Raw genomic sequence first — 113,755 nt, 5'->3', positions numbered from 1 at the left:
GGTGCTGGCGCTGCGGATCCCCGAGTCGCCGCGGTTCCTGGTGGCGCAGGGCCGCACGCCCGAGGCGGTCGAGGTGCTCACGCGGGTGCTGGGCACGCAGCAGGAGGCGCAGGGCCGGGTCACCGAGATCGAGCGGACGATCGCGAGGGACGCCGCGGTGGTGGATCGGGCCTCGTTGCGGGGTCCGCGGTTCGGGCTGCTGCCGATCGTGTGGGTGGGCATCCTGCTGTCGGTGTTCCAGCAGTTCGTGGGGATCAACGTGATCTTCTACTACTCCACGACGCTGTGGCAGGCGGTGGGCTTCGACGAGAGCCAGTCGTTCCTGGTCTCGACGATCACCTCGGTGACGAACGTGCTGGTGACCCTGGTGGCGATCGCCCTGGTGGACCGGGTGGGTCGCCGGCCGATCCTGCTGGTGGGGTCTGCGGGGATGACGCTCTCGCTGGGGCTGATGGCGTTGGCGTTCACGCAGGCGACGACCGTGGGCGAGGACATCTCGCTGCCGGCCGGCTGGGGCACCACGGCGCTGATCGCCGCGAACGCGTTCGTGGTGTTCTTCGGGGCGTCCTGGGGGCCGCTGGTGTGGGTGCTGCTCGGGGAGATGTTCCCGAACCGGATCCGGGCGGCGGCGCTGGGGGTGGCCGCCGCGGCGCAGTGGGTCGCCAACTTCCTCATCACGGTGTCGTTCCCGCCGTTGCTGGACGCGTTCGGGGCGACCGTCCCCTACCTGATGTACGCGGTGTTCGCGGCGCTGTCGTTCGTGTTCGTGCTGGCGCGGGTGCCGGAGACCAAGGGCATGCAGCTGGAGGACATGCAGGGCGCGACGTACACCCGCTGAGCCGCTGGCGGCACGCGGGACGGCCGGGGCGTCGCGGGCGGTGCTGTCATGGACGTCACAGGCACCGACCCACCAGAACCGTTGCCGTGGGCAACTACCCGACCTATGGTTGCCCGAGGCAACGACATCGGACGGGAACGCCCGTCACCTCCGCACGACGAGAGCCGAGCATGGCCATCCCCACGGACAACCCCACAGACACCCCCACCACGCCGGCCGCCGCGACGACCCCCACCATGACCCACCGCGAGGTGCTCGAAGCACTCTCCGGGATCCTCCTGGGCATGTTCGTCTCGATCCTGGCCACGAGCCTCGTCTCGTCCTCGCTCCCCCGGATCATCACCGACCTCGGCGGCTCCCAGTCGGCCTTCACCTGGGTCGTCACCGCCACGCTGCTGACCACCACCGTCACCACGCCCATCTGGGGCAAGCTCGCCGACCTGTTCGACCGCAAGATGCTCATCCAGGTCGCGCTCGTTCTGTCGGTCGTCTCGTCCGCGCTCGCCGGTCTGTCGCAGACCACCGGGCAGCTCATCGCCGCCCGCGCGTTCCAGGGCATCGGCGCCGGCGGCCTCACCGCCCTGGCGACCGTGCTCATCGCCGACATCATCAGCCCGCGCGAGCGCGGCCGGTACATGGGCTACACCGGCGCGATCATGGCGCTCGGCATGATCGGCGGACCGCTCATCGGCGGCGTCGTCACCGACGGACCCGGGTGGCGCTGGAACTTCTTCTTCGGGCTGCCGTTCGCCGTCGCCGCGATCGTCGTGCTGCAGCGCACGCTGCACCTGGCCCCGCGGCCGCGCCGCGTCGTGCACATCGACTACGCCGGCGCCGGCCTGCTGTCCGCCGGCATCGCGACGCTGCTGCTGTGGATCACGTTCGTCGGCGACAACTTCGCGTGGGGCTCCTGGCAGACCGCCGCCATGGTCGGCGGCGCGCTGGCACTGCTGACCCTGGCCGTGCTCGTCGAGTCACGGGCCGCCGAGCCGATCATCCCGCTGCGCCTGTTCCGCAACCGCACCCTCGTGCTGGCGGTCGTCGCCTCGATCTCCGTCGGCATCGCCCTGTTCGGCACATCGGTGTTCCTCAGCCAGTACATGCAGCTCGCACGCGGCAAGACACCCACCCAGTCCGGTCTGATGACCATTCCCATGGTCGCCGGCATGGTCCTGGCCTCCACCCTGTCCGGCCGCTCCATCTCCCGCTCGGGCCACTACAAGCGCTTCATGGTCGCCGGCGCGATCACGCTCACCGCCGGCCTGGCCCTCATGGGCACCATCCACTACGACACCGAGTTCACGCTCGTCGCGGTGTACATGGCCATGCTGGGCGCCGGCGTCGGCATGCTGATGCAGAACCTCGTGCTCGCCGTGCAGAACACCCTCGACGTGCAGGACATCGGTGCAGGCACCGCCACCGTCGCGTTCTTCCGCTCCCTGGGCGGCACCATCGGCGTCTCGGTGCTGGGCGCCGTGCTCGGCTCACGTGTCGGCGACCTGATCGCCGAGGGGCTCGTGCGCCTGGGCGTCGACCCGTCCGCCCTGGGCGGCGGCTCCGGCGCGCTGCCGGACCTGGCCACGCTGCCCGACCCCGTGCGGGTGGTCGTCGAGTCCGCGTTCGGCGACGGGATCGCCGAGCTGTTCCTGCTGGCCGTCCCCGTCGCACTCGTCTCGCTCGTCGCCGTGTGCTTCCTGCGGGAGGTGCCGTTGGGCACCCGCTCCGGCGCCGAGCTGCGGGCGCAGGCCGAGGCGTCGCAGGCCCCGGCCGAGAGCACGCCGACCAGCGCACCCGCGGTCACCGCGGCGACGCTCGGCTGACCCGGTGATCTGCGCGGTCCCGTCCGGCGTCCCCGTCCGGGAGGATGGGGGTGTGGAGGCCGAGGAACCGATCCGCCAGGTGGAACGCGAGCTGGGCATGCTGCTGCGTCGCGCGCACGCCGCCTCGGCGACCATCGCCCGCAAGGTGCACCCCGACCTGGAGCCCGGCGTGTACGCCACGCTCGCCTACATCGCCCGGCGCCCCGGCGTGCGCGCCAGCGTCGTCGCCGACGACTTCGGGATCGGCCGCGCGACGATCTCACGCCAGCTGGCGCGGCTCACCGAGCTCGGCCTCGTCGAGCGCCGACCCGATCCCGACGACCAGCGCGGGCAGCTGCTGCAGCTGACCGTCGAGGGCACCGCACGACTCGAGGGGGCACGCGGGGCGCGAGGCGGGTTCCTGCGCGAGGCGCTGGCTCCGTGGGAGGAGGACGAGCTGCGGCGCCTGGCGGAGCAGCTCGCGCGGCTCAACGCCGCCGTCGCCGCCTCCGTGCGCCGCTGACCCTCAGGGGCAGGCAGAACTCGCCACGCCCTCGGCAGACGGTCAGCAGGTGGTCAGCGCAGCCAGGTGGTGCGCTGCCGGGCGATCGCCGTGATCGCGGCCACCCGGTCCGGGTCCAAGCGGGTCGGCATCTGCCGGAACACCGCAGGCACGTCCTGCCGGGACACCGCCACCGCGTCCTGCGTCCGCGGCTCCTGCGACAGCTCGAGCTCGCCCTGCAGCACGACCATGCCGCGCACCGTCACGGCAGCGACCCCGCTCGCGTGCAGCAGACCCTGGACCCGCGCGGCCTCCAGCCGGGCGTCCCGCAGGTACGGCACCGGGCGCCCGTCGACCTCGATGCGGCGACCCTCGACGCAGACCCGCTGACCGGGATGGCGGCGCTCGCAGATGGTGAAGATGCCACCAGGACCCACCAGCAGGTGCTCGACGACCGTGCCCTGACGGCCGAGCGGCACGTCGTGCAGCGCCTGCCAGCCCTCCTCCGCCAACCGGTCCAGCCGCACACCCACCGGGTTGCCCCGCTCCATGCGCTCGCGCCGGTCCGCGTCCAGCTCGGGAGCACCGTCCGGACCCAACCAGGCCCGCATCGCAGCCTCGTCCAGCGCGTCCAGCGCGTCGCGCGGGCCCGGCAGCGGCAGCACCAGCTCGGTGACGTCCGACCGCAGGTACGCCTGCACGGCGCGACGCAGCATCGACTCCAGGTGCGGCTCGTCCACGACGACCTCACCGGACTGCAGGTCCACGGACCCCGCGCGGGCCCCCGTCGACTCGGTGACGAACAGACGGTCGGCGCCGTAGCGCCTCCACCGTCGCACCGTCAGCACTGTGTCCACGACACCATTATCGGCACCTCGACGCCCCTTCTTCAGGTCGTCTCGGCAGCGAGCCGGAACAGGTGGGCGTGTCGTCCGAGCCGCGTGGGCGTGTCGTCCGGATCAGCCCTCCTGCGCCCGGAACGTCAGGCTCACGGAGTTCATGCAGTACCGGTCGCCGGTCGGGGTCTGCGGTGCGTCGTCGAACACGTGGCCCAGGTGCGAACCGCAGCGCGCGCACCGCACCTCCGTGCGGACCATGCCCAGCGTGCGGTCCTCGACCAGCTCCACCCGGTCGGCGGCCAACGGAGAGAAGAAGCTCGGCCACCCGCAGTGCGCGTCGAACTTCGTCTCCGAGCGGAACAGCTCCTGCCCGCACGCCCGACAGCCGTACACCCCGACCCGCGCCTCGCCGAGCAGCGCTCCCGTCCCCGGCCGTTCGGTGGCCGCCTGGCGCAGCACCGCGAACTCCTGCGGCTCCAGCAGCAGCCGCCACTCCTCGTCGGACCTCGTCACCTGGTATCCCATGCCTGCTGCAACACCACGGTCCGCCCGGACGTTCCGTGGCCTCGCGGTGGTGGCGCACCACCGCGTTGAGGTCCATCAGGGCCGACGAGAGCCCACGGTTGCTCCGTCCGGGGGACAAGAGTCGGACACCTGACCAGCAACGCCTCAGGACACTCAACAGGACAGGTGCGACGTCGATGGGCACTCTCGACACGTGCGACGCGGCCGACGGTCGTCGCACAGGCGGGCGCGCGCCCCGCGAGTCCCCGGGGAGGAGTGCGATGGAGCGGACGGATACCGTCCTGGTGCTGGTCTCCTTCACCGGTGGCTTCTACTTCGGCGAGACGCTCGCCGGGATCCAGCGGGAGGTCGCCCGCGCCGGAGGACGCGTGGTGGTGCACCAGACCGCGGCGCAGACGCTCCCCTACGTGGAGGCCGACTCCGTCCAGCCGACCATGCCCGTGGCGTGGGACCACGCCGTCGGCGCGGTGTCCGTGGCCGGCGCGGTCGGCCGGACCTCGCTGGAACGCCTGGGTGAGTCCGGCGTCCCGGTCGTCCTCGTCTCGCACCACATCCCCGGGTTCGTCGCACCCGTCGCCATGCCCGACAACCTGGGCGGCACGGCCGCCGCCGTCGCCCACCTGCTCCAGCACGGGCACACGCGCATCGGGTTCGTCGGCAACCTGGCCGGCACCGACATGCGCGAGCGGTACGCCGCCTACCACCAGACGCTCCTCGAGCACGGGATCGAACCGGAACCGACGCACTTCCTGCCCTGCGCGGAGAACGGCGAGCTCGGCGGCATGCTCGCCGCCGAGCGGTTCCTCGCCCTCAGCGAGCGACCCACCGCCGTCATGTGCGCCACGGACCGCAACGCGGTGGGCTTCATGGCACGCGTGCGACGCGAAGGGCTGTCGATCCCGCAGGACGTCGCCGTGATCGGGTTCGACAACATCGAGGCCGGTGCGTACACCGCGCCCGCCCTGGCCACGGTCGACCAGAAGTTCCACACCGTCGGCTCCCTCGCCGGACTGCTCCTGGTGCGCCTGGTCGAGGACGGCCCCGACGCGCTGCAGGGCCGCACCGTCGAGTACGCACCGAGCGCGCACGTCGTCCCCCGCACGTCGTGCGGCTGCGTGGGCGAAGGCGACGGCGCCGACCCGGGGCCGATGCGACCCGCCGGCGCGGCACGGCCCCCGGTGCCGACCGTCGAGCAGCCGCCCACACCGGCGAAGCAGCTGCTGGCCGACCTGACCACCGTGACGGAGACCGACCAGGGTGCCGACGCCAGCACGCACCTCGCGGCGACCGCCGCAGCCGTCGAGGAGCTGGTGGAGAACGCCCTGCGCACCGGGGTGGTCCCCTCGTCCGACCGGGTCGCGGCAGCCCTCGAGCACCTCAGCCAGGCGTTGCTGCGCGCCGAGGGCCTCGACGCGCTCGTCACCGCCGTCGACACCTACCTGCAGCGCACCGCACGCGAAGCACACCCCGCGCCCCTCGCGGCGACCGTGGCCACGCTGCGGGCCCGGCTGTCCGCCACCCGCTCGCACCTGCACGCGGCGCGCTACCTGCAGCGCTCGCTCAGCGCCGAGGAGTCGCTGTTCGAGGGGTACCTGGTGGGTCGCGCCCTGCTCGGCACCGACACGGCGCCACCCGAACGCCTCGGCTGGCTGGCCGGCACCCACGTGCGCGTCGGCGCGCTGGCCCTGTGGCGCGGCGACGAGCTGGAGATCACCGGCACGCACGACCCGCAACGGGCCCTGCACGGACTGGTCGGGCGCCGGTCCACCGCCGCGCAGTTCCCCCCCACCGAGCTGCTCGACCAGGTGCGTTCCCACGCCGGCGAGGTCGCCTACGTGGTGCCCGTGGGATCCCCCGGGCGCGAGTGGGGGCTGCTGGCGCTCGTCGGCGGGATCGACGTCGACTCCAACCGCGAGACGTACGCGCACTGGGCTGCGCTGCTCGCCTCGGCGTTCGACCAGCACGACCTGGTCCGCGCCGTCCGCCACTCCGAGGAACGGCACAGCCTGCTGGCGTCCGCCGTCAACGAAGGCCTGTGGGAGATGGACACGGCCACCGACGACGTCACGGCCTCCGAACGAGCGCTCGCCCTGCTCGGGCTGGAGCACACCCCCGTCGCCACCCGGACGGACACCTGGCGTCGGGGCATCCCCCCCGAGGACCTCGAGCGGCTGCAGGAGACGCTGCGGCGGATCGCCCGCGGCGAGCTGCCGTTGGCCGAGGTGGAGTACCGCTACCGCGGACCGCTCGACGCCGACCAGCGGTGGATGCTCGCGCGCGCCATGCCCGCCAGCATCGGGGCCGACGGCCGCGCGGCCCACATCTTCGGTTCCATGTCGGACATCACCCGGCGCAAGCAGCTCGAGGAGGAGCTGCGCCGCCACGCGATGTACGACACGGCGACCGGACTGCCGAACCGGCGCACGTTCCTCGAGCGCCTGCGGCGCTCCGTCGCCCGTGCGCGGGTCGAGGGCGTCCCCTACGCCGTGGTGTTCCTGGACCTGGACCGGTTCAAGGTCGTCAACGACTCCCTCGGCCACCAGACCGGCGACCGGCTGCTGCGGGCGGTCAGCGAACGACTGGCGACCGCGCTGCGACCCTCCGACCTGGCGGCCCGGTTCGGTGGCGACGAGTTCGCGGTGCTGCTCGACGGCATCGGGTCCGACGACGTCCCGATGGTCGCGCGTCGCCTGATCGATGCGCTGTCGCGTCCGTTCGAGGTCGACGGCCACGCCCTGTGGGTCACCGCGAGCCTGGGCGTCGCCTCGAGCAGCGTGGGCTACACCGACGCCGAGGACGTGCTGCGCGACGCCGACACGGCGATGTACCACGCCAAGACGCACGAGCCCGGTTCGGCGGCGTTCTTCGACGCCGAGATGCACCAGGACGCCGTGCAGCACCTGCGCCTGCAGGCCGAGGTGCAGCTCGCGCTCGACCGCGACGAGTTCGAGGTGTACTACCAGCCGATCATCGAGCTCGACGACTCCCCGGTCGCGCGGTTCGAGGCGCTCGTGCGCTGGAACCACCCCACGCGCGGCCTGGTGCTGCCCGGCACGTTCCTGCCGCTCATGGAGGAGACGGGGCTCGTGGTCCGCCTCGGCCAGATGGTCGTCGACCACACGTGCCGCGACCTGGCGCAGTGGCGGGCGACGTACGACGGCCCGGTCACCGTGAGCGTGAACCTCTCCGACCGCGAGTTCTGGCACACCGGGCTGGCGCAGCACGTGCACGACTGCCTCGCACGCCACGGCGTGCCGGCCGAGTGCCTCACGCTGGAGATCACCGAAGGGGTCATCGCCCGCCGCCCCGGGCTGGCCGACCAGCTGCTGCGCAAGTTCCACGACGCCGGGCTGCAGCTGCACATCGACGACTTCGGCACGGGCCACTCCTCGCTGCAGACGCTGCACCGGTACCCGGTCGACGCCCTCAAGATCGACAGGTCGTTCGTGCAAGGGCTCGCCGAGGAGCAGCAGTCCCGCGAGCTGGTCCGCGCGATCGTCGCGATGGGGCGGGCGCTCGGGCTGACGGTCATCGCCGAAGGCGTCGAGACGCACGCCCAGCTGGAGATCCTGCGGGACATCGGGTGCGAGAGCGCGCAGGGGTTCCTCTTCGACCGTGCCGTGCCCGCCGATCGGGCCGCCGCGCTGCTGGGCTCGATGCCCCTGGCACCGACCACCTGACCGGCCGACCGGGGCCTGCCGCCGCGGTCAGGTGTGCTGGGCGGTCACGTGCTCCGGGCGGTCAGGTGCTCTCGGCGCGCACGCGTCGCTGCTCGCGCTGCGTCCTGGCCACGTAGGCGTACAGGTGGTCCGACGAGCGCTCGTCGAGGCCCACGAACCGGCAGCCGTAGTGCACGACCCCCGCCAGGGACTGCGTGCGCACCACGAGGGCCTGCACGTGCAGCGGCAGCGCGCCACCTCGTCCGACCACGACCGCGGGCAGGTCGAACGTGAGGATGTCGCCCACGTCCAGCCTGGCCGTGCAGGTCAGTCGCGTGCCGTTGGCGGACAGGTCCAGCACGGTGACGCCGACGCTGCGACCCGGCGCCTCGTCGGCCGGGTCCTCGTCGTCAGCGGTGTGCTCGTCCGCGGGTTCACCGGTGTCGGCCGCATCGCCCGGCAGGTGCGTGTCCGCACGCTCCAGCGCGGCGATGCACAGCAGGCGCACACCGACCCGCACCCCGTCGCGCTTCTGCACCACGGACTCCAGCTCGATGCTGCCGATCTCGACGATGGCCCCCACGCGCACCACGTACCCGCCGTAGTGGCACTCGCCCCGCACGTCGTCCATGACCCGCAGTCGCACAGGCATGCCCGGCGTCAGCCCGCGGGGCAACGCCTCGGGTACCACCACGGCGTCGCGCCCGTCGAACGAGCGGATGTGACCCGTGACGCCGGCCTCTGCGCCCGCCACGGTGCACGGGCGCATCTCGTGCAAGCTGGACCTCCTGAGCCCCTGTGGCCGTCCGTGGCCGGGTCGTCATCGGAGGTTACCGTGCCCGTCGCCGGGACAGGTAGGCGCACGCGCCCGGCGCGTCCGCGCGACTCGCCGAGCGAGGGCGGGACGCGTGGAATGTCGCAAACCAGGGGCCCACCGCCTACCCTTCGACTGTCCGTGCCCCTCGTCGGCACCCTTCGATCACTCCACCCCGACCGCCAGCCCGTCCAGCAGCACGTGAGGTCCAGGTGACGTCTGCCGTCCGTCGGCGTTGGTCGCTCCCGCGGTACTTCGCGGTCGTGAGCGTCCTGGCGATGGCAGCCCTCGGGGTGGCACTGGTGTGGGTGACCTCGTCGGTGATGACCACGCAGGCGTTGCGCGACGGCACCACGATGGCCACCGCGGTCAGCTCGTACGCCACGGCCACGGTGCCCGCCGACGCGTTCGCGGTCACCGGCGCACTGACCGGTGAGCAGGCCGACGCCGTCGAGCGGTCGATCGCCGGGTTCGGGGACAGGCTGGTCGAGGTCCGGCTGTGGAGTGCCGACGGCGTGCTGCTGTTCAGCTCGGTCGAGCGGGGATCCACCGGGTTCCCCGACGGTGAACGGCTGGACCGGGTGATGGCCTCGGGCAACCCGGACGCACGCGTGCAGGTGGACGTCAGCGGCGAGCGGACCACCGCCGGGGCCACCGAGCGTGACGTGCTCGACGTCTACACGCCCGTGCAGGTCGCCGACACCGCCGGGCTGCTGGACGCCGGCTCGACGCTCGCCCCGGACGACGTGGTGGGCGCGGCGGAGATCCTGCTCGACCACACCGCGTCGTCGGCCGCCCTGGCCGAGGCGGTGCGCACCGTGACCCTGGTGACCGCCGGCGGGCTGGTCGCCCTGTTCCTGCTGCTCTTCCGCACCGTGATGACCACGTCGCGGCGCCTGCAGTCGACCGCGCTGGAGAACGCCCGGCTCGCCCTGCTGGACTCGTTGACCGGGTTGCCGAACCGCCGGCTGCTGGCCGACCGGATGCGCCGCGCGATCCTCGACGCGGGGCGCGACGAGACCCGCGTGGGCCTGATGCTGCTGGACATCGACCGGTTCAAGGACATCAACGACTCCCTCGGTCACGACCGCGGCGACGAGCTGCTCGAGCAGGTCGCGGCCCGGCTGCGCAACGCGCTGCGGCACGAGGACGTCGTGGCCCGGCTGGGCGGGGACGAGTTCGCGATCCTGCTGCCCGACGTGCGCTCGGTGGCGAACGCCGAACGTCTCGCGCACCGGGTCCGGCACCTGTTCGTGCCTCCGTTCACGCTCGGGGAGATCCCGTTGCACGTGGACACCTCGGTGGGCGTCGCGTGCCTGCCGGACCACGCCGACGACGCGTCCTCGCTGATGCGCACCGCCGACATCGCCATGTACGCGGCGAAGAACCACCGCAAGGGCGTGGCCGTGTACTCCCCGGACGAGGACGACTCCTCCCCCGCCCGCCTGGTGCTGCTCGGCGACCTGCACCGGGCGCTCGCACCGGAGCCGGGGGCCGCACCCGAGCTGGTCATGCACTACCAGCCGAAGGTCGCCCTCTCCACGGGCCGCACGGTCGGCTTCGAGGCGCTCATGCGCTGGCGCCACCCCACGCGTGGGCTGATCGCCCCGACGGTGTTCGTGCCGCTGGCCGAGCAGTCGGGGCTCATCCACGACATCACCCGGTTCGCCCTGACGGAGTGCGTCACCCAGCTGGCCCGGTGGCGGGCCGAGGGGCACGACGTGCCGGTGGCCGTGAACCTGTCCGCGCACGACGTCACCACGTCGCAGGTCGTCGAGCTCATCGAGTCGCTGCTGGCCGACCACGCGGTGCCCGCCGCGCTGCTGGACGTGGAGATCACCGAGACGGCCCTGGTCGCCGACCGGTCCCGTGTGGTGCCCGTGCTCGAGCGGCTCGGCGAGCTCGGCGTGCGGGTGGCGATCGACGACTTCGGCATCGGCAACACCTCGATCTCCCAGCTGCGGGACCTGCCCGTCGACGAGCTGAAGATCGACCGGCTGTTCGTGTCGGACCTGCGCGAGGGCGGGCGGGACGGTGCGGAGGTCGTCGTGCAGGCCATGGTCGACCTGGCCCACTCGTTCGGCCTGCGCGTCGTCGCGGAGGGCGTCGAGGACGAGTACATCGCCGGGATCCTGCGGGGTCTGGGTGTCGACCACGCGCAGGGGTTCCTGTACTCCGAGGCGGTGCCCGCCAGGCAGGTGCCGCAGCTGCGTGCTTCGCTGGGAGAACGCCACCCGCGTCACACCGGGTCCAGCCGGGCGTCGGCGACCGCTGGGGCGGTGCCCACCCGCGGCGTCGAGGCCGCCACCGGGACGGACCGCCCGAGCGGACCCTGATCGCCCGACTCGACACGGAACGCTCAAGTCCGACGAGTCACCTGCCGATACCTGTACTTTCGGCACGGTTCCCGCACCACGCCGAGCTCGACAGCCCGAGGAGGGCACCCGCTGTGATCGACGACCTGCTCCAGGAGATGATCGACCCCGCCCCGGCGCCCCGTGACAAGCCGCGGCGCCGTCGGCTGTGGGCGACCGTCGCGATCGTGGGCCTGTCGGTGGTGGGCGCGACCTCGCTGACGACCTCGGCGCTGTTCACCGACAACGACACCGTCAACGCGGCGATCACCTCCGGCACCGTCGACATCGCCGGTGGCGACCTCACGTTCACCATGCCGTCCGGCGGCCTGGCCCCCGGGGACGCCGTCGTCGCGCCGGTGACGGTGGACAACGACGGGTCGCTCGAGCTGCGCTACGCGGTGCGCTACTCGGCCGCGGCGGGCACGCCCGGAACCCCACCGGACCTCGAGACCCCTGTGGTGACCGGCGCCCTGCAGGATGCGCTCTCGCTCAGCCTGTTCGACCTGGACGGTGCGGCGTGCACGGCTGACGCCACCGCGGCCGCCGTCGGGACGGCCGCCCAGCTGACGACCACCGGGTTCGGGCTGGCAGGTACCGACACGGCCCTGCTGGGTTCGTCGGCGCCCGGCGCGCAGGACGGGGATCGTGTCCTGGCTGCCCTGAGCGCCGAGGAGCTGTGCGTGCGCGTGGACTTCGACGCCGCGGCCGGCAACGAGTTCCAGAGCCTGACCACCGACATCACGCTCCGGTTCGTGGCCGAGCAGACGGTCAACAACTGAGCCGATGACCCGGGCCCGTCGGCAGACGCCGACCGTCGAGCGCCGGCAGGTGGACGGCCACCGCCGGTCCCGACGACCCCGGACGGTCGGGCGGCCGTGGTGGCTGCGGGCGGTGACGGCGACCCTGTGGGCGGTGGTCGTCGTGGGTGGCACGGCCTACGCCGCGTCGTTGGCCGTGCCGCTGTGGTTCCAGGCGCACGAGCAGCGGCTGCTGATCGTGACCTCGGGTTCGATGGCCCCGATGTTCGAGGCGGGCGACGCCGTGGTGCTGCGGCGCATCACGGACCCCTCGCAGCTCAAGGTCGGGCAGGTCGTCTCGTTCTGGCCGGTGGGTTCTCAGTCGCTGGTCACGCACCGGGTGGTCGAGCTGCACATGCTGCCCCAGCTGGAGGCGGACCCGACCGACCCGACGCGTTCGGTCCCGCTGCTCGACGACGCGGGTGACGTGGTGGAGAACCCGTACATCGTGACCAAGGGCGACGCGAATCCGTTGCGCGACCCGAACGCGACGCCGCTGACCCGCGTGCGCGGTGTGGTCCTGGCCGTGCACGAGGGCTGGGGCTGGGTGCTGCAGTGGGCCGGTTCGGCCCGGGGGCGGGCCACGATGCTCGTCCCCCCGTTGCTGGCCCTGGCCGCACTGGAGATCATGGCGGTGGTCGGCGCACGGCAGCGCCGCCGTGCCGCGCCGGCGCGTCCCGCGGACGAGGGGAGCCGGTTCGATGACCTCCTCCTCGACTGACGTCCCGCGATGGTGGCAGGCCGAGGGCGGCTCGTGGCTGCGGCTGGCGGCGGCGCTGCTGGTGGGGCTGCTGGCGCTGCTCGCGCCTGCCGTCGGGACGACGGGCGCGGTGTTCGTCGACGAGGCGCCGGTGACCACGGGGGTCACGACGGCGCCGACGTTCACCCCCGCGCCGGGCCCGTGACCGCCGGGAGCACGATCGTGCAGGTGGTGCCCTCGTCGACACGGCTGGTGATCTCGAGCCGGCCGCCGTGCGCGGTGACGATCGCCTGAGCGATGGCCAGACCCAGGCCGAAGCCGGGGACGGCCCCGCGGGTCGCCGTGGTCGCCCGGTAGAAGTCCTCGGTGAGGTGGGCGACCTCGTCCGGCGGGATGCCGATGCCGGTGTCGGTCACGGTGATCTCGGCCTGACTCTGACCGATCGGACCGCGGGTGCGACGCACCGCGACGGCGACCCGACCGCCCTGCGGCGTGAACTTCACGGCGTTGGACAGCAGGTTGTCGACGGCCTGGGCGAGCCGGTCCGCGTCGCCGTCGACCGTGACCACCTCCCCCGTGCTCGCCTCGAGCTCGACACCCGCGGCTTGCGCGGCGGGGACGGCGGTCTCCACGCTGGCCCGCACCACGTCGGCCAGGTCGATCCGGGCCCGTTGCACCGTGAACCGCCCGGCGCGCACCTGCGCGGTGAGCAGCAGGTCGGCGACGAGCCGCAGCTGGGTGCGGGCGTTGCGCTCGATGACCTCCAGGTGCGCGGACTGCTCGGCGGTCAGCGGATCGGGGCCGTCGCGCAGCAGCTCGGCGTAGCCGAGGACCGAGCTGATGGGTGTGCGCAGCTCGTGGCTGACGAGCGAGACGAACCGTTCCTTGAGCCGGGCGGCCTCGCGTTCGGCGGTGACGTCGGTGGCCACGACGACGTACCCGGCGGAACGGGGGTCGGGGTCGGCCCGTCGGGTCACGGCCAGGCGGACGGTGATGGTCGAGCCGTCACGGCGCCGGTACGTCCAGTCGCGCACGTCCGGTCGACCCGCGAGCGCGGGGGCGACGAGCGCATCGAGCAGGAATCGCGGGTTGTCGACCTCGTCGTCGTCGTGGAAGAGCTCGGCGCGGCGGGCGTCGAGCTCGGCGCGCAGGTGGAAGTCGGTCAGTCGCATGCGGCCGACGACGTCCGCGCGCGCGTACCCGAGGAGTCGTTCGGCGCCGGGGTTGAACACGTCGACGAGTCCTTCGTCGTCGGCGGCGATGATCGCCTGCTCGGTGACGGCGTCGAACACGGACAGGAGGGTGTCGCGGGCGGCGCGGCGGTCGGCGGCGACACGGGCCAGCTCGACGGCGTCGGCGCGCATGCGTTCGAGCAGGGCGTCCTGCATGCGACGCAGGGTGGCCAGCGTCTCGGTGCGGGCACGCAGGCGTTCGGTGAGCCCGTTGACGGTGTAGGCCACGACGAGGACGACGAGGGGCACGAAGAACGCCCGGACGAGCAGGGTCGCGGTGATCGCCCCGACGTCGGAGAGCAGCGGGACGGCGATGATGCCGGCGGCACCGACGGCTGCGACGTACACGCCGCGCCGCCCGCGCCGGGCCGCCAGGTCCACGACGGGGAGCACCATGATCAGCGCGAACGGGGACGACGGGCCGCCCGTGCCCACCCGCAGGAGCCCGACCGCGAGCATCTGCACGAGCGGGGGTCCGTAGAGGGTCCAGTCGGGCCAGCGACGCCACGGCAGCGTGAACGCCGCCAGGGTCTCGAGCCCGACGAGCAGCGCGCCGACGGCCACCTTGCGGGGGTCTGCGGCCCCGAACGCGGGCAGCAGCAGGGTGAGCAGAGCCAGCGCGTACAGGCCGGTGAACGGCACCTGCCGTTCGACGATGGAGGCCTCTTCGGCCCACCACCGGCCGAGCCGGGCGAGCGGGCCTGTGGGCGCGGGTCCGTGGCGTTGCCACTCGTCGGCCACCTGGGCTCGGCTCACGCATCACCTCCGCACGGCAGGGCCGTCCGGCCGTCGTGCCGGGTCTGCGTCCCGCACGGTCGTCCGGTCCTGCCGTCACGGTAACGGGACGTCCCTGCCTGCGCGCGGTCGGGCGGCACGGTGCGGGGCGTGTCGCCGGACGGGTCGGGGAATAGGTGACGAAGGTCCCGGGTTGAGGCGCGAGTACATGCAAACGCATAGACCTGTGAGGCGCGAGATGCAGTTCGGGATCTTCACCGTCAGTGACATCACCACCGACCCCACCACCGGCCGAACCCCGGACGACACCGAGCGCGTGCGGAACATCCTCACCATCGCCCGGCACGCCGACGAGGCCGGGTTGGACGTGTTCGCCACCGGGGAGCACCACAACCCGCCGTTCGTCGCCTCGTCCCCCACCACCATGCTCGGGTACCTCGCCGGCGTGACGAAGCAGATCACGCTGTCGACCGCCACGACGCTCATCACCACCAACGACCCGGTCCGCATCGCCGAGGAGTACGCGATGCTCCAGGTGATCGCCGACGGACGCATGGACCTCATGCTCGGCCGCGGCAACACCGGCCCCGTGTACCCGTGGTTCGGTCAGGACATCCGCCAGGGCCTGCCGCTGGCCGTCGAGAACTACGCCCTGGTCCGCCGCCTCTGGGAGGAGGAGGTCGTCGACTGGTCCGGGAAGTTCCGCACCCCGCTGCAGGGCTTCACCTCGACCCCCCGCCCGCTCGACGGCGTCCCGCCGTTCGTCTGGCACGGCTCGATCCGCACCCCCGAGATCGCCGAGCAGGCCGCGTTCTACGGCGACGGGTTCCTGCACAACGCGATCTTCTGGCCCATGAGCCACACCCAGCAGATGGTCCGCTACTACCGCCAGCGGTACGAGCACCACGGCCACGGCCGCGCCGACCAGGCCATCGTCGGGCTCGGCGGGCAGGTGTTCATGCGCAAGGACTCGCAGAAGGCGTGGGACGAGTTCCGCCCCTACTTCGACAACGCACCCGTCTACGGGCACGGCCCCTCGATGGAGGACTTCACACGCGAGACACCCCTGACCGTCGGTTCCCCGCAGCAGGTCATCGACCGCTACGGCGCGTTCCGCGAGAAGGTCGGCCACTACCAGCGCCAGCTGTTCCTCATCGACCACGCCGGGCTGCCGCTCAAGACCGTCCTCGAGCAGATCGACCTGCTGGCCGAGGAGGTCGTTCCCGTGCTGCGCCGCGAGGCCGAGTCCGCCCGCCCCGCGCACGTGCCCGCGAACCCGCCCACGCACGCCGAGCGCGTGGCTGCCGCCCGCGCCGCCGGGCAGGTGCACACCCAGACCGTCGCCGCCGGCGACCACTGGACCGGCAAGACCGCCGAGGACGACATCGACGCCGCCGATGCCGCCACCCCGGCCGCCGCCGCCCGCCCGGGTGCCGCGTTCGGTCTCTGACCGCCCCGCCCCACCACGCACCGCACGACCCACCACGCACCTGAGAGAAGGACCCCGATGAGCGACCGCCGCCTCGTCGTCATCTCCGCCGGGCTGTCCCAGCCCAGCTCCACCCGCCTGCTCGCGGACCGCCTCACCGAGGCCACCGTCACCGAGCTGGCCGCCCGCGGGCACACCGCCCAGGTCGAGGTCGTCGAGCTGCGCGACCTCGCGCACGCCGTCGTCGACGCGACCCTCACCGGGTTCCCCACCGGTGCGCTGGCCGACGCGATCACCTCGATCACCGCGGCCGACGGCCTCATCGCCGTCACCCCGATCTACACGGCGTCCTACTCCGGCCTGTTCAAGTCGTTCGTCGACATCCTCGACAAGGACGCCCTGGCCGGCGTGCCCGTGCTGCTCGGCGCCACCGGCGGCACGCCGCGGCACTCCCTCGCGATCGACTTCGCCCTGCGGCCCCTGTTCGGCTACCTGCACGCCGACGTCACCGGCACCTCGGTGTTCGCCGCCACCGACGACTGGGCAGGTGCGGGTGGCGACCAGACCAACCCGCTGCCCGAGCGGATCCGCCGCGCCGGGCGCGAGCTCGCCGAGACCGTCGCCGACCGGGAGCCGGCCGCACCGGTCGGCCTGTACGACGCGGTGCCCTCGTTCGAGGAGCTGCTCGGGGGGTCGCGGACCGCCGGGCACTGAACCGGTACGACCGGACGGGTGAGGGTCATGTCCGATTCGTCCTGATATCAGTAGGCTCCCGGCATGGTGACCCTGTCCCCCGCCGCCCTCGCCCATGATGCGCTGACCTGGTGGGAGCAGTGGGGGCCGAGTGTCGCCCCCCTGCTCGGCGCGCTGCTCGTCGCGCTCGTCGTGTCCCGGGCGATCCGGCGCAGCGCCGACCAGTCCGACGAGACCGTCGAGCACGCCGAGGACGTCTGGCGCGACATCACGTTGCGGCACGCCGCGCACGTCGCCGAACGGGCCGAACGGTCCGCCGCCCTCAAGGGGCTCGTGCAGGCCACGAGCGAGCTGCTGCGCGCCACCGACAACGTGCTGTGGGCCACCACGCAGACCGTCAGCGCGGGCCGGCCCCTGCGGGTCGGCGACCACGAGCAGTCGCTGCGCGTGCAGGACGAGGTGCACCTGGTGTTCCGGATGGCCCGCAGCACCGCCGGCATCTACACCGGCACCGCCGTGGTCGACGCCGCCAACCGGGCCGAGCAGTGGTGCTCCGACGTGCTCGACCGGGTGGGCAGCGACCCGATGAACCTCGAGCTGATCGAGATGCAGCGCACGTTCCTGGAGACCGAGGGCGACCGGGAGCTCGGCCGGCTCGTCGACCTGGTGCGCCGCGAGCTGGACATCGTCGGGGCGCCCGCCCAGGGCCGGCTGGTACCGCTCGCCGGGCGGTGAGCCCGGGCGACCCCGGCCCGGCGGTCAGCTCGCGGCGTCCGGCTCGCAGACCACGACGGGGATGACCCGCTGGGTGCGGTCGCTGTACCGCTCGTACCCGGGGTTGTTCGCCACGACACGCACCCACAGCCGGGCCCGCTCCTCGCCCTGCGCGACACGGGCGACCATCGGGTGGACCTCACGACCGCGCTGCACCTGCACACGCGGGTCGGCCACCAGGTTGCCGAACCAGGCAGGATCCCGTGCGGCGCCACCGTTGGAGGCGACCAGCACCAGCGCCGACCCGTCGACCGTCGCGGCGAGCGGCACCGTGCGCGGCTGCCCGGACCGGCGTCCGGTGGTGGTCAGCAGCACCTGCTCGAGGCCCGCGACGCGCCCGCCCAGACGTCCGCCCGTGGCGCGGAACAGCGCGACGTGCGCCCGGACGAACAGCTTCTGACCGGCCCCGACACCTGTGGCTCCCATGACGGCCAGCGTAGGCGGCACGATCGGCGGGAGCGGCGAGAACCGCACACCGGGGCGGGCGCGGCTACGGTGACCTGGACGCCCGTCCGCGACGACGCGAGAGGCCACCGGTGCCCAGGAACACGCCCCCGCACGCACCCCGCACACCCGACCCCCGCCCGGGCGCCGAACGGGAGATCACGTCCCCGGTGACCCTGTGCCGACCCGACGGACGCCTCGACCACGACGCCGTCGGGTGGACACGCACGCCCCTGCACGACACCAGCGGGATCGCGCAGGCCAGGCGTGGTCGGGGCCGGCGCGGCTGGGGGCGGAACAAGCGCTGGGAGTACTGGGCCGTGATGACCCCCACCCACGTGGTCGCCCTGACACTCTCCGACATCGACTACGCCGGCGTCCACGACCTCTGGGTGCTCGAGCGCGCCACGGGTCGCGAGATCAGCACGCCCGTCGTCGTACCGTTCGCCCGAGGGGTCCGCCTGCCCGCGAGGATCGGCGCCGGACCCGCCCGGGCCCACGCGCACGGGCTCGACCTGGCGATCGACGAGGTCGACGGCGGCACCCGCCTGCGTGGCCGCACGGCCCGGGTCGAGCTGGACGTGCACGCCGCCCGGCCCGCCGGGCACGAGTGCCTCGGCGTGGTCGTGCCCTGGTCCGACCGGCTGTTCCAGTACACGGTCAAGGACGTGGCCCGCCCCGCCACAGGCCGGCTCACCGTCGACGGGGTGCCGCACCAGCTGCCCGCCGGGTCGTCGTGGGCGGTCCTGGACCACGGCCGCGGGCGCTGGCCGTACCGCATGCGCTGGCACTGGGGCGCCGGCTCGGGCGTCCACGACGGGCACGTCATCGGTGTGCAGCTCGGTGGTCGCTGGACCGACGGCACCGGGTCGACCGAGAACGCGCTCCTGGTCGACGGCCGGTTGCACAAGAACAGCGACGAGCTGGTCTGGGAGCACCACCCGACCGACCTGCTCGCACCGTGGCGCGTGCACGGACCGCACGCCGAGCTGCGGTTCGTGCCGTTCCACGACCGCGTCTCGCACACCGACCTGCTGGTCGTCGCCCAGGACACCCACCAGTGCTTCGGCGCGTGGGAGGGCTGGATGACGGACAGCACCGGCCGGCGTGTCACGTTCACGGGGATCGAAGGCTGGGCGGAGGACGTGCGCAACCGCTGGTGAGCCGGCCCCGGGGCGTCACACCTCGGGGACGCACCCCCCCGCACCCAGGAGTGCCAGCCCCGTCAGGTCGCCCGCACCCAGGTCGGAGCGGGCGGCATACGGGTACATCAGCTGCTCGGGGTCGTCCACGTGCCCGAGCCCCACGACGTGCCCGAGCTCGTGCAGCACCACGGCCCGCGCCACCGGACCGCCGCCGGGGTGGGACATCGCCTCGGTGAAGGCAGGCCCGTCGAGCAGCACCTGGCCGGTGACGTAGACCGCGGTGCCATTCAGGTACGACACGGGCACGCTGCCACCCAGGCCGGCGACGTCGCCGCCCAGGTCCGTGGTCTCACCCTGATCGGACCAGGAGATCAGGACGGGCGCCCAGCGGTCGCCGTAGAGATCGGGCTGGTAAGGGTCACGATCGGCCGAGGGCGACTCGTCCGTCTCGCCGTCGTCGACGAACTGCAGCCCGGTGGCCTGCGACAGCCGCAGGAACGCCTCGGTGATCATCTGGCGACCACCGGCCGGCTCGCCCTCCGGGCGCACGACGTAGTGCACCGGCCGGCACGGGTCGTAGGCGACGGGCGTCACGCCGTCGTCCTGCAGCGCCATGAACGAGTACGCAGGGCTGGGCGCGCTCACCACCGGTGGCACACCGAGCGGCTGGGCGGCCGACTCACGCCCCGGCGTCGGCCAGTCGTCACCACCGACCAGCCCCAGGGCCCACGTACCCAACCCGGCCAGCCCGAGCCCGAGCGCGACGGAGGTGACGACGATGGCCGCCGTGCTGGCCCGCCGCCGGCGTGGACCCGCACCACCCGCACCGGGATACCCGGGGTACCCCGGCGGGTAGGCCTGCTGCGGATAGGCCTGCTGCGGGTACGGCTGGAAAGGCTGCTGGGGGTACGGCTGCTGCCCAGGTGGTGGCGCGGCGCCGCCACGCGTGGGTCCGGCACCCCACACGAACCGGGGGTCGCCCCCGCCGAACCCGCCGTCGGACATGTCCGCCCCCTGTCGCGCAGAAGGCCCACGAAGCCCCCGTCCGCCCTGGTATCGGCACGCGAGCCCCCCGGCTGGAGCCCGCGGCGGGCACTCGCGATCAGCCGACCAGCACCTCGGGGCTCCCCGCGGCGGCCACCTGGTCCAGGATCTTGTCGAGCACCACGGCACGGTCGAACTGCTCGGCGTGCGTGCGCGCCCGCCGCTCCCACTCCGCACGCTCGTCCTGCGGCAGGGCCAGCGCCCGGTCGAGGGCCGCGGCGATCGCGTCCGGGTCCTCGACGGGCACGATCAGCGCGCAGTCGCCGACGGCCTCGCCGATGCCCCCGGTGTCGGTGGTGATGACCGGCCCGCCACCGGACAGCATCTTCTCCACCAGGGCGATGCCGAACGTCTCCACGAACTCCGGGCGCGGCTTGCTGGGCAGCGCGAACGCCACGCACCCGGCCATCAGGTGGGCCTTCTCGGCGTCGTCGACGTCGTCGAGGAACCGGATGCGGTCGGCCAGCGGCGACTGCGCGGCACGCGCGTGCAACGCCTCGGCCGCCGGTCCGGTGCCCGCGATGACCAGGTCGACGTCGGCCGCGGCGGCGCTGCGCTCGTACCCGGCGATCAGGTCGTCCACGCCCTTGGCCGCCGCCAGGCGCGACAGGTAGAGCACGTAGCCGCCGCGGCGCAGCCCCCGGGCGGCCAGCAGCCGGTCGGTCTCGTCCTCCTCGCGCGCCAGGTACGCCGCGACGTCCACCGCCGGGTAGGAGACCTGCACCCGCTCCTCGAGCTGCGCGGCGAACCGTGTGCCGTGCCGGGCGTCGATGGCCGCGGCCTCCGTGATGATCAGCTCCCGCGTGTACGCCGACACGGCCAGGCACACGTCGTGCTCCAGGTACGCCGACAGCACGTGCGCGGCGGCCCCGAACCGGTCCTGCTCGACGCAGGCGCGCACCACGTTGGTCACGTCCGACCCGACGGCCTCGGCGACGGTCACGACGTCGACGGGCAAGCCGGTGCGGCGGGCCACCTGCACCGCGTCGGCGACCGCGGTGGCGTGCGGCGACAGGTACAGCGAGAGGGCCACGGTCGGGACGCCGTCGGTGAACAGCTCGACGAGCCGTCCGGTGAGCCCCGCGAGCCAGCGGCCGTCGGGCACCTTGTAGTCGCCGACCGGTCCGGGCCGCTCCACGATCACGCCGTCGCGGTACGGCAGCACCCGGTCGAGAGGCTTGAGCGGCAGACCAGCGGCCTGCAGGCGGTCGATCGGCCAGGTGACGATGCGGACCTCGTCGAAGCCGCGGTCGAGGGCCGCCTCGGCCAGGTTGCGGGCCTCGCCGGAGTGGCCGCAGATCACCGGGTCGGCGCGGACGACCACCACGAGGCGTCGGCGCGGGGTCGTCGGTGGACGAAGGGTCAGGTCATCGAGGTGGTTCACGGCGTGCCTCCTGCGCTCGTGCCGGGCAAGTGGGGGTCGTTCACGTCGTACGGTCGGTCAGGTTGCGCGGATCAGCGGCGGACCTCGACGGCCGGCGCCACGGCGGACGGCGGCCGGTGCGCGGTGCCCCACGTCCCGGGGTCGGGGCCCAGCTCGACGAGCAGCAGCCCGCCCTCGTGCAGCTCGGACCCGGTGAGCCAGGGCCGCTCCAGCGGCACGCCGTCACGGTGCACGGCCTGCACGTACTGGGCGGGGCCGCCCGGGACGGGTTCGACGAACCCGGTGGTCTCGACGGTCAGGGTGCGACCGTTGCCCAGCCGGATGGTCGAGCGCCGCCACGCGGGCGCGTTGAGCAGGAACACGCTCTGCCCGGCCACCGGGAACAGACCCAGCGACGCCCACACGAACCACGACGACAGCCCGCCCGAGTCGTCGTTGCCGGGCAACCCGCCGCGACCCGTGCCGAACTGCTGCTGGACGATGTCGTGCACCACCTGCGCGGTGCGGTCGGGCCGTCCGGCGTACATGTACGCCCAGGGGGCCTCCATGTCGGGCTCGTTGTTGAGCCCCTCGAACCGGTCCAGCGCGTAGCCGAGGGCCATCTCCTCCGCCGACGGCGCGACCCCCGGCTGGGTGACCGCGGGGGCACCGAACCCGAAGAACCGGTCGAGCATCGCCACGAACGCCTCGTCGCCGCCCGCGAGCGCGATGCGCCCTGCCATGTCGTGCTGCAGCCGGAACGAGTAGTTCCACTTGCCGCCCTCGTAGAACTCGGAGTCGCGCAGCAGCCCGGTACCGGCCGAGTAGGCGTTGACCCACCGGGCGGCCAGCGGCGCGAACTGGTCGACGAGGGCCTTGTCACCGACGCGGGCGGCGACCACCGACGTGCACCAGTACCCGAACGCGAGGTCGAGCGTGTGGCTGATGGGGTGCGCGTGCCCGCGCAGCAGGAAGTCCTCGCCGTAGGTGCGCCGCAGGTCGTTGTGCAGGTGCACCAGCGCCCAGTCCCAGTCGACACCCTCCAGGTCGAGCCGGCACAGGTCCGCGAAGAACGTGTGCGCGAGGGCGGACCCCTGCCGGGAGAACCGGTCGGCACCGCGGGCCATCCGGTACCCGATGGGCAGGTTCCCCTCCTCCTCGCCGATGTGCAGCAGCGCGTTGGCCAGCTCGACGGCCTTGTCGGGCACGAGCGCGGTGAGCAGGGGCAGCTGGGTGCGGTAGATGTCCCACATGGTCGCGATGTCGTACGCGAACGGGCCGTCGGTGGGCCAGAACGGCGACTCGTCGGGCGCCAGGCACGGCTTGACCAGCGAGTGGTAGAGCGCGGTGGCGAACACGGTGCGGCGGTCCTCGTCGGGGGTGTCGACCTCGATCGCCCCGATGTGCCGGTCCCACACGGCGGCCGTCTCGGCGCGGCGCAGGTCGAAGCTCGTGGGACCGGGGCCGCACTCGCGTTCGAGGTTCTCCTTGGCCTGTGCTGGGCCCCGCAACGAGAAGCCGAACCGCAGCTCGACGACCTCTCCCGGTTCGGTGGGCCCGGCCCACATGAGCCCGAACGGTCGCAGGGTCGTGGGGCGGATGCGGTCGAAGTCCAGCCGGGTGCCGCCCGGCATGAGCCGCCGGTCGTACCAGAGCAGCTGCCGCCACCGTGTGTCGGAGCACTCCACGTGCACGGCCAGCGGCGCGCCCTCGACGACGATCTCGCCCTGCGCCTGCCCGGGACCGACGCTCTGCAGGTGCGCGCGCAACGGCACGGTGCGCCCGAACGGGATGGCCAGCCCGCCGAGGGAGAAGTCGATGACGAGCCGCGCGTCACGGTGCGAGGGGAACGTGTACCGGTGCACCGCGCTCTTGGGGCCCACGGTGATCTCGGCGTGGATGCCGTTCTCGAGGGTCGCGGCGTAGTACCCGGGGGCGGCCTGCTCGTCGACGACGTCCCACAGCTCACCCAGGTCGTCGAGCGGCTGCAGCATCGGGGTGACGCGGAAGTAGTTGTAGTACTTGCGGATCGCGCCCGTGCCGGACTGCTGGAAGTGCGTGAACCCGGACGCGACCGTGCGGTCGTGGATCTGCTCGGGCACGCCCTCGGTGGACAGCCCGTACCGGCCGTACCCGGTGGGATAGGCACCGGAGTACGCGCACGCGCTGACCATGCCCAACGGGTACGTGGCACCCGGGTGGGTGTTGCCGACCTGCGGCTTGGGCCACCACCAGGTGGCTGCCAGGCCCTGCTGCGGCGGCAGCGCGGTGGCCTCGGTGCCGATGAACGGGTCGACGGGGCTGGTCATCGCGTCACTCCTCCCCTGGGGTGCGCCCAGGGTGGCGTGCCGGGGACGGCGGTGTCGAGAGCCAGCATCTGCCGGACGCTAGGCCAGACAGGTGACGAGCAGGTTGCCGGACGGTGTCCGGACCGGGTGTCGGCACGCGGGGGCGGGTGCTCACGACGGCAGTCCACGGGCCGTAGCCCACGCCTCGACGACCTGGCCCACGAGCGACTCCCCCTGCGGGATGCCCGGGTCGGCGTCGATCATGACGACGACCGCCTCACCACGCCCGGGGTACGCGCGCAGCAGGCACTGGAAGCCGACACCCCACCCGTGCGACTGCACGCAGACCGTGCCGTCGAGCGAGGGGAGAAACACTCCTCGGCCGACGGTCGCCTCCGACCCCGTGACCAGGAGCTCCTGGGCGGACCGGACGGTCAGCAGGGTCCCGTCCGCCTGGCCGGCCCACGCCGGCATCAGGTCGGCCAGCAGCACGGCGAGGTCCCGCGGGGTGCTCCACAGCCCGGCGGCCGCCGACCCCGGGTAGTGCACGCGCGTGCCCGGCACCGTGACCCCCGACGCGTCGTGCCCCGCTGACGGCTCGCCGTCGCCCGGGGTCGGCGACCCCGGCGCACCGTCCCAGAAGGAGCTGCCGGTCAGACCGAGGGGATCGAGCACGAGCTCACGCACCGCGTCGGCGAACGGTCTGCCGGTGACGTCGGCGACCACACGCTCCACGATGCAGTACCCGGCGTCCGCGTACTCGAACCCGGTTCCGGGTCGGCGGCTCGCGACCACCGCGCCCTGCTGCCCGACGACACTCCCCCGCAGCACCTCGACCGTCGACGGCGCAGGCCCGGCGGTCGGTGCGAAGCTCCCGTCCGGATCGACGACGCCGGACTCGTGCGCGAGCAGGTGGGCGAGCGTGACCCGTTGTCCGGCGGCCTCGCCCACGCGTGGCAGCGACCAGCCGCGCAGGGACGCGTCGACGTCCTCGGACAGGTCCGGGATGCCCTGCTGCACGAGGCGCATCACGGCGACCGCCGTCACGGCCTTCGACATCGAGCACGCGTGGAAGGCGGTGCCGTCCCCGACCGGCCGACCGGTGCGCGCGTCGGCGACGCCCGCAGCGAGCACGTGCACCCCGTCGGGCGCGACCGTCGCGACACCGAGACCCGGCACGCGGGCGGTGGCACGGAGCGACTCCAGGTGCTCGTGCAGGTCATCGGCATGACGCGCGGCGCTCATGGAGGGGGACGGTAGCGGCCGACGCCGACATCCCGACGCCGTGAGCAGCCACGACTCCCGTTGCCGGGTCCGCGGGGTGGCCGCACACTCTGAGCGTCCGTCCTCCCCACCGAGAGGGAACCGTCGTGTCGTTCCAGGCCTACCTCGACACCATCGAGGACCGCACCGGGCTGACGCCCCGCCAGCTCCTCGCGATCGCCCACGACAAGGGCCTCGACGCCCCGACCGCCAAGGCCGGCGACGTCGTGGCCTGGCTCAAGGACGACTACGACCTCGGTCGCGGGCACGCGATGGCGATGTGGCACGTGATCAAGAACGGGCCGACCATCGACACCAAGCACGTGGGCACGGGCGGGACGCACCGCGACGAGTCCGACACCTTGTGGCTCGACGGCAAGGCGTCCAAGCCCACGTAGGGCACGGCACGCGTCACCCTGGCGGGCGTGAGGCAACCTTCCGGGCACGGTGCGCGTGTACAGCGCATGACCGTCCCCGTGACCTCCGACGCCGTCGGCGCCGCAGATGCCACCGACCTGCTGCGGGACACCTCCGTCCGGGTGCTCGTGCGCGGCGCCGACCGCGAGTCCGAGTTCGCCGCGTTCATGGCGTCGTCCTCCCCTGCGCTGGCGCGCACGGCGTGGCTGCTGTGCGGTGACACGCACCAGGCCGAGGAGCTCGTGCAGCAGGCGTTGATGCGCACCTACCTGGCCTGGGGCAGCGCACGCGAGGGCGACCCGCTCGCCTACGCCCGTCGGACGTTGGCGAACCTGCGCATCGACACGTGGCGCCGACGGCGGCGTGAGGTGCTGATGGACCCCGCCGACGTTCCCGAGCGTGCCTCGGCGTCGGATGCCGACCGGCTCGCCGAGCGTGACCGCCTGGTCCGCGCACTGGCGACCCTGAGCCCGCGGCAGCGCCGCGTGGTCGTGCTGCGCCATTTCGAGGGGCGTTCCGAGCGAGAGGTCGCCGAGGACCTCGGGGTGTCGGTCGGCACGGTGAAGTCGACAGCGTCGCGCAGCCTGTCCCGCCTGCGCGAGCTGCTCGCCGAACCGCCGGGTTCGGCCCCACCGGGGGATTCGGGCGTGGGCACCCACGGCACGGCAGCGACCATGACGAGCAAGGGGGACGACTGATGGACCACGACGAGGACTTCGCACGACTGCTGCGCGACCGCCTGGACGACATCGCACCGCGGATCGACGTGGACACCACACGCGTGGTGCCGCGGGCCCGCCGGCACCGCACGCGGGTGCGCAGCGTGGGCGCCGTCGCGGTGGTCGCTGCGCTGGCCGGTGGGGGCTGGCTGGTGGACTCGGCACCGTGGGGCGGCGCAGCGCTGGCACCGGCGAGCTCGACGACCGCGACCCCGACCGGCGACCCGTCGCCCCTGTCGACGCCGACGGACGAGCAGACGGACGCGGTGACAGCCCAGAGGACGGCGGCGGAAGCGGCGGCAGATGCCGCAGCCGCGGCTGATGCCGGCTGGTGGTACGTCCGCGCGCAGTACCTCCAGTCCGGGCAGGTGGGCACCCTCGAGACGTGGAGCAGCCGCACGCTGCCTGGCCTGATCGTCGACGACGGCGACCTGACGACCGCGAGCGGGAAGGGACCGTCCACCGTGATCGGCCGGTTCCGGATCGACGGCGTCTGGGTCGATCAGCTGCGTGACGTGAACCGCCTGCCGACCGACACCACCGCGCTGGAGGCCGTGCTGCGCGCGAGCGTCGAGCCGGACCGCCGCAGCGGCTCCGACGACGACAAGGTCTTCGGCATGGCGCGGGACCTGCTGCTCGAGGCCGGTCTGCAGCCCGTGGCGCTGCGGCATGCCGCCTGGGGCGTGCTGTCGGGCGTTCCGGGCGCCACCGCGTCTCTCGGCACGGACTCGCTCGACCGACCCGGCGAGGTCGTGGAGTACACGACTGCGGCGGGCGAGGCGCAGCGCCTGGTCCGTGACCCGGCGACGGGCCTGCTCCTCGAGGAGTCGACCGGTGCCGGCTGGTCGCAGGTCTACCTGGCACAACGGACCGTCACGAGCCTGCCCGTCGAGCCCACGCTGGAGAACTCGGGCTGCACCGCCTGGGCCACCTGCTGAGCCGACGTCCGCCCCGCCCGCAGGGGGGACGGGGCGGACGTGCCCGACTGTCTACTGCCCGTACGGGCCGGGCGCCTGACCGAAGCCGGGGTGCCGGGGCTGCTCGCCCAGGCCAGGCTGACCGGGGTACCCGGTCTGCGTGCCGTAGGACGTCGTCTCGCCGTACCCCGGTGAGCCGCCGTATGCGGGCGCCTCGTACGCGGGCGGGGCACCGAAGCGGGACGGCGCGCCATACCCGGGCTGCCCCGCGGCCAGCGCACGCCCCTGCGCCGCCCATACCTGGGTCCGCAGCTCCTCGACCTCGCGTTCGATCGGCCACTTGGAGAACACGAACATCACGAGGACGACGAAGTTCACCAGGGGGATGAAGTAGAGCAGCCCGTACCAGGGCGAGTACCCGGCCTTCTTGGCCACCCGGAGCACCATGTAGACCGCGAAGCCGATGATGGCGAGGTAGAACAGCACCATCACGACGACGACGGCTGCGCCGATGCCGTCGCCGGTCGAGGTGTTCGGATCCATCGATGTCCCCTTGGTTCGCGCGGGTGGTCCCCGTGAACCTAGTGGAGTCGCCCCGCGGAAGCGGGTGAGGCCGGTGCGACGTACCGCCCGTTCGCCCGTTCGGCGGCGCGGGCGGACGGTTCAGCCAGCCGCCCGCAGCCAGGCGTCCAGCTCGGCGGCGTCGGGCGGGTTGGCCCCGGAGCGCGTCACGGTGATGGCCGCCGCGGCGGCACACCGCCGGACCAGTGCCGTGAGCTCGGCCTCGTCGAACCCGGCGACCACGTCGCGGCCGCCCGGGCCGACCACGCCGCGGGCGACGAGCCCGTCGATGAGCGCACCCATGAACGTGTCGCCCGCCCCGACGGTGTCGGCCACCGTGACCCGCGGCGCCTCGACCCGCACGCGATGCGCGGCGCTCAGCGCAAGGGCGCCCTCGCCACCGGCGGTCACCACGACGAGCACCGGCCCGCGCGTCAGCCACGCCGCGGCGGCGTCGGCCGGCTCGACCCCGGGGTACAGCCAGGTGAGGTCCTCGTCGCTGACCTTCACGACGTCCGCGAGCGCGACGAGACCCTCGATCCGCGCGAGCGCGTCGGCGTGGTCGGTCATCAGGGAGGGCCGCACGTTCGGGTCGTAGGTGACGGTGGCGTCGGCCTTGGCCTGCTGCAGCCAGGTGGCGACCTGCTCGGCACCGGGTCGCAGCACGGCGGCGATCGACCCGGTGTGCACGAGCCCGGCCGGGGGTAGTGCGGTGGTGTCGACGTGCCAGTCGATGTCGAACACGTAGCTGGCGGCGCCGGTCGCGTCGAGCGTGGCCGTGGCGCTGGAGGTGCGGGTGCCCGGCTCGAGCCCGCCGACCACCTCGACGTGCGAGGCCCCGAGCCAGTCGCGGACCCGACGGCCGGGCTCGTCGTCACCGAGGCAGGTCAGCAGGTGCACGGGCCGGCCGAGCCGCCCGAGGGTGACGGCGACGTTGGCGGGGCTGCCGCCGGGGTGCTCCTCGACGGTGCCGTCGAGTCGACGCACGACGTCGACGAGCGCCTCGCCGACCACCAGAACGCCGGTGGGCGCGGGGTGGTTCGCAGGGTGGGGTGCGGTCATCGCAGGGCTCCTTCGGCGATCGGCACGGCCAGGCCGGGGCGCACGGGCAGGCGCGGGATCAGCGTGGCCTGCACCGCGTGGTACAGGTCGGGCTTGCCGGGCCAGACGGTGCCGGCGGGTCGGTTGTCCGTGTCGAGCTCGTGGAACCACGAGCCGTGCTCGGCGTCGATGAGGTGGTCGTGCGCGTAGTCCCACCACAGGGCGTACAGGTCGGCGTACTCCCCCTCACCCGTGCGGGCCCACAGCACGGATGCGGCGGAGATCGCCTCGGCGACGACCCAGTGCATGCGGTCTCGCACCACGGGTGTTCCCGACCAGTCGGTGGTGTAGACGAACCCGGGTGCGCCGTCGACGGACCACCCGTCGGTGACGGCGCGGTCGAACAGGTGGCGGGCGGCGGACAGCAGCGCTCCGGCGTCGTCGAGCTGCTCGGGTTCGGGGTCGGCCTCGGTCTGCACCGACTCGACCTGCAGCAGCAGGCGGGCCCATTCGAGGCCGTGGCCGATGGTGGCGCCGTAGGGCTTGAACTGGTCGGCGGGGCGGTCGGCGTTGAGCTCGGGCTGCGGCACCCACTGCGCGTCGTAGTGCTCGGGGATGCGCCAGTCGTGCGCACCGGCGGTCTCGACGACGAAGGATGCGATGCGGGCCGCTCGGTCGTACCAGGCGGTGTCACCGGTGGCCTCGCCGACGGCGAGCATGGCCTCGACGGAGTGCATGTTGGCGTTGATGCCGCGGTACGTGTCGAGGGTCGAGAACGTGCGGTCCCACGTGTCGACGCAGCGACCGGTCGCCTCGTCCCAGAACCGGTCGAGGAACACCTGCTGGGCGTCGGCGAGCAGCTCACCCGCGCCGGGGATGCCGGCCACCCACGCGGACGACGCGGCCAGGAGCACGAACGCATGGTCGTAGCAGGCCTTGGCGCCGTCGGCCCCGGGCCGGCCGGTGGCGGGGTCGACGGAGGGGAACCAGCCGCCGTGCTCGTCGTCGCGCAGCAGCCCCTGCAGGCCGGTCAGGCACGCGGCGGCCCGGGGTCGGGAGCCGGGGACGCCGAGCAGAGCGCCGAGGGAGTGCACGTGCACCATGCGGGCGGTGATCCAGGTGTGCACGGGCTGGTCCGGGTCGGGCTGCCCGTGGTCGTCGAGGTAGGCGGCACCTCCGGCGGGGTGCGCGGCGTCGCGGCCGAACCGCAGCAGGTCGCGGCAGTGCGCGGACAGCCACATGCGGTGCGAGGCGAGCGTGGGCCAGGCGGCGGGTTCGACGGCGGGTGACCGGTGGTGGTCTGCGAGCGGGGGCATCGATGGTCCTCTCGTCGTCCCGGTACCGCTGCTCGTCCTGGCACCACTGTGTGCCGCACCGCGGGGTACCGACAGGTCGTGCGGGGGCGTGCCCGTGCGCAGCCTCCGGTGCGACATTCTTAGCACTCCGAACTAAGTTTGTCCTGGGCCGCTCGAGCACCACCCACCCCGAGTCTGGCCACTTCCCACCCGGACGGCAGCACGGAAGGCGGGCACGATGACCACCCCGACCGGTTCCGGTCCGGCGCACGCCAGCAGCCGCGCCGCGATCCTCGACGTGATCCGCGCCGCAGGCACCATCAGCCGCGTCCACCTGGCCCGCACCGCCGGCCTGTCCGCACCGACCGTGTCGACCGTCGTCCGCCGGCTCATCGACGACGGGCTCGTCGTCGAGGTCGGCCACGGACGGTCCACGGGCGGCAAACCTCCGACCCTGCTGCAGCTCGACCCCCGCGCCCGCTACGCCGTGGGCGTGCACCTGGACCACGCGGGGCTGTCGTGCGTGATCAGCGACCTCGGCGGCACGATCGTCGACCGCTGGCAGCAGCCCGGCGCCGGGTCGGACGACCCGCAGGACGTGGTGCACCGGATCGCCGGCGACGTCGCCACCCACCTGACGGCCGCCGCCCTGGGGACCGACCGGGTCCTGGGGATCGGTGTGGCCTCCCCCGGACCGCTCGCCCGCCCCACCGGGATGACCCTCACCCCGCCCGCCATGCACCGCTGGACCGAGTTCCCGCTCGCGACACGCCTCGCGGAGGCCTCGGGCATGCCCGTCGTGCTGGACAACGACGCGACCGCGGCAGCCGTCGGCGAGTACTGGTGCGGCGGCATCGACACCAGCACCGCGTTCGCCGCCCTGTACATGGGCACCGGCATCGGTGCGGGCATCGTGCTCGACGGGGCCGTGCTGCGCGGCGCGTCGTCGAACGCCGGCGAGGTCGGTCACATCTGCGTCGACGTCGACGGGCCACCGTGCTGGTGCGGCGGCCGCGGCTGCGTCGAGGCGCTCGCCGGACCGGCCGCGGTGGTCGCCGCCGCGCACCGCGCCGGCCTGGACCTGCCCGGACGCAGCGTCGCCGAGGACTTCGCGACGGTCGCCCGCGCCGCCACGGCGCAGGACCCGGTGGCCGTCGGGCTGCTGCGCGACTCCGCCCGGTACGTCGCCGTGGCCGCGCAGACCCTCGCCAACGTGCTGGACCTCGAGGCCGTCGTGCTCACCGGCCCGTCGTTCGCGCTGGCCGGCGCGCACTACCTGCCCGTCGTCGAGGAGCTGCTCGCGCGGACGTTCTTCGCGCGCGAGACGCACCCCACCCGGGTGGCCGTCTCGGCGAACGCCCCCGACGCGGCAGCCATCGGCGCGGCCGCACTGGTGCTGCAGTCCGAGCTGTCGCCGCGACGCCCCGGGCTGCGGATGGCCCTCGACGACCACGCGGTCGACGCGCCCGCGCCCTGATCGGCGCCTACGGCACCGCCGAGCAGTCCTGCACGTAGCCCTCGGCCTGGTACGGGTACACCTCCGCCAGGTACCGGCTCGCGGACCCCTGCGCCTGGGCCTGGGCCGCGCCGAACGCCTCGGCCACCCGCACGTCCCACCGCAGCGCCAGGCACTCGGCGACACCCTCGTCGAACTCGCCCGCCACGTGCTGCGCCTCGTGCGACACGACGTGCAGCGCGACGACCTCCTGCAGACTCGGCTCGTACGCCGACCCGTGCAGGTAGTCGCCCCACAGGAACGAACCCAGCGCCGAGCAGGTCGACGTCCGCAGGCGCGACGTGCGCTGGTCGTCGTAGCGGACGAACCCGAGGGTGCCCGACAGGTCCATCCAGTCCGAGCCGGCCCGCGCGCACACCACCCGCGCCTGCGGGTCACCGGAGGCCATGCGCGTCGCCTGCGTCGCCACGGCCTGCACGTGGTGGTGCCGCAGCTCGACCACCCCGGCCGTGACCAGCAGCACCGACCACAAGGCCAGCGCCGCCACGGCAACCCCCTGGAACGTGGCCGAGCGTCGCACCAGCCGCACCACGGCCCGCACGGTCAGCACTGCGAGCAGCAGCACGACGACCGTCAGCACACCGACGTCCACGCCCGCTCCTCGCTCGACCCGCCACGCCTCTCGCCGGCGCCGCCCACCCGTGGTTGTCGGCACGGGAGCCGCCCACCTGAACCGCTCCGCGGCACCCGAGGATGCACCGACGACGAACCACCCGATCGGCGGCGTGACGGGTCAAAACCCCGCAGGTAGGGTGAATCGGACGTCGTCGAGCGGCCGGAGGTCACCGTGCTCTACACCTTGTCCTCCCCGTCGGTGCTCGCCGCCGACGCCGCCTGCCACCCGCAGTCCCGCGCGCTGCTGGCCTGCCTGACGCGGGCGTTCAGCCTGACCGGCGACGCGTGGGCCCCCGAGACGCGCGATCCCGAGGCCACGGCCATCGCCTGGGGCATGGTCGAGTTCGTCGACATGACCTCGCCGTCGATGGCCCACGCGCTGACGACCGTGGCCCGCGGCCGGCACCTGCCCGACGCCCCGACTCTGGCGCGCACCCGCATGGGCGGCGCACGCGACGTGGCCCGGCTGGTGCTGGTCGAGTCCGGGCCGTGGCCCGACGCGCCCCAGGTGGCCGTCCCCGGCCTGGGCCTTCACCCCGCGCCGGCCGCGGCGGCGGCTGCTGCGGCCGCCGCGTGGTGGTCGCGACCCGAGCTGCCCATCGAGCACTTCCGGTGCCTGACGGACCCGTGGCGAGCCATGATCACGCTCGACGAGGCCGAGCCCGGCACGACGGCCGACGTGTACGGCGACCGCGCGGACGCCGTCGCCGAGGCGCTGGACGCGCTGACCTGCCCGAGCACCGACCTGGCGTCGCTGGCGGCCGTGCGGTGGCCGTTCGGTGCGTGGCAGAACGCCATGCACGCCGCCGCCTGGGCCGCGTTCCACCACGACCGTCTGCGCGCGCAGATGGTGGCCGTGCTGGCGGCCACCTCGCACCTGGCGACCGCCCACCCGGGCGCCGACCCCGTCGAGCTGCGCACCGCGCTGCACGCCGCGCACGCGCTCGTCGTCGGCGCGCTGCTGCGCGACGTGCTCGACGCCGAGACCGTCCAGGCGCTGCGGATGGCCGAGGCGGGGCTGTAGCCGACCCGGACCAACGTCCTCCCCGGCGACCCGCCGGGACCCGGATGCGGCGTACATCACCCGCGCCTGCCGATGAGAACGCTCACACGGTGCACGGCGTCGCCGATCGGCAGCCCCGGGCAGCAGTCCCGCGCACATCCTCGCGCGGACCTCTGCAGCCCCGACGACCGCACGGCAGGACGCCCGCGGCACGCGCGACCCAGGAGCTGGACATGAGCACGCATCAGGGATCGATCACCCGGGGCACGGACGCCCCCCGCAGCCGCCGGGTGGGTGACTGGTCGATCCGGACCAAGATCCTGTCGGTGGTGGTCCTGCTCGGGCTGGTGGCCGTGGGCACGGGGGTGCTGGCGATCAGCTCGTTGCGTTCGCTCGCGGCGACGACCGCCGAGCTCTCCGCGATCCAGAGCGGCCCGGTGTACCTGCGCAGCCAGATCCACATCAAGCAGCAGAACGCGCGCATGATCCTGGGGAACCTCGCCGCGGTGCACACCGAGGAGGGCAAGGCCGACTGGCTGCAGCGCCAGGTGGACAACGACGCCGGCATCCAGGAGAAGATCGACGGGTTCGCCGCCACGCACTGGGCCGAGCTGGACAGCTGGCAGTCGTTCCTCGGGCACTGGAACGAGTGGTTGGACGCGCGGGACGCGCAGCTGACCCCGGCAGCCCTGGCCAACCAGGAGACCGGCGAGTACGAGGCACTGCTGATGGACGTGAGCGTGCCGCTGACGACGCTGTTCGCGGGTGACCTCGACACCCTGGACCAGGACCTGATCGCCGCGTCGGCCGACCTGGACGCGCAGGCACAGGCGCAGGCCACCCGTTCGACGGTGCTGCTGTCGGTGTCGCTGGCGATCGCCCTGGTGGTGGTCCTCACGCTGGCGTTCGTCATGGCCGGGGCGATGCGTCGCAGCGTCGAGAGCGTGCGCCGCTCGATCTCCGCGATGGCGCGCGGCGACCTGACGGTGGAGCCGCACGTGCGCGGTCTGGACGAGATCGGGCTGATGGCGCACGACCTCGCGCAGGCGCAGGCGTCGCTGCGCTCCACGATGGCGAACGTGGTCGGCACGGCGCACACGCTGGCGACGGCGGCCGAGGAGATGACCGCGGCGAACGTGCAGGTGTCGGCGGGCGCGCAGGAGACCTCGGCGCAGGCGGGTGTCGTGGCGGCGGCCGCGGAGCAGGTGTCCCGCAACGTGCAGGCGGTCGCGGCTGGTGCCGAGGAGATGGGTGCCAGCATCCGGGAGATCGCGCAGAACGCGACGGAGGCGGCGAAGGTCGCCGGTGCCGCGACCGGGGTGGCGCAGGCCACCAACGAGCAGGTGGCCCGCCTGGGTGCCTCGTCGCAGGAGATCGGCAACGTGGTCAAGGTGATCACGTCCATCGCGGAGCAGACGAACCTGCTCGCACTGAACGCCACGATCGAGGCGGCCCGGGCCGGGGAGGCCGGCAAGGGCTTCGCGGTCGTGGCCGGGGAGGTCAAGGAACTGGCGCAGGAGACGGCCAAGGCCACCGAGGACATCGCCCGCCGCGTCGAGGCCATCCAGGCCGACACCACCGGCGCCGTGGAGGCCATCGGGGAGATCGGCGCCATCATCGCCTCGATCAACGACTACCAGCTGACCATCGCCTCCGCGGTCGAGGAGCAGACCGCCACGACCAACGAGATGTCCCGCGGGGTCGCCGAGGCCGCCACCGGCTCCGGCGAGATCGCCGTCAACATCACCGGCGTGGCGAGCTCGGCCGACGACTCCACCCAGGTCCTGCTGCAGATGAGCACCGCCGTGCACGAGCTGGCGCAGCTGTCGGCGGACCTGCGCACCCAGGTGTCGGTCTTCACCTACTGATCGACGGCACGCTCACCGCGCTGCTCGTCGGGGACGTCCCCCTCGAGCAGCGCGGTGAGCTCCTCGGCCGGGCAGGGCCGGCCCAGGTGGAACCCCTGCCCGACCGTGCAGCCCAGCCGCAGCAGGTGCGCCACCTGCTCCGGCGACTCGACTCCCTCGGCCACCACCTGCAACCCCAGCGTGGAGCCGAGCGCAGCCACCGCGGCGACGATCGCGTCGTCGCGCGCGTTCACCCCCAGACCGGCCACGAACGAGCGGTCGATCTTCACGGTGGCCACCGGGAAGCGCTGCAGGTACGCCAGCGAGGAGTACCCGGTGCCGAAGTCGTCGATGGCCAGGTGCACGCCGGCCGCGGTCAGCCGCTCCAGGTCGGCCACCACACCGTCGCCCGCGTCCAGCAGCGTGCGTTCGGTGACCTCCAGCGACAACGTCCCCTCGGCCACCCCCGCCTCGGCCACCGCACGCAGCACCGATCCCGAGGCGGCCGCCTTCGCCGCCTGGCGCCCCGTCACGTTGACGGCCATCGTCAGCAGAGGGCCTCGCCGCGGCATCCGCTGCCACGCGGCGAGCTGCCGGCACGCCTCACCCATCAACCAGTCGCCGATGGGGTGGATCAGCGCCGACTCCTCGGCCACGTCGATGAACTCCCCGGGCAGCACCAGGTCCCCGAGCGGGTCGCGCATGCGCAGCAGGGCCTCGACCCCGTGCACCCGGCCCGAGACGAGGTCCACGATCGGCTGGTAATGCAGCACCCACCGGCCCTCGTCGAGCGCCACGCGCAGGTCGTGCTCGATGCGCGCCCGCCGGTCGGCCGCGTGACCCAGCTGCTCCTGGTAGACGTGGAACTGACCGCGACCGAGCCTCTTCGCCTCGTACATGGCGGTGTCGGCCTCGTAGAGCATCCGGTCGGGCGGCGTGTGGGCGTCCGAGGTCACCGACACCCCGATGGACGCCCCCACCCGCAGCTCGGCGTGCCCCGAGCCGATGCGCACCACGACGGGCTCGTCGAGCGCCGCCAGCAGCCGTTCCACCATCTGGCGCACGTCGTCGTCCGACCCGGCGTCGCGGCACACCACGAGGAACTCGTCGCCGCCGAGCCGACCGGGCGTGTCCTCCGAGCGCACCGTCGCCCGCAGCCGCGCAGCCACCTCGACGAGCACACGGTCGCCGATCTCGTGCCCGTAGGTGTCGTTGATGGCCTTGAACCGGTCCAGGTCGCCGAACAGCACCGCGACGCGACCGGGGTGCCGTCGCAGGCCCTGCAGCGCGCGCCGCAGGTGGTCCAGCGAGAGGTTGCGGTTGGGCAGACCGGTCAGGCTGTCGTACAGGGCGCGCCGGGCCAGCTCCTCCTGGGTGGCGCGGTGCTCGGTGACGTCCTCGACGTGCCCGACGATCTGCGCCGGTCCGTCCGGCCCACCGGCGGCCTTGGCGTACACCCGCACCCAGCGCAGGGTGCCGTCGGGCCGGCGGACGCGGTGCTCGACCGTGAACCCGTTGCGCACCCCGCCGGCCACCAGGCCGACCAGACGGCGCACCTCGTCGGCGTCGAGCGGGTGCACGAGCTCCTCGATGGCCCGGCCGACCACCTCGGACGCGGGGCGTCCGACGATCGTGGTGTAGGCCTCGTTGACCCGGGTCACCACACCGGGGTGCCCTGGTTCCGCCGACGTCAGCACCATGCCGACCGGCGCGGCGTCGAACGCCGAGCGGAACCGCGCCTCGCTGCGGGCCAGCTCCTCCGCGGCCTCGGCTGCCCGGCGTCGGGACAGGGCCGTCTCGAGCTGCAACGACGCCAGTGCGGCCACGTCCGTCAGGAATCCCCGTTCGCCCTCGTCGGTGCTCGGGTCCTGCAACGTGCCGTCCATCAGGGTCACCAGGATCAGGCCCAGCACCTGCCCCTCGGCCCGCATGACCCACGACATGACGGCGCGCGCGCCGCGGTCCTCGAGCGGTTGGCGTGCCTCGACGGGCAGCCACAAGGTGCGGGCCCACTCGTCCCAGTCGACCGTCACCGGGCCGAGCGCCTCGCTGAGCTGCACGCTCATCCGCGCGAGCGGCACCGAGCCCGCGGTGTTCACCGCCAGCGCCAGGTCGCGTTCCGCCGCGGGGTCCGGGTGGGCGATCGCCCGTCCTTCCAGCTGTGCGTCCCGGACGGTTCGCACCACCACACCCGCGCCGGTGTGCTCGGCGACGGCGCGCGCGATGCGCTGCAGGACGGCGACCGGGTCGTCGAGGTCGTCACCGTGCACCGGCGCGATCCGGCTGAGGGTGACCGCGCGTCGGGCCGACCGGCGCGCGTCGGTGACGTCCTGCCCGAAGATCACCGCGCCGACCACCGCGGCGGACGAGCCGGCCTCCAGGGGTTGGACGACGACGTCGAGCACCTTGCTGCCGAACGGCAGGTCGAGCCGCCGGACCTGGCCGTCGGCGACCGCCTCGGCGACCGCACGCTCCAGCAAGGGCAGGGGGAACCGCCCGGTTCCGAGCGGGTGGCCGATCGTGGCGAGGTCCGCCATCTCGGCGTACCGGCCGGCCGCCGCCTGGACCTGCAGGTCGGCGTCGACGGTGAGCACCAGCACGCGGGCGTGCTGCTCGAGCGCGTCCAGCGGGTTGCTGAGCACCCTGTCGACGTCGGCGGGGGCGACCTGCAACGGGGCGAACGCCGGGGAGGCGAGCGGCAGCGAGCGCCCGTTCGCGTGCTCGTTCCGCCCGGTGATCACCCGGCTCCCCCAGTCTGCCGATCCCGGTCACACCCTCACACGACACGGGTCGTGGGGCAGCCCGTGCGGGGCCTGGTGGACGGTTCTCACCCGATCCTGGGGCAAGGACCGCCCGTTCGCCGTACACGGCCCAGGCGCCGCCCGCTCACCGACGGGCATCGGGCCCGCCCGTTCAGCCCTGCGTGTGCCGCGCGACCCACCAGGTGCGTGCAGCCCGCCAGGCACCGGTCGACCACAGCGCCCACAGCACCAGCAGCGGCTGGAAGAACAGCCGGACGACCCGCGCGGTGTCGGTGTCGAGCCCGAACGCGTCGGTGCCGGTGACCAGCTGGGAGATGTTCCCGGGGAAGATCGCGACGAAGAACAGCGCCACGACGCCTCCGACCACCGCTCGCCACGGGTGGCGCCAGGCGAGGACCAGGGCGAGCCCGAGGGCCAGCTCGACGAACCCCGAGGCGACCACGACGAGGTCGGGGTCGAGCGGCACCCAGGTCGGCACCTGCGCGCGGAACTCCTGCCGGGCGGTGGTCAGGTGCGACGTGCCGGCGAGCAGCAGCGCGAGCCCGAGGAGCACCTGGGCGGTGGCTCGCAGCGGTCGGTGCGGCAGGGGCTCGGTCATCGTGGGCCTCTCGATCGCGACTCTCGGGCGCTCGGTGCGCGCAAGACGTACTAGTTAGTCTAGTTGAACTATGGCAGCGGGCACGACCGCGGCCTCGCCGCGAGCACCGCCTACGGCCACGCCTGGAGCAGGTCGCCCGCCGTCCAGACCTGTGTGAGCCGATGGTCCGCGACGGCACCACCCGGGCACACCGCGACCAGAGGGGTCGCGGCACCGACCCCCGGGACGTGCGCGGCCTCCTGCGCGAGCGCACCGATCTCGGCCGCGGTGACCGGCTTGGTGGCGCGCCACTTGATGGTGCCGACGAAGGCGATCGACTCGGCGGGGCGGGCGTCCGCGGCCACCAGGTCGATCTCCGGCCGGTTGGTGCGCGGCCACCAGCCACCGATCTGCCTCGCGTGCGGCCACCGCTCGTCGGGCAGCAGGCGGGCGAGCGCCTGGCGGACGACGGGCTCGACGGCACGGCCGCGCCAGGCGGCGTAGCCCGCCTCGAACCGCGCGGACGCGAGGTCGGGTCTGCCCCGGTCGATGTCGGGCAGCGCGGGTTCGACGACCGCGAGCCAGAACCGCAGCGCAGGGTCCGCCACGCGCCAGCGTCGGTCCTTCGTCGCACGTCTCGTCGACAGGGGCTCGTCGGCCTCGACGACGCGCTTCTCGACGAGCAGGGCCAGCGACCGGTCCAGCGTGGTGGCCGAGATCGCACCGGTGAGCCGCTGGAGGATGCCGGTGTACGTGCGCTCACCCTTGCCGCCGATGGCCGCCAGCACGGCGCGCGCGTGGCTCGACTCCGGCAGCTCACCGTCCAGGACCCGGGTGCCGGAGACCACGAGCGCGCTGGTCGACCGCTCGAAGGAGCGGCGGATGAATGCGGTCGGGGTCTGCCCGTGGGTCCACTCCTGGGCGACGAGCGGCTGGCCACCTGTGACGAGGTGGGCGTCGAAGGCTGCCATCCCGCTCAGGCCGGTCATCCGGGCGACGTCCTGCGGCGACAGCGCGTGCAGCACCATCTCGGTGGCCCGGCCGTGGAACGGCTGGTCGGGACGGTTCAGGGACTCCATCATCCCGAGGTCGCTGCCGAGCAGGAGCAGAAGCACGGGCCGCTGGGACAACTCGCGGTCCCACACCCGTTGGAGCTCGCCCGCCCCGCCTTCGAACCCCTCGAGGAGCCAGGGCAGCTCGTCGATGACCACGATCGCCGGGCCGTCGGTCGGCAGCGCCGCGGCCAGCAGGCGCAGGGCAGCCGTGAGCGACGCCGGCGTGTTGCCGTCGGCGACGGCGGCGCCCGACAGGGTGGACGTGGCGATCGCGTCGGCGAGCAGCGCCAGCTCGTCGGCCACCGGCGCTCGCCGAGCGGCCTGGAAGTAGACGCTGGGCAGCTGGGCGCGACGGATCAGCTCCGTGACGAGCCGGGACTTCCCCACGCGCCGTCTGCCGCGGAGGAGCACCGCGACCCCGGCGTCGGCCCGGCTCCCTCTGCGCACGACGTCCAGGTGCGCGTCCAGCTCGTCGAGCTCGGCCTGCCGACCGATGAAGCCCGCCATCTGCACCCTCCGTCGTCGAACCCCCGCGGAGAATACTATTCCTCACGGGGGTTCCGTGCACCGACGACGCCGGAGGACGTGCACCACCCTCGGCGCAGCCCGGTCAGTACCCCCGCGACGAGTCGGCCGTGACCGCAGCACCGCGCAGCGTCGCGACGTACTCGGCGACCGTCATGGGCTTGGAGAACATCGGGTAGTCGTACGTGATCGCGTTGGCGTGCTCGGCCTCGGAGGTCGCACCGACCGCGTCGGTGAGCGTGATGACCTCGAAGCCCTTCTCGTACGCCGAACGCATGGTCGACTCGACGCAGCAGTTGGTGAGGAAGCCGGCCAGGACCACGGTGCTGATGCCCTTGGACCGCAGGATGAAGTCGAGGTTGGTCGAGCCGAACGCGTCCAGGCCCCGCTTGCCCTCGATGACGATGTCACCCTCGACCGGGGCCACGTCCTCGACGATCTGCGCACCCCACGTGCCCTTGACGAACGCGGTCGAGTCGACGACGCCCTTGAGGATCCCGTAGGGGTGCGCGGTGATCTCGTGGTACCCGGCCTCGAAGCTGATCGGGCTGTGGATGACGGTCGCACCGGCGGCCCGGGTGGCCTCGAGCGCCGTGCGGGCGTGGGCGAGCATGCCGGTGCTCTCCATGGTTCCCTGCACCGCGCCGTGCAGGGCACCGCCCTCGCTGGTGAAGTCGTTCTGGAACTCGATCAGGACGAGTGCCGTGGTCTCCGGGTTCATCGCGTGCTCCTTCGCTGGATGTTCCGAACTGCTGGATGTTCCGAACTGCTGGATGTGACGGGACGGACGTGCGGGTCAGTGGGGGTCGGGCGGGTCACCGAGGGCCTGCTCGGCGAGCAGCTCGACGACGTGCCGGTAGGTCTGGCCGGTGGCGCGCGTCATGCCCAGCTCGCACGTGCGGTTGCAGCTGGCGTGCCCCTGGGCGCCGATCCGGGCGACCTCGGTGGCCTCGCGCCGGGTGGCGGACGCCGTCAGCTCGGGGTGCAGCAGGCCGCGGTCGCCGGCGAACGCGCAGCAGCCCCAGTCGAGCGGCACGGTGACGGTCTCGGCGACCGCCTCGGCGACGGTGACGAGTGCCGGGTCGAGCCCGAGCTGGATGGACGAGCAGGTGGGGTGCAGCGTGAGCGAGTCGAGCCGCCGGTACGCCACGGCGCGCTCCCCCAGCACCGGCAGTACGCGCTCGGCGACGTACGTGACGACGTCGACGACCTGGACGTCCAGCGACGGGTCGCTCTCGACGAGGTGCCGGAACCCCTCGGTGCACGAGGACGCATCGCAGACCACGGGCAACCGGCCCCCGTCGGTGGCCTCGCGCAGCACGGGCAGCACGTTCTCGCGCATGGCCGTGTGACCCGCGACGACGCCCTTGGAGGACCACGGCGTGCCGCAGCACAGGGCGTCGATCCCCTCGGGGACCAGCAGGGTGAGCCCGGCGGCCGCGCAGAGGTCCTCGAACGCGACCTGCACCCCGGGGCTCCCGGGCGCGGGACCGAACATGACGTTCACGCAGGCGGGCAGGTACACGGCGTCGGCGGCGCCGGTCGGTCGAGGGCGCCGCCGCCGGGCGCCCCCGCCGGGCAGCTCGGCGGACCACAGCGGCACGGTGTCCGACCCGAGCACGGCGCGCGCGGCGACGTTGACCGCGGTGACGGCGGGGGCGAGCGGGCCGGGCAGGGCGTCGAGCGCGCTGAGCGCGGTCCGTGCCACCGTGGTGGCCGGACCCCAGCCGTGCGCGGCAGCCGTCCACGCGAGCGCGGCAGGCGCCGGCAGGTTCTCCCGGCGCAGCGTCTTGACCAGCAGCCCGGTGTTGATGCCCACGGGGCACGCGGTTCCGCACATCCCGTCGACCGCGCACGTGTGCGTGCCCGGGTAGGTGAAGGCCCGTTCGAGCCGGTGAGCCGTGGCGGTGTCGCCGGCGAGCTCGGCGCTGCGGATGTCACGGCGCAGCGCGATCCGCTGACGGGGCGTGAGCGTGAGGTCGCGCGAGGGGCACACGGGTTCGCAGTAGCCGCACTCGACGCACCGGTCGACCTCGGCCTGCACGGTCGGCGCGAGCTTGATGTGCCGCAGGTGCGCGTCCGGGTCGTCGTCGAGCAGGACACCGGGGTTGAGCAGCCCGCGCGGGTCGAACAGGTGCTTGACCTGCCGCATCACGTCGTACAGCTCGTCGCCGTACTGGCGGCGGACGAACGGCGCCATGACCCGACCGGTGCCGTGCTCGGCCTTGAGCGACCCGCCGTGCCCGAGTACCAGGTCGACGAGGTCCTCGGTGAACCCGCGGTAGCGGGACAGCTGCTCACCGGTCTCGAACCGGTCGGTGAGCATGAAGTGGATGTTGCCGTCCTTGGCGTGACCGAAGATCACCGCGTCGTCGTACCCGTAGACCGAGAAGAGCGCGGTGAGGCTGGCGCACGTGTCGGCCAGCCGGGCCACGGGCACGACGACATCCTCGAGCAGCGCGGTCGTCCCGCTGCGGCGGGCGCCGGCAACCGACGTGTAGAGCCCCTTGCGCAGCTTCCACAGCTCACCGCGGACGGTGGCGTCCGTGCTGAGGTGCGCGGGTGCGCTCAGGGGCAGCGCGGCCAGGGCGGGGCCGGCCGCCTCGACGACCGCGGCCAGCTCGTCCTCGGTCGTGGCCTGGTACTCCAGCAGCAGGGCGGCCTGCTGCGTGACGGTCAGGGCCCGGACCAGCGCGGGCGAGCCGGCCAGCTGCTGCCCCACCCGCAGCGACGTGGCGTCCATCAGCTCGAGGGTGGCCGCGCCGGTCGCGACCAGTGCGGGCAGTGCCCGGTTGGCGGCGTACAGGTCGTCGAACACGAGCAGCGCGGAAGCGGTGCGTGCCCGGACGGGCACGGTGCGGAACGTGGCCGAGGCGACGAACGCGAGCGTGCCCTCGCTGCCCACCAGCAGGTGCGCGAGGATCTGCGGCACGCTCGCGAAGTCGACCAGGGCGTTGAGCCCGTAGCCCATGGTGTTCTTCATCGCGAACTGCCGGGCCACGGCCGCGGTCGAGGTCGGGTCGTCGAGCACCCGTCGGCGCAGGGCGAGCAGGCCGGCGTGCAGGGCGGGTTCCAGGGCGCGCAGCCGGTCGTCCGCGTCGGCCGCACCGGTGTCCACCACGGTGCCGGACGGCAGCACCGCGACCAGCGACTCCAGCGTGCGGTAGCTGTTCTCGACCGTGCCGCACGCCATGCCCGAGGAGTTGTTGGCCACGACTCCCCCGACCGTGCAGGCCGCCTCGCTGGCCGGGTCGGGTCCGAACCGGCGGCCGTACCGCGCCAGGCGTGCGTTGAGGTGCCGCACCGTCACCCCCGGCTGCACGCGCACCCGGGCGCCCTCGTCGAGCACGTCGACCCGGGTGAAGTGCCGGCGCACGTCGGCCAGCACGCCCGCACCGCCGGCCTGCCCGGACAGGCTCGTGCCACCCGACCGGAACGTCAGCGGCACGCCGGCGGCGGCGGTGGCCTGCAGCAGCCGGGCGACCTCGTCGGCGTCGCGCGGTGCGACCACGGCGGAAGGGACGAGCAGCACGTGGGAGGCGTCGTGCGCGAGCGCGCGCAGCATGAGCTCGTCGGTGCGCACCTGGGCGCGGTCGGCGACGCATCCGCCGAGCAGGTCGGCGAGCGTGCCCGGCGTCGTTGCCGTCGCGGTCATGGGTCTCCTTGTCGCGCGTGGCACGATTGTCGGACAAGTAGACGCAAGGGACAAGAGTCCTAGAAGATCGAGCTCTTCGACGACGTGGACGAGGGGACGGCATGGCGCGCGACATCGTGGTGACGAGCCTGGTCGACGCGGTGGTCGACGACCTGCGCACCCTGGTGGTCCAGGGCGACCTCGCTCCGGGCACACCCCTGACCGAGAAGGACGTCGCCGAGCGCTACGACATCGCCCGCGCCAGCGCCCGCGCCGCGATCGAACGGCTCACCGCCGAGCACGTCCTGGTCCGGCGCAACCACAAGACCGCCCGCGTCGTCGACCTCGGCCCCGACGACGTGCGCGACATCTACCGCACCCGCACCTACCTGGAGTCCGAGGTGCTGCGCCGCCTCGCCCACGACCGGCTCGTGCCCGCGTCCGCGCGCGAGGCCAACGCGGAGATCGCCACCCTGTGGGCCGACGGTTCGTACGCGGTCGTCGAGCCCGACATGCGGTTCCACACCAGCCTCGTCGACGCCCTCGGCAGCGCCCGGACCAGCGCGGTCTACCACTCGCTCGCGTTCGAGGTGAAGCTCTGCATGGCCCAGCTGCAGGGTCGCCAGCGGCTGAGCCCGCAGATCATCGTCGCCGAGCACGCCCGACTGCTCGAGCTCCTCGAGGCCGGAGACGGCGACGGGGCCGCGCGACTGCTCGACGAGCACCTCGCCCGCGCCCGCGAGCTGCTCGCCGCGAGCCTCGGCGGCGAGGCGGGACCGGAGGCCTCACGCCCGTCGTCGGCGCTGCCCGACCAGGATGCGGCCCCGCTGGCCGGCTCACCTCCGGAGGGCCAGCCTGGGGGTGTCGGGGCACGTGCCTCGACGACCCAGGAGGCCGCCGATGGTCCACCCCGTCATCGCCACCCGTGACCTGACCAAGCACTACGGGCACGTCGCGGCGCTCGAGGGCCTCGACCTCGAGGTGCACCCCGGTGAGGTGTTCGGCTTCCTCGGACCCAACGGCGCCGGGAAGTCGACGCTGATCCGGCTGCTGCTCGACCTGATCCGGCCGACACGAGGAGCGGCCTGGATCCTGGGGCGGCCCGTGCACGACGTCGAGCAGGTCCACCGGCACGTCGGCTACCTGCCCGGAGACGTGTCGTTGTGGCCGCAGCTGACCGGCACGGAGACCCTCGACCTCCTCGGGCAGGTGACCGGGGGCACCGACCCCGCCCACCGCGCCGAGCTGGTCGAGCGGTTCCAGCTGGACCCGTCCGTGCGGGTGCGCAGCCTCTCGCGCGGGACCCGGCAGAAGGTGGCCCTGGTCGCCGCCCTCATGTCCCGCGCCGAGCTGCTGCTCCTCGACGAGCCCACGGCCGGCCTCGACCCGCTGATGGAGGCCGAGTTCCAGGCCGTGGTCCGTGAGGCCGCGTCCCGGGGCCAGACCGTGTTCCTGTCGTCGCACATCCTGGCCGAGGTCGAGGACCTGTGCGACAGGGTGGGCATGCTCCGCGCGGGCCTGCTCGTGGAGGTCGCGGCCCTCGAGGACCTGCGCCGGATGCACACCACGGTCTACGACCTCACCGTCGACGGCCCCGCACCCGAGCTGTCCGACGTCCCGGGCGTGACGTCCGTCGAGACCACACCGACCGGTCTGCGGGTCTCGGTCGCCGGCGCGCCGACGGCACTGCTCGCCCGGCTCGCCGGGTGCAGCGTGACCCGGCTGACCAGCGAGGAGCTGTCGCTGGAGCAGATCTTCCTCACCTACTACTGACGCCGGCGCACAGGAAGGAACGGCGGTGAGCTCCACGCACCGAGGTGCCGACACGCACCGCGCCGTCACCGAGCGCGCACGGGCGCGGCCCGACCGCGCAGCCGCCCTGCTCTCGGTCCGCCTCCTGCGGCGGGGCGTCGCGATCATGGCCGGCGCGCTCGCCGCGTACTCCGTGCTCGAGGTCGAGGTGTTCGAGCGCACCTACCCCGACCAGCAGTCCCGGGAGCTGCTCGTCAGGCTCGGGCAGGACCCGGCGCTGCAGTTCTTCTCCGGGTCGCCGTACGGCACCTCGGTCGGCGCCCTGGCGCTGTGGGACGCCGGCTGGCTGTTCCTGCTCATCGTGGGCGTGTGGGCGGTGGTCACCACGGCCCGGCTGCTGCGTGCCGACGAGGACGCCGGCCGCACCGACCTCCTGCTCACCGGGCCCGTCCGAGCAGCCCGCCTGCTCGTCGGGCAGCTGGCCGTGCTGCTGGGCGCATGTGTCGCGGTGGGGGTCGTGCACGGGTGTGCTCTCGCGCTCGCCGGGGCGCAGTGGGGTGGATCCCTGCTCTACGGCGCCCTCGTGGTGGGCGTCGGGGCCACGTTCGTCGCGGTCACGGCCACGGCCTGCCAGCTGCTCGCGCCGCGCGGACGGGCCCTGGGCCTGGGCGCACTTCTGCTCGGCGCCTCGTTCCTGCTGAGGATGGTCGCGAACAGCGCCGACGAACGGGCCTGGCTGCGGTGGGTGACACCCCTCGGCTGGATCGACCAGGTCCGCCCCTTCGGCGACGACCGCGTGGTCGTCCTGCTCCTCCCCCTGGCCGTCACCGCCACGTTCGCCACCGCCGCCGTGCTGCTGCGCCGCGGACGTGACACCGGTGCCGCGCTGCTCCGCGAGCGCGGGTCGCACCGGTCGCACCGGCTCGGGCTGGGGGGCCCGACGGCGTTCGCGGCGCGCTCGGCCGCGCCCGTCGTGCTCGCGTGGGTGGTCGGTCTCGCCGCCTGGGGAGCGCTGGCCGGTTCGCTCCTGCCGATCATGGCCCGGTTCGTCGAGCAGGACGCCAGCTACCGGGCGATCCTCGAGGCCTTCGGCATGGACGCGGACGCCGTGGTCGGCGAGTTCCTCGCCATGACGGCCGCGGTCACCGGCGTCGCGCTCGGCCTGTTCGTCGCCTGGCGGCTGGGGGCGGCGCGCGCCGACGAGGCGAGCGGGCGGCTCGACCTGCTCCTGTGCCGACCGCTGCGGCGACGGCACTGGCTCGCCGGCCATGCCGGCGTCACCGCAGGGGCCGTCGTCCTGCTGGCCGCGGTCGAGGTCGTGGCGCTGCTGGTCGGATCCGGGGTGTCGGGCGGGCAGGCCGAGCCGCTCGACGTGGTGCGCGCCATGGCCAACGTGCTGCCGGCGGTCGCGGTGTTCGAGGGCGTCACCCTGCTCACGGTCGGGCTGGCCCCCCGGCTGACGATCGCCGTGGGGGCTGCCGTGCCGATCCTGACCTACGTCGTCCAGCTCCTCGGCCCCGCACTGGACTGGCCGCAGGCCGTGGTGGGGCTGTCACCGTTCGAGCACCTGGCAGCGGTCCCGGTCGAACCGGTGGCACTCGCCCCCGTCCTCGTCCTGAGCGCGATCGCGGTCGCCCTCGGTGCCACGGGGGTCCTGGCGTTCGAGCGCCGCGACCTCACATCGGCCTGACGAGGCCTCGGCGGGCTCGCTTCGCCTGGTACATGGCGGCGTCGGCCCGACCGAGCAACGCCTCCACGTCCGACACCTCCCCGGGGCCGAGCACGGCGAGCCCGACGCTGACCCGGCCGGAGGCCACGGCACCGCCGAGGTCGACCGGTTCCTCCATGGCCTGCGCGATCGTGTCGGCCAGGGCGAACCCGGCCCGTTCGGGGGCACCTTCGAGGACGACCACGAACTCGTCGCCGCCGCACCGGGCGACCAGCGCGTGCGCGGGCACGCAGGCGCGCAGCCGTGCGGTGACGGCCTGCAGCAGCCGGTCGCCTGCCAGGTGCCCGTGGGTGTCGTTGACCGACTTGAACTCGTCCAGGTCGAGGTACAGCAGCACGGCGCCGGGGACCTCGCCCGCGGCCACCCTGCCGAGCAGCCCGGTCAGGTGCGCGGTCAGGGTGCGCCGGTTGGGCAGGCCGGTCAGCTCGTCGCGCGTGGCCAGGTCGTGCAGCCGGCGTTCGGCCTCGGCCTGGTGCCGCGCGAGCAGGCCGATCCGGGCCACGACGAGCGGCACCATGAGCAGCGAGCCGGCGGTGAACAGCAGCACGTCGACCTCGCGCCCGAGCAGCTGCCCGAGCCCGGCGAGTGCGGGGTTCACCGCGAGCGCGGCCCCCAGGAACGCCAGGTGACGCCAGGTCAGACCGCGCGGCGGGGGCTCGGACCGGGCGAGCGCGGGCACGGCCGGGTGCACGAGCGCGGCGGCGAGGGCGAGCAGGGGGACGATGCACAACGCGCTCGGCCACCAGGCGGAGAGCCCGGTCGCGGGGTCGAGGGTGAGCGTGAAGCCGACGTCGCCGACGTTCGTGGCGAGCATCCCGGCGAGCAGGCACAGCGCGGGGAACCTCGCCTCGCGGGCGACGGCGGCGACGCGCACGACCATCCCGGTGAGTGAGGCGACCAGCAGTGCCAGCGCCATCTCGTCGGCCATGACGGCCGGGGTGGACCCGAGCCGCACGTGCGCGGGGTGCAGCACGACGCCCCACAGGAGGCTGGCGGCGGCCAGGCCGATGAGGACGGCGTCGAGCATGCCGCCGCCGTCCCGCCGGGTGTACGGCAGGGTGGCGGGCACGGCTCCGACGATGAGGAGCAGGTAGCCCAGCACGAGCGTGACCGTGGCGACGGTGCCCTGGGCGGGGCTGCCGGTCGTGGCGACGGCGTACGCGTTGTGCGTGTTGTGGGCGAGCAGCGAGGCGGCGCCCGCCAGCATCAGGGCCCAACCGGCGCGGTGCACGGCGGTGCGTCGGACCAGCTGGGCGGCGAGCACCACGAGCGGCACCGCGGTGGCCAGGGCGACGGCCGTGTAGCGCCAGGGGGCACCCAGCGTGCACATCGCGACGAGAGCGCCGAGGAGCAGCAGAAGACCTCCGGACACCCTCGTGCTGCGGCTGTCCACCTGCCCTCCGTGTCGTGACGTCGTCGTCCTGCTCATCGGCAGCAGGCCGCTCGTCGGTGAGCGTTCGCGGCCCCGCGGGGTAGCCGTCGTGGCGCGCCGCTGCCCCGTTCGGCGCGCCTTGGGCCTTGCCTTGGGACCAAGGTCCCTGTTCGCGTAGCGTGGGCTCTTGATATCGAGCGTGGAGGTTCCCGTGGAGCAGGTCGGTCCGTCCCTGGCGTCCCCGGACGTCGCCGCCGAGCTCCTGTCGGCGATCCTGAGCCTGGCCGGCGACCTGGACACCCCCAGCCTGCTCGAACGGTTCGTCAGCGCCAGCACGTCGTTGACCGGCGCCCGGTTCGGGGCGATCAACATCGTCGACGCCGAGGGCACGTCGACGACCTTCGTGCAGAGCGGCGTCGACGCGGCCACCGCCGCCGGCCTCGGGCACCCGCCGCACGCCCGGGGCGTGCTCGGGGCCATCCCCGACCAGGGCGTGCTGCGCCTGGACGACCTGCGCGAGCACCCCGCCTTCGTCGGCCTGCCCCCGGGCCACCCGCCGATGGGTTCGTTCCTCGGCGCGGCCGTCCGTGTGCGCGGCGAGCGGTACGGGACGCTCTACCTGTCCGAGAAGGACGGCGGGTTCGACGACCAGGACGAGTCGGTGGTGCTGTCGCTCGCCGCCGCCGCCGCGGTCGCCGTGCAGAACGCCCAGCTGTACGCGCTGGAACGCCGCCGGCAGCAGTGGCTGTCCGCCGCGCAGACCATCACCACCATGCTGCTGGAAGGTGCCGACCAGGAGGACGTGCTCGAACGCATCGCCCAGGCAGCGCAGGAGATCGACGGCGCCGACATCGCCGCACTCGCCCTGCCCGGCCCGGACGGCGAGCTGCTGCTCGAGATCGTCGCCGGCATCGACGGGCACGACCTGCTGGGCCTGGACGTGTCGGGCGACGTCCACGTGCACGCCGCGTTCAGCACCGGCACCGGACGCACCGCCGCGTCGTTGGCCTCCGCCGGACGCGACCAGGGCGTGCTCGCACCGCTCACCCGGTACGGGCCTGCGCTGTACGCCCCGCTGCACACCGCCGGGCAGGGCGTCGGTGTGCTCCTGCTGCTGCGGCCCGTGGGCGCGGCACCCTTCACCGACGACGACCTGGCCATGTCCGCGACGTTCGCCGCGCAGGCCGCCCTGGCGTTCGTGCTCGCCGAGGCCCAGCGCCTGCGCGGCCAGTCGGTGCTGCACGACGAGCGCACCAGGATCGCCCGCGACCTGCACGACATGGCGATCCAGCAGCTGTTCGCCGCCGGCATGCAGCTGGAGGGCGCCCGCCACGGCGAGGAGCCCGTCCCGCCCGGCGTGGCGCACGTGCTGGAGACCGCGGTCGGGCACGTCGACGCCGGCATCCGGCAGATCCGGGTGATCGTGCGCGCCCTGGACGACCCCGGCGCGACGGTGCCCCTGGTCGAGCGGGTGCAGGCCGAGGTCGAGCTGGCCCGCAGCTCACTGGGCTTCGCACCGCTGCTCACGGTCCGGCTCGACGGCGACCCGGTGCGCCTCGACGACGACAACCCCGCACCGATCTGGGCGATCGACGAGCTCGTGGCGCCCGGGCGGGCCAACAACGTGGTCGCCGTGGTGCGCGAAGGGCTCTCGAACGTGGCACGGCACGCCCGCTCCGGGTCCGTCTCGGTGCGCCTGGCGGTCACCTCGGCACCGCACGGCACCATCTCCGTGGAGGTCGAGGACGACGGCGTCGGTGTCCCCGTCGCACCGACCCGGGCGTCCGGCACCCGCAACCTGGCGCAGCGCGCGCAGGAGGCCGGTGGCACGTTCTCGCTGCTGCGACCCGCCTCGGGCCGCGGTGCGCTGCTGCGCTGGACCGCGCCGCTCGACTGAACGCACCGGGCCGCCCACAGCTCTCGCGACCCGACTTGTCCCGGCGGCCGGAGCACCCCGATCCACGACGCGGCACCCAGATGCTCCAGTGCAGCGCCCGGATGGCCGATGCTCTGCACGTGCCCCTCGCACCCGACGACCTGCCCCGATCACCCACCGGCCGCGTGCCGCAGTGGGTCTTCGACGAGTCCACGGGCCGTGCCACCGCCCCGACCGGGTGGCAGCCCGCCGACCCCGCCCCGCCCGGCGTCGTCCCGCACCCCACCCCAGGTGCAGCCCCTCGGCGGCACTCCCGCTGGCCCGCGGCGGTCGCGGTCCTCGCCGTCGTCGCCGTGGGCGCATGGGGGTTCCTCGGGGGTTCCGCCCCGCTCGGCGACGCCCTCGACGCCGCCCCCTGGAGCCGGTCCGACGCCACCCCCGCAGCCCCGCCCACCGCCGAGGTGGTCGCGCTCGCCGACGCCGCGCACCTGTCCGACGAGGGGCGCACGTTGTTCTACGGCACCGCACCGCAGCTGCTGGACGCCGCGTCCTTCGGCACGAGCTGCGCCCAGGGACAGCCGTCGGTGCCCGTCCGGGCCGACGGTGCCGTGGGCTGCTACGACCCGGTCGGTCACACGATCGTGCTGTACCGCCCCGGCGACGCCCGGCTGCAGGGGTTCGTGGTGGAGACGGCCGCGCACGAGACCCTGCACGCCGCCTGGGAGCGTCTGACCGACGACGAGCGCGACACCCTGACGCCCCTGCTGGAGGCGGAGGTCGCCACGTTCGCGGCGGACGACCCGATCCTCGAGCAGATCGCCGGCTCCGTCGGCACCCACCCGGAGAACCGCCCCACCGAGCTGTTCGCCTACCTGGGCACGCAGGTCTGGCGGGACGGCGGCCTGGACCCGCAGCTCGAGGCCGTCTACGCCCGGTTCGTCGCCGACCGGTCCGCACTGGTGGCCGTGCACACCGCGTGGCAGGGCATGCTCGACCAGCTCGTCGCGGACATCGACACCGCGTCGCAGGCGCTCGTCGACCAGGAGTACGCGAACGCCTCCGCCCGCGCACAGCTCGACGCGGACACCGCTGCGGTGGCCGGCTACCGGCAGAAGTACGACGCGAAACGCGCCGAGGTCGACGCGATGTCGGCCGACGAGCGCGCGCTGCTGCAGCTGTCGTGGGTGTGGTGGGACGGCACCGAGCTGCCGATGCGTGCCGCCGACCAGACCCTGGCGGCGGCCGCCGACCTGCTGGCCCGCGACGAGGCCGCCCTGGCGGACCGGACCGCCACGCTCGTGGCGGCCGAGGCGAGCGCGGCCGCCGAACGGACGCGCGTCGAGGGCCTGGTCACCGACGTGAACGCGCTGCAGGCCCAGCTGGACCCGGCGACCGCCTGACGGCCGTGTCGCGCCTGGCGCCTACGCTGCACGCGACCGACCACGAGGAGGAACCCATGGCAGGGCGTGTGCCGTCGACGCTGGACGAGCTGCTGCGCGAACCCCCGGGCCCCCGCGCCGTCCTGGACGGCCTCGTGTACCGGTGCCTGGGCGCGACCTCGCCCGTGCGGCTGCTCGTCGACGCCGCCACGCACCAGCGGCACCGCCCGCTCACCGGTGAGCTCGCCCGCTCGGCGTCCGACGCCGACCCGCTGTGGATCGACGTTCGCGCCAAGAGCGTCGAGCGCCTGTTCACCCGCAGCTACCAGCTGGAGGTGCGCGGCGGCACACCCGGCCAGGTCGTCACCCTGGACGCCGAGCACCGACGCGTGGAGATCTGGACCTACCGGCCGCCGGTCGGCAGGGATGCGACCGAGCTGCAGGGCAATGCCAAGGACGGCTTCTGGTGCTGGGTCGACCTCGACGACATCGTCGAGGTCAGCTTCTTCGACACGACGCTGTAGCGGTGCCCGTCGAGGTGGGTCGGGTCCTGGCGGGCCTGGACGAGCAGCAGGTGGCGGCGGTCGTCGCACCGCCGGGACCGCTGCGGATCCTCGCGGGGGCGGGGACCGGCAAGACCCGGACGGTGACGCACCGGATCGCGTACCAGCACCTGACCGGCGCCGTCCCGGCGACCCTGGTGCTGGCGGTGACGCACTCGTCGAAGGCCGCGGGCGAGATGCGGGACCGTCTGGACCGGCTCGGGGTGGGCTCCGTGCAGGCGCGCACGTTCCATGCGGCCGCCCTGCGGCAGCTGCGCTACTTCTGGCGGGCGACGGGCCTGCCAGGGGACTCCCCGGTGCTGCTGGACGCCGACGGCAAGGGCACGTACTACCGGTACCTGCGCGCCGCGCTCGGCCGGACGCTGGGGATCTCGGGCGCGGAAGTGGACCCGACGGTGGTGACCGACCTGGCCACCGAGCTCACGTGGGCTGCCGCGCGGGACCTGACCGCCGAGGAGTACCGCGAGCGGGCGAAGGCGGCCGGTCGCCGGCCGGGGACCGCCCCGTCGACGCTCGCCGACGCGATGGCCCGGTACACCAGTGCCAAGCGCGCGAACGGGGTGCTCGACTTCGCCGACCTGCTGGCCTTCTGCGCCCGACTGATCGAGCAGGACGACCAGGTGGCCGCCACGGTCCGCACCCAGTACGCGGCGTTCGTCGTCGACGAGTACCAGGACACCGACCCCGCACAGCAGCGGCTCCTGGACGCCTGGCTCGGCGAGCGGGACACGATCGCCGTGGTCGGGGACGCCCGGCAGGCGGTCTACGCGTTCAAGGGCGCGGACACCACGCTGATCCGGGACTTCCCCGTCCGGTTCCCGCATGCGGTCACCGTGGACCTGGTCCAGGACTACCGCTCGACGACTCCGGTGGTGGACGCCGCGAACCGGCTGATGGCGGGCACACCGGAGGCCGCGGGTCCGGCCCTGGTCGGGATGCTCGGCGACGGCCCCGCGCCGGACGTGATCCGGTGCGACGACGAGGACGAGGAGGACGCACGGATCGTCGCCACGGTGCGCCGGTGGCAGCGCGAGGGCGTCCCGGCCGAGGAGATCGCTGTCCTGCACCGGTTCAACGCGCAGGCGGTGACGATCATGGCGGCGCTGCGCGACGCGGGGATCGCGGTGGTCGGTGGTGACGGGTCGGCCTTCTTCGACCGCCGCGAGGTCACGCAGGTCCTCGCGGTGCTGCGTGCCGCGGCCGCCGACGCACCGCAGGACGACCCGGCCGAGGCTCTCGGGCGCGCCTTCGGGCAGGTCGGGTTCGACCCGGACCGGCCGCCGGACGGCATCGGTGCGGCACGTGAGCGCTGGGACGCCCTGGACGCGCTGCGCACCCTCGTGGAGTCCCTGCCCGCCCACCTGAGCCGCTCCCTCGGGGCCTTGTCGGCCGACCTGGACCGCCGCGCCGCCGAGGACCACGTGCCGCCCGGGCGCGGCGCGGTGACGGTCAGCACGATCCACAAGGCCAAGGGCCTGGAGTGGGACGCGGTCCTGGTTGCCCGCGCCACGGACGGGTCGCTGCCCTCGGTGTACGCGACGACGCCGGCCGAGCTGGCCGAGGAACGCCGCCTGGCGTACGTCGCGGCGACGCGCGCCCGGCGGCACCTGGTGGCGACGTGGTCCGCGGGTCGACCGTCGGGGCGGCCCGGTCGGCCGTCGCCGTTCCTGTCCCTGCTCGTCCCCGTCGGCGAACGCACGACGTCCCGCACGGCAGCCACGGTCGGCCGGGGCTCCCCCGCCGGCTCCTCGTCTGCGGCCCGGTTCACGGTCGGCCAACGGGTCACGCACGACCGCCACGGCCTGGGGCGCGTCGTCGACGTTCGCGGCGGCAGCGTCACGATCGACTTCGGGACCGACGGGCGTCGGACCGTGCGCCCGGACCACACGCTGACGGCCCTCTGAGCACGACGTCCCCCCGCCGGGACTGGCGGCATTATTGCCGCATACGATCGTGGCGACACTATTGTCACCATCGCACGATGCGGCAATACTGACGCCATGACGGACGATCGAAGGCCGCTCTGGTCCCACCCCCGGTCGCCGGCCGACCTCGGGGCCTTCCTGCGGGCCGCGCGCATCGAGGAGAACGTGACCCAGGAGGCACTGGCTGACGAGCTCGGCTTCGACCGACGGGTGCTGCAGCGCATCGAGGCCGGCGAACCCACCCTCTACGCCACCCGCCTGTTCGCCCTGATGGCCCGCCTGGGGTGCGAGCTGGAGCTGCGCAAGCCGTGACCACGCTCGACGCCTGGCTCTACGGCACCCACGTCGCCGAGGTGCGTTCACTGCGCCCGGAACGCGTGGAGCTGCGATTCACGGGCGACGCGCTCGACCGCTGGGGCGTGAACTCACCGATCTTGTCCGGCCTGCTGCCCCTCTCCTCGAAGGCCCCCGCGCCGGCACGTGTCACCGCCTGGCTCCGCGGACTCATGCCCGAAGGGGCCTCACGTCGCCGCCTGGCGCAGAACGCCGGGGTCGACACCCAGGACACCGTCGCGTTCCTGGGTGCCTACGGACTGGACGTCACCGGGGCCCTCGTCCTCGTCCCTCAGGGCGCCGACCCCGACCCGCCCGGGCACCTCGATCAGGTCAGCGACGCGCAGGTCGCCCACCTGCTCGACCAGGCCGAGACGACCGGCTCCGCCGACCAGATCACCTCCATCGCCGGCCTCGAGACCAAGATCGCCCTGACCTGGACCCCTGCCGGGTGGGCATCGCCTGTCGGCCGACCGCCCTCGACCCACATCGTCAAGCTCACGCGACCTGCGGGCTCGCGCATCGCAGACCTCATCGACACGGAGGCCGCAGCCCTCGACCTGGCCCGCCGGTGCGCACTGAGCACCGTGCGCGCCGAGCTGGTCACCTTCGCCGGCCGGCGCACCATCGTCGTCGAGCGCTACGACCGGGTCTCGCACGACGACGGGCGACTCACCCGGGTCCACCAGGAGGACGGGGCGCAGCTGCTCGGGCTCAACACCGACGATCCCGACCGCAAGCTCCAGTGGGGACGCGCGCTGCCGTCGTTGCGTGAGCTCGCCAGGATGCTGATCAGGATGGGCGAGGTGCGCCCCACCGGGTTGCTGGCACTCACGTGCTTCAACCTCGTGATCGGGAACACCGACGCACACGCGAAGAACATCTCAGTCATCCACCGCGCGGACGGCTCCACCCAGCTGGCTCCCGCCTATGACGTGGCGATGCACCTCCATCACCCGCACGTCGCACGGCGCTTCGCGATGGACGTCAACGGCTCCAGCGACATGGACCACATCACCGCGGAGGACCTGGTGACCGAGGGGCGCTCCTGGGGCCTGACCCCGCGCGACGCGAGCCGCACCGTGCGCGACACGCTCGAGCACCTGCAGCGGGCGCTCGCCGACATCGACCGCGACGCACACCCGGGCGTGAGCGACGCGGCCTGGACGACCGTGCGCACGCGCACCGACGCGCTGCTGAGCCAGGCACCGGCGAGCCCGCCGCCGACGCGGGGAAACCGTCGCCCCGCACCGCGCCCCGAGGACGACCTGGCAGGGCGTCCGTCCTAGCCGAGCCGGCTCAGGCCTCCGACTGCAGGGAACGGACGACCCGCGCCGGGTTCCCCGCGACGATCACGTCGGGCGGGACGTCCTTGGTGACCACGGACCCCGCACCGACGACCGACCGTGCCCCGATCGTCACGCCCGGGCACACCACGACGCTGCCGCCCAGCCAGACGCCGTCCTCGATCGTGATCGACGAGACCCGCTCCCACCCCTGCGGTCGCAGCTCGGGGTCGAGCACGTGGGTCGGGGTGTACAGGCGCACGCTCGGACCGATGAGCACGTCCGCGCCGATGCGGATCTCGCCCCCGCCGAGCGTCAGGAAGTCCGCGTTGATGAACGTGCGGTCGCCCACGTGCAGCCGGTGGCCGTAGTCCAGGTAGAACGGCGGACGGAAGTCTGCACCCTCGCCGACGCTGCCCAGCAGCTCACGGAACAGCGCCTCGGCGGCCGGGCGGTCCTCGTCGTACAGGGCGGTGATCCGCCGGCACGTGCGCTGCGTGCTGGTCGTCAGGTCGGCCAGCTCGGGGCCGAACCGGTACCGGTACCAGTCGCCGGCCACCATCTTGTCGTACTCGGTACGGCTGTCCGCGAGCGCGGTCGCCAGGTCGAGCTCCACCCGGGTCCTCCTTCGTCGACGAACCTCGAGTCTGGCAGCCGCGCGAGGCCGGTCGGTGCAGGGCAGGTCGGTGCGGGGCACGTCGGTGCCCCGCACGCCCGTCAGATGCAGGTCGCCGCGTAGGGGCAGGTGTCGCAGTCGAAGGTGTTGGTGCACGGCGTGAAGGCGTGCGCGAACGCCAGGTCGAGCACCTGCCGGTACTCGGCGACCGTCTCCAGGTCCAGCGTGTAGTGCACCCGCGAGGCGACCTGCTCGCGTCGGACGAACCCGGCGCGGTGCAGGATCGCCAGGTGCTTGGTGGCGGTGGGCTGGCTGATCGCCAGGATCCGGGCGACCTCGCTGACCGACAGCGGGGCCTCCTGGTGCGAGCCGAGCACCTTGATCATCTTCATCCGCACGGGGAACCCGAGCGCGGCCTGCAGCTCGCAGGCGCGCTCGACGAGCCCGCGGCCGGGCCGCAGGTGGTTCGTGCCGATCGTGAGCGTCTCGCTGGCCACCGTGGCTCCTTCCGAACGGGCGCCGACCCTACCGGCGCGGACCGGGTCAGCCCAGCGGCGCCGGCCGGGCCTCGTCCGACCACACACCCATCGACCGGACGACCTGGTCGACGCGGGACGGGCGCTGGCGGCCCTCGGCGACCTGCTTCACCTTCTCCAGCATGCGGCGGACCATGAACACCGACGGGCTACCCAGGGCAATGACCGTCGCCCACTTGGGCACGGTCCGGCCCCAGGGGCCCCACGTGGTGTCGCACCGGTTGACGAACCGGGTGCGGCCGTCGGGCAGCTCCTGCAGGACGAAGTTCCAGGTCCAGGCGAAGTGCGTCACGCCGAACGGGGGCTTGAGCGCCATGCCGCCCTGCGCGGTGGGTGGGCGGCGGGTGTCGGACAGCGACGTGAAGTACCGCCCGGGTTCGACGTCCATGACCTGCGAGCCGATGCCCGCCTGGTGGTAGAAGAGGAACTCCCCCGGCTCGATCGTCTGCCAGGCGTCGACCTTCTCGTAGGTGTTGAAGATGTGGAACGTGCACAGCCGCTCGAGCCAGGCCAGCGCGTAGAACCCGCCCTTGCGGCTGCCGAGCTGGGCGACCACCTCCCACACGGTGTCGATCGGGGCGTCGATGGTCACCTCCTCCTGCAGGCGCACGAACGGGTCGTCGGGCAGCAGCAGGTCGTCGCCGGGCAGGGGTTCGGCTAGTGCGGACTTCGACGACCAGGCGCCGCGCCCGTAGACCCAGAAGTAGACGAACACGGCGACGGGTCCCAGCACCACGGCGAGGAGGGCCAGGCGCGGGTGCTTGCGCAGGATGGTGAGCAGCGACGACATCGGGCGGCCTCTCATCGGGGGAGCTTCTTGAGGATCTGGCGGGCGGCGTACACCCCGGAGATGGCGGCGGGCTCGAGGCCCAGGCCGTTGTGGTCACCGGCGACGTAGGTGCTCGGCCCGTACTGCTGCTCGACGTAGGCGCGGCCGGAGACGTACATCGCCTTGTCCCAGTCGCGGCGGGACACGAGCTCGTGGCGGACGAACAGCGCGTCGAGGTCGACCTCGGGCTCACGGCTGTAGACGAGCACGCTGCCGTCGTCCTGCACGGCGGTGAAGATGATGGGTGAGCTGAACGGGAACAGGTTCATCGCCTCGTGGTCGAGGCCGGCGCGCAGCCGACCACGCACGTGCAGCACGTACAGCTGGCAGGTCTGCCGGATGTCCCCGAGCCCGAGCAGCTCGGCGGTGACGGAGGCGGGTGTCGCGAACACGACGTCGCGGGCCTGCAGCGTGGTCCCGCCCGCCGTGGTCAGCGTGTGCACACCGTCCTGCTCGCTGTGCGCGACGACGGTGTCCTCGACGAAGGTGTCGCCGAGTCCGGCCCGCAGCGCCTGCTCGTCGACCGAGAAGCGGTGGATCGGGACGAGCAGGCCCTGGGACACGTTGCAGAAGTCCAGGGCGGTGATCGAGTCGAGGTCCACGCCGGTGCACGCGTAGGAGAACTTGGAGACGTAGTCCTCGGCGACGGCGCCGAGCCGGTGCGCGGCGATGAACTCCGAGGCGGGTTGCACGAACAGCCGGGCGATGTACGGGTCGAGCTCCATGGCCTCGCGCTGCGACATGTACTCGCAGTTGGTCTTGAAGCGCGCGTAGTGCCGCATGAAGCGGGCCATGACCAGCGCGAACGCGCCCAGCCCGGGGGCCCGGCGCAGGGTGTGCCCGCTGAGGGTGGCGAACGAGCCGTCGGTGTCGTGGAACCGGCACGAGAGCGGGTTGATGCGGGTGCGGCGCGTGACGAGCTTCTCGGCGTGGTGGTAGTTCGACATCACGAAGTAGGCGCCGAAGTTCACCGCCTCGGCCGCGTCGTACGCGAGCCGACCGCCCAGGGTGTCCGAGACGACCCGGATGTCGGCACCCCCCTCGCGCAGGGTCCTGGCACAGCTGAGCCCGGCGCTTCCGGCGCCGATGACCACGGCATCGTGGATCACGGTATTCCCCTATAGCAGTAGGGCTATGACACACCTGACGCTAGGGGGCGGGGACCATCGCCCCCGAGGGACGTAGGGCCCGGGTGAGGCAGGTTCACCCGGGCCGGCACCGGTCTGGGAGCACCTCAGTGCCAGGCAGCCAGCAGGTCGGCCGCTCCGTAGGCGACGTCGGCACCATTCACCGGGCCCCCGCTCGGGCTGATCGCCGCCACGAGCGCCGACTCCGCGTGCGGGATCAGGTCCCGATGCCTGCGCAGCTGGGCGACCTCGGCCGAGGTGACCTCACCCCTCGTCCGCCACTTGATCGTCCCCACCATCAGGGTGGCGGCGCTCCCGCTCGCCACCACGTCGACCTCGACGTCGGATGCGCGGGTCCACCACGGGAGCACCGTCTCCGCCCCGGCCAGGCGGGGGTCCGTCCGTGCCAGCCGCGTCAGCGCCTGACGGACGACCGGCTCGATGCTGTGACCGCGCCACGTCTCCCAGTCCCTCTCGAACGCGGCGACCGCCAGGTCGGCGCGCCCGCGTGCGATCCGGTCGACGTGGCGCTCGACGTAGCGGAACCAGAAGCGCAGGTAGGGGTCGGTGACGCGGTACCGGCGCAGCTTCGAGGTGGGAGCGGCCCATGCCGGCTGCTCCCGCTCGATCAGCGCCTTGGCGTTCGTCAGCGTGCTCAGCGCGCGCGTGGCTGCCGTCTGGGCGTTGGCACGTTCGGACGGGTCGGAGATGGCCCCGAGGACGTCCATGAACCCCGGGTTGGCGACGTCGCTCGACCCGATCGCGGACAGCACCTGGTAGGCGGCCTGAGGCTCGGGGAACTCCGCGTCGAGCGTCAGCCGACCCGTGGTGATCAAGGGGCTGAACTCGTCCTGCAACGCTCGCGTCACGTACCGGTGGACGCCGGCTCCGCTCGCCGCGAGGTCGGTCACCAGCCGCGGGTACCCGCCCGTGACGAGGTAGGCGTCGAACCCGTCCGACGCACTCGCCCCGAGCGCCTGGGAGACCTCAGCGGGGTTGAGAGCAGGGACGACCAGCGGCGAGACGCGACCGAACAGCGGCCGGCCATGGCCCGCGAGACTGTCCATCATCGCGACATCCGACCCGATCAGGATCAGGAGGATGGGGAGCTTCTGCAGCGTGCGGTCCCAGAGCGCCTGCAGCTCGCCCTCCAACGTCGAGACCTGCTCGACCATCCACGGGAACTCGTCGAGCACGGCGACGACCGGGCCGCTCCGAGCGGCGACGGCCAGGCGGGTGAACCAGTCCCGCCAGCTCGTCGCCGGGCTCTGCGCGAGCAGGTCGGCATCGACAACGGGTCGCTGCGACTCCACGAGCGCGGATGTGGCATCTGCGAGCTGCGCGGTTGCCGGCGCGCGGAACACGCCGGTGACGAAGACGTACGGCACCGTGCCGCGTTCCACGAACCGCTCCACGACGCTGGACTTGCCGACATGCCGTCGGCCCCGCAGCGTCACGATGCGCCCGCCGTGTCCACGCTCCACCGACTCGAGGTGGCCGGCGAGGGCGTCGAGCGTCTCGCTCCGTCCGAAGAACTCCCGCGCATGATTCACGACACGTATCATACTCCGGACGTTCCATATTCTGGTCTGTCGACCGTCCGACCGAGACCGCCCGTACCATCGGTGTCCGGTGCAGCGCGCCGCGGCGGAGACTCGACACGAGCCCGACGACGCGCGCGAGAGAGGGGGCCGAGGTGCCGCGGATCGATGCCCCGACGGTCGCCGAGCACCGCGCGGCCCGGGAACGGGCCCTGCTGGACGCCGCGCGCGGCCTGCTGACCGACCGGCCCGACCGACTGCCGACGCTCGCGGAGGTCGGCGAGCTCGCGGGCCTGTCCCGCTCGAGCGTCTACCAGTACTACGCCTCGCGCGAGGACCTGCTCTCCGCGGTGGTGCGCGACTCGTTCCCCCGCTGGCAGGGGCGGCTCGACACGGCGATCGCGGCGGCGACCGGTCCGCGCGGACGCATCCTGGCGTACCTGCGCGTGAACCTCGAGCTGGTCGCGGACGGCGAGCACGCCCTGGCCCGGACGTTGGTGTCGGTGGCCCCGTCCGAGGAGCTGGCGCGGCGGTCGCAGACGTTCCACGACCAGCTGCTCGTGCCGTTGCGCGGTGCGCTGGACGAGCTCGGTGTGAACGACCCGGAGACGACGACCGAGCTGCTCAACGGCCTGGTGCACACCGCCTCACGCCTGGTCGAGCAGACCGGCGACCTGGAGCGCACCTACGACGCGACCGCGGCGCTGGTCGACGCGTACCTGCGCACGCTCCCCGGGCCCTCGCCCGCCTGACAGGGCGCGGCCGCGTCACCCTGCCAGGCGGTGCCGGGCGAACCGGTCAGGCCGGCCGCAGCTGCCCGTCGACCATCTCCAGCACGCGGTCGCAGTGCTCGAGCACGTCGTGGTCGTGGGTGACCATCACCGAGGCCACCGCGTGCCGATGGGTCTGGTCGGCCAGCAGCTGGACGGTCTCGTGCGAACGGCGCCGGTCGAGCGCTGCGGTCGGCTCGTCGACGAGCAGCACCGACGGCGAGGCCACGAGCGCCCGCGCGATGCCGACGCGCTGACGCTCACCACCAGACAGGTTCCCCGGGCGCCGGTGCGCGTGGGCGGTCATCCCGACGGCCTCGAGCAGCACCTCCGGGGGTGTCGTGGCGCGCCGACCGGTGATGTGCTCCATCAGCCGGAGCTGGTCGAGTGCGGTGAGCGCAGGCACCAGGTTGCCGGACTGGAACACGAAGCCGACGTGGTCGCGCCGGAACGTCGCCCGGGCGCGCGCCGACAGGGTGGTGACGTCGACACCGTCGACGACGACCGACCCGGAGGTCGGCCGGGCGAGGCCGCCGGCCACGGCGAGCAGGCTGGACTTGCCGGCACCCGAGGGCCCGACGACAGCCACGAGCTCACCGGGAACGACCTGCAGGTCGACGTGGTCGAGGGCGACGACCTGCAGCTCACCGGTGCCGAACGTCAGGGTGATGTCCGCCAGGGTCAGGCCGGTGCGGACGCGGGCGGGGGCGGTGGCAGTGGTCATCGGTTCTCTCCGAGGGCGGCGACGGGGTCGATGGCGGCGATGCGGACGGTGGCGATGCTCGCGCCCACGAGCCCGAGACCGAGCAGCAGCGCAGCACCTCCGACCACGGGTGCGGTCTCGAGCGCGAACGGCATCCCGGTGCCGAGCAGCAGGCTGCCCAGGCCCAGGCCGACGGCGACTCCCACGCCGACGGCGGCGACGAGCATGATCGCGGCCTGCAGGACCCCGTCGCGCAGCAGGAACCCGGTGGACGCACCGATCGCCCGCATCACGGCCAGCTCACGGGTGCGCTGCACGGTCCAGAGCGTGAAGAACGCCCCGACGACGAGCGCCGAGATCGCGTACAGGAACACCTGGATGAGCTCCATGGTCATCAGCTCGGCCGTGTACCCCGGCGAGGAGTCGAACGCCTCGGCGATCGTGCGGGACGACGTGCCCGCCGCGGCGTCGCCGGCCGCGAGGTCCGGCAGCGCACCGTCGACGCCGCGCAGCGCTACGACGCTCGCGACGTCGTAGGTGCCCGCGTCCGGCTCCTCACCGGGCAGCAGACCCGCGTGCACCTCCTGCCAGGTGGTCAGCGGCACGTAGGCGATGTCGACATGCCCGAACGTGCGCTGGTCGGCGGTGAACCCGACGACCGTCAGCTCGGTGCCCAGGCGGTCGAGGGTGATGACGTCCCCGAGCTGGACGCCCTCGTCGCGGGCCGAGGAGCTCAGCACGGCCTCCCCCGGCGCGGCGAGTGCCCGCCCGTCGGCGACCTGCGGGGCGACGAACCCGTCGGGCTCGACGCCGAACAACGTGAGGTCCACCGGTGTGCCGTCGGAGTCCTTCGCGTTGACGATCGACGTGCCGAGCAGCTCGGCGTCCGCGACGTCCTCGCGCGCGGCCCAGGCGTCACGCTGGGCCGTGGTCACCTCGGACCGGGTGAACGCCGAGTCGGTCTTCGTGCCCTCGGAGAAGGCGACCGCCTCGACGGGGCTGCGCATCAGGCCGGACACGCCGTCGACGACGAGCCCGGACGACAACCCGGACAGCAGGACCATGAGCACGGCGATGAGGGCGATGACGGCGCCCATCAGGCCGAAGCGGGTGCGCGCGAAGGCGAGCTCACGCAGGGCGAGGAACACGGTGCACCTCTCGGGGAGGGGAGCCGCGAGGTTATCGACGCGGTGTCGACATCTTACCGACACCGTGTCGGAAAACTAGAGGTCGTGGCTCAATCCGCGCCACGCGGTCCCCGGGCTGCGCTCAGGCGAGGATCGCCAGCAGGTCCTCCGCCGTGGTTGCCGGTGCGAGCGGGACGAAGTCGACCGCCCACTCGGCCAGGATGACGCTCCCGTCAGCCGGGAATCCGGGAAGGCAGGTCAACCACGCGATCACCTGTGCAGTCATCTCCGCGTCACCACTCTCCGCCGCCAGCGACCGACCCTCCACGTCCACGTCGAGCTGCAGGGTTACCCCCGGACCACCCTCCGGGACTTCGAAGTACCCCACGCACACCGACGCCACCCGGCCCGTCTCCGGGACGAACACCGAACCGGGCCACCGTTCGGCCACGGCCGCCTGCAACTCGGCGAGATGGAACCGGAAGTCGCCCTCTGCGACGGCGAGGATGCACTCAGACACGGCGACATCCTGCACCGCGGCGAACACCCGCAGAAGCGACGCAGCCCGGTCACCCCACGGCAGACTGCGCGCGAGCAGAAACTCCACCGCCTGCCCCATGCCGAGCAGGAGCAGGTTCCACACGCGGTCCTCGGGTCCAGCGTCGTCACCGCGACCCGCACCGACGCAGCACCCGCCACCGCCGCCACACCATGCGCGCAGGGATGGGCCCCGACGCGTCCCGCCGGACCAGCCATCGGCATGCTCATCGGGCCCTCGGCGTTGTCCTGACCGGCGAGCGCCGGTCGGCCTCGGCACCGTACTGCGCTGCGGCGCCTGGAAGTGTTAGAAGGAATCAGCGGCCGACCACCGCACCAGAATCCAGACCAAGGGCCGCAAGATCCGCCTCGACCTTCGCAATGAGATGCCGACAACACCGGGCGACAGTGGCCCACTCGGTCGCCTTCGTTACCGCTCCCGCCACGAGACTTGAGCTCACCTCCCACCCGGCAGCAGCCCGACGAATTGCGATCGCCCCGACGCCCTCGTACGACATGGACTCGAACTCGAAGTCGCCCCGATCCGGATCGTCGAGCCACATCGAAAGGTCTCGCGCGAGTTCCACGACGGGGAAACCCGGCTCGTCAATGACGACCTCGTCGCCGTCCACGACCCGGAGACGCGCATCGAGAGACACCAACAAGTCCGCCAGGGTGCGGCCCCGCAGGTCGCCTCCACTCAACCGCTCGTAGGTCATCTCCATGGTGACCACCTCCCATTCAGACACCCGGTGCTCAGTTCACGCGAGGAGGCTCCAGTGCTCCTCGTCGTGACGACACTCACTCGGACACTCGGGGCGGGCGGGGCAGAACGGACACTCCGGGTCCCCGCACCGGCCACTCACCCAGCGATCGCACAATGAGCAGAGGTCGCCGTCGTATGCGTCGCAGTAGAGCAGCAACCCGCCGCCGCACACGTCGCAAGCCCTCTCCACTCGCTGAACGTACGCCCGCGCGGGCGTCGGGCGGGTTGTGCATGCTCCGTGGCTGGTCTCCCAGAGGCCAGCCACGGCCTGCAGGGTCAATCTGGCTCGCTCGGTGGTGGGGTCGGGTCGGGCAACCAGGCGCGGAACCGGTCCGCATCCGACTCAGGAAGCGGCAGGTGCGTAAGAGGGCCAGAGCAGCCGTCAGTGACCGCAGACCCTCAAGCCTTCGTAGATGGGAGGAACCTCGCCCATCGCGACTCGGTTCCACTCCGCGAGCATCTCGGGGGCGGAGGCACGATGACCGCGCACACCTCATCGCCTGGATGAACATCCTCTTCCGCCGTGGTCATCCTGGGCAGCAACCCCAAGGCGTAAGTCGGCTCGAGCACGAGGGTGTGCCCACGAGCGGCCGCCTCAACTTGGCATGTGGTCCCGCGACGAACCGCGCCGCCGAGCCTCGCCCCGCATCAGGGCCTCGCCCCTTAGTGCGGCACGGTCCCTGCACCGCCTGGACCAGGCGGTACCGTCAGTCCGTCACACCGCGGCGGTCCACGTGTCGCTCGCGAACGACACGGGTGCTGTCCTGCGGATTCCACGAGTGAGTCCACTCACCACCCGGGCCTCTAGCTCAATTGGCAGAGCAGCGGACTTTTAATCCGCGGGTTGTGGGTTCGATCCCCACGGGGCCCACCTGACCTGCGGCTTTACTTCCCATTGACCTCAGAGTCACTGACATGGTCACTGAAATGTTCACGATCTCCGGGGCGCGGGCAGCAGATCGGCAGCGGTCGTCGAGACCCGCCGAAGCGCCAGGTAGTGATCCTGGAGCACCTGCAGCCGGCGATGCCCTGAGTGGTCCGCGATCGTGCGGTCCGGCACCCCGGCCTCGTGAAGGGTAGTGAGGTCTGCTGCACGAGTAGGTGACAGTGGTTCTCAGGCGGCGAGTGCGACCTGAGTGGTCATGATCGTCTCGTACTCGATGGGTGTCAGGCGTCCGAGGCCGCTCTGGCGTCGGCGGCGGTGGTAGGTCCGTTCGATCCAGGTGATGATCGCCAGGCGCAGCTCGTGGCGGGTGGCCCAGCGGCGGCGGTCCAGGACGTTCTTCTGCAGCAGCGAGAAGAAGCTCTCCATGGCTGCGTTGTCGCCCGCGGAGGCGACCTGACCCATCGACCCGAGAAGGTCGTGACGGGCCAGGACGCGGGCCACCTTCCTGCTTCGGAACTGGCTGCCCCGGTCGCTGTGAACCACGCAGCCGGCGACATCACGCCGCCGTTGCACTGCGCTGACCAGCGCGTCCACCGCGGTCTGGGACGTCATCCGATCGCTGATCGAGTACCCGACGATCCGGTTGGAGAACACGTCCTTGATCGCGCAGAGGTAGACCTTGCCCTCGGCGGTCGGGTGCTCGGTGATGTCCCGTACCTGCTGATTGTTCAGTAGGCGTAGAGCCCCCTATCCAGGGAAGCTTGCGGATCCACGTCGACTGAGTTGGTGGGCACTCCGCTAGGTTCGGCTCGTGGTCCGGACCCTGGAGCCCTCCAACGTCGTCGATGACTTCGTCGCGCACATCAGGGACGCGAAGGCCCGCAGCGATCTTGAATACCACGCGATCCCGGGCAACGCCGCCGACAGGCTGACGCGCCAGCGCGGCCTGGTGTCCGACTTCGCGTTCCGACTCGGAGGCGAGTGGGAGCTCTTTCAGCACCGGTGGCACATCGCCGTTATCTCCAAGGCACCGGCCACGTTTGTCGCCTCGTTGCAGGCCAAGCTCGACACCGCTGTTGCGGAGCTCCCCGGGCACGGCATCGTTCCTGGGCTGAACTCCTTCCACCCGGAGTACCCGACGCGGCTCCCCTCGGACACGATCGAGTCCCTGCTCGACAGCTCCGGCTACAACATCACGTTCAGGTCGATCGCCGACTGGAAGAGCGCGACCGCGCGAGACTTCACCAGGCCGTACAGCAGCCGGGTTGCACGTATCGCCAACACCCCAGAAGACGCCTGCGTCCTCGAACTGGTCAAGGCCGTCCGCAACTTCATCGCCCACGGAAGCACGCAGAGCCGCGCAACCCTGAACGCCTGCATCGCCACACGGCCAACCCTGACTCAGGGTCCCGGACTCGTCGGGGCGTCGAACGCGGGTCTGGCTCGAGGCAACATCAAACGAGTCCGCGACGTCGGCGTCTACCTCCGAGGCAGTGCCGACCAGGGCATGCCGCGAAGGGTCACCGTCCTCACCAACCGCCTCGAGGCCATCGCAGCAACGCTCCGCTAGCTGGCGCAGCCTGGGGGTACGCGTCACCCGTCCGTAGGAACAAGCGGCGCGTCGAGTGCACGTCGCCCGAGCCCTTCGTCAGGATCGCTCCATGCCGCGCGCAACCACCTCCGCTGCTCCGTCCGCCTTTCGCACGGCGCTAGCCCGAGAGGAGTACCGCACCGGGTCAAGGCTGGACACTGCCGCGTCCGTCGGGCTCCCTCTCTGGGAGACGACCCTGTCGCAGGAGCTGTGGCTCGCACTCGCGACCAATCCAGCAACCAATGGCCGGCTACACATCCGCGTCTACTCGCAGAACGAAGAAGGGGTCAACGGAGCCGACTGGGCGTGGTCCTTCACAGCAGCCGGATCCTCCACCCTCGTGCCCCTACTTGTGCAGGCCAAGCGACTTTGGGACCAGGGATACGCGGTCAACCAAGCCGCAGGCACTATCACGCAGGCCGAGCGCCTTTCGAGGTACGCCCGGCAGCACGGCATCCCTGCGGTGTACGCCTTCTACAACCCCCAGTCTGTCGCCGCCGGACTCGCACAAGACTGCCCCTGGGAGTCCGCTCTGTGCCAGCTCGGAGGCATCACTATCGCCGACGCACACGAAGTCGCCGCGATCGCATCCGGTTCGAAGAGCAAGTCGATCAGGCCGACTAGTACCTTCCCGGCGTCTCTCGGGTTGTCGATCGCTGAAGTTGCGTGGCCGCTGTCGTGCGCCCTCTGCTGTGGAACTAACCACACCTGGCCGAGCGGAGACTTCCCCGCGGCCGTCGGGAAGGCGCTGAGAGCATCTAGCGTGGACGGCACGACGAGCGTCGACCAGCAGTCACCATTCGTCGTCGGGCTTCGCGAAGCTGTGCTCGAACTCCGGGAATCGGCACGCCAGGCTGAAACTGAGCACTGGGCGGACGACGAATGGCCCGACCGACCAGGGGCCGCAGGTACGTTCCTCGCAGAGTTCGGGCTTTCGGGCCTCGTCTCGGTGGATCTCGAGACCGGCAACTGACCGACTGAACCCCCATCGCACCGCGGCTGTCTGATTGTCCTCCCTGCCGCTCTCGTAGCCGCCAGCCGAAGCCGGGCCACAGCGAGGCCCGTGCAGGGCCGATGCGTGTGTGGCCCGGGCGCAGTCAGAGCGGCGGACCCGCCAGCTCGCGGTCGACCGCTAGCTCGACCATCCGCGGTCTGGAGCCGCGCTCAACCGGACCACCACCAGTACCGGGCCGGTCGACCAGCAACCCCACCAGGACCGCACCGGCACGAACCGACCGTCCCGACTGCCCCGTGGTCAGGAGCCGCTCCCGACCGCACCACCCACCCGACCGGGCTGGTCACCCCGAAGGCACCGAGGCGCACCGGCACAGGCAGTCCCCGGGCCACCGACCGCAGGAGACGACACCAACCGGAGCCGACACCGGAAGGGAGCGCTACGCGAACCCGGCGACCGCTCACACACCCCAACTACCTACCTGGGAGTCGCCGTCATCGCGGCGTCGGGACGAGCGAGTGTTTGTGCAGGTCAGGGCGCTGCAGTGGCGCCGGAGTGCGGTGCCCACCCCCTGGGCACAGTCATCGGCACCGACATAGGCAGAGCGATCGGCGTCAAGACCTACAGTTCGGCGCGTCGACCACCAGGTCGGGGCAGCGCCGCGTGGGGTGAACGGCAGACGCCGGCCGTCCGGTTCGAGCCAAGCGACGCGCTCATCTACAACCTCATCAACGACTGGTGGGGGACGCAGCCCATCTACCAGTGACGGAGGCCTGGCGGCGAATCCACAACTTACGTGCGACGGATCTTTCCATCGCCCGGCGCCTCGTACAGATCGAAGTTGCGTTCAGCGATGAGGGTCACGATGTCGTCGAACGCGTCGCTGAGGTTCACCGGCGTGCCGGGATCGTTCACTTCGTAGCAGGTGACGCCCGGCTGGAACGGGTTCGGGTCGACGAGGAGGAGGTAGAGGCGCTCGTACTGCTCTTCCCGGCCGGATGGGTCGGGCCGCCGTGTGAACAGGCGCAGCCGGGGAAAGGCGTTGACAAAGGTGCTCTTGCGACGCGGTGTGTCGTCCGTCGCGGCCTGGTGGTCCATGAAGAGGAAACCCGAGAGCACCGCGTACGGGAACCGTCTGTGCAGGGTGACCGCTTCGACGAGCAGGTCACCTCGCCGATTGGTGAGGTTCTTCTGGAAGGCACCGCTCTTGCCGTCCCGGTACATGATGGTCTTGACGGAGCACGCGAAAATCAGCCCCGACTCCTCCGTCGACCAGCTGACGTCGACACGCTTCGCGCCGATGCCGCCAGCCAGTCGGCGCTCCGCCCCTGAGATTCCGAGTTCACCCGGGCTGGCAGGTCGCACCTCGGTCATGCCGCGCTGACGCAGTTCCTCCGCGATCGCTACTGCGAGCGTGTTGCTGATCTTGTTGACCCAGGGGTTCTTGATCTTCTGCGGGGCGCCATCCGGAGGCTTGGGCCCAGCAGACCGAACCGCCTCAACCAGCAGGTCGTCAATCCGCGCCACGCGTTCCCCTAGCAACTCGGCGGGCCATCAGGTCTGCGTGAGTCTCGCGCAGCCGCTTGACGTCTGCACGAGACACGCCGAGTTCACCGATGAGAACCACTTCGTCGACCAGACGCGCCGCCTCGGTGAGCTTGCCCGAGCGCAGGTGGCGTCCGACCTGCGGGCGGATCGCGTCAAGCCTCGCGGAGGTCGCGTTGACGACATCGAGCGAGGGGACGGGCAGCCGGTCTGCCTCTCTCGGCTCAATCTTCAGCATGCCGCCGCCGTAGGCGCGTCCAACGGTCTCAGCCCCGAGCAGCGTCATCGTCGTGAGCGATGCGAGTGGAAGGTACTGCCGCCCGACAGCCCGATGACCTTCGTGCAGGTAGACGCCGTGCACAGAGTTCAGGTGATGCGCTGCCGCAAGGTTCGTCGTCAGTCGCGGGGAGTCGGCGTTCATGTAGGTGAGCATCAAGTCAGCAGGCTTCACGAGCGGCACTCGCCACCAGGGCTTCCGCACGCGGCACTTGTACGCAAGATCGACACCCGAGGTCTCTCCAGCCTCGATGTAGCGCCAGGCTGCTGCCGAAGGCTCTCCGGACGGTCGGAACAGGCAGGTGGCTGAGCCGTGAGCACCCAGTTCATTCATCGCTGAGGTGGAGAAGGACAAGCCCCTCAGGTGACGACTCCCGGGCGGAGAGAGCCGCATGACGTCCGTCGCCGCGAGCCCCAGCTCTGCGACCCTGGCGGGGCTGAGCGCGAAGTAGCGGTTGTTCCCCGTCACCATCCCGAGCGTCGTCTCGCCCCATTGGTGCAGGACGGTGTAGTTGCCACCAGCGAGCAGAGCCGAGTAGGTGTCCAAGACATCGCCAGGCATGAGGGCCGCAGCCCATCGCTCCCCTGGCACTGACGGGCTCCATGTGCGCGCAACTGACAACTCGGCGAGCTGGTTAGCGTTCCTCGCCTGGTAAAAGGCGATATGCCCTGCGGATCCGGAGTCGAACCCGTCGGCGAGGAGCAGTACGACCTCCTCCAGCACTTCCGGGAAGACTCTCTCGGTGAAAAGCACGACGTCAACGCGCGCGAACCGCTCCATGAGGAACCGCCGTACCTCGGCGGCGTAGTTCACAGTCATCAGTTCAGCCGGAAGAACAAGCCCGAGGCGACCACCAGCCCTCAGCTGCAGCGCGGCATGGACGGTGAACGCCGCCCACGACGAGGCCAGCCCGGTGAGCGCGACTCCGCCGCGTAGTGCCGCCTCACGTGAAGAGGCACGGGCTTCTCCGGAGAAGTCCTGGTACCGCACATATGGCGGGTTGCCGATGACCGCGTCGAACTGGCCCGCACGATCGAACGCGAAAAAGTCGCCGACGTGGACGTCCGCAGGGGACCCAGCGGCGTCGAGGAGTGCGCGCGCCGAGGCCGCAGACGCAGGGTGCAGTTCGACGCCGACGAGTCCACCAGTCGGTGCCTGCGCGTCGCTGTCTGCGGCCAGCTCAGTCCGACGCGCCCCCGCTGCGAGGAGGAAGGCGGCCTCTCCGCACGAGGGCTCGAGCACCCGGTCGTCGAGCGACCGAACTGCCCACCGGGTCACGTAGTCCGCGATGCGATCCGGGGTGAAGAACGCACCTCGACCCTTCCGCAGCTCCGCGGTGTCAGGCTGGAGCACGGCTGCGAAGTTCACTGGAGCAGTCTCCCCCAAGCCACTGACATGCCTAGCAGGCGCGCCGCCGAAGACGACCTGGCAGGCGCCTCACCGTGAGCAAGAGGCCGCCAGGCGTCACTGGGATGTCACTGAGATGTGCGATGTGGTCGCGCGCTCTCGGATGTGCTCAGGTGATGCGTTCTAGCAGGTCAGAGGCCGGATCGATGAGTTCGGATGGTCCCTGATGAGACTCTCGCCTCTACTCCGCGGGTTGTGGGTTCGATCCCCACGGGGCCCACGTACCCGAGTATCTCCGTCGCTCCCGGCGGGGTTCACCGCTGAGCGAACACCGGCGAGGAATGGCCGCAGGGTTTCGCGGGGTTCGGATGGGCAGTAGACGCGGTGCTCGATCCTTCGACGGGAACCGCCCCTCCAGCCGAGACGAGGTGTCCGCCCATGACCGCCACGACTGTCGACGTCCCGACGACCACCGCCACCCTCACCCGGCAGGACCGGTGCGACCGCTGCGGCGCGCAGGCGTACGTGAAGGCGACGATCCCCACGGCCGACGGCATGGAGCTGCTGTTCTGCGGTCACCACTTCCGCGCGCACGAGCTGAAGCTCGTCGCGGCCGGGGCAACCGTCGTGGACGAGCGTCACCGCATCGACGAGCGGTCGTCCGAGGACTGACGGACAAGGGGTGACGAGCGGGTCCTCCACGCGTGGCCGGCCCGCTGCCGGGGTCAGTCGCGCGGTGATGCGTCCAGGGCGCGGAGGAACGCATGCTGCACGAACCGCATCTCCCTGCGGTCGCAGGCGATGAGCACCTGCTCGTCGCCGTCACGACACTCGAGCACCGTCCACCCGGGCGGCATGTCCCGGTCGTCGGCGCGTGTCGCGGGACGCGCTCGGACCACGGTGAGCTGGGAGACCGGGATGTCGCGACGGGTGCCGGGCATCCCGCGGTCGACCACGTGGGACAGCGCGTCGCCCTCCACGACGAGCAGCCCGCCGGCAGCCCGGCAGTACGGCCTGCTGCCGAGGACGAAGCCGGCGAACGTGGTCGGGCGCCCTCCCTCGAACGCCCGCGCCGCCCGGCGCAGGCGAACCCTCGCGTAGGCCCACGCTCCCAGGGCCCCGCCGATCACGCTCGCCAGGATCAGCCACAGCACGTCGCCCACGTCGTCCCTTCTTGTTCTGGCACGAGCGGTTCCGTGCGCGGCGCGGCGCGGCGAGCCGTCACGGATACCGCTCGAGACCGGGCAGCACGAGGTAGGAGACCATCGCCAGCTGCCCGTCGGTCTGGTCGACCCCGCCGCCGGTGGGGCACCTGACCGTCACCACCTGCTGCACACCGGGTGAGGTGAGGGCCCGGGCGGTGACCATCACCCATGCGCCGTCGGCCGGTTCGCGCACGACTGCGCGGGCGACGTCGTAGGTGGGCCCCCCTTCACCCGCTGGCTCGTCCAGGCCGCGCACGGCGCGCGCCGGGCCGGCCACGGTGTCCAGGTGCTGGATCCGGTCGGCGACCAGCGCCATGGAGGCGGTCTCGTCGTCCGTCCCGGGCGGTGCCTGCGCCGGGCCGAACTCGTCGAGCACCGTGCAACCGTTGCCGGTGTTCTCCAGCACGCGCGTGATCGTCACGTCGGGCGATGGCTCCGGCGCAGGTGGGTGACCCGCCTGCTCGGAGCAGTCCCAGACCTGCTCCAGGGTGTCGTGGAACAGCACCTCCTGGTCTGCGGCGAGCGCGGCACCGTCGGCGAACGTCAGGCTCGCCGACGACTCCCCCGGTGGCGGCGCCGTCCAGGACGGCGGTGATGTGCGGTCGACGCTCTCGGCGGGCGCAGGTGAGGTGGCGGGCGCGCACGCAGGCAGGACGCTCGCGAGCAGCACCGTCGCGCCGGCCCGCGCCGCGCGCCCGGTGCCCCCCATTCCCATGCAGCGGGACGCTACGCGGTCAGATCCCCGCCCGGGTCGGAACCGGGCACCGTCGCCGGCGGCTGTTCGGGATCCTGTCGGACGGCGGGGCTCGGCGAGTCCACGGCGGCCTGCCACAGGTGCATCGCCGCGTAGGACCGCCACGGAGCCCACGCGGCGGCACGCCGGGCGAGCACCCGGTGGGCCGCGGAGGTCGGCAGGTCCACGTCGAGCACGCCGATCGCCCGCGCACCGGCCAGCAGGGCCACGTCGCGTTCGAGCCACGCGTCCGGGTCGCCGAGCACCCGCATGGCGACGTAGGCGGCGGTCCACGGCCCGATGCGCGGGCGGGCCACGAGTCGTGCACGCAGCTCGTCGGGGTCGACCTCGGCGTGCACGGCCAGGTCGCCGGCGGCCAGGGCGCGGCAGGTGGCCAGGAGCGCGCGGACGGCGGCACCGGGCAGCCGCACCGGTCGCCCGGGGTCGAGCGGCTCGCCGGGTGCCGGCTCGGGCACGGTCCGCACGATCTGCTCGGGCGTCGGGAACAGCCGGCCGAGCCCCGGCACACCGGACGCGTGCGGTGACCCGGCGTGCGCGGCCAGCCGGCCCAGGTGGGTGCGGGCCGCCGCGACGGAGATCTGCTGCCCGACCAGGGCACGGACCACCAGCTCGTGCGGGTCGACGGCACCGGGCACACGGATGCCGGGCGTGCGGGCGACCAGCGGGGCCAGCGCGGGATCGGCTGCCAGCGCGGTGTCCACGGCGACGGGGTCGGTGTCGAGGCCGAGCATCCGGCGGACGCTGCCGACACACGGCCCCAGGTCCTCGGCAGAGGCGAGCTCCAGGTGCGCTCGCACGTCCCAGCCCCGACCCGGGTGGTGCGTCGCGACGACCTCGACGGCGGCCGGGCCGGCGGGGAGCGACAGGGTCCGGGCGTACCGGAGCTCGTCGGGGCGCGTCAGGTCGGCGACCTCCACACCCCGGACGGCGCGGACCGCCAGGAACCGGAAGACCCCGGGGGCGTCGAACGGGTGCCGCACCGGGACCTCGACGTCCTCGCTGAAGGGGCCGCCACGGTCTGGTGCGGCTGCGCGCACGTCCGCCGAGGCGTCACTCTCCCGGTGCTCGATCCCCATCGCTCCGCTCTCGTGACACCCGACCCGCACCACCGGCCTGAGGCTGTCGGCGACGAGTCTCACCGTAGGCGAGCCCTCGCGCACGACCCACCGCAGGAACCCCACCGGCCCGACGTCACCCTGCGCGTCGTCCTCGTCGGTCGCACACTGGCCGACGGAGGTGCTGACCATGCCCGAGGCGTTCCCGACTCTCGTCCAGGTGGTGCTCGACACCACCGACGCCCGCGCCCTGGCGGAGTTCTACCGTCGGCTGCTCGGCTGGGACTACGCGCCCGGCCACGACGAGGTGGACCCCGCCGGTGACGACTGGCTGAACCTGCGCAACCCGACGGGCGGGGTGGGCCTGGCGTTCCAGCAGGTCGAGTCGCTGCCGCCCTCGACATGGCCGGGCACGGAGAAGCCGCAGCAGCTGCACCTGGACCTCACGGTCCCGGACGTCGAGGCGCTGACGGTGCAGCGCGACCGCGCGATCGGCCTGGGTGCCCGCGTGCTGCTGGACCGCACGGACGACCCTGACGAACCGCTCTACGTGTTCGCGGACCCCGCCGGCCACCCGTTCTGCATCTTCGTCGGGTGACGTCGGACGATCAGCGGTAGTCGTCCCACACGGGTGACGGGAACAGCACCTGCTCGAACCTGGCCCACTCCTCGACGATGCTGATGGCGGGCCGTCGGAACATCCGCACCTGGATGCCGTCCATGGCCTCGAGGCTCATCTCGACCAGGTGCCGGATCTCGTCGAAGGAGCCGATGCTCGGCGGCAGACGCCAGGCGATGCTGCTGTAGAGCTCCCACACCGAGGTGGGCCGGTCGGCGAAGTAGGCGTGCGCGGGGTGCTGCTCGGACGCGGACTCGGCGCCGAGCACCATGTACAGCTGGATCAGGTGCGCGCGGGTCGAGTTGAAGGCGACCAGGTAGCGCAGGTACCCGGGGAACGAGGGGCCGTCGGGGTGGACCGCGCCGGGGTCGCCGCTGGCGATGTAGTCCTGGGGTGTGCCCGCGCGGTCGTACTGCTGCTCGACGAGCAGGCCGAGCAGGCCTTCCTTGTTGCGCACGTAGTGCAGCAGCCCGGCCTGGGTGATGCCGACCTCGTCGGCGACGTCCTGCAGGGAGACGCCGTAGTAGCCCTTGCGGGCGACGAGCCGGGTGGCGGCGGTGAGGATCTGCTCGGTGCGCTGCGCGGGGGTCAGTCGGACCCGCTTGCGTGCTTCACGAACGATCTGCTGCTCGGCCACGTCGCCACCTCCTTCGACGCGTGAGGCTACCCCGCTCACAGGAACGGGTTTGACATGCCGGGATCGCCGACCTAGTTTTCCCGCTGTTATCTAGTGGGTACTCGGTAGTGGTCGCGCGGCGTCGATGCCGCACGACCAGAGCTGCCGGGCAGCCACGGCGGCACCCGCCGCCACCGCGTTCGACGAGGACCGCAATCCCACCCGGGAGCTCCGACGTCGGCGCACCTGGGTGCTCCAACCAAAGAAGGTGGACATGGAAACCCAGGCACCGGCCGTCACCGAGGCCGTGCGCGAGCCTGCTCGCACGCAGGACGAGCTCGCCCCCGACACCGCCGCACCCTTCACCGCGGTCCGCACGGCGCAGTTCGGGGCCGGCTTCATGCTCTTCGGGCTGCTGTGGGCCGTCGGGCTGATGATCGTCGCGGCCGTGCTGCTGCCGCAGCGCCTCACCGACCTGGGGGTCGAGTCCCCCGCCGCGATGCTCGGCACGATCAACGCCATCACGGCCGTCGTCTCGCTCGTCTCCAACCTGGTCGTCGGGAACCTGTCCGACCGCACGCGAGGCCGCTTCGGCCGCCGCACCCCGTGGATCCTCGGCGGCGCCGTGCTCGGCGGCATCACCCTGACCGGCGTCGGCGTGCTGTCGAACCCCGTGCTGCTCACCGTGTCGTACTGCCTGTCGATGGTCGGCCTCAACATGATGCTCGCCCCGGCCGTCGCCGTGCTGTCCGACCGGGTCCCCATGCGTCTGCGCGGCACCATGTCCGCCCTGTACGGCGGTGGCCTGGTCGCCGGGCAGGCGCTCGGCACGCTCATCGGCGCGGCCTTCATCACCAACGCCCTGCCCGGGTTCGTGCTCGGCGGTGCCCTCATGCTGCTCGGCGGCGTCATCGCCCTGGTCCTGTGGCCGCGCGAGCGCTCCGCGGCGGACCTGCCGGCCAACGTCGGCGGGCTGAAGGACCTGCTGCTCTCGTTCCGGCCCCCGGCCAACGCCCCCGACTTCTACAAGGCGTTCGTCGGCCGCCTGCTCATGCTGGTCAGCTACCAGATGATCACCGCGTACCAGCTGTACATCGTGCAGGACCACATCGGGCAGACCACCAAGGAGTCCGCCGCGACCATCGCGACGATGTCCGTCATCACGATGATCGTCTCGCTGCTCGCCTCCGTCGGCGCCGGACCCATCTCCGACAAGATCGGCCGCCGCAAGGTGCCCGTCGTCGTGGCCAGCGCGCTGTTCGCCGTGGGCATCGCGATGCCGTGGGTCATGCCGACCACCACCGGCATGTTCCTGTACGCGGGCATCGCCGGCTTCGGGTACGGCGTGTACACCTCGGTCGACCAGGCCCTCAACGTCGACGTGCTGCCCAGCGTGGAGAACGCCGGCAAGGACCTCGGCATCCTCAACCTGGCCACCACGCTCGGCCAGACCGTCGGCCCGATCATCACCTCGACGATCGTCGTGGCCACCGGCACCTACGCGGTCGCGTTCCCCGTCGCGATCGCCATGGCCCTGCTCGGCTGCGTGTTCATCCTCAAGATCCGCTCCGTGCGCTGACCGCGCACGACCACCCGAGGAGGGGGCCGCTCCGCACTGCGGGTCGGCTCCCTCCTCGTCCCGCGCGCCGCTGACTCACGCATCCCCACGGCTCCGCCCTCCCCGGGGCACGAGCCCGAGCACGGGCGACAATGGAGATCCGCCGTGAAGGGAGCCGCGTCCATGAACGAGCCGGAACCCCAGCAACCGGTCGACCCCGACGACCCGCGCACGCAGATCGAGGTCGGAGTCCTGCTCACGAACGGGCGGCTCGCCGGCCGGCGGTTCGCCTCCCGAGCCGAGGCCGAGACCTGGGCACAGGACGGCGAGCAGGTCGTCGAGTACAACCTCGTGTGCGAGTGCGCCGTCTGAACGCACCGGCGGCGGGCGGCGCCTGACCTGTCCACAGGTGTGCCGATCCCGCCTCAAGGATGGCCGGTTTGGGTAGGTTCGCCGGTATGCCTGCACGGACGAGACGCCTCCTGGCCTGCGCGACCTCGATCGCCGCGGCGGTCGGACTGCTCGCCGGGTGCACCGGGACCACGCAGGCGGCCGACCCGACCGCCACCGCGTCGCCCACCGCCACACAACCGAGCCCGAGCGCGACACCGAGTCCGAACCAGGCCGCTGCCGCGCCGCAGTGGACGCCCGCGATGGACGAGGTCAGCGCCGACGGCGCCCGCGACGTCGCCCAGTACTTCCTCCAGCTCTTCCCGTACGTCATCGAGACCGGCGACACGAGCGAGTGGGACCGGCTAAGCCACCCCGAGTGCCTCTACTGCGCGGATGTGAGCCGGTACGCGCGAGACAGTTCCTCGCTGACATCCGCGCCGGAGGTCAGCCTGACGTTCGAGAGCGTCGAGGAGCTCGACCCCGGAGTCCTGTTCATGGTCTCCCTCCGGTACGTCGAGGCCTTCGACGACGGAACGACGAAGCCCTTCTCCGGACTGGTCTCCGTTGTCCGCCAGGGTGAGCAGTGGCTGATCCGCGGCGTTCAGCTCGACGTGGTCGCGGAGTGAGCCGCGCGTGCCGCTCAGCCCTCCTTCTTGCGCTCGTGCTCACCTCCGTGACGACGGCGACCGGCGCCTGGGCCGACCCCTCAGACGAAGTGACGAGCACAGCCTTCGCCAAGGACAACAACGCCTGGCTTGAGGCGATCTACGGCCTCGCCGCGGAGCATGCCGCGGCAGCCGATCCGGCCTCGTCGCCGTGGGCGTACGACCGTCTGGCTCACTGCGGGATAGGAACCAACACCGGCGACGCCCTGGCCGTGGGGTGCCTAGGCACGCCGCCGGCATGCGAGGACGGAGCTCAACCTCTCCCTCCTCTGTTCCGCCGACCCAGCGACTCCACCGACGAGAACGACTGGGAGCAGATCGGAGGGTGGGTCTGCCCCGAGCAGGCTATCCCCGCGTTCACCGCCCACGACCTACGTCAGCTGCCCATCGCGCCGGGCACCGCGGGGATCAACCCGACCGCTGGGCCGTTGCTGGTCAACGCCACCAACGTGGTGTTCACCGACGCGGGCGAGCAGCAGTTCACCACGAACCTGCTCGGCTACACCTTCGACGTGATCGTCACCCCCACCACCTACACCTGGGACTTCGCCGACAACACCCGCCCCCTGGTCACCACCGACCCCGGCGCCCCCTTCCGACCCGGCGACGGCGACCGCCTCGATGAGTACCTCACCCACGTCTACACCCAACCCGGCACCGCCCAGATCACCCTGACCACCACCTGGACCGGCCGCTACCGCATCCCCGACCTGACCGACTGGCAAGACGTCCTGGGCACCGCCACCACCACGACCACCAGCCGCGCCCTGACCATCGAAGAACGCCGCACCCACCTCGTCGGAGCCACCTGCGACCAAGAACCCGACGCACCCGGCTGCGGCTGAACCCAACAGCCACACCGCACATGGACGTGGGCGCCGCCGGGGCGAACCGGCGACGCCCACGTCGGGCATCGTGGCGTTCTCGAGGACGCCCCGCAGTGGTCAGCTCTCGAGGACGACAAGTCCCCACGGGCCGAGGGTGAGCACGTCGCCGGTGGCGACCTGGGTGTCGTCCAGCAGTGACCGACCGGCGACGGGGCTGGCGACCTCGACGGGGGCTGCCGAGTAGTTGAGCAGGTACGTCACGGCGCGGCCCTGGGCGTTGGTGCCGCGACGAACGCTGACGGCACCGGCCAGGTCCTGCGGCCAGTCCCACAGGCCTGCGTCGCGCAGCGCCAGCTCGAGCACGGCGGACAGCAGCTCCGGGCTGGTCATGGTGCCCAGGTGCCAGGCACTGCCCTGGCCCGCGCGGTGGCGCGTGATGGCGGCGTCGCCGCGGTACGCGTCGTGGTCGTAGGAGGCGAGCACCTCGGCACCGGTCGGCTGCAGCAGCTCCATGAACTTCTGCGCCTGCGGTGCGGCGGACCCCTCGGGCACCCCGCCGGCGTAGGTGCCCGCGAGGTCGCCGTGCAGGGTGAGCCCGACGCCGTCGGGCAGCGTGAACTGGTTGTACGTCAGGCCGAGGGTGTCGGTCAGGGAGTGCGGCTGGGCGTCGTGCCAGACCTTCACGTGCTCGTCGGCCACGGCCGAACGGAACGTGGTGACCAGGTGCCCGCCGCCGGCCACGAAGTCGCGCAGGCGGTGCAGCGTCGACTCGGGGGCGCTGTACAGGGCGGGGGCCAGGACCATCGCGTAGCGGCCCAGGTCCTGCTCGTCGGGCGAGACGAAGTCGACCTCGACGTTCAGGTCGAACAGGGCGTCGTAGACCCAGCGGAGCACGTCGTTGTAGCCGATCGAGGTGCCGAAGACCCCGTTGATGAAGCCGGTCTCGATGGTGAACCACTGCAGCGCGGTCAGGGACTCGTTGCTGACCATGACGGCCACGCGGTTCTGCTTGCGCAGGTGCACGAGCGAGTCGCCGATGCGGGCGATCTCGGCGCCGAAGACGCCGGCCTCCTCGTAGGTGGGGTTCGAGGCGAGGTCGTGGCTGAGCAGCCCCTTCCAGTACGTCTCGAAGGAGTTGTGGATGGAGTGCCAGTGCCAGTACATGACGGCGTCGGCGCCGCTGGCCAGGTGGCTGAACGCCTGCAGCCGCAGCTGGCCCGGGTAGGGCAGCCAGCCGGGCTGGCCCTGCGCCTGGGTCTCGAGCACCAGGTAGTTCGCGCCGCCCTTGATGGACCGGGTCATGTCGCCGCCGAACGCGATCTCCTTGCCGGTCAGGCGCGACTGCGTCGGGTGGTAGATGTCCACCCCGGCGATGTCGACGGTCTTGGCGGCCTTGAAGTGGTCGACCGAGGGCTGCAGGCCGTACGACCAGCCGGGTCCCCAGTCGAAGTCGAAGTTCTGCGTGACGAACTGGTCCTCGCGCGCGTACTCCTTGACGATCCCGGACTGCCAGCCCAGGTAGTCCTCGACGAGCCGGCGGCGGAACTTGTCGAACTCGGCTGCCAGCGAGCCGTTGATGGTGCCGCGCACGTCGGGGAAGTCCTCCCAGGCGTCGATCCGGTTGGACCAGTACGCCAGGCCGAACGCGTCGTTGAGCGCGCCCAGGTCGTCGTCGAACTGCGCGCGCAGGTACTTCACGAACGCCCGCTGCACGTTGGTGCCGGCCGCGCCGTAGTACTTGGTCTCGTTGTCGATCTGGAAGCCGATGACGCCCGGGCGGTGCGCGGTGTGCTCCAGGAGGCGGCGGATGACCCGCTCGGCGTGGAACAGGAACGTGGGGTTGGTGACGTCCATGATCTGCCGCGCGCCGTAGCGACCCTCGCCGGCGTTGGTGACGGCCAGCACCTCGGGGTGCGACTGCACGAGCCAGGTGGGCACGGCGTACGTGGGGGTGCCGACGATCACGTGGATGCCAGCAGCCTCCATGGCGTCCAGAGCCCGGTCGACGTGCGTGAAGTCGAAGACCCCGGGCTGGGGCTCGAGCGTGCTCCACGTCGACTCGGCGATGCGGACGACGGTGATGCTCGCCGCGTGCATCATCGCGACGTCCTGGTCGATGCGGTCGGTCGGCATGTACTCGTCGTAGTACGCCGCGCCGAACAGCAGCTTGTCGATGGCCTCGGTCATCCTGCACGTCACCTTTGATCGCGGGGGCCGGGCGCGGTGCTCCGGCGGTGGTCTCCGTCTGCCGCGAGGGCGCGGGAGTCGCCCCACTCTACCTACTAGGTACACGGTAAGGCGAGATCCGATCACACTCGATCACTGGGAATATAGTTCCGACGCATCTAGTTGAGCCGGGCATGGACTTCTTCGACGCCCTCGTGCGGTCCGAGGTGAACCTCTGGAACCACCTCGACGACCGCATCCGCACCCTCGGCCTGTCCCTGGGCACGCTGGAAGGGCTCCGGGTCGTGCACCGGCACGCAGGGACGTGCCGGGTGCAGGAGATCCGCACCGACCTCGGCATCACGGTCGGCGCCGCCAGCAAGGTCGTCGACCGGCTCGAACGCGACGGGCTCGCCGTGCGCAGCGCGCACCCGCACGACCGACGCTCGTCGCTGGTGACCCTCACCCCCGCCGGCCAGGACGCCCACGACCGCGGCGTCGCAGCCCTGCAGGCCGCGCTCGACGCGGTGCTCGCCGACGAGCCGGACCTGGCCGTCGTCACCGCCGCGCTGCAACGACTGCGCACCCGCCTGCAGCCCACCGCGGAACCGACGCCGTGACGGGCGCAGCAACCGACGCGGTGACCGACAGCACCATGCGGGCCGTGGTCCTCGACGGTCCCGGCGGGCCCGACGCCCTCCAGCTGCGCACCGTGCCCCTCCCCCGACCCGCACCCGGGCAGGTCCTGGTGCGCGTGCACGCGTTCGGGCTCAACCGCTCCGAGCTGCACTTCCGCCGCGGGCAGGCCACGTCCGGGTCGTTCCCGCGCATCCCCGGCATCGAGGCGGCGGGCGTCGTCGAGCACGCACCCGGAGGCGAGCTCGCACCCGGCACGCAGGTCATGGCGATGATGGGCGGGATGGGTCGCACGATCGACGGCGGCTACGCCGAGCACGTCGTGGTGCCCGTCACGCAGCTCGTGCCGTTCACCAGCGACCTGCCCTGGCACGTGCTCGGCGCGGTGCCGGAGATGCTGCAGACCGCCCACGGCTCGCTGAGCGTCGGCCTGCGGACCGAGCCAGGGCAGAGCCTGCTGGTACGCGGCGGCACCTCGTCGGTGGGCCTGGCCCTGGCCGTCCTCGGCCGGTTGCAGGGGCTGACCGTGCTGTCCACCACCCGCTCCCCCGCACGCCGGGCCCTGCTCGAGGCCCACGGAGTCGACCACGCGCTCGTCGACGACGGCGAGCTGGCCACGCAGGTGCGGCGCATCGTGCCGGGAGGCGTCGACGGCGCCGTCGAGCTGGTCGGCGTCGACACGCTGCGCGACACCCTGCGCTCCGTGCGCCCGGGCGGCACCGTCTGCTTCACCGGGATGCTCTCCGACCGGTGGACGATTCCCGAGTTCTACCCCATGGACTGGCTGCCGAACGGGGTCCGCCTGACCGCGTACTCCGGCGAGGCGTCCGACCTGCCCGCCCCCGTGCTGCAGGGCTTCCTCGACGCCGTGGCCGACGCCCGCGCCCGCGTGCCCGTCGGGCGCGTGTACCGGCTCGACGACATCGTGCAGGCGCACCGCGACATGGAGGCCGGGACGGTCGGCGGCAAGGGAGTGGTCGTCCTGTGAGCCGGCCGTCGATCCCCGCCGGGCCGCGCGCGTGGGTGGCGTGCTGCATCGTCGTCCAGGGGCACGCCGCGACACCCGCCGCGACACCCGTCCGCGACCAGGAGGTTGCCCGATGATCGAGTACCGATCGGTGGTCAAGACCTACCCCGGCGGCACCCACGCCGTGCAGGAGCTCAGCCTCACCGTCCCCGCGCACCGCACGCTGGCGCTCGTCGGATCGTCCGGCTCGGGCAAGACGACGCTGCTGCGGATGGTCAACCGCATGGTCGAACCCACCTCGGGCACGGTGCTCGTCGACGGGCAGGACGTGCGTGACGTCGACCGCGTCGCGCTGCGCCGCTCGATCGGGTACGTGATGCAGGCCGGAGGGCTGCTGCCGCACCGCACGGTGCTCGACAACGTCGCGACAGTGCCGGTGCTGACCGGCACACCCCGCCGTCGCGCCCGCGTCGACGCCCGGGAGCTGCTCGAACGGGTCGGGCTCGACCCGACGCTGGCCCGCCGGTACCCCGGCCAGCTGTCGGGCGGCCAGCAGCAGCGCGTCGGCGTGGCGCGGGCACTGGCGGCCGACCCCGACATCCTGCTGATGGACGAGCCGTTCGGTGCCGTCGACCCGATCGTGCGCCGCGAGCTGCAGGACGAGCTGCGCCGCCTGCAGGGCGAGCTGGGCAAGACGATCGTGCTGGTCACGCACGACGTCGACGAGGCGTTCCGGCTCGCCGACCAGGTCGTCATCCTGCGCACCGGCGCCCGCGTCGCCCAGATCGGGACCCCGGCCGAGATCCTGGCCCACCCCGCCGACGAGTTCGTGCGGACGTTCGTCGGTGCCGACCGCGCCGAGCGGAACCTGTCGGCGCTCGACGTGCGAGGCCGGCAGGTGCTGGTCGACGAGCACGGACGGCCCGCAGGGGTGCTCACCGCATGACGTGGCTGACCCAGGCGTGGCCGCAGGTCCTCGAGCTGGCGGGCACCCACCTGCTGCTGTCCGTGCAGGCGATCGTCCTGAGCATGGTCATCGCCGTGCCTGCCGGGTACGCCGCGACACGGTTCCCCCGGTTCGGCGGGGCCCTGACCAGCGCGGCGACCCTGCTGTACGCCGTCCCCGCGCTCCCGCTGCTGATCATGGTCCCGGCGGTGCTCGGGGTCCCGCTGCGCTCGACCACCACCGTGGTGGCCGCGCTGACGGTGTACGGCGTCGCGCTCATGGTGCGCACCGCCACCGACGCGTTCACGGCCGTCGACCCGGGCGTGCGGCAGGCGGCACAGGCCGTCGGGCACTCGCGCTGGTCCCTGGCCTGGCGGGTCGACCTGCCGCTGGCCGTCCCCCTGCTGGTCGCCGGCGCCCGCGTGCTGTGCGTCAGCACGGTCGGCCTGGTCACCATCGGTGCGCTCATCGGCATCCCGAACCTGGGCACCCTGTTCACCGACGGGTTCCAGCGGGGCATCGTCGCCGAGGTGGCCACCGGCGTGCTGGCCACCGTGGTGCTCGGCCTGGCGCTCGACGGGCTGTGCGCGCTCGCAGGCCGTGCCCTGACCCCGTGGGCCCGTCCGGAACCCGCAGCGCGCCGCACGTCGTCCGCGCCGGGCGCCTCCCTCGGCCCGGCGGACGGGGTGCCCGCATGACCGTGCTCGACGCCGCGCTCACCTGGCTCGCCGACCCCGCGCACTGGAGCGGGCCAGGGTCCGTCCCGGTCCGCACCGCGCAGCACCTGGGCATCACCGCCCTCGCCGTGCTCCTCGCCGCGCTCGTCGCCCTGCCCGTCGGTGTCGCCGTCGGGCACACGCGGCGCGGTCGGCTGGTCGTGGTCGGGCTCGCCGGGGCAGCCCGCGCGGTACCGACGCTCGGCCTGCTCACCCTGCTCGGGCTGGCCCTCGGCATCGGACCGGGCGCCCCGCTGGTCGCGCTCGTCGTGCTCGCGGTGCCGTCCCTGGTCGCCGGGGCGTACGCCGGGGTGGCCGGGGTCGACCAGGCGACCGTCGACGCCGCCCGCGCCTGCGGCATGGGCGAGCTGCAGATCGTGCGGCAGGTCGAGCTGCCGCTCGCCGGGCCCGTCGTCGTCGGGGCGCTGCGGGCCGCGACCCTGCAGGTCGTGGCCACCGCGACCCTGGCCGCGTACGTCGCCGACCTCGGCCTCGGCCGGTACCTGTTCGCCGGCCTCAAGACCCGCGACTACGGCCAGATGCTCGCCGGGGCGCTGCTCGTCACCGCGCTGGCCCTGCTGCTCGAGGTCGCACTGTCCGCCGTCCACCGGGCCAGCGCCCGGCACGCGGACCCCACCCGTCCCCGCCGGACCCTCCGGCGGGCGCCCCTCCCGGAAGGACACCCGTGAGCACCACCACCCGCCTGGCCGCCCTGGCCGTCGCCTGCCTCGCCCTGACGGCCTGCTCGAGCAACGACCCGCTGGCCACCCCCGCCGAGGCAGGCACCGCCGACCCCGGCGGAAGCATCGTCATCGGGTCGCAGGACTACTACTCCAACGAGATCATCGCCGAGGTCTACGCCCAGGCCCTGGAGGGCGCCGGGTACACGGTCGACCGCCAGTTCCGCATCGGGCAGCGCGAGGCCTACCTGCCCGAGATCGAGTCGGGGAGCATCGACCTGTTCCCCGAGTACACCGGCCCGCTGCTGCAGTACTGGGTCCCGGACACCCCCGCCCGCCTGGCCGACGACGTGTACGCCGCCCTGGCCGAGGCCACCCCGGACGGCCTGCGCGTGCTCGACCAGTCGCCGGCCACCGACCAGGACTCCTACATGGTGACCCGCGCGTTCGCCGAGCAGTGGGGTCTGAGCACCGTCGAGGACCTGGCCAAGGTCACCACGCCGCTCACGCTCGGCGGCAACTCCGAGGGCGAGACCCGCCCGAACGGACCCGCCGGCCTGAAGGACACCTACGGCATCGACGTGGGCTTCACGCCCATCGAGGACGGCGGCGGCCCGCTCACCGTCAAGGCGCTGCAGGACGGTGACATCCAGCTGGCGATCATCTACACCGCCGACCCCTCCGTGCAGAAGAACGACCTGGTCGCCCTGCAGGACACCCGCGGCCTGTTCCTCGCCTCGCACGTCGTGCCGCTGGCCAGCGACGACGTGGACGCCGGCGCGGAGGAGATCATCGACCAGGTCAGCGCCGCGATGACCGCCGACGAGCTCGTCGGCCTCAACGCCCGCAGCGTCGAGGAGGAGCTGCCCGCGGCCACCATCGCCACCGACTGGCTCGCCGAGCACGACCTGACCTGACCTGACGACGGTCTGACGACCGGTCGGGCACCGCTGCGGCGGTGCCCGACCTCGGTCACGAGGCCCGCAGGTCACCCCCGGGCACCGGCCGCCCGAACAGGTACCCCTGCCCGTCGGTGCAGCCGATCCGGCGCAGCTCGGCCCACTGCTCCTCGGTCTCGATACCCTCCGCCACCGTGCGCAGGCCCAGGGCCGAGGCCACCCCGACGAACGCCGTCACCAGGGCTGCGGGCACCGCACCCGGCAGGTCCTTCACGAACGAGCGGTCGAGCTTGACCACGTCGACCGGCAGCTCACGCAGCCGCGCCAGCGACGAGTGCCCGGTGCCGAAGTCGTCGACCGCGACCAGCACGCCGCGATCGCGCAGCCGGTGCAGCACCCGCGTGCCGACGTCGTCCAGATCGGCCACCGCCGACTCGGTCAGCTCGAGCGTCACCCGGTCCAGGCCGATGCCGTGCCAGGCGCTCGACGCATCCAGCGCCCCCTCGAGGCGCCGACCCCGCAGCTGCCACGGGGAGACGTTCACGGCCACCCGCTGCACGGTCAGAGCCGCCGCGTCCCAGGCGGCGACCTGGCCGAAGGCGTGGTCGATCACGACAGCCCCCACGTCGTCGATGAGCCGGGCAGCCTCCGCGGCGGCGACCAGGTCGGACGGCACGACCACGCCGAGCTCCTCGTCCGTCCACCGCACGAGCGTCTCGACCGAGTGCAGCCTCCGGTCCTCGACGCCGACCACGGGCTGGAAGTGCGTGCACAGGCCGCCCGTGGCGAGCGCGTGCCGGAGCCGGGCCACCAACCGGAACCGGTTGCGCCGGCCGTCCTCCCGCTCGTCGTACGAGGCGACCTCACGGCCGGAGACCCGTGCGAACCGGGTGGCCACGTCGGCGTGCGCGAGCAGCTGATCGGCGTCGACGGCATCCTGCGGCCAGCGACTGATGCCGACGCTCGCCGGGACCACCAGCGACTCCCCGTCACCTCCCGGCAGCACGATCGGCGCCGCGAGCGCCCGCGCGAGGCGCCGGCCCAGCAGGTCGGGCTGATCGGCGACGTCGGGCCCGAGCAGCACCGCGAGCTCGTCGCCCCCGTGCCGGGCGACGATCGCCCCGGCCGGCACCGCGCGCGCCAGTCGCACCGCCTGCTCGGCGATGACACGGTCGCCGAGCGTGGGACCGAGCGAGTCGTTGAGGTCGACGAAGTCGTCCAGGTCGAGCTGCAGCAGCGCGACCTCGCGCACCCCGGGACGTGCCATCTCCTGCTCGATCGCCTCGACCAGGCCGCGACGGTTGAGCAGCCCGGTCAGACCGTCGGTGCGGTCGTGCCGCCGGGCGGCGTCCTGGGCGGCGCGGGACGTGGTGAGGTCCGTGACCACCGCGACCGCACCGCCGTGCCCGCCGTCACCGCGCAGACGCGGTCGGACGCTGACGGACCATTCCCGACCCGCCAGGTGGATCGTCGCGGACCCCGCCCGTCCGGCCAGGGCCTCCTCGAAAACCGCCACACCCTCCGGCGATCCACCGAGCACCGCGGCCACCGGGCGTCCGACGAGGTCGGCCCGCACGACACCGCGCGTGGTCGGACCGACACCCTCGACCAGGTCGAACGTGCCGTCGGGTTCGACGCCCAGCACGAGCAGGTCCGGAGCCCCGGCGGCCGCCGCCACCTCGGCCGCGAGCGCACCCGGGGTCACCCAGGTGACCCGCTCCCGCAGCACGACCGTCCAGACCGGCTCGCCGTCGACGGTCGCGGACACCACGCTCACGTCGACGGCCACCAGGCTGCCGTCCGCCCGCAGGACCTCGGTCGACTCGCTCTCCCGTCCCGCGACACCCCGGGCGAGGGTCTCGGACAGCGCCCGTGTCCGCAGCGGGGACCCGCCCCCGAGCAGCGTGGGCAGGCTCGACCCGAGGGCCTTCTCGCGGGGTTGGTGGAGCACGCGCTCGGCGGCCGGGTTCCACTCGAGCACGCGCGCCGCGGCGTCGATGACGACCACCGGGTCCGGGGTGGAGGCCAGCAGTGCACGGGCCCCTGCGGCGGCACGCGCCGCCGCCCGCCTTTCGTCCTGCAGCCGCCTCTCGTAGGCGCGGCGGGGGCCGGCGAACACGAGCGTCACGTCGAGCACGGCACCGGCGTCGGCGTCCTCCTCGGCCCGCTGCACCCGGGCGACCGCGGCCGTGGTGGTCCCGTCGACCCCGACGACCTCGACGGCCGTCTCCACCCGGCGGCCCTCCTCAGGCGTGGCGGACGCCCACCGTGACAACCAGTACAGGCGAGCGGCCGGGCTGAGCACGGAGGTGAAGGGCTGCCCGAGGGACAGCGCGGCCGGACGGCCGACCAGGGAGCCGAAGCCGCGATCGGCCTCCAGGATCCGGCCCGACGCGTCGAGCACGACCCGGGCGGACGGCTCGGCCCGCGCACCGCCGTCCGGGCCGCCCGTCCCCGGCCGCACCAGTCCGTCCCCGGGCCCGCTCGGCGCCACGAGCCCGTCGGTCATCTCGGGTGCCCCGACCCGGCGGCCAGGAACCGTCGGAGCACACGCGTGGTCTCCTCGGGCGCAGAGACCTGCGGGCAGTGGCCGGTCGCACCGAGGAGCGCGAGCTCGCTGCCGAGGATCGTGCCGTGCAGCCAGTGCCCGACCTCCTCGGGCACCACGACGTCGTCGCGCGTCTGCACGACCAGGGTCGGCACGCTCACCTGCTCGGCCTCGGCGCGGTAGTCGCCGAGGAACGACACCCGGGCGAACTGCCGGCCGATGCGGGGCGCGAGCCGCGCGAACTGCTCGTGCAGCGCGGCGCCGAGCTCGGGCCGGTCCGGGTTGCCCATGATCACCGGCGTCATGTCGGCCGACCAGGCCAGGTAGTCGGCGTCGATCAGGTCCAGGAGCCCGCGCAGGTCGTCGGCCGAGTAGCCACCGCGGTAGCCGTCCTCGTCCTGGTACCACGGGGAGGCGCCCACGAGCACCAGGCGCGAGAACCGCTCGGGCTCGGCCACGGTCGCCAGCAGTCCCACGGCTGCCCCGACCGAGTGCCCGACGAGCGCCACGTCCCGCAGGTCCAGGCGACGCACGAGCTGCAGGAGGTCGTCCACGTAGCCGTGCACGGTCGAGTAGCGCCGGTCGTCGTAGGCCGCCAGGTCGGAGCGGCCCGAGCCGAGGTGGTCGTAGGAGAGGACCTCGTGGAACGGGTCGAGCCCGATGCGCACCTGGTCCCAGATCGTCTGGTCGCAGCCGAACCCGTGCAGCAGGAGCACCGGTGGAGCACCGACCGTCCCCGTGCGGGTCACGGCATGCCGACGGAGCAGGTCGTCCGGTACGACGATCGGCACCGCGGCAGCCGCCATGGCGTCCCCCTACACCGTCACCTCGCGGACGCCTCGTCGCCCCCTGGAGTGGTTCCGACCATAGCGGGCACCTCGGCGGAGCACAGGACGCCGAGAGGGTGACTCCTGCACCCGGCGGACCGGGCTGCGCGGGGCACGGGCGCCGACCGGCCCGGCACCCGTGCCCTGCGCGACCCGCTACACGTGCCCGACCCGGCGACGCGCGGCGAGCAGGACGCCACCGGCGGTGAGCAGCAGCACGGCAAGCGCTGCGGCCGCACCCACCTCGGCCCCCGTCGACGCGAGCGAGCCACCCGAGGGTGCGGCCACGACGATCTCCACCTGGGCCAGCAGCGTGCCGTCGAGCGTGCGCACCTGGAGGTGGTGCGTCCCGGCAGGCAGGTCGCCCGGGACGGTGACGGTCGCCGTGACGGTGCCGTCGACCACGGCCACGCGTGCCAGGGCCCGGTAGGTGCTGGCGACCCCGACCTCGACCTCCGGCACCGTCAGGCCGCGCACAGTGATCGTGACCTGCTCGCCCGGCCGCGCGGTGGCGCGGCTGAGCTCGATCGTCGGTCCGGCTGCCGTGGCCGTCGGCGTCGGGGTGGCGCCGGTCGTCGGGCCGTCGGTCGGCGTGACCGTCGGAGTGACCGTCGGAGCCGGTCCGCCGGGGGCGGTCAGCCCACTCAGGGCGTCGGCGAGCAGCGCCGCGGCGGAGTCCACCCGCTCCTGCGCGGGAGCGAGCGCCCCGAGCATCACTCCTGCGACGGCGACGGCTTCGTCGAGGTCGGCGAGCGAGTTCGCCGACCACAGGTCCCGGTCGACCGCCGCGGCCCGGGCGACGAGGTCCTCGAGCACAGCGGTGTCGGACGTGGGCCCGGCCGCGCGCACCAGCCGGACGTCGTCGACCGTGCCCCAGGCGCCGCCGGTGAGCACGGCACTCACGCCGACCGTGACGAGGCCGTCGGCACCGACCTCGACGGGCACCTGCGGGCTGTTCCACACCCGCCAACCGGTCAGGGCGAAGGGTGCGGATGTCGTACCGTGCGCGGTCGTGGCCGTCAGCAGGACCTGGTCGCCGGAGCCCGCACCGCCGCCCTGCGCCGTGGCGACCAGCGTGTACGAGCCGGCAGGCACCCCGGTGAGCTGCTGCGTCACGCCGAACGTGTACGCCGAGGCGGCCCAGAAGCTCAGCGCGCGGGCACCGGACGCGGCGTCACCGGTCCCGGTGATCGAGGCACCCGTCCCGGTCAGGTTCCACATGCTCACGTCGGTGTCCTCGAACCCCGGGTTGCGGACCGGGTTCTCGGCGGTGACCACGACGGTCGCGGTCAGGTGCGTGCCGGAGGCGGTGGTGCCGGGCACCGGGTACGTGCCAGGGCCCTCGATCCAGCTCACGGCGTCGCTCCAGGTGACGGCCTCCTGCTCGACCGTGGCGTCGTTGTAGGTGACCGCGACGGTGGCCGGCAGCGTCACGGGTGCGCCATCGGCGACGGTGACCTGCACGTCCTCGACGGAGACGACGGCGCGCGGTGCGGTGGCCCCGGTGCGCACGTACGAGAACACGTTGAGGGACTCCAGCGGGGTGCCGTCGGCGGCGAACATCGCCTGGTTGTCCCAGGCGGACCCGCCGTACCACTCGCCTGCGTCGTCGGGGTCGTACTCCCCGGCGTAGCTGGACGCCCAGCCGGAGCCGAACTGCTCCCACAGGGCCTTGTTGGCGGCGAGCTGCGAGGCCGGGCCGACGGGGATCCACGCGGGCTCCCAGTAGAAGACGCCGAGGCCCGCGTCGCCGACGGCCGCGACGGCTGCGACGACGTCGCGCACGGCGGTGGCCTGGCCCTGCACGGACACCGGGTACTGGTTCGTGACGTTCGAGGAGTTGATGACGTCGGGGTGCCCGTCGCCGTCGTCGAGCGTGTAGGCCCAGGACGTCTCGGCGACCAGGACCTTCTTGCCGTAGGTCGTCGAGACGGTCGTCAGCACGCTGGTGAGGTTGCTGAGCGTGCCGTGCCAGTACGGGTAGTACGAGCTGGCGAACACGTCGTAGTCGACACCGTAGGCGGCCAGGTTCGCCGCGTACCCGACGTAGCGGCCGGCCGTCTCGGGGTTGGTGAAGTGCACCGCCACGAGCGCGTCGGGCAGCACGTCGCGCACGGCGGCGCTGCCGGCGCTGAAGATCTGCGCCATGCCGGGCCAGCCGGTGACCCCGGCCACGGCGTTGTTGGTCTCGTTGCCGATCTGCACCATGCCGACGTCGACGCCCGCGTCCTGCATCTGCTGCAGGGCGGCGGCGGTGAAGTCCTGCACGGCGGCGGCCTTGTCGGCGACCGCGAGCGCAGCCCACGCCTTGGGTGCCTTCTGCTTGGCGGGGTCGGCCCAGAAGTCGGAGTAGTGGAAGTCGACGAGCACGCGCAGGCCGGCGTCGGTGGCGCGCCGACCGATCTCGACGGCGCGGTCGACGTCGACGCTGCCTCCGCCGTACCCGTGACCGGCGGCGTCGAACGGGTCGTTCCAGACGCGCACGCGCACGTAGTTGACGCCGGAGTCGGCGAGCACGTCGAACAGGTCGGCGGGGGCGCCGGTGCTGTCGCGGAACACGACGCCGCTGGCTTCCTCGGCGAGCACGGAGGACACGTCGACGCCGGTGATGAAGTCCTCAGCCAGGCCCTCGACCTTCGCCACGACGATGCCGGCCTGGACCGGCCCGTCGTCGACGGCTCGGGCGGCGGGGGTGGTGGCGGGGGCTGCGGCGAGCAGCGCGGCGGCGGTGGCGACGGCTGCCAGGCGCAGCGGCGTGCGGTGCGGGTGTGCGTGCGTGCGCAACGGTCTTTCCCTTCGATCGTCATCGTTCGAACAGGGCCCGGGCGCGACACCTGCCGGGCGTGGGGACTGTACACGGTCACAGGCCGTCTACACCCGTTTTGCGGCGGTATTCACGGAGTGCGTCGCACTCCGTGCCTCTCCATACTGTGATCGGTCCCAGACTGAGTCGATAGCACAGCCCTGACCTCGGCCCCTCCGAGGGCGGCGCCGCCCAGGCTGCGCCACGATGACCTCGGGCGACGGTCCAGGTCCGACGGCCCACCGGCGACGCGAAGGCGGCACAGGATGAGCGCGCAACGATCGACCCCGACCGAGGTCGCCACCGCAGCAGCCGGTGCCGTGCTGATCACCCTGGCGTCAGCCCAGTTCCTCATGACGCTCGACAGCTCGGTCATGAACGTCTCCATGGCCACCGTCGCCAACGACGTGGGCACGACCATCACCGGGATCCAGACCGCCATCACGCTCTACACGCTCGTCATGGCCACCCTGATGATCACCGGCGGGAAGATCGGCACCCTCATCGGCCGGCGCCGGGCGTTCTCGATCGGCTGCGTCGTGTACGGGCTCGGCTCGTTCGTCACCGGGCTGGCGCCGAACCTGACCGTCCTGATCATCGGCTGGTCGTTCCTCGAGGGGATCGGTGCGGCGCTCATCATGCCCGCGATCGTCGCGCTGGTGGCGGGCAACTTCGAGGCGTCGGCACGTCCGCGCGCCTACGGGCTGGTCGCCGCCGCCGGCGCCATCGCCGTGGCCGTCGGACCGCTGGTGGGCGGCGCCGCCACCACGTACCTGTCGTGGCGGGTCGTCTTCTTCTCCGAGGTGCTGGTCGTCCTGGTCATCCTGGTGCTCTCGCGCCGGATCAAGGACATCCCCACGCGCAGCACAGGCCGGATCGACCTGGTCGGCACCGCGCTGTCCGTCGTCGGTCTCGGGACGGCCGTGTACGGGATCCTGCGTTCGAGCGAGTGGGGGTGGATCGCCCCGAAGCCCGGCGCGACCGCGATCCTGGGCCTGTCGATGACGTTCTGGTTCGTCGTCGTCGGGGCGTTCGTCGTGTGGCTGTTCGTGCTGTGGGAGACCCGGCTCGAGCACAACGGCGGGGACCCGCTGGTGCGGCCGACCATGCTCGCGAACCCTCAGCTCGTCGGCGGGCTGTTGATGTTCTTCTTCCAGTTCCTGCTGCAGGCCGGCACGTTCTTCATCGTGCCGCTGTTCCTCAGCGTGGTCCTCGAGCTGCCCGCCGTCGAGACGGGCCTGAAGATCATGCCGCTGTCCGTGGCCCTGCTGCTGGCCGCTGCCGGCATCCCGCGTCGGTGGCCGCACGCCTCCCCGCGACGCGTGGCGCGCATCGGCATCATCCTCATGCTGCTGGGGATCGTGGTGCTCATGAGCGGCATCCGGCTCGACTCCTCCGCCGCGGTCGTGGCCGTCCCCATGGTGCTCATCGGCCTGGGCATCGGCGCGCTGTCCTCGCAGCTGGGCGCCGTGACCGTCTCGGCTGTGCCCACCGAGGAGAGCGGAGAGGTCGGCGGGCTGCAGAACACGGCGACCAACCTCGGCGCCTCCCTCGGCACGGCGATGGCCGGGTCGGTGCTCATCACCGTGCTGACCGCGACGCTGATCGCCGGCATCCAGGACAACCCCGACGTGCCCGAGCAGGTCAGCTCCCAGGCCACCGTGCAGCTCGCCTCCGGGGTGCCGTTCCTGTCCGACACGGACCTCGAGACCGCACTGGCCGACGCGGGGGTCCCTGACACGACGACCCAGGCGGTCGTCGAGGAGAATCAGCTGGCACGGATCGACGGGCTCGACGCAGCACTGGCAACCCTCGCGATCCTGGCCGTCGTGTCGTTGTTCTTCACCGGCCGGATCCCCCGGGTTCCCCCCGGTGCGACGGGACCCGACGCGACGTCACCCACGTCGGCACCCGCCTGACGCGCCACCTGGAGAACCCGGACCTGCCATGCCCACACCGCACATCGCCGCCCAGCCGGGCGACTTCGCCCCCGACGTCCTCATGCCCGGCGACCCCCTGCGCGCCCGTCGCATCGCCAAGGTGCTCACCGACGCGCGCCTGGTCACCGAGGTCCGCGGCATCGCCGGGTTCACCGGGACGTTCCAGGGTCGGCCGGTGTCGGTGCTCGCCTCGGGCATGGGCGTGCCGTCCATCAGCATCTACGCGACCGAGCTGTTCCGGTTCTACGGAGTGCGCCGGATCGTGCGCGTGGGCACCTGCGGCGGGATCGCACCGCACCTGTCCCTCGGCGATGTCGTGGTCGCGACGGCCGCACACACCGACTCCGCCCTGACTGCGACCAGGCTCCCCGGGGTGCACTACTCGCACGCCCCCTCGTTCGCGCTGGCGGCCGCCGCCGTGTCCGCTGCACGTGCCGAGGAAGGCACCACGGTGCACGCCGGCCCCGTGCTCACCTCGGACGCGTTCTACTCCGAGGGCGACCTGCTCGGCCGCCTGGCGGCGCACGGCACGCTCGCCGTGGAGATGGAGGCCGCCGGCCTGTACGCCACCGCGGACGCCGAGCACGGTGAGGCCCTGGCCGTGATGACGGTCAGCGACCTGGTGGGCCAGGACGTCGAGATGTCCGCCGACGAGCGCGAGAGCACGTTCGAGCGGGCGCTGCGCATCGCCCTGGCCGCACTCGCCCACGACTGACGCCCGCGGGCGGACCGGGTGGGGTCAGTCGTCCTCGCCCGGTCCACCGACGGTCTGCGTGAACGACCAGTGCGTCTGGATGATCTCCCACGAGGTCGCCGTCCGGCGGTACACCTCGGTGCAGTTCCACCGCAGCGGGGTGTCCGTGGAGTCCCACGACACGAAGTTGAAGGTGAGCACCGCGAGCTCGCCGTGCTCCTGGACCCGCGGCTCGACGAACGCGAAGCGTGCTGCGTGCACCTGCCCGCGTAGCTGCGAGTACAGCCCGGTCAGCGCCTCCAGGCCGTCCAGGCGTGCCGGCAGCGTCGGGTCGAAGTACACGACGTCCGGTGCGCTGATCTCCAGGAACCCGTCCGGGTCCCCCTCGAGCCAGCGGTGCATCGCCGAACGCTCCAGCTCGAGAACCGGGTGGGCAAGTGTGCTGGTCGTCACGTCGATCGCCATGCGCCGCACCCTAGGACGCGGGTCCGACATCCCGCCGCGGCGGCCGCTTCCGCGGTCGGCCCGCACGCTCCTCGCCGGCGCGCGCCCCGCCCCGACGAGGTGCACAGTGGAGGTGACGCCCGGTGCGGCGCCACCGCACCGCGCGCTCCTCGACGAGGACGCGGAGGTGAGGACGATGTCGGACACGCTCGGCTCGGCCACCTGGAGGCGCCTGCTGCGGTTGTGCGTCGACGCGTTCCTGCTCACCGGCCTGCTCTTCGTGCTCACGCAGGGCGTCCTTGCGGCGCTGGCTGCCGCCGTCGGGTTCGACGAGGGCGACCCACCGGTGTGGCTCGGCCTGCTCAGCCCCTTGCTGGCGGTCGCTGCGGTCGTCGGCGGAGCCGTGAGCGCGTGGCTGCTGCACGGCCGGACGCTGTCCTGGCCGGTGTGGCTCGGGATGGCGCTCGGGGCCGTGCTCGGTGCCCCGCTCGTGAGCGCCGCGTTCATGGCGGTCGCCGGGCTGTCCCAGCTCGTGCCGTGGCGCTCGCGCGAGTCCGAGGGCCCGTGGTTCCTGGTCGCGCTGGTGACGCTGGCCGTCGTGGCGTTCCTCGCGGTGCCGGTCGTCGATGCGGTCCGTGACCTCACCGGCGCGCGCGAGACCGTGGTGGCGGACCGGGTGCGGCTCGTCGCGCTCCTGCTCACCGTCCTCGTCGTCGCGATCACCACGGCCATCGGTGTGTCACGCAGCGACGAGACGGGCGAGGTCGGTCTGTTCCTGGTGCTCGTGGCCGTGCCTGCCGCCACGTCCGTGGTCGGTGCCGACCTGGTGCTCCGTTCGCGCGCGCGACGTACGAGCACCACGCGCGCACCGGTGCCACCGGACGCCGCCCGCCCCGCCTGACGAGGCCGGGCGGGCCGGGCAGTCACGGCGCCAGCAGACCCCCGCCCACCCACGCGCGGATCGCCGCGACATCGGCTCGGCTCAGCTCCATGCGGGCGCCGCGGCACAGGCCCACGACGTTGTCGGCCCACGCCTCGGCCAGCGCCTTGGCGGTGCGGGCCGTGGTGAGCTCCACGCCGGAGTACGAGATCCCGGAGATCACGAAGTTCACCGTGGCGCGGCCCACCTGGGCGCCGGCCTTCTGGCACGCCTCGCGCACCCGGCGGGTCGTGGCGATCCGCTCGAACGGGTGCGTGGCGATGTCGTGCGCGAGGGTCTTCAGCAGCACGCGGTACCCGTCGGTCGTCAACCCCGGGGTGTCGGTGACGGCCACCACCTGGCGGCGCAGCGCGTCGGCGTCCACATCGGTCACCGCGCCGGGCAGGTCGGCCTCGTCGAACCGCTTGGGGTCCCACACGTAGCCCGGCGACGGCTTGGTGGCCAGGCCCAGCTCGGGCACAGAACGCCCGAGCCACCCGGTGAACCCGCCCGGTCCGCCCCAGCCGGACCCCGGCAGCGTGGGGTCGGCGGCCTGGGCGACCTGCGCGACGCTGCCCAGCGGCAGCGGACGGTCCGCGGCACGCACCCGCTGCAGCACCGCGCGCCGTGCGGCGAGCGCCCCCGCGGTCGGCGCGGTCACCACGGCGGGTGCGACCACCGGCTCGACCGCGGCGGGGGGCTCGGCGGTGGGCGCCGGGGCGGACTTCCCGGTGCGCGGACGCGGCACGGACGTGGCGGCCGGGTCGGCCGGGACGGCCGCGGTCGGGGGGCTCAGCGGGACGACGTCCGACTCGGGGACCGCATCCGTGGCGGTGACCAGCTCGGCGAGTGCGTCGGCGCCGACGACCGTGTCGGCGACGGCGCGGTAGGCGGCCGCGGCCGGGCTGGCCGTGATGATCGTGACGCGCCGGTCCGCGGCGCGGCAGCGCTGCACGAGCGGCGTGAAGTCGGCGTCGGCGGACACGATGACGAACTCCTCGTACCGCGTGGTCGCCACGAGCGCATCGACGGCGTCGAGCACGAGGTTGATGTCGGCGGAGGACTTGCCCTGCTGGGTGAGCGAGGGGCAGTCGACCACCCGGAACCCGGCGCGCGTGAAGTTCGGCCGGTACTGCGAGAACGCCGACGGGTTCAGGTAGCAGGCCCGCACCAGGAACCGGCGCGTGAACTGCCCCTGCGAGTCGGCACCCTGCTCGAGGGCGTCCAACCAGTGCCCGGGGTTCGTCGCGAACGCCTCGGCGGCTGTCGGGTCGAGCCGTCGCAGCCCCAGGTACACGTTGTCGAAGTCGACGAACAGGGCGGCACGCAGCCGGCGGTCGTCGTCGGTGCGGGTGGGCACGTCGGTGAGGGTCACGGGCCCCATCCTGCCGCGCGCGCGGACCGGTGCGCGGTCAGACTGGTGGGGTGATGGCGCAGCGGGTCGTGGTGCACGGTGACGTCCAGGGTGTCGGCTTCCGCTGGTGGTGCAGCCGCGAGGCCTCCCGGCTCGGCCTGCGGGGCTGGGTGCGCAACCGGCAGGACGGGGGCGTGGAGGCGCTCGTCGAGGGCGACGACGACGCAGTCGCGACCATGGTCGACGAGCTGCGGCACGGGCCTCGGCACGCGGTGGTGCGCGAGTTCGAGGTCTCCGAGGCACGGCCGAGCGGGATGCCGCACTTCGTCGTGGAGTCGTGACGCGCCGGTCAGCGTCCGCTCGGCGAGAAGTGCTGGTAGTCGACAGGGGAGTCCCAGTGCCCACCCCACCGCCACCCGGCATCGGCGAAGGCCTGCACGACCGCGTCGCCGTCGTGCAGCACCCCGGGCACCTCGGGGCGTGAGGCGTACGCGGCACCGGCGGCGGGGGCGACGTGCGTACCTCTCACGTACGGGTTCTCGACCGGGTTGAGGTCGATCGCGCGGCCGTAGGCGTGCTCCGACCAGCCGGTGCCCCCGGTGATGGCCCGGCAGTTGAACGCCGAGGTGTTGTCGGCGGCCATCGAGTCGTCGTCGCTGCCACCGAAGTCGTCGACGAGCCGCAGCGACCGGACCGGGTAGCCGGCGTCGAAGAGCGCGGCGAACACGCCCACGACGGCATCGGCGACATCGGCGTGCACGACGAGCTCGCCGGTGGCGGTGCGGCCCTCGAACGTGCGGTGCGTGAGCGTGACGTACCGCAGGTCGGCCAGCGGCACGGGGCACCCCTCCCGCCAGGACGTGGGCGTCATGCGTGCGGCGAGCTCGGGTCCGATCTCCTGGACCGCGGCGACGAACCGCTGCTCGTCGGCGGTGCTGGTGGCATCTGCGGTCGCGGTCGGTGCGGGCGGGTGCTGCTTGGCCACGGCGGCGGGCGGCGCAGCGCTGCTCACGGCGGTCGGCGGCGTCGGCTCGGCGGCCACCGCACCCGGTTCGCACCCCGCGACGACCAGGCATGCGACCGCCGCCCATACCACGACGCCCCACCGTCCGTGCTGCACCGGACCAGTCTCGGGCCCCCGTGCGGCCCGCGCCGGGTGAGAGCCCGCAGGATCACGCGGGAGCCGTCCGGGTGCCCGTCTCACCACAGATCGAGACCTGTCCGATATCCGGACGTTACCTGTCGGTAAGACAGTCGTTTCCTGCGATACATCCGTGTGCTACCCATGTGGCACTCATCACCAGCCTGCCGTCGTGCATCGCGCCCCGGCACGGCTCCGACGGAAGGGATGGCCTGATGGCATCCGTGGCACGACGACGCCTCGCGGCGACGACGGCAGGCATTGCGGCGACCGCACTCCTGCTGACCGCCTGCTCCGGCAACAGCTCCGACGACGCCACCTCCGACGGCGGCGACGGTGCCGGCGGCACGCTGACGATCGGCACGACCGACAAGATCACGACGCTCGACCCGGCCGGCTCGTACGACAACGGCTCGTTCGCGGTGATGAACCAGGTGTTCCCGTTCCTGCTGAACACGCCCTACGGCAGCCCGGACGTGGAGCCGGACATCGCCGAGTCGGCGGAGTTCACCAGCCCCACCGAGTACACGGTGAAGCTCAAGCCGGGCCTGAAGTGGGCCAACGGCAACGACCTGACCGCGTCCGACGTGAAGTTCTCCTTCGACCGCCAGGTGGCGATCGCGGACGAGAACGGCCCCTCGTCGCTGCTCTACAACCTCGACAACACCGAGGCCGTCGACGACACCACCGTCGTCTTCCACCTGAAGTCGGAGAACGACCAGGTGTTCCCGCAGATCCTGTCGAGCCCCGCCGGCCCGATCGTCGACGAGGAGGTCTTCGCGGCCGACGCGCTGACGCCCGACGCCGACATCGTCGACGGCAACGCGTTCGCCGGGCAGTACACGATCACCTCGTACTCCCTGAACGACCTGATCTCGTACTCGGCGTACGACGGCTACCAGGGCGTGCTCGGCGCGGCGAAGACCGGCACGGTCAACGTCAAGTACTACGCCGAGGCCTCCAACCTCAAGCTCGACGTGCAGCAGGGCAACGTCGACGTCGCGTTCCGCTCGCTGTCGGCCACCGACATCGACGACCTGCGCGGCGACGACAACGTCAAGGTCGTGGACGGTCCCGGCGGCGAGATCCGCTACATCGTCTTCAACTTCAACACCCAGCCGTACGGTGCCGCCACGCCCGAGGCCGACCCGGCCAAGGCACTCGCGGTGCGCTCGGCGGTCGCGGACCTGATCGACCGCGAGGAGCTCGCCACGCAGGTCTACAAGGGCACCTACACGCCCCTGTACTCCTACGTGCCGGACGGCCTGACCGGTGCCACCGAGTCCCTCAAGGGTCTCTACGGCGACGGTGAGGGTGGCCCCGACGCCGACAAGGCCGCCGCGACCCTCGAGGCCGCAGGCGTCACCACGCCGGTCAAGCTGAGCCTGCAGTACTCGAACGACCACTACGGCCCGTCCTCGGCCGACGAGTACGCCCTCATCAAGGACCAGCTCGAGGCGACCGGCCTGTTCGCGGTCGACCTGCAGACCACCGAGTGGGTGCAGTACGCCAAGGACCGCACCGCCGACGTCTACCCGGCCTACCAGCTCGGCTGGTTCCCGGACTACTCCGACGCCGACAACTACCTCACGCCGTTCTTCCTGCTGGAGAACTTCCTCGCGAACCACTACGAGAACCAGGAGGTCAACGACCTGATCCTGCAGCAGGCCGTGACCCCCGACGCCGCCGAGCGCACCGCCCTGATCGAGCAGATCCAGGACACCGTCGCGGCGGACCTGTCGACCGTGCCGTACCTGCAGGGCGCGCAGGTCGCCGTGGTCGGCACCACCGTGACCGGGGCCGAGGACACGTTGGACGCGTCCTTCAAGTTCCGGTACGGCGCGCTCGCCAAGGGCTGACCCCGTCGCGGAACCGCGGCACCACCGGCCACGGCCCGGCGTACCCTCACCGGTACGCCGGGCCGTGCCCGCCGAGGCGCGGCCCCCCGCAGTGCACCCCCGAGCACCACGGACCCCCTGGCAGGAGACATGACCTCGACCACCGCAGGCGCACCCACCGACGTGGCGCCACCCGAGCCCGGCACCGCGGCCGAGCCGTCAGGGCCCCGCAGGCGACGACGCGCAGGCGGCGGGCTCGCCCGCTACCTGGTGGTCCGCGCGCTGCTGATCATCCCCACCATCTTCATCCTCGTCACCACCGTCTTCGTGCTCATGCGCGCCACCGGCGACCCGATCACCGCCGCGGTCGGCGACCGTCTGACGCAGGCCCAGCTGCAGGAGCGCATCCACGCCGCCGGGTACGACCGGCCGATCATCGTGCAGTACGTGGAGTACCTGGGGCAGATCGTCCGCGGCGACTTCGGCACCACGCTGTCGGACAACCGCCCGGTCACCGAGGTCCTCGTGCAGTACGGCGCCGCGACGCTGGAGCTGGCCGCGTACGCACTCATCGTCGCCTTCGTGGTCGGCATCCCGCTGGGCCGCATCGCCGCGGCCCGTCGCGACAAGGCCCCGGACGCCGTGCTGCGGGTCAGCGCGATCCTCGGCTATGCGACCCCGGTGTTCTTCGCCGGCATGATCCTCAAGCTCATCTTCTCGGTCGGCCTGGGCTGGCTGCCCGTCGCCGGGCGCGCCTCGACCAGCTCCGAGATCGTCATGCAGACGCAAGGCGCGGACACCGGCATCTACCTGATCGACGCGATCAGCACGGGCGACCCGGAGATCGTGCTCGACGTGCTCGAGCACGCGATCCTGCCTGCACTCGCCCTCGGGCTGCTCACCGCCGGGGTGTTCCTGCGACTCGTGCGTACCAACGTCATCGGCACCCTGACCACCGGGTACGTGGAGGCCGCCCGCTCACGCGGCGTCGCCGAGCGGCGGCTGCTGCGCAAGCACGCGTGGCGGCCCGCACTGGTGCCGATCATCACCGTCATCGGCCTGCAGATCGCGATGCTCCTGGCCGGTGCGGTGCTCACCGAGACCACCTTCGAGTGGAAGGGGCTCGGCTTCCAGCTCGTGCAGTACCTGCTCGCGCGTGACTTCGTCGCGGTGCAGGGCATGGTGGTGCTGCTCGCGGTGATCGTCGCCCTGACGAACTTCGTCGTCGACGTCATCGCCGCCATGGTCGACCCGAGGATCCGGTACTGAGATGACCACCACCGACACCACCGTCCCGGAGCACGCCCCCCGCTGGAAGCGGCTGCCCCTGGTCCACCAGGTGCGCCAGTCCGTCGGGCTGCAGCGCACCATGCTCGTCGGCGGCCTCGTGCTCGTCGCGATCTTCATCCTCACGGCGGTCTTCGCCCCGCTGCTCGCGCCGTACGGCTTCGCGCAGCTGCGGGTCGGCGACGTGGCGTTCGGCGCCCAGCAGCCACCGTCGACGGAGCACCTGCTCGGCACCACCGTCGGCGGGTACGACGTGCTCTCCCGGGTCATCTGGGGCACCCGCACGGCCCTGTACGTCATGGTCGTGGCCGTCGCGCTGTCGATCTTCGCCGGCGTCGCGCTCGGTCTGGTCTCGGGGTACTTCGGCGGCTGGCTGGACCGGGTGCTCGTCGTCGTCGCCGACGCCGTGTACGCGTTCCCGTCCCTGCTGCTCGCGATCGTCGCGGCCATCGTCATCAGCGGCGGGCAGTCCTCGCTCTGGGGCGGCATCCTCGCGGCGGCCATCTCGATCACCGTGGTGTTCATCCCGCAGTACTTCCGGGTGATCCGCTCCGAGGTGGTCCGCATCAAGTCCGAGGCGTTCGTCGAGTCGGCCCGCGTGGTGGGTGCCAGCCACACCCGCATCATGACCCGGCACGTGCTGCGCAACTCCACCCGCACGCTGCCGGTGCTGCTCACGCTCAACTGCTCCGAGGCGATCCTCACGCTCGCGGGCCTGGGGTTCCTCGGGTTCGGCATCGAGCCGTCGGCGGGCGCGGAGTGGGGTTACGACCTCAACAAGGCCCTCTCCGACGTCACGAGCGGCATCTGGTGGACCTCGGTGTTCCCCGGTGTGGCGATCGTCCTCACGGCCTTGGGCGTCACGCTGGTCGGCGAGTCCCTGAACGACCTCGCCGATCCCCGGCTGCGTACCCGCCGGGCCGTCGACGGCGGCAAGGCCGGGGCAGCCGGACCCGACGCGGGCGGCGACCACGTGGCCGACCCGGCCGTCGAGATCATGGGCGAGGACATCATCGACGACGGAGGACGGTCATGACGTCGACCAGCACGACGGACGCGCCGCAGGGGCCCGTCCGCAACGTCGTCGAGATCCAGGACCTGCGGGTCACGTTCGCGACCGACGCCGGGGCGGTGGCGGCGGTGCGCGGGGTCGACCTGCACGTCGCACCCGGTGAGGTGCTGGCGATCGTCGGCGAGTCCGGGTCGGGCAAGACCGTCACGGCCCGGACGATCCTCGGCCTGCTGCCCTCGACGGCACTGACCACCGGGGCTGTGCTGCTCAGCCGCAAGGACGGCACCGCCACGCACGACGTGGCCACGTTGCGCGGGTCGGACCTGCGTGACGTGCGCGGACGCGACGCGGCGATGGTGTTCCAGGAGCCGTCCACGGCACTCAACCCGGTGTACCCGGTGGGATGGCAGATCATCGAGGGGCTGCGCGCGCACCGGCGGATCTCGCGTGCGGAGGCCCGCGCGCAGGCGATCGACGTGCTGCGCCGCGTGGGCATCCCCGATCCCGAGCACCGGATCGACCACTACCCGCACCAGTTCTCGGGCGGGCAGAAGCAGCGCATCGTCATCGCGCAGGCGCTCGCGCTCGACCCGGGTCTGATCATCGCCGACGAGCCGACCACCGCCCTGGACGTCACGGTGCAGGCCGAGATCCTCGACCTGCTGCGGCGGTGCCGTGACGAGTTCGGCACGGCGATCGTGCTGATCACGCACAACATGGGCGTGGTGGCCGACCTGGCCGACCGGGTGGCGGTGATGTACCTCGGTGAGCTGGTGGAGCAGGCGGACGTGCGCACGCTGTTCAGCGCGCCCCAGCACCCGTACACGCAGGCGCTGCTGGACGCGGTGCCGCGCGTGGGCGGGGTGCGGCTGCGTGACCGCGCACCGGACCCGGACCACGTGCCGCTCACCTCAAGGGTGGTCGACCGCGAGGGCCCGGCCGTCGTCGAGGCGAAGGACCTGCGCATCACGTACCCGGGGCGGTTCCGCACGCCGGGGTTCCAGGCGGTCCGTGGTGTGGACCTGACGATCCGCCCCGGCGAGGTGCTCGGCCTGGTCGGCGAGTCGGGGTCGGGCAAGACCACGATCGGACGTGCCATCGCCGGCCTCACGCAGGTCTCGGACGGCTCGCTGCGCGTGCTCGGCGTCGAGATGAACCAGATGCGCGAGAAGGAGTTCAAGCCGATCCGCAAGCGCATCGGGTTCGTGTTCCAGGACCCGGCGACGAGCTTCAACCCGCTGCTGACCATCGCCGAGTGCGTGGCCGAGCCGCTGGTGGTGCACGGCGTGGCTAGCAACCCGGGTGCGGCCCGCGCGCGGGTCGACGAGCTGCTGGAGGCCGTCCAGCTGCCGCGCACGTTCGGTGACCGGTTCCCGCACGAGCTGTCGGGTGGTCAGCGGCAGCGCGCCAGCCTGGCCCGGGCGCTCGCGCTGGACCCCGAGCTGCTGATCGCAGACGAGCCGACGTCCGCGCTCGACGTGTCGGTGCAGGCCCGGGTGCTCGACCTGTTCGCGCAGCTGCAGCGCGACCTGGGCTTCGCGTGCCTGTTCATCAGCCACGACCTGGCCGTGGTGGACCTGCTCGCGGACCGCATCGCGGTGCTGCACCACGGTGAGCTCGTCGAGCAGGGCACCGGCGACGAGGTGCTCGGTTCGCCGCGCGACCCGTACACGCAGCGGCTGCTGGCCTCGCTGCCCGTGCCGGACCCGGTCGAGCAGGAGCACCGCCGGGAGACCTGGCGCGCGCTGTCGCAGTGACGCGAGCCTGACGACGGTCGACGCCCGCTCTGCCCCGCACGGGGCGGGGCGGGCGTCGGCCGTCCGGGGCCCTCGGGGCCGCACCCTGAGACGTCTCGGCGGCCGGCTGGACCCGCGGCCGCACCCGGTCGTAGGTTGTGCACATCTTGTATACAACACCGCACACCCCGAAGCCCTCCGCCGCCGACACTGTCCACGCCGTGCTGAAGGCGCGCATCCTCGACGGTGAGCTCGCCGGCGGCGACATGGTCGGCGAGCAGGCCCTCGCCGACGAGCTCGGCGTCAGCCGCACCCCCGTCCGCGAGGCCATCGGCCGCCTCCAGGCCGAGGGCTGGCTGCGGGTGCACCCGCGCCGCGGCGCCGTCGTCACCCCCGCCTCCCCCACCGAACGCCAGGACGTCCTCGACGCCCGGATCCTGCTCGAGACGTACGGCGTGCGCACGGCCGTCGCCCGGGGTACCACCGACACCCTCACCGCACGGTTGCACGAGCACCTCGACTCCCAGCGCCGCGCGCAGAGCGCCGGGGACCTCGACGCGAGCACCGAGGCCGACGCCGACTTCCACTCCGCCCTCGCCGCCGCGGCCGGCAACGGCGTGCTCGACGGCGCCTTCGCGATGATCCGCGACCGCCACAAGCGGATGACCGCCCGGGCACTGTGGCGCGGGGAAGACATCGGTCGGCAGGTCCTCGAGGACCACGAGCAGCTGATCCGGCTCGTCGGGACCGGCGACTGCGACGGGTTCGCCACCGCCCTCGCCGAGCACCTGCGCGTGCACGCATGACCCGGGCCTGGTGGCGGGTCGCCGCCGTGCTGTTCGCAGTGGCGTGGGGCGGCAACGAGTTCACCCCGCTGCTCGTGCTCTACCGCACGCGCAGCCACCTCGACCTGCTCACCGTCGACGTCCTGCTGGCCGCCTACGTGCTCGGCATCGTGCCCGGCCTGCTCGTCGGCGGCCCGCTGTCCGACCGGTACGGACGTCGCCCCCTGATGCTCCCGGCCCCCGTGCTCGGCGCGATCGGCTCGGCGGTGCTCGCAGCCGGCGCCCACGACCCCGCGCTGCTGTTCGTCGGGCGCGTCTGCTCGGGCGTCGCCCTCGGCCTCGTCATGGCCGTCGGCACCAGCTGGGTCAAGGAGCTGTCCTCCCCCGCGTACGAGCCGGGGGTCGATTCCGGGGCCGGGGCACGCCGGGCCTCGCTCGCACTCACCACCGGGTTCGGCCTGGGGGCGGCCGTGGCCGCCGCGCTCGCCCAGTGGGGTCCCTGGCCCGCGCAGACGCCGTACCTGGTCAACGTCACGATCACCGTGGGCGCCCTGGTCGCCGTCCTGGGGGTCGACGAGACCCGCCCCCGCAGCACCCACCCCGGCAGGCTCGTCGACGACCTGCGGATCCCCGCCGCCGGGCACCGCCGGTTCCTGCTGGTCGTCGCACCGACCGCGCCGTGGGTGTTCGGCACGGCCGCGAGCGCGTACGCGATCCTGCCGTCGCTGCTGGCCGCGCGGGTCCCCGGTCTGGCCGTCGGGCTGGCCGGTCTGATGTGCCTGGTCGCCCTGGGCTGCGGGGTGCTCGTGCAGCTCGCCGGGCGACGGTTGGACAGCCCCGACGACGCACGGGGGCTGGGTGTCGGGATGCTCGTCGCCGTGCCGGGGCTGGCGCTCGCCGGGGCCACCGCCACCACGGGTTCGGTGGCGCTCGGGCTGGTGGCGGCTGCGGTGCTCGGCTGCTCGTACGGGCTGCTGCTGGTCGGCGGGCTGCAGGAGGTCCAGCGGATCGCGGGCCCCGACGACCTCGCCGGGCTGACCGCGGTGTACTACTCGGTCGCCTACCTGGGGTTCTTCGTCCCCGCGGTCCTCGCAGGGCTGCACACCGTGGTCGGCTACCCGTCGATGTTCGTGGTCGGTGCCGCCCTCGCCGCGGCCTGCCTGGGGGTCGTGCTGCTCGGCTGGCACCGGCACCTGCCGGCCACCGCGCCCGCACCCCGTACGCCTGCCGGGCGGCCGCGCGGCACGGACGCGCCGGGCCCGGTGCCTGTGCCGGACTCGGTGCCGGTCAGCTCCGGGCCAGCACGATCAGCAGCATCGTGACCAGGAACCCGGTGGCCAGGTTGAGCCACAGGAACGTGCGCCACCCCACGTTGGCCCGTTCGCAGTCCTCGTCGCGCACCGACCAGAACCGTGCGGTGCTCACCGCGTACGGGATCGGCAGCACCGCGGCGAGGTTCCCCGGCCACGGCACGGCCAGCAGCACGACGGCCGCCAGCCCGTAGGCGACCGTCGCCGCCACCACGGTGGGGTGCGCGCCCAGCGCGGTCGCGACCGACGAGATCCCGCCCTCCCGGTCGGCGCGCACGTCCTGCACGGCACCGAACGCGTGCGAGGCCATGCCCCACAGCGTGAACGAGACGAGCACCGGCCACACGTGCCGGTCGCCCAGGTCCGCCCCGACGAGCACCAGGGCGTAGAGCAGCGGCCCGACGAAGTGCATGGCCGAGGTCGCCGAGTCCAGCACCGGGCGTTCCTTGAACCGCAGCACGGGGGCCGAGTACGCCACCACCAGGAACAGCACACCGAGCAGCACCGCGTCGGCCGCGGTCGACCCGACGGCCAGCAGCCACACCACGAACGGCACCGTGCTCACCACGCACGCCACGAGGATCCGCCGGTGCACAGCACGCGCTCGTTCCGGGGCCACCAGGCCGCCCTCGATCCCGCCCTTGCGGGGGTTGCGCAGGTCGGAGGCGTAGTCGAACACGTCGTTCACGCCGTACATCAGCAGGTTGTACGGGATGAGGAAGAACAGCGTGCCGACCACGAGGGTCGCGTCGAGGCGGCCGCCGGTGGCCATGAGCGCACCGGCCGCGAACGGGTAGGCGGTGTTGACCCACGAGAACGGGCGGGACGCGGCGAGGATCTCCCTCATGCGGTGTGACCGTTCTCGGCGGGGACGTCGTCGGACGGCTGTGCGGCGTCGCGCCCGGGGCGGCGGGGAGCACGGGGGCCGAGCACGGTCCACAGCACGGGGATGCCGACGGCCGCGGCGAGGGGGTACGCGAAGTCCTCCAGCGGGGCGCCGCCCAGGTAGACGCCCAGGATCTTGTCCGGGGCGTACACGTAGAGGCCGATGCGGATCATCAGGGTGTCGAACACGACGGTGAGCAGGCTCAGGTGCAGCGCGGTCCACACGATCGGCCACCCGCGCAGTCGCCTCAGCACGGGGAACGACACCGCAACCAGGGCCACCAGCACGAGCACGTTGAGCACGATGTTCGTCATCGCGGCGCCTCCTGCTCGCGCCCTGCCCGGGCGCGCAGCGCGGCCTGGCGGTCGAACCAGCGCCAGACCAGCAGCGCCGTGTAGCACAGCAGGGCGAGGAAGAACGCCTCCTCGACCGGCAGCTCGGGGGCCAGCAGCAGCCCGGTCATGTGCGGGGAGTCGCCGCGGGCGAAGATGCCCAGCACGAGACCTGCGCCGTCCCACAGCAGGAACGCGACGACCCCGAGACCGACGGTCAGGGCGGCCCGGCGCGGGTCGGACCAGAACGCCAGCCGGAACCGTCGGTCGAGCAGCGCGAGCCCGCCGAGCGAGAGCAGCAGCGCCGCCAGGTACGTCAGACCGATCACGCCTGGCTCCACAGCCCGGCCGGCAGGGCTGCCGCGAGGTAGCCGGGCCGCAGCGGTGCGGGCAGCGGGTGGGTGGAGGTCTCGCCGAGCAGCCGCTTGACCACCAGCTCGGCGCCGATCAGGCACATCGGCAGGCCCACGCCGGGCACGGTGCCGCCGCCCACGTGCAGCAGCCCGCCGACGGCGCGCGAGGACGTCCCGGGCCGGAAGAACGCACTCTGCCGCAGCGTGTGCTCCATGCCGAGCGCGGTGCCCCGCCAGGCCGACAGGTCATGCGCGAAGTCGGCCGGTGCGACGACCTTGCGCACCACGACGCGGTCACGCAGCCCGGAGATCCCGGCCCAGTCGCCGATCTGGTCCAGGTACCGGTCGGCGTACGCCTCGACCTGCTCACGGGCCGGGCTGCCGGTCGGGCCGTCGCCCAGCCGGGCGTCGGCGGGGAACGGCACGAGCACGAACAGGTTCTCGTGCCCGGCCGGTGCCGCGGTCGGGTCGGTCGCGGTGGTGCGTGACACGTACAGCGAGGCGACGTCCGGCACACGCAGCCCGTCGGGTGGTGTGCTGCGCCCCGCGCCGAGGATCGCGTCAAAGTTCGCCGGCCAGTCCCGGGTGAAGAACAGCGAGTGGTGCGCCAGCTCGGGCAGCTCCCCGCGCACACCAGCCATGATCAGCAGCGCCGAGATGCCGGGCCCCTTGCGGGTCCAGGTGTCCGCGGGCAGGTCGGACCAGCGCTGGTCGAGCAGCGCGGTCTCGGTGTGGTGCCGGTCCGCTGCGCTCACGACGACGTCGGCGGCGAGGTGCTCCCCCGTGCTGAGCGTGACGCCTCGGACCTGCCCGCGGCGCAGGGGCCGTCGGGCGCTGCGCGGCACGGCCTCCACGTCGATCGAGGCGACGTCGACGCCGGCGCGGATCTCCACGCCCTCGCGCCGAGCCAGGGTGGCCAGCGCCTCGACGATCGCGTACATCCCGTGCCGTGGGAAACGTACGCCTTCGTGCAGGTCGAGGTGACTCATCAGCGAGTACAGCGCCGGGACGCGGTACGGCGACGAACCCAGGAACACCGCGTGGTACCCGAGGGCCTGACGCAGCACCGGGTCCTGCACCGTGCCGGCGATCTTGTCGGCCAACGGCTGGGTGAGCAGCCGCGCGAGCGTGCCCGAGCGACGTAGTACGTCGGCCGACACCACCCGGTCGGGCCGCGCGAACGTCGTGTACAGGAACCGGTCGAGCGCCGTCCGGTAGGCCTCGCCGGCCTCCTCGACGTAGGCGCGCATCGCCTCGCCGGCGCCCGGCTCACGCTGCTCGAACGTGCGCCAGTTCGTCTCCGCGTCGGCCACCACGTCGAACGGCGACGCGGTGCGCGCCCCGGCACCGGGTTCGGGGAACAGCCGGTACACCGGGTCGAGCGGCACCAGGTCCAGGTGGTCCTCGACCTTCGCCCCGAGCAGGGCGAACGCGTGCTCGAACACCTCGGGCATGAAGTACCAGGACGGGCCGGTGTCGAACCGGAAGCCGTCGTGCTCCCACAGCCCGACCCGTCCGCCGAGCATCTCGTGCCGTTCCAGGAGCGTGACGCGTGTGCCGCCGCGGGCCACCAGGGCAGCGGTCATCAACCCGCCGACGCCACCGCCGACGACCACCACGTGCCGGGCGTCGTTCATGCCGCACCTGCCTTGCTCGCACGGACCCCGTGCACGACCTGCGCCCCGACCACACGGGCCACCACGCCGAGCTTGACGGGCAGCGGTACGCGGACGCGCCGTCGCAGCAGCTCGTCGGCGGGCGTGGCGGCCAGCTCGGCCAGCAGCCGGTCGTACAGCCCGAGCGTGACGGCGACCGCGCACCGGGCCCGCGGCGGCAGGTCCGGCAGGGTGGCGCGGGCGGTGCGCACGTCGGCCTCGATCTCGGCGAGCACCGCGGCGACCTGCGGCTCGTCGATCGCACCCGGTCGGGTGCCGGGCAGGTACGTGCGCCCGAGCTCGTCGGTGTCGGTACCCAGGTCCCGCAGGAAGTTGATCTTCTGGAACGCCGCCCCGAGCGCCCGTGCCCCGGCGATCAGGTGCGGTGCGGGGTCTGCGAGCGGCTCGCCCGGCGCCTGCTCGGCGGCGAGGAACACCCGCAGGCACATGACCCCGACGACCTCGGCCGAGCCGTACACGTAGGCCTCGTAGCTGTCGCGGTCGTGCGTCCGCACGGTCAGGTCGGCGCGCATCGAGGCGAAGAACGGGTCGATCTCGGCCGGTCCGATCCCGGTGCGCCGTGCCGTGCGGGCGAACGCGTGCACCACGAGGTTGGTGGAGTAGCCGGTGCCCAGCGCGCGCAGGGTCTGGGCCTGCAACGCGTCCAGCTCGGCGGCCGCGTCGGCACCGCGGTAGGTGTCGACGACCTCGTCGGCCAGGCGCACCAGCGCGTACACGGCCTCGATGTCGTGCCGGGCGCGCGCGCCGAGCAACCGGGTGCCCATCCCGAACGACGTGGAGTACGCGTGCAGCACGGTGCGGCTGGTGCGTCCGGCCGTCGCGTCGTACAGGCGTCGGCTGCGTTCGATCGCCGCGACCGGTCCGGGCCGGCTCCCTGCCATCAGCGCCCCCGTCCAGCCAGCGAGTCCACGACCCGGCCAAGGTACTCGGCCAGCGGGCCGGGCAGGGTCGTGTCCGCCAGCTCGCGCGCCCGGTCGGCGCTGCGGGCGGCCACGGAGCGGGTCCGTTCGAGCGCGCCGGAGTCGACCAGCACGGAACGGACCGCGGCGGCACCGTCCTCGTCGAGGTCGGGGCGGCCCACATGGGCGTCGAGCACGGCGACCCCGGCGGCGTCGGCATACCGGTAGGCGAGCCGGACGAGCTCGGTGCGGCGGCCCTCACGCAGGTCCGACAGCGTCGACTTGCCGGTGACCTGCGGGTCGCCGAACACCCCGAGCTCGTCGTCGACCAGCTGGAACGCCAGACCGAGGGCGTCGCCCACCTCGCCCAGCCGCGCGCTGAGCTGGGGCGCGCCGGCCAGGACGGCACCGCTGACCAGCGGGAGCCGGCACGAGTAGTCGGCGGTCTTGAGGGCCGCCACGAGCAGCGGCTGCGACTCGTGCGGTGCGAGGAGCGCGGAGGTGACGTCGAGCAGCTCGCCGTGCACGGTGGTCTCGATCGACGTGGCGAGCAGGTCGACCAGGTCGACCCGCACGGCGGCCGGGACGGGTGCGCGGCCGACGAGCCGGAACGCCGAGGCGAGCGCGACGTCTCCCGCCAGCAGACCGGCTGCGATCGCCTGCTCGTCGACGGCTCGGGCGGGCACGCCGCGGGCGGTCAGCCGGGCGCGGGTGGCGCCGGAGACGTTGGGGCGTCCTCGCCGCCGCTCGTCGTGGTCGAGCAGGTCGTCGTGCGCGAGCATCGCTGTGTGCAGGAGTTCCTGGGCTGCGGCGACGGGCGCGACGGCCTCGCCGTCCTGGCCTCCCAGCCCGAGGTAGGCGGCGATGGTCAGCCGTGGCCGGATCAGCTTGCCTCCGACGAGGGTGCTCAGGTCGGACCACAGCGCGCCGCAGTCGGGGTCGACCTCGAGGGCGCGGGTGGTCCGTTCGGACAGGAAGTCGCCCAGCACGCGTTCGGTGAGCCGGAGGGCGTCCTCGACGGCCTGGGTCAGGTCGTCGGTGGTGCCGGTGGGCGCGGGGGCGGCTGCGGACGGCGTGAGCACCGCCGTCCCGCTGGCGCTGCTGGTGCCGCTGGCGCCGTGGGACAGCGATGCCCTCGCGGGCGCGGGGCGGAGGTGGTCGTCCATGGGCGGCCTTCCGAAGTTGATTGCTCAGCGTGCTGAGTATTTCTGTCACCGGCCGGATTGTCGAGCCGACCAGCACCGTTCCCACTCTCCCGGGTTCCGCGTCGGCTCGCCCCTCGGGCCAGGCAGGGCCGCGACTAGGGTGGGTCCATGACGTGGCTGGTCACCGGCGGTGCCGGGTACATCGGATCTCACGTGGTGCGGGCCTTCGCCGAGGTGGGCCTGGCATCCGTCGTCCTGGACGACCTGTCGAGCGGGCACCGCCAGTTCGTGCCCGACGGCGTCCCGCTCGTCGAGGGCTCGATCCTCGACACCGCCCTCGTCGCCGACACCCTGGCCCAGCACGGCGTCGTCGGCGTCGTGCACCTGGCCGGCTTCAAGTACGCCGGGGTCTCCGTGCAGCGGCCGCTGCACACCTACGACCAGAACGTCACCGGCACCGCCCACCTGCTCGAGGCGATGGCCTCGCAGGGAGTCGACGCCATGGTGTTCTCCTCGTCCGCGGCCGTGTACGGCACGCCCGACGTCGACCTCGTCACCGAGCAGACCCCCACCGCACCGGAGTCGCCCTACGGGGAGTCCAAGCTCATCGGCGAGTGGCTGCTGCGCGACCAGGCCAAGGCCGCCCCGCTGCGCCACACGTCACTGCGGTACTTCAACGTGGTCGGCTCGGGTACGCCCGACCTGTACGACACCAGCCCGCACAACCTCTTCCCGCTGGTGCTCGACGCGCTCACCGAGGGGCGCACACCGCGCATCAACGGCACCGACTACGCCACGCCCGACGGCACCTGCGTGCGCGACTACGTGCACGTGGCGGACCTGGCGACCTCGCACGTCGCGGCGGCCCGCGCCCTGGCCGAGGGGCGGCCGCTCGAGCCCGTCTACAACCTCGGGTCGGGCGACGGCGTCTCGGTGCGGGAGATCATGACCGCGATGGCCCGCGCGACCGGCATCGACTTCGAACCCGAGCTCGCGCCCCGGCGCCCCGGGGACCCCGCACGCATCGTCGCCTCGGGCGAGCTGGCCGCCCGCGACCTCGACTGGACCATGCGGCACACCCTCGACGACATGGTCACCAGCGCCTGGGACGCCCGCCGCGCGCACTGAGCGGGCTCACTGCGCGGGCTCACTGCGAGGGCGGGACCCTCAGCGCCCCGCGACGGGCAGCGCCTGCAGCGTGGGCAGCCGCTCGGCGAGCAGCTCGAGCGCCCGCTCCGACCCGGCGTACACGCCCTCGGCCCGCGGCCAGTGCACGACCACGTCGGTGAACCCCAGCGCAGCCGCCCGCTCGACCCCCTCGACCGCCAGCTCGACGGAGGCGAGCGAGAAGATCGGCGCCCCGTCCAGGGAGAGGTAGCGGCGCGCCCGGTCCTGCCCGGTGCGCCCGGCGGCGGCCTCGGCGGCGTCGAACTGCGCGACGAGCCCCTCCAGGTCGGCCCACCATCGTTGCTGCGCGGCGGACCGGTCGGCGATGTCGTCACCGTCGGAGTCGAACGACGGGCCGTAGGTGACCCAGCCCTGCCCGTACCGTGCGGCCAGGGCGAGCGCGCGGGGCCCGTTGGCTGCCACCACGAACGGCGGGCGCGGCCGCGCGATCGTCCCCGGGATCATCCGCGCGTCGTGCGCCTGGTAGAACTCGCCCGTGTGCTCGGTGACCGGCCGGGTCAGCAGCGCGTCGAGCAGCGCGACGAACTCCTCGAACCGACGTGTGCGCTCGCCGCGGGTCGGCGCCGGGCCCAGCACCTGCGCGTCGAACCCTTCGCCACCGGCCCCCAGGCCGAGCAGCAGGCGCCCTGCGCTCACGTCGTCCAGCCCCATGACGTCCTTGGCGAACGGCACCGGGTGGCGGAAGTTCGGCGAGGCGACGAACGTGCCCAGCCCGATGCGTGAGGTGACGGCCGCGGCGGCCGCCAGCAGCGGCACGGTGGCGAACCACGGTTCGTCGGCCAGCGAGCGCCAGGCCAGGTGGTCGTAGGTCCAGGCGTGGTCGAATCCCCACTCCTCGGCGCGC

The 113,755-nt window shown here is 72.8% G+C and carries 101 protein-coding genes, 1 tRNA gene and 1 pseudogene (2 of these 103 cut by a window edge); 54 read left to right on the top strand and 49 right to left on the bottom strand.

The genetic code is table 11. The features are described from left to right. The 3 genes from ACTHAM_RS03805 to ACTHAM_RS03795 form a co-directional block, all read left to right on the top strand. On the top strand, positions 1–838 hold the 3' portion of the coding sequence (locus ACTHAM_RS03805) for a sugar porter family MFS transporter (protein WP_440684490.1). 593 nt of this gene lie to the left of the window's left edge; 838 of the gene's 1,431 nt are visible here — the last part of the coding sequence; its start codon lies off the left edge, out of view; its stop codon occupies positions 836–838. A gap of 170 nt (positions 839–1,008) precedes the next feature. Then, complete coding sequence (locus ACTHAM_RS03800; protein WP_440684488.1) at positions 1,009–2,658, top strand: MDR family MFS transporter; 1,650 nt, start codon at positions 1,009–1,011, stop codon at positions 2,656–2,658. Between the two features lie 52 nt (positions 2,659–2,710). After that, entirely contained in the window at positions 2,711–3,160 is a 450-nt protein-coding gene (locus tag ACTHAM_RS03795; RefSeq protein ID WP_440684486.1) for a MarR family winged helix-turn-helix transcriptional regulator, read from the top strand. Positions 3,161–3,213: 53 nt separating this feature from the next. Here ACTHAM_RS03795 and ACTHAM_RS03790 read toward each other — a convergent pair whose 3' ends face one another. Together ACTHAM_RS03790 and msrB are read right to left on the bottom strand one after the other, a co-directional pair. Continuing rightward, a complete protein-coding gene (locus tag ACTHAM_RS03790; protein ID WP_440684484.1) occupies positions 3,214–3,996 on the bottom strand; it encodes a nuclease-related domain-containing protein in 783 nt (260 codons plus the stop codon). A 102-nt stretch (positions 3,997–4,098) separates the two neighbouring features. Then, positions 4,099–4,503: a peptide-methionine (R)-S-oxide reductase MsrB gene (msrB, locus tag ACTHAM_RS03785; RefSeq protein WP_440684482.1), complete on the bottom strand. Its 405-nt coding sequence runs from the start codon at positions 4,501–4,503 to the stop codon at positions 4,099–4,101. A gap of 260 nt (positions 4,504–4,763) precedes the next feature. Here msrB and ACTHAM_RS03780 point away from each other — a divergent pair, with 260 nt between their 5' ends. Beyond that, complete coding sequence (locus tag ACTHAM_RS03780; protein ID WP_440684480.1) at positions 4,764–8,183, top strand: EAL domain-containing protein; 3,420 nt, start codon at positions 4,764–4,766, stop codon at positions 8,181–8,183. A 61-nt stretch (positions 8,184–8,244) separates the two neighbouring features. Here the strand turns inward: ACTHAM_RS03780 and ACTHAM_RS03775 are convergent, their stop codons facing one another. After that, positions 8,245–8,931 carry a PilZ domain-containing protein gene (locus ACTHAM_RS03775; protein WP_440684573.1) on the bottom strand — a complete coding sequence of 229 codons (687 nt, stop codon included), beginning with the start codon at positions 8,929–8,931 and terminating at the stop codon, positions 8,245–8,247. Positions 8,932–9,188: 257 nt separating this feature from the next. On the opposite strand from ACTHAM_RS03775, the gene ACTHAM_RS03770 reads away from it, so the two are divergent. From ACTHAM_RS03770 to ACTHAM_RS03755, 4 genes are all read left to right on the top strand, one after another. Further along, complete coding sequence (locus ACTHAM_RS03770; RefSeq protein WP_440684478.1) at positions 9,189–11,312, top strand: putative bifunctional diguanylate cyclase/phosphodiesterase; 2,124 nt, start codon at positions 9,189–9,191, stop codon at positions 11,310–11,312. A gap of 113 nt (positions 11,313–11,425) precedes the next feature. Continuing rightward, on the top strand, positions 11,426–12,112 hold the full coding sequence (locus ACTHAM_RS03765; RefSeq protein WP_440684476.1) for a TasA family protein: 687 nt from the start codon (positions 11,426–11,428) through the stop codon (positions 12,110–12,112). 4 nt (positions 12,113–12,116) lie between these two features. Further along, entirely contained in the window at positions 12,117–12,851 is a 735-nt protein-coding gene (locus ACTHAM_RS03760; protein ID WP_440684474.1) for a signal peptidase I, read from the top strand. Then, complete coding sequence (locus tag ACTHAM_RS03755; protein ID WP_440684472.1) at positions 12,832–13,035, top strand: hypothetical protein; 204 nt, start codon at positions 12,832–12,834, stop codon at positions 13,033–13,035. The genes ACTHAM_RS03760 and ACTHAM_RS03755 overlap by 20 nt, the downstream gene beginning before the upstream one ends. Here ACTHAM_RS03755 and ACTHAM_RS03750 read toward each other — a convergent pair. After that, positions 13,013–14,818 (bottom strand): sensor histidine kinase, encoded by a 1,806-nt coding sequence (locus ACTHAM_RS03750; RefSeq protein WP_440684470.1) that lies wholly within the window; start codon positions 14,816–14,818, stop codon positions 13,013–13,015. The genes ACTHAM_RS03755 and ACTHAM_RS03750 overlap by 23 nt on opposite strands. A gap of 217 nt (positions 14,819–15,035) precedes the next feature. Here ACTHAM_RS03750 and ACTHAM_RS03745 point away from each other — a divergent pair, with 217 nt between their 5' ends. The 3 genes from ACTHAM_RS03745 to ACTHAM_RS03735 all read left to right on the top strand — a co-directional run bounded on the left by ACTHAM_RS03745 (position 15,036) and on the right by ACTHAM_RS03735 (position 17,654). After that, complete coding sequence (locus ACTHAM_RS03745) at positions 15,036–16,247, top strand: LLM class flavin-dependent oxidoreductase (protein WP_440684571.1); 1,212 nt, start codon at positions 15,036–15,038, stop codon at positions 16,245–16,247. Between the two features lie 57 nt (positions 16,248–16,304). Then, on the top strand, positions 16,305–16,940 hold the full coding sequence (locus tag ACTHAM_RS03740; protein WP_440684468.1) for an FMN reductase: 636 nt from the start codon (positions 16,305–16,307) through the stop codon (positions 16,938–16,940). A gap of 63 nt (positions 16,941–17,003) precedes the next feature. Beyond that, positions 17,004–17,654, top strand: coding sequence for a hypothetical protein (locus ACTHAM_RS03735; RefSeq protein WP_440684466.1), 651 nt, complete (start codon positions 17,004–17,006; stop codon positions 17,652–17,654). Between the two features lie 24 nt (positions 17,655–17,678). Here the strand turns inward: ACTHAM_RS03735 and ACTHAM_RS03730 are convergent, their stop codons facing one another. Next, positions 17,679–18,119 carry a nitroreductase family deazaflavin-dependent oxidoreductase gene (locus ACTHAM_RS03730; RefSeq protein WP_440684464.1) on the bottom strand — a complete coding sequence of 147 codons (441 nt, stop codon included), beginning with the start codon at positions 18,117–18,119 and terminating at the stop codon, positions 17,679–17,681. Positions 18,120–18,229: 110 nt separating this feature from the next. Between ACTHAM_RS03730 and ACTHAM_RS03725 the strand changes: the two genes are divergently transcribed. Next, positions 18,230–19,300, top strand: coding sequence for a DUF2804 domain-containing protein (locus ACTHAM_RS03725; RefSeq protein WP_440684462.1), 1,071 nt, complete (start codon positions 18,230–18,232; stop codon positions 19,298–19,300). A gap of 15 nt (positions 19,301–19,315) precedes the next feature. Here ACTHAM_RS03725 and ACTHAM_RS03720 read toward each other — a convergent pair whose 3' ends face one another. The 4 genes from ACTHAM_RS03720 to ACTHAM_RS03705 all read right to left on the bottom strand — a co-directional run bounded on the left by ACTHAM_RS03720 (position 19,316) and on the right by ACTHAM_RS03705 (position 25,222). Beyond that, complete coding sequence (locus ACTHAM_RS03720) at positions 19,316–20,287, bottom strand: matrixin family metalloprotease (protein ID WP_440684460.1); 972 nt, start codon at positions 20,285–20,287, stop codon at positions 19,316–19,318. 97 nt (positions 20,288–20,384) lie between these two features. Continuing rightward, complete coding sequence (locus ACTHAM_RS03715) at positions 20,385–21,710, bottom strand: glycosyltransferase (protein ID WP_440684458.1); 1,326 nt, start codon at positions 21,708–21,710, stop codon at positions 20,385–20,387. 71 nt (positions 21,711–21,781) lie between these two features. Continuing rightward, positions 21,782–23,998, bottom strand: coding sequence for a glycoside hydrolase domain-containing protein (locus ACTHAM_RS03710; RefSeq protein ID WP_440684456.1), 2,217 nt, complete (start codon positions 23,996–23,998; stop codon positions 21,782–21,784). Between the two features lie 150 nt (positions 23,999–24,148). Further along, on the bottom strand, positions 24,149–25,222 hold the full coding sequence (locus ACTHAM_RS03705; protein ID WP_440684454.1) for a serine hydrolase domain-containing protein: 1,074 nt from the start codon (positions 25,220–25,222) through the stop codon (positions 24,149–24,151). A 125-nt stretch (positions 25,223–25,347) separates the two neighbouring features. Here ACTHAM_RS03705 and ACTHAM_RS03700 point away from each other — a divergent pair, with 125 nt between their 5' ends. The 3 genes from ACTHAM_RS03700 (at position 25,348) to ACTHAM_RS03690 (ending at position 27,314) form a co-directional block, all read left to right on the top strand. Next, positions 25,348–25,638 (top strand): DUF4287 domain-containing protein, encoded by a 291-nt coding sequence (locus ACTHAM_RS03700; RefSeq protein ID WP_440684452.1) that lies wholly within the window; start codon positions 25,348–25,350, stop codon positions 25,636–25,638. 66 nt (positions 25,639–25,704) lie between these two features. Next, the gene (locus tag ACTHAM_RS03695; protein WP_440684450.1) at positions 25,705–26,355 is read left to right on the top strand and encodes a SigE family RNA polymerase sigma factor; all 651 of its coding nucleotides are present in this window, start codon (positions 25,705–25,707) and stop codon (positions 26,353–26,355) included. Further along, positions 26,355–27,314, top strand: coding sequence for a hypothetical protein (locus tag ACTHAM_RS03690; protein ID WP_440684448.1), 960 nt, complete (start codon positions 26,355–26,357; stop codon positions 27,312–27,314). Before ACTHAM_RS03695 ends, ACTHAM_RS03690 begins: the two co-directional genes overlap by 1 nt. 51 nt (positions 27,315–27,365) lie before the next feature. Here the strand turns inward: ACTHAM_RS03690 and ACTHAM_RS03685 are convergent, their stop codons facing one another. The 3 genes from ACTHAM_RS03685 to ACTHAM_RS03675 form a co-directional block, all read right to left on the bottom strand. Then, positions 27,366–27,836, bottom strand: a complete 471-nt coding sequence (locus ACTHAM_RS03685) for a hypothetical protein (protein WP_440684446.1) — start codon at positions 27,834–27,836, stop codon at positions 27,366–27,368. A gap of 120 nt (positions 27,837–27,956) precedes the next feature. Further along, a complete protein-coding gene (locus ACTHAM_RS03680) occupies positions 27,957–28,916 on the bottom strand; it encodes a carbohydrate kinase family protein (RefSeq protein ID WP_440684444.1) in 960 nt (319 codons plus the stop codon). Next, positions 28,913–30,211: an AGE family epimerase/isomerase gene (locus ACTHAM_RS03675; RefSeq protein WP_440684442.1), complete on the bottom strand. Its 1,299-nt coding sequence runs from the start codon at positions 30,209–30,211 to the stop codon at positions 28,913–28,915. The genes ACTHAM_RS03680 and ACTHAM_RS03675 overlap by 4 nt, the downstream gene beginning before the upstream one ends. Before the next feature lie 217 nt (positions 30,212–30,428). On the opposite strand from ACTHAM_RS03675, the gene ACTHAM_RS03670 reads away from it, so the two are divergent. Next, on the top strand, positions 30,429–31,667 hold the full coding sequence (locus ACTHAM_RS03670) for an ROK family transcriptional regulator (RefSeq protein WP_440684439.1): 1,239 nt from the start codon (positions 30,429–30,431) through the stop codon (positions 31,665–31,667). 7 nt (positions 31,668–31,674) lie between these two features. Here ACTHAM_RS03670 and ACTHAM_RS03665 read toward each other — a convergent pair whose 3' ends face one another. Beyond that, the gene (locus ACTHAM_RS03665; RefSeq protein ID WP_440684437.1) at positions 31,675–32,298 is read right to left on the bottom strand and encodes a hypothetical protein; all 624 of its coding nucleotides are present in this window, start codon (positions 32,296–32,298) and stop codon (positions 31,675–31,677) included. 195 nt (positions 32,299–32,493) lie between these two features. On the opposite strand from ACTHAM_RS03665, the gene ACTHAM_RS03660 reads away from it, so the two are divergent. Next, on the top strand, positions 32,494–33,345 hold the full coding sequence (locus ACTHAM_RS03660; RefSeq protein WP_440684435.1) for a hypothetical protein: 852 nt from the start codon (positions 32,494–32,496) through the stop codon (positions 33,343–33,345). Between the two features lie 212 nt (positions 33,346–33,557). Further along, complete coding sequence (locus tag ACTHAM_RS03655; RefSeq protein ID WP_440684433.1) at positions 33,558–35,192, top strand: methyl-accepting chemotaxis protein; 1,635 nt, start codon at positions 33,558–33,560, stop codon at positions 35,190–35,192. Here the strand turns inward: ACTHAM_RS03655 and ACTHAM_RS03650 are convergent. From ACTHAM_RS03650 to ACTHAM_RS03630, 5 genes are all read right to left on the bottom strand, one after another. Then, entirely contained in the window at positions 35,186–37,912 is a 2,727-nt protein-coding gene (locus ACTHAM_RS03650) for an EAL domain-containing protein (RefSeq protein WP_440684431.1), read from the bottom strand. The genes ACTHAM_RS03655 and ACTHAM_RS03650 overlap by 7 nt on opposite strands. Positions 37,913–38,084: 172 nt before the next feature. Next, positions 38,085–38,531: a DoxX family protein gene (locus ACTHAM_RS03645; protein ID WP_440684429.1), complete on the bottom strand. Its 447-nt coding sequence runs from the start codon at positions 38,529–38,531 to the stop codon at positions 38,085–38,087. A 110-nt stretch (positions 38,532–38,641) separates the two neighbouring features. Next, positions 38,642–40,072, bottom strand: coding sequence for an ATP-binding protein (locus tag ACTHAM_RS03640; RefSeq protein WP_440684428.1), 1,431 nt, complete (start codon positions 40,070–40,072; stop codon positions 38,642–38,644). Positions 40,073–40,175: 103 nt separating this feature from the next. Then, entirely contained in the window at positions 40,176–40,811 is a 636-nt protein-coding gene (locus ACTHAM_RS03635; RefSeq protein WP_440684426.1) for a cysteine hydrolase, read from the bottom strand. Positions 40,812–40,886: 75 nt separating this feature from the next. Further along, positions 40,887–43,745 (bottom strand): FAD-binding and (Fe-S)-binding domain-containing protein, encoded by a 2,859-nt coding sequence (locus ACTHAM_RS03630; protein ID WP_440684424.1) that lies wholly within the window; start codon positions 43,743–43,745, stop codon positions 40,887–40,889. A 101-nt stretch (positions 43,746–43,846) separates the two neighbouring features. On the opposite strand from ACTHAM_RS03630, the gene ACTHAM_RS03625 reads away from it, so the two are divergent. The 3 genes from ACTHAM_RS03625 to ACTHAM_RS03615 are packed head-to-tail and all read left to right on the top strand — an operon-like array spanning position 43,847 to position 47,166. Beyond that, complete coding sequence (locus tag ACTHAM_RS03625; RefSeq protein WP_440684422.1) at positions 43,847–44,653, top strand: GntR family transcriptional regulator; 807 nt, start codon at positions 43,847–43,849, stop codon at positions 44,651–44,653. Next, positions 44,625–45,497 carry an ABC transporter ATP-binding protein gene (locus tag ACTHAM_RS03620; protein ID WP_440684419.1) on the top strand — a complete coding sequence of 291 codons (873 nt, stop codon included), beginning with the start codon at positions 44,625–44,627 and terminating at the stop codon, positions 45,495–45,497. The genes ACTHAM_RS03625 and ACTHAM_RS03620 overlap by 29 nt, the downstream gene beginning before the upstream one ends. A gap of 25 nt (positions 45,498–45,522) precedes the next feature. Beyond that, positions 45,523–47,166: a hypothetical protein gene (locus ACTHAM_RS03615; RefSeq protein WP_440684417.1), complete on the top strand. Its 1,644-nt coding sequence runs from the start codon at positions 45,523–45,525 to the stop codon at positions 47,164–47,166. Here ACTHAM_RS03615 and ACTHAM_RS03610 read toward each other — a convergent pair. Then, on the bottom strand, positions 47,153–48,598 hold the full coding sequence (locus ACTHAM_RS03610; RefSeq protein ID WP_440684415.1) for a diguanylate cyclase domain-containing protein: 1,446 nt from the start codon (positions 48,596–48,598) through the stop codon (positions 47,153–47,155). The genes ACTHAM_RS03615 and ACTHAM_RS03610 overlap by 14 nt on opposite strands. 166 nt (positions 48,599–48,764) lie before the next feature. Between ACTHAM_RS03610 and ACTHAM_RS03605 the strand changes: the two genes are divergently transcribed. From ACTHAM_RS03605 to ACTHAM_RS03580, 6 genes are all read left to right on the top strand, one after another. Continuing rightward, positions 48,765–50,474, top strand: a complete 1,710-nt coding sequence (locus ACTHAM_RS03605; protein WP_440684413.1) for a sensor histidine kinase — start codon at positions 48,765–48,767, stop codon at positions 50,472–50,474. Between the two features lie 119 nt (positions 50,475–50,593). Beyond that, on the top strand, positions 50,594–51,853 hold the full coding sequence (locus ACTHAM_RS03600) for a hypothetical protein (protein ID WP_440684411.1): 1,260 nt from the start codon (positions 50,594–50,596) through the stop codon (positions 51,851–51,853). A 56-nt stretch (positions 51,854–51,909) separates the two neighbouring features. Further along, the gene (locus tag ACTHAM_RS03595) at positions 51,910–52,356 is read left to right on the top strand and encodes a hypothetical protein (RefSeq protein ID WP_440684409.1); all 447 of its coding nucleotides are present in this window, start codon (positions 51,910–51,912) and stop codon (positions 52,354–52,356) included. 2 nt (positions 52,357–52,358) lie between these two features. After that, on the top strand, positions 52,359–54,299 hold the full coding sequence (locus tag ACTHAM_RS03590; RefSeq protein ID WP_440684407.1) for an ATP-dependent helicase: 1,941 nt from the start codon (positions 52,359–52,361) through the stop codon (positions 54,297–54,299). Positions 54,300–54,395: 96 nt separating this feature from the next. Then, positions 54,396–54,632 (top strand): helix-turn-helix domain-containing protein, encoded by a 237-nt coding sequence (locus ACTHAM_RS03585; protein ID WP_440684405.1) that lies wholly within the window; start codon positions 54,396–54,398, stop codon positions 54,630–54,632. Continuing rightward, positions 54,629–55,942 (top strand): HipA domain-containing protein, encoded by a 1,314-nt coding sequence (locus tag ACTHAM_RS03580; protein ID WP_440684403.1) that lies wholly within the window; start codon positions 54,629–54,631, stop codon positions 55,940–55,942. The genes ACTHAM_RS03585 and ACTHAM_RS03580 overlap by 4 nt, the downstream gene beginning before the upstream one ends. Positions 55,943–55,952: 10 nt before the next feature. Here the strand turns inward: ACTHAM_RS03580 and ACTHAM_RS03575 are convergent, their stop codons facing one another. The 5 genes from ACTHAM_RS03575 to ACTHAM_RS03555 all read right to left on the bottom strand — a co-directional run bounded on the left by ACTHAM_RS03575 (position 55,953) and on the right by ACTHAM_RS03555 (position 60,600). Continuing rightward, positions 55,953–56,555 (bottom strand): sugar O-acetyltransferase, encoded by a 603-nt coding sequence (locus ACTHAM_RS03575; protein ID WP_440684401.1) that lies wholly within the window; start codon positions 56,553–56,555, stop codon positions 55,953–55,955. A 101-nt stretch (positions 56,556–56,656) separates the two neighbouring features. Next, complete coding sequence (locus tag ACTHAM_RS03570; RefSeq protein ID WP_440684399.1) at positions 56,657–57,052, bottom strand: ArsR/SmtB family transcription factor; 396 nt, start codon at positions 57,050–57,052, stop codon at positions 56,657–56,659. Between the two features lie 46 nt (positions 57,053–57,098). Further along, positions 57,099–57,896, bottom strand: a complete 798-nt coding sequence (locus ACTHAM_RS03565) for a hypothetical protein (protein ID WP_440684397.1) — start codon at positions 57,894–57,896, stop codon at positions 57,099–57,101. After that, complete coding sequence (locus ACTHAM_RS03560) at positions 57,893–59,029, bottom strand: FAD-dependent oxidoreductase (protein WP_440684395.1); 1,137 nt, start codon at positions 59,027–59,029, stop codon at positions 57,893–57,895. The genes ACTHAM_RS03565 and ACTHAM_RS03560 overlap by 4 nt, the downstream gene beginning before the upstream one ends. A gap of 125 nt (positions 59,030–59,154) precedes the next feature. Next, positions 59,155–60,600, bottom strand: a complete 1,446-nt coding sequence (locus ACTHAM_RS03555; protein ID WP_440684393.1) for an ATP-binding protein — start codon at positions 60,598–60,600, stop codon at positions 59,155–59,157. Positions 60,601–60,743: 143 nt separating this feature from the next. Here ACTHAM_RS03555 and ACTHAM_RS03550 point away from each other — a divergent pair, with 143 nt between their 5' ends. Then, positions 60,744–61,340 carry a TetR/AcrR family transcriptional regulator gene (locus ACTHAM_RS03550; protein WP_440684391.1) on the top strand — a complete coding sequence of 199 codons (597 nt, stop codon included), beginning with the start codon at positions 60,744–60,746 and terminating at the stop codon, positions 61,338–61,340. Between the two features lie 46 nt (positions 61,341–61,386). On the opposite strand, the gene ACTHAM_RS03545 is transcribed toward ACTHAM_RS03550, so the two are convergent. From ACTHAM_RS03545 to ACTHAM_RS03530, 4 genes are all read right to left on the bottom strand, one after another. Then, complete coding sequence (locus ACTHAM_RS03545) at positions 61,387–62,082, bottom strand: ABC transporter ATP-binding protein (protein WP_440684389.1); 696 nt, start codon at positions 62,080–62,082, stop codon at positions 61,387–61,389. Then, complete coding sequence (locus ACTHAM_RS03540; protein ID WP_440684388.1) at positions 62,079–63,209, bottom strand: FtsX-like permease family protein; 1,131 nt, start codon at positions 63,207–63,209, stop codon at positions 62,079–62,081. The genes ACTHAM_RS03545 and ACTHAM_RS03540 overlap by 4 nt, the downstream gene beginning before the upstream one ends. 121 nt (positions 63,210–63,330) lie before the next feature. After that, positions 63,331–63,831 (bottom strand): hypothetical protein, encoded by a 501-nt coding sequence (locus ACTHAM_RS03535; protein ID WP_440684386.1) that lies wholly within the window; start codon positions 63,829–63,831, stop codon positions 63,331–63,333. A 211-nt stretch (positions 63,832–64,042) separates the two neighbouring features. Further along, positions 64,043–64,450 carry a DUF7878 domain-containing protein gene (locus ACTHAM_RS03530; RefSeq protein ID WP_440684384.1) on the bottom strand — a complete coding sequence of 136 codons (408 nt, stop codon included), beginning with the start codon at positions 64,448–64,450 and terminating at the stop codon, positions 64,043–64,045. Between the two features lie 839 nt (positions 64,451–65,289). Between ACTHAM_RS03530 and ACTHAM_RS03525 the strand changes: the two genes are divergently transcribed. Beyond that, positions 65,290–65,362 (top strand) — tRNA-Lys (locus ACTHAM_RS03525). Between the two features lie 243 nt (positions 65,363–65,605). Here ACTHAM_RS03525 and ACTHAM_RS03520 read toward each other — a convergent pair. Then, positions 65,606–66,091 (bottom strand): annotated as a pseudogene (locus tag ACTHAM_RS03520) (IS3 family transposase); the annotation flags it as partial. A 97-nt stretch (positions 66,092–66,188) separates the two neighbouring features. Between ACTHAM_RS03520 and ACTHAM_RS03515 the strand changes: the two are divergent. Both ACTHAM_RS03515 and ACTHAM_RS03510 read left to right on the top strand, forming a co-directional pair. Beyond that, positions 66,189–66,947: a hypothetical protein gene (locus tag ACTHAM_RS03515; protein WP_440684382.1), complete on the top strand. Its 759-nt coding sequence runs from the start codon at positions 66,189–66,191 to the stop codon at positions 66,945–66,947. 91 nt (positions 66,948–67,038) lie between these two features. Next, positions 67,039–67,941 (top strand): DUF6615 family protein, encoded by a 903-nt coding sequence (locus ACTHAM_RS03510; RefSeq protein WP_440684381.1) that lies wholly within the window; start codon positions 67,039–67,041, stop codon positions 67,939–67,941. A 774-nt stretch (positions 67,942–68,715) separates the two neighbouring features. On the opposite strand, the gene ACTHAM_RS03505 is transcribed toward ACTHAM_RS03510, so the two are convergent. Together ACTHAM_RS03505 and ACTHAM_RS03500 are read right to left on the bottom strand one after the other, a co-directional pair. Beyond that, a complete protein-coding gene (locus ACTHAM_RS03505) occupies positions 68,716–69,450 on the bottom strand; it encodes a hypothetical protein (protein ID WP_440684380.1) in 735 nt (244 codons plus the stop codon). After that, entirely contained in the window at positions 69,437–71,113 is a 1,677-nt protein-coding gene (locus ACTHAM_RS03500; protein WP_440684379.1) for an N-6 DNA methylase, read from the bottom strand. Before ACTHAM_RS03500 ends, ACTHAM_RS03505 begins: the two co-directional genes overlap by 14 nt. A 417-nt stretch (positions 71,114–71,530) precedes the next feature. On the opposite strand from ACTHAM_RS03500, the gene ACTHAM_RS03495 reads away from it, so the two are divergent. Then, on the top strand, positions 71,531–71,764 hold the full coding sequence (locus ACTHAM_RS03495; RefSeq protein WP_440684378.1) for a DUF7455 domain-containing protein: 234 nt from the start codon (positions 71,531–71,533) through the stop codon (positions 71,762–71,764). Between the two features lie 53 nt (positions 71,765–71,817). On the opposite strand, the gene ACTHAM_RS03490 is transcribed toward ACTHAM_RS03495, so the two are convergent. Genes ACTHAM_RS03490 through ACTHAM_RS03480 form a run of 3 tightly spaced genes read right to left on the bottom strand, consistent with a single transcriptional unit; the run spans position 71,818 to position 74,127 of the window. Beyond that, complete coding sequence (locus ACTHAM_RS03490; protein ID WP_440684377.1) at positions 71,818–72,255, bottom strand: hypothetical protein; 438 nt, start codon at positions 72,253–72,255, stop codon at positions 71,818–71,820. A 58-nt stretch (positions 72,256–72,313) separates the two neighbouring features. Next, positions 72,314–73,012, bottom strand: coding sequence for a hypothetical protein (locus tag ACTHAM_RS03485; protein WP_440684376.1), 699 nt, complete (start codon positions 73,010–73,012; stop codon positions 72,314–72,316). An 11-nt stretch (positions 73,013–73,023) separates the two neighbouring features. Further along, positions 73,024–74,127, bottom strand: a complete 1,104-nt coding sequence (locus ACTHAM_RS03480) for a DNA-3-methyladenine glycosylase family protein (protein ID WP_440684375.1) — start codon at positions 74,125–74,127, stop codon at positions 73,024–73,026. Positions 74,128–74,296: 169 nt separating this feature from the next. Between ACTHAM_RS03480 and ACTHAM_RS03475 the strand changes: the two genes are divergently transcribed. Continuing rightward, the gene (locus tag ACTHAM_RS03475) at positions 74,297–74,704 is read left to right on the top strand and encodes a VOC family protein (protein ID WP_440684374.1); all 408 of its coding nucleotides are present in this window, start codon (positions 74,297–74,299) and stop codon (positions 74,702–74,704) included. A 10-nt stretch (positions 74,705–74,714) separates the two neighbouring features. On the opposite strand, the gene ACTHAM_RS03470 is transcribed toward ACTHAM_RS03475, so the two are convergent. Next, positions 74,715–75,362: a TetR/AcrR family transcriptional regulator gene (locus ACTHAM_RS03470; RefSeq protein WP_440684373.1), complete on the bottom strand. Its 648-nt coding sequence runs from the start codon at positions 75,360–75,362 to the stop codon at positions 74,715–74,717. Positions 75,363–75,615: 253 nt separating this feature from the next. On the opposite strand from ACTHAM_RS03470, the gene ACTHAM_RS03465 reads away from it, so the two are divergent. The 4 genes from ACTHAM_RS03465 to ACTHAM_RS03450 all read left to right on the top strand — a co-directional run bounded on the left by ACTHAM_RS03465 (position 75,616) and on the right by ACTHAM_RS03450 (position 78,802). Next, a complete protein-coding gene (locus ACTHAM_RS03465; RefSeq protein ID WP_440684372.1) occupies positions 75,616–76,920 on the top strand; it encodes an MFS transporter in 1,305 nt (434 codons plus the stop codon). A gap of 162 nt (positions 76,921–77,082) precedes the next feature. Then, on the top strand, positions 77,083–77,271 hold the full coding sequence (locus tag ACTHAM_RS03460; RefSeq protein ID WP_440684371.1) for a hypothetical protein: 189 nt from the start codon (positions 77,083–77,085) through the stop codon (positions 77,269–77,271). A 59-nt stretch (positions 77,272–77,330) separates the two neighbouring features. Continuing rightward, entirely contained in the window at positions 77,331–77,918 is a 588-nt protein-coding gene (locus ACTHAM_RS03455) for a DUF6318 family protein (RefSeq protein WP_440684370.1), read from the top strand. A gap of 89 nt (positions 77,919–78,007) precedes the next feature. After that, on the top strand, positions 78,008–78,802 hold the full coding sequence (locus ACTHAM_RS03450) for a PKD domain-containing protein (RefSeq protein ID WP_440684369.1): 795 nt from the start codon (positions 78,008–78,010) through the stop codon (positions 78,800–78,802). A 99-nt stretch (positions 78,803–78,901) separates the two neighbouring features. On the opposite strand, the gene ACTHAM_RS03445 is transcribed toward ACTHAM_RS03450, so the two are convergent. Next, positions 78,902–80,971, bottom strand: a complete 2,070-nt coding sequence (locus ACTHAM_RS03445; RefSeq protein WP_440684368.1) for a beta-galactosidase — start codon at positions 80,969–80,971, stop codon at positions 78,902–78,904. 173 nt (positions 80,972–81,144) lie between these two features. Here ACTHAM_RS03445 and ACTHAM_RS03440 point away from each other — a divergent pair, with 173 nt between their 5' ends. The 6 genes from ACTHAM_RS03440 (at position 81,145) to ACTHAM_RS03415 (ending at position 85,812) form a co-directional block, all read left to right on the top strand. Next, positions 81,145–81,570 (top strand): MarR family winged helix-turn-helix transcriptional regulator, encoded by a 426-nt coding sequence (locus ACTHAM_RS03440; protein ID WP_440684367.1) that lies wholly within the window; start codon positions 81,145–81,147, stop codon positions 81,568–81,570. A gap of 20 nt (positions 81,571–81,590) precedes the next feature. Continuing rightward, a complete protein-coding gene (locus ACTHAM_RS03435) occupies positions 81,591–82,574 on the top strand; it encodes an alcohol dehydrogenase catalytic domain-containing protein (protein ID WP_440684366.1) in 984 nt (327 codons plus the stop codon). A gap of 112 nt (positions 82,575–82,686) precedes the next feature. Then, a complete protein-coding gene (locus ACTHAM_RS03430) occupies positions 82,687–83,499 on the top strand; it encodes an ABC transporter ATP-binding protein (RefSeq protein WP_440684365.1) in 813 nt (270 codons plus the stop codon). Next, the gene (locus ACTHAM_RS03425) at positions 83,496–84,197 is read left to right on the top strand and encodes an ABC transporter permease (RefSeq protein ID WP_440684364.1); all 702 of its coding nucleotides are present in this window, start codon (positions 83,496–83,498) and stop codon (positions 84,195–84,197) included. The genes ACTHAM_RS03430 and ACTHAM_RS03425 overlap by 4 nt, the downstream gene beginning before the upstream one ends. Continuing rightward, entirely contained in the window at positions 84,194–84,904 is a 711-nt protein-coding gene (locus ACTHAM_RS03420; RefSeq protein WP_440684363.1) for an ABC transporter permease, read from the top strand. The genes ACTHAM_RS03425 and ACTHAM_RS03420 overlap by 4 nt, the downstream gene beginning before the upstream one ends. Then, positions 84,901–85,812: an ABC transporter substrate-binding protein gene (locus ACTHAM_RS03415; RefSeq protein ID WP_440684362.1), complete on the top strand. Its 912-nt coding sequence runs from the start codon at positions 84,901–84,903 to the stop codon at positions 85,810–85,812. The genes ACTHAM_RS03420 and ACTHAM_RS03415 overlap by 4 nt, the downstream gene beginning before the upstream one ends. Before the next feature lie 55 nt (positions 85,813–85,867). On the opposite strand, the gene ACTHAM_RS03410 is transcribed toward ACTHAM_RS03415, so the two are convergent. The 3 genes from ACTHAM_RS03410 to ACTHAM_RS03400 form a co-directional block, all read right to left on the bottom strand. Next, positions 85,868–88,303 carry an EAL domain-containing protein gene (locus tag ACTHAM_RS03410; RefSeq protein ID WP_440684361.1) on the bottom strand — a complete coding sequence of 812 codons (2,436 nt, stop codon included), beginning with the start codon at positions 88,301–88,303 and terminating at the stop codon, positions 85,868–85,870. Next, positions 88,300–89,148, bottom strand: a complete 849-nt coding sequence (locus ACTHAM_RS03405) for an alpha/beta fold hydrolase (protein WP_440684360.1) — start codon at positions 89,146–89,148, stop codon at positions 88,300–88,302. The genes ACTHAM_RS03410 and ACTHAM_RS03405 overlap by 4 nt, the downstream gene beginning before the upstream one ends. Positions 89,149–89,325: 177 nt before the next feature. Next, complete coding sequence (locus ACTHAM_RS03400) at positions 89,326–91,953, bottom strand: glycosyl hydrolase 53 family protein (protein WP_440684359.1); 2,628 nt, start codon at positions 91,951–91,953, stop codon at positions 89,326–89,328. A 285-nt stretch (positions 91,954–92,238) separates the two neighbouring features. Between ACTHAM_RS03400 and ACTHAM_RS03395 the strand changes: the two genes are divergently transcribed. Then, positions 92,239–93,891 carry an MFS transporter gene (locus tag ACTHAM_RS03395; protein ID WP_440684358.1) on the top strand — a complete coding sequence of 551 codons (1,653 nt, stop codon included), beginning with the start codon at positions 92,239–92,241 and terminating at the stop codon, positions 93,889–93,891. Between the two features lie 28 nt (positions 93,892–93,919). Continuing rightward, complete coding sequence (deoD, locus tag ACTHAM_RS03390) at positions 93,920–94,627, top strand: purine-nucleoside phosphorylase (RefSeq protein ID WP_440684357.1); 708 nt, start codon at positions 93,920–93,922, stop codon at positions 94,625–94,627. Positions 94,628–94,651: 24 nt separating this feature from the next. Here the strand turns inward: deoD and ACTHAM_RS03385 are convergent, their stop codons facing one another. Further along, positions 94,652–95,071 (bottom strand): YybH family protein, encoded by a 420-nt coding sequence (locus tag ACTHAM_RS03385; RefSeq protein ID WP_440684356.1) that lies wholly within the window; start codon positions 95,069–95,071, stop codon positions 94,652–94,654. 175 nt (positions 95,072–95,246) lie between these two features. Here ACTHAM_RS03385 and ACTHAM_RS03380 point away from each other — a divergent pair, with 175 nt between their 5' ends. Further along, a complete protein-coding gene (locus ACTHAM_RS03380; protein WP_440684355.1) occupies positions 95,247–95,951 on the top strand; it encodes a hypothetical protein in 705 nt (234 codons plus the stop codon). 22 nt (positions 95,952–95,973) lie between these two features. Here the strand turns inward: ACTHAM_RS03380 and ACTHAM_RS03375 are convergent, their stop codons facing one another. Beyond that, a complete protein-coding gene (locus tag ACTHAM_RS03375; RefSeq protein ID WP_440684354.1) occupies positions 95,974–97,344 on the bottom strand; it encodes an NYN domain-containing protein in 1,371 nt (456 codons plus the stop codon). 53 nt (positions 97,345–97,397) lie between these two features. Here ACTHAM_RS03375 and ACTHAM_RS03370 point away from each other — a divergent pair, with 53 nt between their 5' ends. Next, on the top strand, positions 97,398–97,664 hold the full coding sequence (locus ACTHAM_RS03370; RefSeq protein WP_440684353.1) for an acylphosphatase: 267 nt from the start codon (positions 97,398–97,400) through the stop codon (positions 97,662–97,664). A gap of 8 nt (positions 97,665–97,672) precedes the next feature. Here ACTHAM_RS03370 and ACTHAM_RS03365 read toward each other — a convergent pair whose 3' ends face one another. After that, the gene (locus ACTHAM_RS03365; RefSeq protein ID WP_440684352.1) at positions 97,673–98,443 is read right to left on the bottom strand and encodes a M15 family metallopeptidase; all 771 of its coding nucleotides are present in this window, start codon (positions 98,441–98,443) and stop codon (positions 97,673–97,675) included. A gap of 236 nt (positions 98,444–98,679) precedes the next feature. On the opposite strand from ACTHAM_RS03365, the gene ACTHAM_RS03360 reads away from it, so the two are divergent. The 6 genes from ACTHAM_RS03360 (at position 98,680) to ACTHAM_RS03335 (ending at position 106,444) form a co-directional block, all read left to right on the top strand. Beyond that, complete coding sequence (locus tag ACTHAM_RS03360) at positions 98,680–100,323, top strand: ABC transporter substrate-binding protein (RefSeq protein ID WP_440684351.1); 1,644 nt, start codon at positions 98,680–98,682, stop codon at positions 100,321–100,323. Between the two features lie 129 nt (positions 100,324–100,452). After that, positions 100,453–101,571, top strand: coding sequence for an ABC transporter permease (locus tag ACTHAM_RS03355; RefSeq protein ID WP_440684350.1), 1,119 nt, complete (start codon positions 100,453–100,455; stop codon positions 101,569–101,571). 1 nt (position 101,572) lies between these two features. Then, entirely contained in the window at positions 101,573–102,625 is a 1,053-nt protein-coding gene (locus tag ACTHAM_RS03350; protein WP_440684349.1) for an ABC transporter permease, read from the top strand. Continuing rightward, positions 102,622–104,358, top strand: a complete 1,737-nt coding sequence (locus ACTHAM_RS03345; RefSeq protein ID WP_440684348.1) for an ABC transporter ATP-binding protein — start codon at positions 102,622–102,624, stop codon at positions 104,356–104,358. Before ACTHAM_RS03350 ends, ACTHAM_RS03345 begins: the two co-directional genes overlap by 4 nt. Before the next feature lie 137 nt (positions 104,359–104,495). Next, positions 104,496–105,143 carry a GntR family transcriptional regulator gene (locus tag ACTHAM_RS03340; protein WP_440684347.1) on the top strand — a complete coding sequence of 216 codons (648 nt, stop codon included), beginning with the start codon at positions 104,496–104,498 and terminating at the stop codon, positions 105,141–105,143. Next, the gene (locus tag ACTHAM_RS03335) at positions 105,140–106,444 is read left to right on the top strand and encodes an MFS transporter (RefSeq protein ID WP_440684346.1); all 1,305 of its coding nucleotides are present in this window, start codon (positions 105,140–105,142) and stop codon (positions 106,442–106,444) included. Before ACTHAM_RS03340 ends, ACTHAM_RS03335 begins: the two co-directional genes overlap by 4 nt. Here the strand turns inward: ACTHAM_RS03335 and ACTHAM_RS03330 are convergent. From ACTHAM_RS03330 to ACTHAM_RS03305, 6 genes are read right to left on the bottom strand one after another with little or no spacing between them, the layout of a single operon-like run. Further along, entirely contained in the window at positions 106,410–107,279 is an 870-nt protein-coding gene (locus ACTHAM_RS03330; RefSeq protein WP_440684345.1) for a prenyltransferase, read from the bottom strand. The two genes, ACTHAM_RS03335 and ACTHAM_RS03330, sit on opposite strands and share 35 nt — an antisense overlap. Beyond that, on the bottom strand, positions 107,276–107,632 hold the full coding sequence (locus tag ACTHAM_RS03325) for a lycopene cyclase domain-containing protein (RefSeq protein ID WP_440684344.1): 357 nt from the start codon (positions 107,630–107,632) through the stop codon (positions 107,276–107,278). Before ACTHAM_RS03325 ends, ACTHAM_RS03330 begins: the two co-directional genes overlap by 4 nt. After that, complete coding sequence (locus ACTHAM_RS03320) at positions 107,629–107,979, bottom strand: lycopene cyclase domain-containing protein (RefSeq protein WP_440684343.1); 351 nt, start codon at positions 107,977–107,979, stop codon at positions 107,629–107,631. Before ACTHAM_RS03320 ends, ACTHAM_RS03325 begins: the two co-directional genes overlap by 4 nt. Beyond that, positions 107,976–109,640: a phytoene desaturase family protein gene (gene crtI / locus ACTHAM_RS03315; protein WP_440684342.1), complete on the bottom strand. Its 1,665-nt coding sequence runs from the start codon at positions 109,638–109,640 to the stop codon at positions 107,976–107,978. Before crtI ends, ACTHAM_RS03320 begins: the two co-directional genes overlap by 4 nt. Next, positions 109,637–110,560, bottom strand: a complete 924-nt coding sequence (locus ACTHAM_RS03310; RefSeq protein WP_440684341.1) for a phytoene/squalene synthase family protein — start codon at positions 110,558–110,560, stop codon at positions 109,637–109,639. Before ACTHAM_RS03310 ends, crtI begins: the two co-directional genes overlap by 4 nt. After that, complete coding sequence (locus ACTHAM_RS03305) at positions 110,560–111,744, bottom strand: polyprenyl synthetase family protein (RefSeq protein ID WP_440684340.1); 1,185 nt, start codon at positions 111,742–111,744, stop codon at positions 110,560–110,562. Before ACTHAM_RS03305 ends, ACTHAM_RS03310 begins: the two co-directional genes overlap by 1 nt. Positions 111,745–111,891: 147 nt before the next feature. Between ACTHAM_RS03305 and galE the strand changes: the two genes are divergently transcribed. Continuing rightward, positions 111,892–112,851: a UDP-glucose 4-epimerase GalE gene (gene galE, locus ACTHAM_RS03300; protein ID WP_440684339.1), complete on the top strand. Its 960-nt coding sequence runs from the start codon at positions 111,892–111,894 to the stop codon at positions 112,849–112,851. Between the two features lie 39 nt (positions 112,852–112,890). On the opposite strand, the gene ACTHAM_RS03295 is transcribed toward galE, so the two are convergent. Next, positions 112,891–113,755, bottom strand: the 3' portion of a protein-coding gene (locus ACTHAM_RS03295) for an LLM class flavin-dependent oxidoreductase (protein WP_440684338.1). The gene runs 65 nt beyond the window's last position; the window shows 865 of its 930 coding nt (coding positions 66–930); the start codon falls outside the window, past its right edge; its stop codon occupies positions 112,891–112,893.

It is taken from the genome of Cellulomonas soli (assembly GCF_052036975.1).
Lineage (GTDB): Bacteria > Actinomycetota > Actinomycetes > Actinomycetales > Cellulomonadaceae > Cellulomonas > Cellulomonas soli_A.
This window is presented reverse-complemented; position numbering and strand designations above follow the sequence as displayed.

What these genes read in the sequence shown, in the direction of transcription:
- ACTHAM_RS03345 (WP_440684348.1), top strand. Translation starts at nt 102,622, where the DNA reads ATGACGTCGACCAGCACGACGGACGCGCCGCAGGGGCCCGTCCGCAAC.
- ACTHAM_RS03740 (WP_440684468.1), top strand. Translation starts at nt 16,305, where the DNA reads ATGAGCGACCGCCGCCTCGTCGTCATCTCCGCCGGGCTGTCCCAGCCC.
- ACTHAM_RS03395 (WP_440684358.1), top strand. Translation starts at nt 92,239, where the DNA reads ATGAGCGCGCAACGATCGACCCCGACCGAGGTCGCCACCGCAGCAGCC.
- ACTHAM_RS03380 (WP_440684355.1), top strand. Translation starts at nt 95,247, where the DNA reads ATGTCGGACACGCTCGGCTCGGCCACCTGGAGGCGCCTGCTGCGGTTG.
- ACTHAM_RS03760 (WP_440684474.1), top strand. Translation starts at nt 12,117, where the DNA reads ATGACCCGGGCCCGTCGGCAGACGCCGACCGTCGAGCGCCGGCAGGTG.
- ACTHAM_RS03670 (WP_440684439.1), top strand. Translation starts at nt 30,429, where the DNA reads ATGACCACCCCGACCGGTTCCGGTCCGGCGCACGCCAGCAGCCGCGCC.
- ACTHAM_RS03420 (WP_440684363.1), top strand. Translation starts at nt 84,194, where the DNA reads ATGACCGTGCTCGACGCCGCGCTCACCTGGCTCGCCGACCCCGCGCAC.
- ACTHAM_RS03460 (WP_440684371.1), top strand. Translation starts at nt 77,083, where the DNA reads ATGAACGAGCCGGAACCCCAGCAACCGGTCGACCCCGACGACCCGCGC.
- ACTHAM_RS03385 (WP_440684356.1), bottom strand. Translation starts at nt 95,071, where the DNA reads ATGGCGATCGACGTGACGACCAGCACACTTGCCCACCCGGTTCTCGAG.
- ACTHAM_RS03370 (WP_440684353.1), top strand. Translation starts at nt 97,398, where the DNA reads ATGGCGCAGCGGGTCGTGGTGCACGGTGACGTCCAGGGTGTCGGCTTC.
- ACTHAM_RS03305 (WP_440684340.1), bottom strand. Translation starts at nt 111,744, where the DNA reads ATGGACGACCACCTCCGCCCCGCGCCCGCGAGGGCATCGCTGTCCCAC.
- ACTHAM_RS03405 (WP_440684360.1), bottom strand. Translation starts at nt 89,148, where the DNA reads ATGGCGGCTGCCGCGGTGCCGATCGTCGTACCGGACGACCTGCTCCGT.
- deoD (WP_440684357.1), top strand. Translation starts at nt 93,920, where the DNA reads ATGCCCACACCGCACATCGCCGCCCAGCCGGGCGACTTCGCCCCCGAC.
- ACTHAM_RS03620 (WP_440684419.1), top strand. Translation starts at nt 44,625, where the DNA reads ATGGTCCACCCCGTCATCGCCACCCGTGACCTGACCAAGCACTACGGG.
- ACTHAM_RS03475 (WP_440684374.1), top strand. Translation starts at nt 74,297, where the DNA reads ATGCCCGAGGCGTTCCCGACTCTCGTCCAGGTGGTGCTCGACACCACC.
- crtI (WP_440684342.1), bottom strand. Translation starts at nt 109,640, where the DNA reads ATGAACGACGCCCGGCACGTGGTGGTCGTCGGCGGTGGCGTCGGCGGG.
- ACTHAM_RS03685 (WP_440684446.1), bottom strand. Translation starts at nt 27,836, where the DNA reads ATGGATCCGAACACCTCGACCGGCGACGGCATCGGCGCAGCCGTCGTC.
- ACTHAM_RS03425 (WP_440684364.1), top strand. Translation starts at nt 83,496, where the DNA reads ATGACGTGGCTGACCCAGGCGTGGCCGCAGGTCCTCGAGCTGGCGGGC.
- ACTHAM_RS03720 (WP_440684460.1), bottom strand. Translation starts at nt 20,287, where the DNA reads ATGTCCGACGGCGGGTTCGGCGGGGGCGACCCCCGGTTCGTGTGGGGT.
- ACTHAM_RS03480 (WP_440684375.1), bottom strand. Translation starts at nt 74,127, where the DNA reads ATGGGGATCGAGCACCGGGAGAGTGACGCCTCGGCGGACGTGCGCGCA.
- ACTHAM_RS03325 (WP_440684344.1), bottom strand. Translation starts at nt 107,632, where the DNA reads ATGACGAACATCGTGCTCAACGTGCTCGTGCTGGTGGCCCTGGTTGCG.
- ACTHAM_RS03530 (WP_440684384.1), bottom strand. Translation starts at nt 64,450, where the DNA reads ATGGAGATGACCTACGAGCGGTTGAGTGGAGGCGACCTGCGGGGCCGC.
- ACTHAM_RS03545 (WP_440684389.1), bottom strand. Translation starts at nt 62,082, where the DNA reads ATGACCACTGCCACCGCCCCCGCCCGCGTCCGCACCGGCCTGACCCTG.
- ACTHAM_RS03585 (WP_440684405.1), top strand. Translation starts at nt 54,396, where the DNA reads ATGACGGACGATCGAAGGCCGCTCTGGTCCCACCCCCGGTCGCCGGCC.
- ACTHAM_RS03695 (WP_440684450.1), top strand. Translation starts at nt 25,705, where the DNA reads ATGACCGTCCCCGTGACCTCCGACGCCGTCGGCGCCGCAGATGCCACC.
- ACTHAM_RS03625 (WP_440684422.1), top strand. Translation starts at nt 43,847, where the DNA reads ATGGCGCGCGACATCGTGGTGACGAGCCTGGTCGACGCGGTGGTCGAC.
- ACTHAM_RS03410 (WP_440684361.1), bottom strand. Translation starts at nt 88,303, where the DNA reads ATGACCGACGGGCTCGTGGCGCCGAGCGGGCCCGGGGACGGACTGGTG.
- ACTHAM_RS03335 (WP_440684346.1), top strand. Translation starts at nt 105,140, where the DNA reads ATGACCCGGGCCTGGTGGCGGGTCGCCGCCGTGCTGTTCGCAGTGGCG.
- ACTHAM_RS03645 (WP_440684429.1), bottom strand. Translation starts at nt 38,531, where the DNA reads ATGACCGAGCCCCTGCCGCACCGACCGCTGCGAGCCACCGCCCAGGTG.
- ACTHAM_RS03735 (WP_440684466.1), top strand. Translation starts at nt 17,004, where the DNA reads ATGGTGACCCTGTCCCCCGCCGCCCTCGCCCATGATGCGCTGACCTGG.
- ACTHAM_RS03355 (WP_440684350.1), top strand. Translation starts at nt 100,453, where the DNA reads ATGACCTCGACCACCGCAGGCGCACCCACCGACGTGGCGCCACCCGAG.
- ACTHAM_RS03510 (WP_440684381.1), top strand. Translation starts at nt 67,039, where the DNA reads ATGCCGCGCGCAACCACCTCCGCTGCTCCGTCCGCCTTTCGCACGGCG.
- ACTHAM_RS03780 (WP_440684480.1), top strand. Translation starts at nt 4,764, where the DNA reads ATGGAGCGGACGGATACCGTCCTGGTGCTGGTCTCCTTCACCGGTGGC.
- ACTHAM_RS03630 (WP_440684424.1), bottom strand. Translation starts at nt 43,745, where the DNA reads ATGACCGCGACGGCAACGACGCCGGGCACGCTCGCCGACCTGCTCGGC.
- ACTHAM_RS03440 (WP_440684367.1), top strand. Translation starts at nt 81,145, where the DNA reads ATGGACTTCTTCGACGCCCTCGTGCGGTCCGAGGTGAACCTCTGGAAC.
- ACTHAM_RS03745 (WP_440684571.1), top strand. Translation starts at nt 15,036, where the DNA reads ATGCAGTTCGGGATCTTCACCGTCAGTGACATCACCACCGACCCCACC.
- ACTHAM_RS03565 (WP_440684397.1), bottom strand. Translation starts at nt 57,896, where the DNA reads ATGAGAGGCCGCCCGATGTCGTCGCTGCTCACCATCCTGCGCAAGCAC.
- galE (WP_440684339.1), top strand. Translation starts at nt 111,892, where the DNA reads ATGACGTGGCTGGTCACCGGCGGTGCCGGGTACATCGGATCTCACGTG.
- ACTHAM_RS03445 (WP_440684368.1), bottom strand. Translation starts at nt 80,971, where the DNA reads ATGACCGAGGCCATCGACAAGCTGCTGTTCGGCGCGGCGTACTACGAC.
- ACTHAM_RS03705 (WP_440684454.1), bottom strand. Translation starts at nt 25,222, where the DNA reads ATGAGCGCCGCGCGTCATGCCGATGACCTGCACGAGCACCTGGAGTCG.
- ACTHAM_RS03640 (WP_440684428.1), bottom strand. Translation starts at nt 40,072, where the DNA reads ATGGCGGGCTTCATCGGTCGGCAGGCCGAGCTCGACGAGCTGGACGCG.
- ACTHAM_RS03595 (WP_440684409.1), top strand. Translation starts at nt 51,910, where the DNA reads ATGGCAGGGCGTGTGCCGTCGACGCTGGACGAGCTGCTGCGCGAACCC.
- ACTHAM_RS03455 (WP_440684370.1), top strand. Translation starts at nt 77,331, where the DNA reads ATGGCCGGTTTGGGTAGGTTCGCCGGTATGCCTGCACGGACGAGACGC.
- ACTHAM_RS03730 (WP_440684464.1), bottom strand. Translation starts at nt 18,119, where the DNA reads ATGGGAGCCACAGGTGTCGGGGCCGGTCAGAAGCTGTTCGTCCGGGCG.
- ACTHAM_RS03310 (WP_440684341.1), bottom strand. Translation starts at nt 110,560, where the DNA reads ATGGCAGGGAGCCGGCCCGGACCGGTCGCGGCGATCGAACGCAGCCGA.
- ACTHAM_RS03350 (WP_440684349.1), top strand. Translation starts at nt 101,573, where the DNA reads ATGACCACCACCGACACCACCGTCCCGGAGCACGCCCCCCGCTGGAAG.
- ACTHAM_RS03690 (WP_440684448.1), top strand. Translation starts at nt 26,355, where the DNA reads ATGGACCACGACGAGGACTTCGCACGACTGCTGCGCGACCGCCTGGAC.
- ACTHAM_RS03360 (WP_440684351.1), top strand. Translation starts at nt 98,680, where the DNA reads ATGGCATCCGTGGCACGACGACGCCTCGCGGCGACGACGGCAGGCATT.
- ACTHAM_RS03485 (WP_440684376.1), bottom strand. Translation starts at nt 73,012, where the DNA reads ATGGGAATGGGGGGCACCGGGCGCGCGGCGCGGGCCGGCGCGACGGTG.
- ACTHAM_RS03775 (WP_440684573.1), bottom strand. Translation starts at nt 8,931, where the DNA reads ATGCGCCCGTGCACCGTGGCGGGCGCAGAGGCCGGCGTCACGGGTCAC.
- ACTHAM_RS03710 (WP_440684456.1), bottom strand. Translation starts at nt 23,998, where the DNA reads ATGACCAGCCCCGTCGACCCGTTCATCGGCACCGAGGCCACCGCGCTG.
- ACTHAM_RS03800 (WP_440684488.1), top strand. Translation starts at nt 1,009, where the DNA reads ATGGCCATCCCCACGGACAACCCCACAGACACCCCCACCACGCCGGCC.
- ACTHAM_RS03680 (WP_440684444.1), bottom strand. Translation starts at nt 28,916, where the DNA reads ATGACCGCACCCCACCCTGCGAACCACCCCGCGCCCACCGGCGTTCTG.
- ACTHAM_RS03330 (WP_440684345.1), bottom strand. Translation starts at nt 107,279, where the DNA reads ATGAGGGAGATCCTCGCCGCGTCCCGCCCGTTCTCGTGGGTCAACACC.
- ACTHAM_RS03495 (WP_440684378.1), top strand. Translation starts at nt 71,531, where the DNA reads ATGACCGCCACGACTGTCGACGTCCCGACGACCACCGCCACCCTCACC.
- ACTHAM_RS03465 (WP_440684372.1), top strand. Translation starts at nt 75,616, where the DNA reads ATGGAAACCCAGGCACCGGCCGTCACCGAGGCCGTGCGCGAGCCTGCT.
- ACTHAM_RS03635 (WP_440684426.1), bottom strand. Translation starts at nt 40,811, where the DNA reads ATGAACCCGGAGACCACGGCACTCGTCCTGATCGAGTTCCAGAACGAC.
- ACTHAM_RS03655 (WP_440684433.1), top strand. Translation starts at nt 33,558, where the DNA reads ATGAGCACGCATCAGGGATCGATCACCCGGGGCACGGACGCCCCCCGC.
- ACTHAM_RS03430 (WP_440684365.1), top strand. Translation starts at nt 82,687, where the DNA reads ATGATCGAGTACCGATCGGTGGTCAAGACCTACCCCGGCGGCACCCAC.
- msrB (WP_440684482.1), bottom strand. Translation starts at nt 4,503, where the DNA reads ATGGGATACCAGGTGACGAGGTCCGACGAGGAGTGGCGGCTGCTGCTG.
- ACTHAM_RS03755 (WP_440684472.1), top strand. Translation starts at nt 12,832, where the DNA reads ATGACCTCCTCCTCGACTGACGTCCCGCGATGGTGGCAGGCCGAGGGC.
- ACTHAM_RS03675 (WP_440684442.1), bottom strand. Translation starts at nt 30,211, where the DNA reads ATGCCCCCGCTCGCAGACCACCACCGGTCACCCGCCGTCGAACCCGCC.